At 54.5% G+C, this 102,392-nt stretch carries 99 protein-coding genes, 2 tRNA genes, 1 other RNA gene, 2 pseudogenes and 1 riboswitch; of the genes and pseudogenes, 31 read left to right on the forward strand and 73 right to left on the reverse strand.

The features are described 5' to 3' along the window. Nucleotides 1-170 precede the first annotated feature (170 nt). From B5F17_RS08955 to B5F17_RS15240, 8 genes are all read right to left on the reverse strand, one after another. On the reverse strand, nucleotides 171-1,331 hold the full coding sequence (locus tag B5F17_RS08955) for a UxaA family hydrolase (protein WP_016147054.1): 1,161 nt from the start codon (nucleotides 1,329-1,331) through the stop codon (nucleotides 171-173). 11 nt (nucleotides 1,332-1,342) lie between these two features. After that, nucleotides 1,343-1,633, reverse strand: a complete 291-nt coding sequence (locus B5F17_RS08960) for a UxaA family hydrolase (RefSeq protein WP_016147055.1) — start codon at nucleotides 1,631-1,633, stop codon at nucleotides 1,343-1,345. Nucleotides 1,634-1,670: 37 nt separating this feature from the next. Further along, complete coding sequence (locus B5F17_RS08965; RefSeq protein ID WP_087373174.1) at nucleotides 1,671-2,954, reverse strand: nickel pincer cofactor-dependent isomerase, group 22; 1,284 nt, start codon at nucleotides 2,952-2,954, stop codon at nucleotides 1,671-1,673. Nucleotides 2,955-3,415: 461 nt separating this feature from the next. Then, complete coding sequence (locus B5F17_RS08970) at nucleotides 3,416-3,925, reverse strand: TRAP transporter small permease (RefSeq protein ID WP_016147057.1); 510 nt, start codon at nucleotides 3,923-3,925, stop codon at nucleotides 3,416-3,418. Between the two features lie 12 nt (nucleotides 3,926-3,937). Then, the gene (locus B5F17_RS08975; RefSeq protein ID WP_016147058.1) at nucleotides 3,938-4,621 is read right to left on the reverse strand and encodes a cyclase family protein; all 684 of its coding nucleotides are present in this window, start codon (nucleotides 4,619-4,621) and stop codon (nucleotides 3,938-3,940) included. 33 nt (nucleotides 4,622-4,654) lie between these two features. Beyond that, nucleotides 4,655-5,719, reverse strand: a complete 1,065-nt coding sequence (locus tag B5F17_RS08980; protein WP_087373177.1) for a TRAP transporter substrate-binding protein — start codon at nucleotides 5,717-5,719, stop codon at nucleotides 4,655-4,657. Nucleotides 5,720-5,781: 62 nt separating this feature from the next. Further along, nucleotides 5,782-7,071, reverse strand: coding sequence for a TRAP transporter large permease (locus B5F17_RS08985; RefSeq protein WP_087373180.1), 1,290 nt, complete (start codon nucleotides 7,069-7,071; stop codon nucleotides 5,782-5,784). A gap of 95 nt (nucleotides 7,072-7,166) precedes the next feature. Further along, entirely contained in the window at nucleotides 7,167-7,289 is a 123-nt protein-coding gene (locus tag B5F17_RS15240; RefSeq protein WP_275532122.1) for a hypothetical protein, read from the reverse strand. Nucleotides 7,290-8,020: 731 nt separating this feature from the next. Between B5F17_RS15240 and B5F17_RS09000 the strand changes: the two genes are divergently transcribed. Both B5F17_RS09000 and B5F17_RS09005 read left to right on the forward strand, forming a co-directional pair. Beyond that, nucleotides 8,021-9,931 (forward strand): acyl-CoA dehydrogenase family protein, encoded by a 1,911-nt coding sequence (locus tag B5F17_RS09000; RefSeq protein ID WP_087373186.1) that lies wholly within the window; start codon nucleotides 8,021-8,023, stop codon nucleotides 9,929-9,931. Nucleotides 9,932-9,946: 15 nt separating this feature from the next. After that, complete coding sequence (locus B5F17_RS09005; protein WP_087373188.1) at nucleotides 9,947-11,161, forward strand: FprA family A-type flavoprotein; 1,215 nt, start codon at nucleotides 9,947-9,949, stop codon at nucleotides 11,159-11,161. 99 nt (nucleotides 11,162-11,260) lie between these two features. Here B5F17_RS09005 and B5F17_RS09010 read toward each other — a convergent pair whose 3' ends face one another. The 9 genes from B5F17_RS09010 to B5F17_RS09050 are packed head-to-tail and all read right to left on the reverse strand — an operon-like array spanning nucleotide 11,261 to nucleotide 18,030. Beyond that, entirely contained in the window at nucleotides 11,261-11,776 is a 516-nt protein-coding gene (locus B5F17_RS09010) for a YjbQ family protein (protein ID WP_087373189.1), read from the reverse strand. Between the two features lie 6 nt (nucleotides 11,777-11,782). Continuing rightward, nucleotides 11,783-12,478, reverse strand: a complete 696-nt coding sequence (locus B5F17_RS09015) for a triose-phosphate isomerase (protein ID WP_087373192.1) — start codon at nucleotides 12,476-12,478, stop codon at nucleotides 11,783-11,785. A gap of 6 nt (nucleotides 12,479-12,484) precedes the next feature. Continuing rightward, a complete protein-coding gene (locus B5F17_RS09020; RefSeq protein WP_087373195.1) occupies nucleotides 12,485-13,318 on the reverse strand; it encodes a class II fructose-bisphosphate aldolase in 834 nt (277 codons plus the stop codon). Between the two features lie 37 nt (nucleotides 13,319-13,355). After that, nucleotides 13,356-14,480, reverse strand: coding sequence for a cysteine desulfurase family protein (locus B5F17_RS09025; protein ID WP_087373198.1), 1,125 nt, complete (start codon nucleotides 14,478-14,480; stop codon nucleotides 13,356-13,358). Beyond that, nucleotides 14,477-14,767 (reverse strand): PTS sugar transporter subunit IIB, encoded by a 291-nt coding sequence (locus tag B5F17_RS09030; RefSeq protein WP_087373201.1) that lies wholly within the window; start codon nucleotides 14,765-14,767, stop codon nucleotides 14,477-14,479. The genes B5F17_RS09025 and B5F17_RS09030 overlap by 4 nt, the downstream gene beginning before the upstream one ends. A gap of 21 nt (nucleotides 14,768-14,788) precedes the next feature. After that, nucleotides 14,789-15,259, reverse strand: a complete 471-nt coding sequence (locus B5F17_RS09035) for a PTS sugar transporter subunit IIA (protein WP_162608136.1) — start codon at nucleotides 15,257-15,259, stop codon at nucleotides 14,789-14,791. Between the two features lie 17 nt (nucleotides 15,260-15,276). Continuing rightward, the gene (locus B5F17_RS09040; protein WP_087373208.1) at nucleotides 15,277-16,533 is read right to left on the reverse strand and encodes a PTS transporter subunit IIC; all 1,257 of its coding nucleotides are present in this window, start codon (nucleotides 16,531-16,533) and stop codon (nucleotides 15,277-15,279) included. 18 nt (nucleotides 16,534-16,551) lie between these two features. Then, nucleotides 16,552-16,863, reverse strand: a complete 312-nt coding sequence (locus tag B5F17_RS09045) for a PTS sugar transporter subunit IIB (protein WP_087373211.1) — start codon at nucleotides 16,861-16,863, stop codon at nucleotides 16,552-16,554. 33 nt (nucleotides 16,864-16,896) lie between these two features. Then, a complete protein-coding gene (locus tag B5F17_RS09050) occupies nucleotides 16,897-18,030 on the reverse strand; it encodes a uroporphyrinogen decarboxylase family protein (RefSeq protein WP_162608137.1) in 1,134 nt (377 codons plus the stop codon). 206 nt (nucleotides 18,031-18,236) lie between these two features. Between B5F17_RS09050 and B5F17_RS09055 the strand changes: the two genes are divergently transcribed. Next, complete coding sequence (locus B5F17_RS09055; RefSeq protein WP_162608138.1) at nucleotides 18,237-19,199, forward strand: sugar-binding transcriptional regulator; 963 nt, start codon at nucleotides 18,237-18,239, stop codon at nucleotides 19,197-19,199. 135 nt (nucleotides 19,200-19,334) lie between these two features. On the opposite strand, the gene B5F17_RS09060 is transcribed toward B5F17_RS09055, so the two are convergent. Next, entirely contained in the window at nucleotides 19,335-20,888 is a 1,554-nt protein-coding gene (locus B5F17_RS09060; RefSeq protein WP_087373220.1) for an FGGY-family carbohydrate kinase, read from the reverse strand. Nucleotides 20,889-21,387: 499 nt separating this feature from the next. Between B5F17_RS09060 and B5F17_RS09070 the strand changes: the two are divergent. From B5F17_RS09070 to B5F17_RS09080, 3 genes and pseudogenes are all read left to right on the forward strand, one after another. Beyond that, nucleotides 21,388-22,157: pseudogene (locus B5F17_RS09070) on the forward strand (SDR family NAD(P)-dependent oxidoreductase). Between the two features lie 283 nt (nucleotides 22,158-22,440). Then, a complete protein-coding gene (locus B5F17_RS09075) occupies nucleotides 22,441-22,926 on the forward strand; it encodes an RNA polymerase sigma factor (protein WP_275532123.1) in 486 nt (161 codons plus the stop codon). Between the two features lie 85 nt (nucleotides 22,927-23,011). Beyond that, on the forward strand, nucleotides 23,012-23,875 hold the full coding sequence (locus B5F17_RS09080) for a DUF4179 domain-containing protein (protein ID WP_087373227.1): 864 nt from the start codon (nucleotides 23,012-23,014) through the stop codon (nucleotides 23,873-23,875). 313 nt (nucleotides 23,876-24,188) lie between these two features. On the opposite strand, the gene B5F17_RS09085 is transcribed toward B5F17_RS09080, so the two are convergent. Both B5F17_RS09085 and B5F17_RS09090 read right to left on the reverse strand, forming a co-directional pair. Then, nucleotides 24,189-25,835, reverse strand: coding sequence for a SulP family inorganic anion transporter (locus B5F17_RS09085; protein ID WP_087373230.1), 1,647 nt, complete (start codon nucleotides 25,833-25,835; stop codon nucleotides 24,189-24,191). Nucleotides 25,836-26,046: 211 nt separating this feature from the next. Then, a complete protein-coding gene (locus tag B5F17_RS09090; protein WP_087373233.1) occupies nucleotides 26,047-26,838 on the reverse strand; it encodes an EcsC family protein in 792 nt (263 codons plus the stop codon). A gap of 179 nt (nucleotides 26,839-27,017) precedes the next feature. Next, nucleotides 27,018-27,123: riboswitch (TPP riboswitch) on the forward strand. 84 nt (nucleotides 27,124-27,207) lie between these two features. On the opposite strand from B5F17_RS09090, the gene B5F17_RS09095 reads away from it, so the two are divergent. The 5 genes from B5F17_RS09095 to B5F17_RS09115 all read left to right on the forward strand — a co-directional run bounded on the left by B5F17_RS09095 (nucleotide 27,208) and on the right by B5F17_RS09115 (nucleotide 32,029). Beyond that, the gene (locus tag B5F17_RS09095; RefSeq protein ID WP_087373236.1) at nucleotides 27,208-27,972 is read left to right on the forward strand and encodes an ABC transporter permease; all 765 of its coding nucleotides are present in this window, start codon (nucleotides 27,208-27,210) and stop codon (nucleotides 27,970-27,972) included. A 1-nt stretch (nucleotide 27,973) separates the two neighbouring features. Beyond that, nucleotides 27,974-28,966: an ABC transporter substrate-binding protein gene (locus tag B5F17_RS09100; protein WP_143287719.1), complete on the forward strand. Its 993-nt coding sequence runs from the start codon at nucleotides 27,974-27,976 to the stop codon at nucleotides 28,964-28,966. A 12-nt stretch (nucleotides 28,967-28,978) separates the two neighbouring features. After that, nucleotides 28,979-29,716 (forward strand): ABC transporter ATP-binding protein, encoded by a 738-nt coding sequence (locus tag B5F17_RS09105; protein ID WP_087373237.1) that lies wholly within the window; start codon nucleotides 28,979-28,981, stop codon nucleotides 29,714-29,716. Further along, a complete protein-coding gene (locus tag B5F17_RS09110; RefSeq protein WP_162608139.1) occupies nucleotides 29,700-30,410 on the forward strand; it encodes a TatD family hydrolase in 711 nt (236 codons plus the stop codon). The genes B5F17_RS09105 and B5F17_RS09110 overlap by 17 nt, the downstream gene beginning before the upstream one ends. 158 nt (nucleotides 30,411-30,568) lie before the next feature. Further along, nucleotides 30,569-32,029, forward strand: coding sequence for a D-alanyl-D-alanine carboxypeptidase family protein (locus tag B5F17_RS09115; RefSeq protein ID WP_087373241.1), 1,461 nt, complete (start codon nucleotides 30,569-30,571; stop codon nucleotides 32,027-32,029). Between the two features lie 52 nt (nucleotides 32,030-32,081). On the opposite strand, the gene B5F17_RS09120 is transcribed toward B5F17_RS09115, so the two are convergent. Continuing rightward, entirely contained in the window at nucleotides 32,082-33,707 is a 1,626-nt protein-coding gene (locus tag B5F17_RS09120; RefSeq protein ID WP_087373243.1) for an FAD-dependent oxidoreductase, read from the reverse strand. Nucleotides 33,708-33,719: 12 nt separating this feature from the next. Next, nucleotides 33,720-34,283 (reverse strand): alkyl hydroperoxide reductase subunit C, encoded by a 564-nt coding sequence (gene ahpC / locus B5F17_RS09125; RefSeq protein WP_087373246.1) that lies wholly within the window; start codon nucleotides 34,281-34,283, stop codon nucleotides 33,720-33,722. Between the two features lie 234 nt (nucleotides 34,284-34,517). Between ahpC and B5F17_RS09130 the strand changes: the two genes are divergently transcribed. The 3 genes from B5F17_RS09130 (at nucleotide 34,518) to B5F17_RS09140 (ending at nucleotide 38,043) form a co-directional block, all read left to right on the forward strand. Further along, the gene (locus B5F17_RS09130) at nucleotides 34,518-35,462 is read left to right on the forward strand and encodes a helix-turn-helix transcriptional regulator (RefSeq protein ID WP_087373249.1); all 945 of its coding nucleotides are present in this window, start codon (nucleotides 34,518-34,520) and stop codon (nucleotides 35,460-35,462) included. A 147-nt stretch (nucleotides 35,463-35,609) separates the two neighbouring features. Further along, the gene (locus tag B5F17_RS09135; protein WP_016147075.1) at nucleotides 35,610-35,882 is read left to right on the forward strand and encodes a DUF6110 family protein; all 273 of its coding nucleotides are present in this window, start codon (nucleotides 35,610-35,612) and stop codon (nucleotides 35,880-35,882) included. Between the two features lie 52 nt (nucleotides 35,883-35,934). Next, a complete protein-coding gene (locus B5F17_RS09140; RefSeq protein ID WP_087373252.1) occupies nucleotides 35,935-38,043 on the forward strand; it encodes a heavy metal translocating P-type ATPase in 2,109 nt (702 codons plus the stop codon). Nucleotides 38,044-38,102: 59 nt separating this feature from the next. Here the strand turns inward: B5F17_RS09140 and B5F17_RS09145 are convergent, their stop codons facing one another. The 5 genes from B5F17_RS09145 to B5F17_RS09165 form a co-directional block, all read right to left on the reverse strand. After that, nucleotides 38,103-38,753: an MgtC/SapB family protein gene (locus B5F17_RS09145; protein ID WP_087373254.1), complete on the reverse strand. Its 651-nt coding sequence runs from the start codon at nucleotides 38,751-38,753 to the stop codon at nucleotides 38,103-38,105. 24 nt (nucleotides 38,754-38,777) lie between these two features. Beyond that, entirely contained in the window at nucleotides 38,778-39,737 is a 960-nt protein-coding gene (locus tag B5F17_RS09150) for a CehA/McbA family metallohydrolase (protein ID WP_087373257.1), read from the reverse strand. Then, nucleotides 39,734-40,195 carry a hypothetical protein gene (locus tag B5F17_RS09155; RefSeq protein ID WP_016147079.1) on the reverse strand — a complete coding sequence of 154 codons (462 nt, stop codon included), beginning with the start codon at nucleotides 40,193-40,195 and terminating at the stop codon, nucleotides 39,734-39,736. The genes B5F17_RS09150 and B5F17_RS09155 overlap by 4 nt, the downstream gene beginning before the upstream one ends. Before the next feature lie 6 nt (nucleotides 40,196-40,201). Further along, nucleotides 40,202-41,197: a ComEC/Rec2 family competence protein gene (locus B5F17_RS09160; protein WP_087373261.1), complete on the reverse strand. Its 996-nt coding sequence runs from the start codon at nucleotides 41,195-41,197 to the stop codon at nucleotides 40,202-40,204. Between the two features lie 91 nt (nucleotides 41,198-41,288). Next, a complete protein-coding gene (locus tag B5F17_RS09165; protein WP_143287720.1) occupies nucleotides 41,289-42,806 on the reverse strand; it encodes a sodium:solute symporter family protein in 1,518 nt (505 codons plus the stop codon). A 283-nt stretch (nucleotides 42,807-43,089) separates the two neighbouring features. Here B5F17_RS09165 and B5F17_RS09170 point away from each other — a divergent pair, with 283 nt between their 5' ends. Continuing rightward, on the forward strand, nucleotides 43,090-43,809 hold the full coding sequence (locus tag B5F17_RS09170) for a GntR family transcriptional regulator (RefSeq protein ID WP_087373268.1): 720 nt from the start codon (nucleotides 43,090-43,092) through the stop codon (nucleotides 43,807-43,809). Between the two features lie 65 nt (nucleotides 43,810-43,874). On the opposite strand, the gene recQ is transcribed toward B5F17_RS09170, so the two are convergent. The 24 genes and pseudogenes from recQ to pyrH all read right to left on the reverse strand — a co-directional run bounded on the left by recQ (nucleotide 43,875) and on the right by pyrH (nucleotide 67,400). After that, nucleotides 43,875-45,719, reverse strand: a complete 1,845-nt coding sequence (gene recQ / locus B5F17_RS09175; RefSeq protein ID WP_087373271.1) for a DNA helicase RecQ — start codon at nucleotides 45,717-45,719, stop codon at nucleotides 43,875-43,877. Between the two features lie 72 nt (nucleotides 45,720-45,791). Continuing rightward, on the reverse strand, nucleotides 45,792-46,805 hold the full coding sequence (locus B5F17_RS09180; RefSeq protein WP_087373274.1) for a threonine aldolase family protein: 1,014 nt from the start codon (nucleotides 46,803-46,805) through the stop codon (nucleotides 45,792-45,794). Beyond that, nucleotides 46,792-47,163 (reverse strand): CPCC family cysteine-rich protein, encoded by a 372-nt coding sequence (locus tag B5F17_RS09185; RefSeq protein ID WP_087373277.1) that lies wholly within the window; start codon nucleotides 47,161-47,163, stop codon nucleotides 46,792-46,794. The genes B5F17_RS09180 and B5F17_RS09185 overlap by 14 nt, the downstream gene beginning before the upstream one ends. Then, nucleotides 47,156-47,905, reverse strand: coding sequence for an exodeoxyribonuclease III (locus B5F17_RS09190; protein ID WP_087373280.1), 750 nt, complete (start codon nucleotides 47,903-47,905; stop codon nucleotides 47,156-47,158). Before B5F17_RS09190 ends, B5F17_RS09185 begins: the two co-directional genes overlap by 8 nt. Before the next feature lie 10 nt (nucleotides 47,906-47,915). Then, a complete protein-coding gene (locus tag B5F17_RS09195; protein WP_087373284.1) occupies nucleotides 47,916-49,085 on the reverse strand; it encodes an aminotransferase class I/II-fold pyridoxal phosphate-dependent enzyme in 1,170 nt (389 codons plus the stop codon). A 161-nt stretch (nucleotides 49,086-49,246) separates the two neighbouring features. Then, on the reverse strand, nucleotides 49,247-49,720 hold the full coding sequence (locus B5F17_RS09200; RefSeq protein WP_162608140.1) for a pyridoxamine 5'-phosphate oxidase family protein: 474 nt from the start codon (nucleotides 49,718-49,720) through the stop codon (nucleotides 49,247-49,249). Between the two features lie 19 nt (nucleotides 49,721-49,739). After that, on the reverse strand, nucleotides 49,740-50,063 hold the full coding sequence (hisE, locus tag B5F17_RS09205; RefSeq protein ID WP_087373290.1) for a phosphoribosyl-ATP diphosphatase: 324 nt from the start codon (nucleotides 50,061-50,063) through the stop codon (nucleotides 49,740-49,742). Beyond that, on the reverse strand, nucleotides 50,060-50,404 hold the full coding sequence (gene hisI / locus B5F17_RS09210; protein WP_087373293.1) for a phosphoribosyl-AMP cyclohydrolase: 345 nt from the start codon (nucleotides 50,402-50,404) through the stop codon (nucleotides 50,060-50,062). Before hisI ends, hisE begins: the two co-directional genes overlap by 4 nt. 39 nt (nucleotides 50,405-50,443) lie before the next feature. Continuing rightward, nucleotides 50,444-51,211 (reverse strand): imidazole glycerol phosphate synthase subunit HisF, encoded by a 768-nt coding sequence (hisF, locus tag B5F17_RS09215; protein WP_087373294.1) that lies wholly within the window; start codon nucleotides 51,209-51,211, stop codon nucleotides 50,444-50,446. Between the two features lies 1 nt (nucleotide 51,212). Next, complete coding sequence (hisA, locus tag B5F17_RS09220) at nucleotides 51,213-51,926, reverse strand: 1-(5-phosphoribosyl)-5-[(5-phosphoribosylamino)methylideneamino]imidazole-4-carboxamide isomerase (RefSeq protein ID WP_087373297.1); 714 nt, start codon at nucleotides 51,924-51,926, stop codon at nucleotides 51,213-51,215. Continuing rightward, complete coding sequence (gene hisH, locus B5F17_RS09225) at nucleotides 51,923-52,540, reverse strand: imidazole glycerol phosphate synthase subunit HisH (protein ID WP_087373300.1); 618 nt, start codon at nucleotides 52,538-52,540, stop codon at nucleotides 51,923-51,925. Before hisH ends, hisA begins: the two co-directional genes overlap by 4 nt. A gap of 217 nt (nucleotides 52,541-52,757) precedes the next feature. Further along, a complete protein-coding gene (gene hisB / locus B5F17_RS09230) occupies nucleotides 52,758-53,351 on the reverse strand; it encodes an imidazoleglycerol-phosphate dehydratase HisB (RefSeq protein ID WP_087373302.1) in 594 nt (197 codons plus the stop codon). Between the two features lie 12 nt (nucleotides 53,352-53,363). After that, nucleotides 53,364-54,644 (reverse strand): histidinol dehydrogenase, encoded by a 1,281-nt coding sequence (gene hisD, locus B5F17_RS09235; protein ID WP_087373304.1) that lies wholly within the window; start codon nucleotides 54,642-54,644, stop codon nucleotides 53,364-53,366. Between the two features lie 4 nt (nucleotides 54,645-54,648). Next, complete coding sequence (hisG, locus tag B5F17_RS15080) at nucleotides 54,649-55,287, reverse strand: ATP phosphoribosyltransferase (RefSeq protein ID WP_275532124.1); 639 nt, start codon at nucleotides 55,285-55,287, stop codon at nucleotides 54,649-54,651. 36 nt (nucleotides 55,288-55,323) lie between these two features. Continuing rightward, nucleotides 55,324-56,277 (reverse strand): annotated as a pseudogene (gene hisZ, locus B5F17_RS15085) (ATP phosphoribosyltransferase regulatory subunit); the annotation flags it as partial. A 124-nt stretch (nucleotides 56,278-56,401) separates the two neighbouring features. Further along, on the reverse strand, nucleotides 56,402-56,668 hold the full coding sequence (locus B5F17_RS09245) for a hypothetical protein (RefSeq protein WP_087373309.1): 267 nt from the start codon (nucleotides 56,666-56,668) through the stop codon (nucleotides 56,402-56,404). A 63-nt stretch (nucleotides 56,669-56,731) separates the two neighbouring features. Next, nucleotides 56,732-61,093: a PolC-type DNA polymerase III gene (locus tag B5F17_RS09250; protein WP_087373311.1), complete on the reverse strand. Its 4,362-nt coding sequence runs from the start codon at nucleotides 61,091-61,093 to the stop codon at nucleotides 56,732-56,734. Between the two features lie 76 nt (nucleotides 61,094-61,169). Continuing rightward, nucleotides 61,170-62,225, reverse strand: a complete 1,056-nt coding sequence (ispG, locus tag B5F17_RS09255; RefSeq protein ID WP_016147099.1) for a flavodoxin-dependent (E)-4-hydroxy-3-methylbut-2-enyl-diphosphate synthase — start codon at nucleotides 62,223-62,225, stop codon at nucleotides 61,170-61,172. Between the two features lie 18 nt (nucleotides 62,226-62,243). Next, nucleotides 62,244-63,278 carry a M50 family metallopeptidase gene (locus B5F17_RS09260; RefSeq protein ID WP_087373313.1) on the reverse strand — a complete coding sequence of 345 codons (1,035 nt, stop codon included), beginning with the start codon at nucleotides 63,276-63,278 and terminating at the stop codon, nucleotides 62,244-62,246. An 18-nt stretch (nucleotides 63,279-63,296) separates the two neighbouring features. Further along, the gene (locus tag B5F17_RS09265) at nucleotides 63,297-64,448 is read right to left on the reverse strand and encodes a 1-deoxy-D-xylulose-5-phosphate reductoisomerase (RefSeq protein ID WP_087373315.1); all 1,152 of its coding nucleotides are present in this window, start codon (nucleotides 64,446-64,448) and stop codon (nucleotides 63,297-63,299) included. Between the two features lie 24 nt (nucleotides 64,449-64,472). After that, a complete protein-coding gene (locus tag B5F17_RS09270; RefSeq protein WP_087373316.1) occupies nucleotides 64,473-65,297 on the reverse strand; it encodes a phosphatidate cytidylyltransferase in 825 nt (274 codons plus the stop codon). Nucleotides 65,298-65,300: 3 nt separating this feature from the next. After that, entirely contained in the window at nucleotides 65,301-66,059 is a 759-nt protein-coding gene (locus B5F17_RS09275; protein WP_087373318.1) for an undecaprenyl pyrophosphate synthase, read from the reverse strand. Nucleotides 66,060-66,119: 60 nt separating this feature from the next. After that, nucleotides 66,120-66,677: a ribosome recycling factor gene (gene frr, locus B5F17_RS09280; protein WP_016147104.1), complete on the reverse strand. Its 558-nt coding sequence runs from the start codon at nucleotides 66,675-66,677 to the stop codon at nucleotides 66,120-66,122. Next, nucleotides 66,678-67,400, reverse strand: a complete 723-nt coding sequence (gene pyrH / locus B5F17_RS09285; RefSeq protein WP_016147105.1) for a UMP kinase — start codon at nucleotides 67,398-67,400, stop codon at nucleotides 66,678-66,680. Nucleotides 67,401-67,694: 294 nt separating this feature from the next. Here pyrH and thiS point away from each other — a divergent pair, with 294 nt between their 5' ends. The 6 genes from thiS to B5F17_RS09315 all read left to right on the forward strand — a co-directional run bounded on the left by thiS (nucleotide 67,695) and on the right by B5F17_RS09315 (nucleotide 71,910). Next, nucleotides 67,695-67,892 carry a sulfur carrier protein ThiS gene (gene thiS / locus B5F17_RS09290; RefSeq protein WP_087373320.1) on the forward strand — a complete coding sequence of 66 codons (198 nt, stop codon included), beginning with the start codon at nucleotides 67,695-67,697 and terminating at the stop codon, nucleotides 67,890-67,892. Next, on the forward strand, nucleotides 67,892-68,689 hold the full coding sequence (gene thiF, locus B5F17_RS09295) for a sulfur carrier protein ThiS adenylyltransferase ThiF (RefSeq protein ID WP_087373322.1): 798 nt from the start codon (nucleotides 67,892-67,894) through the stop codon (nucleotides 68,687-68,689). The genes thiS and thiF overlap by 1 nt, the downstream gene beginning before the upstream one ends. A 33-nt stretch (nucleotides 68,690-68,722) precedes the next feature. Continuing rightward, nucleotides 68,723-69,502 carry a thiazole synthase gene (locus B5F17_RS09300; protein WP_016147108.1) on the forward strand — a complete coding sequence of 260 codons (780 nt, stop codon included), beginning with the start codon at nucleotides 68,723-68,725 and terminating at the stop codon, nucleotides 69,500-69,502. 18 nt (nucleotides 69,503-69,520) lie between these two features. Then, nucleotides 69,521-70,672: a 2-iminoacetate synthase ThiH gene (gene thiH, locus B5F17_RS09305; protein WP_087373324.1), complete on the forward strand. Its 1,152-nt coding sequence runs from the start codon at nucleotides 69,521-69,523 to the stop codon at nucleotides 70,670-70,672. After that, nucleotides 70,659-71,240: a thiamine phosphate synthase gene (locus B5F17_RS09310; protein WP_087373326.1), complete on the forward strand. Its 582-nt coding sequence runs from the start codon at nucleotides 70,659-70,661 to the stop codon at nucleotides 71,238-71,240. Before thiH ends, B5F17_RS09310 begins: the two co-directional genes overlap by 14 nt. 79 nt (nucleotides 71,241-71,319) lie before the next feature. Next, the gene (locus B5F17_RS09315; RefSeq protein WP_016147111.1) at nucleotides 71,320-71,910 is read left to right on the forward strand and encodes a TetR/AcrR family transcriptional regulator C-terminal domain-containing protein; all 591 of its coding nucleotides are present in this window, start codon (nucleotides 71,320-71,322) and stop codon (nucleotides 71,908-71,910) included. Between the two features lie 50 nt (nucleotides 71,911-71,960). Here the strand turns inward: B5F17_RS09315 and B5F17_RS09320 are convergent, their stop codons facing one another. From B5F17_RS09320 to B5F17_RS09345, 6 genes are all read right to left on the reverse strand, one after another. Beyond that, complete coding sequence (locus tag B5F17_RS09320; protein ID WP_087373328.1) at nucleotides 71,961-72,824, reverse strand: hypothetical protein; 864 nt, start codon at nucleotides 72,822-72,824, stop codon at nucleotides 71,961-71,963. A gap of 95 nt (nucleotides 72,825-72,919) precedes the next feature. After that, the gene (locus B5F17_RS09325; protein WP_087373329.1) at nucleotides 72,920-74,065 is read right to left on the reverse strand and encodes a DUF2812 domain-containing protein; all 1,146 of its coding nucleotides are present in this window, start codon (nucleotides 74,063-74,065) and stop codon (nucleotides 72,920-72,922) included. A gap of 51 nt (nucleotides 74,066-74,116) precedes the next feature. Further along, complete coding sequence (locus B5F17_RS09330; RefSeq protein WP_087373331.1) at nucleotides 74,117-74,797, reverse strand: DUF2812 domain-containing protein; 681 nt, start codon at nucleotides 74,795-74,797, stop codon at nucleotides 74,117-74,119. Between the two features lie 19 nt (nucleotides 74,798-74,816). Further along, a complete protein-coding gene (locus tag B5F17_RS09335) occupies nucleotides 74,817-75,905 on the reverse strand; it encodes a DUF2812 domain-containing protein (RefSeq protein ID WP_087373333.1) in 1,089 nt (362 codons plus the stop codon). A gap of 20 nt (nucleotides 75,906-75,925) precedes the next feature. Then, entirely contained in the window at nucleotides 75,926-77,029 is a 1,104-nt protein-coding gene (locus B5F17_RS09340) for a DUF2812 domain-containing protein (RefSeq protein WP_162608141.1), read from the reverse strand. After that, the gene (locus B5F17_RS09345; protein WP_016147117.1) at nucleotides 77,026-77,343 is read right to left on the reverse strand and encodes a PadR family transcriptional regulator; all 318 of its coding nucleotides are present in this window, start codon (nucleotides 77,341-77,343) and stop codon (nucleotides 77,026-77,028) included. Before B5F17_RS09345 ends, B5F17_RS09340 begins: the two co-directional genes overlap by 4 nt. A gap of 170 nt (nucleotides 77,344-77,513) precedes the next feature. Here B5F17_RS09345 and B5F17_RS09350 point away from each other — a divergent pair, with 170 nt between their 5' ends. Next, nucleotides 77,514-78,611: a suppressor of fused domain protein gene (locus tag B5F17_RS09350; protein WP_162608142.1), complete on the forward strand. Its 1,098-nt coding sequence runs from the start codon at nucleotides 77,514-77,516 to the stop codon at nucleotides 78,609-78,611. A gap of 262 nt (nucleotides 78,612-78,873) precedes the next feature. Here B5F17_RS09350 and arcC read toward each other — a convergent pair whose 3' ends face one another. From arcC to dpaL, 4 genes are all read right to left on the reverse strand, one after another. Continuing rightward, a complete protein-coding gene (arcC, locus tag B5F17_RS09355; RefSeq protein WP_016147119.1) occupies nucleotides 78,874-79,818 on the reverse strand; it encodes a carbamate kinase in 945 nt (314 codons plus the stop codon). A gap of 139 nt (nucleotides 79,819-79,957) precedes the next feature. Then, the gene (gene ygeW, locus B5F17_RS09360; RefSeq protein ID WP_016147120.1) at nucleotides 79,958-81,163 is read right to left on the reverse strand and encodes a knotted carbamoyltransferase YgeW; all 1,206 of its coding nucleotides are present in this window, start codon (nucleotides 81,161-81,163) and stop codon (nucleotides 79,958-79,960) included. A gap of 41 nt (nucleotides 81,164-81,204) precedes the next feature. After that, entirely contained in the window at nucleotides 81,205-82,596 is a 1,392-nt protein-coding gene (locus B5F17_RS09365) for a YgeY family selenium metabolism-linked hydrolase (RefSeq protein WP_016147121.1), read from the reverse strand. A 66-nt stretch (nucleotides 82,597-82,662) separates the two neighbouring features. Further along, on the reverse strand, nucleotides 82,663-83,874 hold the full coding sequence (gene dpaL / locus B5F17_RS09370) for a diaminopropionate ammonia-lyase (RefSeq protein WP_087373340.1): 1,212 nt from the start codon (nucleotides 83,872-83,874) through the stop codon (nucleotides 82,663-82,665). Nucleotides 83,875-84,238: 364 nt separating this feature from the next. On the opposite strand from dpaL, the gene B5F17_RS09375 reads away from it, so the two are divergent. The 3 genes from B5F17_RS09375 to B5F17_RS09385 all read left to right on the forward strand — a co-directional run bounded on the left by B5F17_RS09375 (nucleotide 84,239) and on the right by B5F17_RS09385 (nucleotide 86,393). Next, complete coding sequence (locus B5F17_RS09375) at nucleotides 84,239-84,877, forward strand: helix-turn-helix transcriptional regulator (protein ID WP_016147123.1); 639 nt, start codon at nucleotides 84,239-84,241, stop codon at nucleotides 84,875-84,877. 157 nt (nucleotides 84,878-85,034) lie between these two features. Beyond that, nucleotides 85,035-85,961, forward strand: a complete 927-nt coding sequence (pyrB, locus tag B5F17_RS09380) for an aspartate carbamoyltransferase (RefSeq protein ID WP_087373342.1) — start codon at nucleotides 85,035-85,037, stop codon at nucleotides 85,959-85,961. Nucleotides 85,962-85,967: 6 nt separating this feature from the next. Next, the gene (locus B5F17_RS09385) at nucleotides 85,968-86,393 is read left to right on the forward strand and encodes an aspartate carbamoyltransferase regulatory subunit (RefSeq protein WP_087373344.1); all 426 of its coding nucleotides are present in this window, start codon (nucleotides 85,968-85,970) and stop codon (nucleotides 86,391-86,393) included. A 113-nt stretch (nucleotides 86,394-86,506) separates the two neighbouring features. Here the strand turns inward: B5F17_RS09385 and B5F17_RS09390 are convergent, their stop codons facing one another. Further along, nucleotides 86,507-86,920 (reverse strand): YjdF family protein, encoded by a 414-nt coding sequence (locus tag B5F17_RS09390; RefSeq protein WP_087373346.1) that lies wholly within the window; start codon nucleotides 86,918-86,920, stop codon nucleotides 86,507-86,509. Nucleotides 86,921-87,253: 333 nt separating this feature from the next. Between B5F17_RS09390 and B5F17_RS09395 the strand changes: the two genes are divergently transcribed. Then, a complete protein-coding gene (locus tag B5F17_RS09395; RefSeq protein WP_162608143.1) occupies nucleotides 87,254-89,704 on the forward strand; it encodes a heavy metal translocating P-type ATPase in 2,451 nt (816 codons plus the stop codon). 161 nt (nucleotides 89,705-89,865) lie between these two features. On the opposite strand, the gene B5F17_RS09400 is transcribed toward B5F17_RS09395, so the two are convergent. Beyond that, nucleotides 89,866-90,441, reverse strand: a complete 576-nt coding sequence (locus B5F17_RS09400) for a sugar O-acetyltransferase (RefSeq protein ID WP_087373350.1) — start codon at nucleotides 90,439-90,441, stop codon at nucleotides 89,866-89,868. Between the two features lie 741 nt (nucleotides 90,442-91,182). Between B5F17_RS09400 and B5F17_RS09405 the strand changes: the two genes are divergently transcribed. Next, on the forward strand, nucleotides 91,183-92,586 hold the full coding sequence (locus B5F17_RS09405; RefSeq protein WP_087373352.1) for a vWA domain-containing protein: 1,404 nt from the start codon (nucleotides 91,183-91,185) through the stop codon (nucleotides 92,584-92,586). Nucleotides 92,587-92,721: 135 nt separating this feature from the next. Here the strand turns inward: B5F17_RS09405 and B5F17_RS09410 are convergent, their stop codons facing one another. From B5F17_RS09410 to B5F17_RS09420, 3 genes are all read right to left on the reverse strand, one after another. Beyond that, nucleotides 92,722-93,948, reverse strand: coding sequence for an ETX/MTX2 family pore-forming toxin (locus B5F17_RS09410; RefSeq protein ID WP_087373354.1), 1,227 nt, complete (start codon nucleotides 93,946-93,948; stop codon nucleotides 92,722-92,724). Nucleotides 93,949-94,382: 434 nt separating this feature from the next. Further along, the gene (locus B5F17_RS09415; RefSeq protein WP_073993879.1) at nucleotides 94,383-94,925 is read right to left on the reverse strand and encodes an NADH peroxidase; all 543 of its coding nucleotides are present in this window, start codon (nucleotides 94,923-94,925) and stop codon (nucleotides 94,383-94,385) included. 19 nt (nucleotides 94,926-94,944) lie between these two features. Then, complete coding sequence (locus B5F17_RS09420; RefSeq protein WP_016147134.1) at nucleotides 94,945-95,346, reverse strand: RrF2 family transcriptional regulator; 402 nt, start codon at nucleotides 95,344-95,346, stop codon at nucleotides 94,945-94,947. Nucleotides 95,347-95,555: 209 nt separating this feature from the next. On the opposite strand from B5F17_RS09420, the gene B5F17_RS09425 reads away from it, so the two are divergent. Both B5F17_RS09425 and B5F17_RS09430 read left to right on the forward strand, forming a co-directional pair. Continuing rightward, a tRNA-Leu gene (locus B5F17_RS09425) sits at nucleotides 95,556-95,641 on the forward strand. A 23-nt stretch (nucleotides 95,642-95,664) separates the two neighbouring features. Then, nucleotides 95,665-95,750, forward strand: a tRNA-Leu gene (locus tag B5F17_RS09430). A gap of 214 nt (nucleotides 95,751-95,964) precedes the next feature. On the opposite strand, the gene B5F17_RS09435 is transcribed toward B5F17_RS09430, so the two are convergent. Continuing rightward, nucleotides 95,965-96,180, reverse strand: coding sequence for a PF20097 family protein (locus B5F17_RS09435; protein WP_016147135.1), 216 nt, complete (start codon nucleotides 96,178-96,180; stop codon nucleotides 95,965-95,967). Between the two features lie 128 nt (nucleotides 96,181-96,308). Here B5F17_RS09435 and B5F17_RS09440 point away from each other — a divergent pair, with 128 nt between their 5' ends. Beyond that, entirely contained in the window at nucleotides 96,309-96,764 is a 456-nt protein-coding gene (locus B5F17_RS09440; protein ID WP_087373356.1) for a low molecular weight protein-tyrosine-phosphatase, read from the forward strand. Nucleotides 96,765-96,800: 36 nt separating this feature from the next. On the opposite strand, the gene rnpB is transcribed toward B5F17_RS09440, so the two are convergent. After that, nucleotides 96,801-97,139: RNase P RNA component class A (gene rnpB, locus B5F17_RS09445), an RNA gene on the reverse strand. A 127-nt stretch (nucleotides 97,140-97,266) separates the two neighbouring features. Between rnpB and murD the strand changes: the two genes are divergently transcribed. Next, nucleotides 97,267-98,643 carry a UDP-N-acetylmuramoyl-L-alanine--D-glutamate ligase gene (murD, locus tag B5F17_RS09450; RefSeq protein WP_087373358.1) on the forward strand — a complete coding sequence of 459 codons (1,377 nt, stop codon included), beginning with the start codon at nucleotides 97,267-97,269 and terminating at the stop codon, nucleotides 98,641-98,643. A 53-nt stretch (nucleotides 98,644-98,696) separates the two neighbouring features. On the opposite strand, the gene B5F17_RS09455 is transcribed toward murD, so the two are convergent. From B5F17_RS09455 to B5F17_RS09475, 5 genes are all read right to left on the reverse strand, one after another. Beyond that, nucleotides 98,697-99,113: an arsenate reductase ArsC gene (locus B5F17_RS09455; RefSeq protein ID WP_087373360.1), complete on the reverse strand. Its 417-nt coding sequence runs from the start codon at nucleotides 99,111-99,113 to the stop codon at nucleotides 98,697-98,699. Further along, nucleotides 99,110-99,442 (reverse strand): thioredoxin family protein, encoded by a 333-nt coding sequence (locus tag B5F17_RS09460; RefSeq protein WP_087373362.1) that lies wholly within the window; start codon nucleotides 99,440-99,442, stop codon nucleotides 99,110-99,112. The genes B5F17_RS09455 and B5F17_RS09460 overlap by 4 nt, the downstream gene beginning before the upstream one ends. A gap of 15 nt (nucleotides 99,443-99,457) precedes the next feature. Beyond that, entirely contained in the window at nucleotides 99,458-100,459 is a 1,002-nt protein-coding gene (locus B5F17_RS09465) for a permease (protein ID WP_087373364.1), read from the reverse strand. A gap of 86 nt (nucleotides 100,460-100,545) precedes the next feature. After that, nucleotides 100,546-100,860, reverse strand: coding sequence for an ArsR/SmtB family transcription factor (locus B5F17_RS09470; RefSeq protein ID WP_087373366.1), 315 nt, complete (start codon nucleotides 100,858-100,860; stop codon nucleotides 100,546-100,548). 111 nt (nucleotides 100,861-100,971) lie between these two features. Continuing rightward, nucleotides 100,972-102,024, reverse strand: a complete 1,053-nt coding sequence (locus B5F17_RS09475; protein ID WP_087373368.1) for an S-layer homology domain-containing protein — start codon at nucleotides 102,022-102,024, stop codon at nucleotides 100,972-100,974. Nucleotides 102,025-102,392 lie beyond the last annotated feature (368 nt).

The following is a 102,392-nucleotide window of genomic DNA, read 5'->3' on the forward strand; positions in this document are numbered from 1 at the left end:
TTTCTGCCATCGGCGAGGACGGCGTGATCGGGTAAATCGCCGCGACCTCAGTGAAGGCATAGGCCACATGGGCGGCAGCCGTGTTACCGTCCATTACGGCATACTTTTTATTCATACGGATCTCATCTCCTAGTTTAAATCAATATCAAATCACACGGAATGATTGTCTATTATACGAAATTGCAGACACGAGCGATTGCCATTTCGGTAAAGCCCAGTGCCTCGGCCTTGGTCTGTCTGCCGCTTGCAACTTCGCTCACGAGCTTCATAAAGTCATCGCCCAGCTTCTTGAGGTCGCCGCCGTAAATGATCGGGGATGCGTCCACGTCGATGTTGTCTTCCATCTTTGCGAAGGTGATGCGGTTACCGGTGATCTTGATGACCGGTGCAAGCGGGTTACCGGTGGGTGTGCCGCGGCCAGACGAGAATACGATGACCTGTGCGCCGCCTGCGACCATTGCTGCAACCGAAGACGGGTCATTACCCGGGGTGTCCATGATGACCAGACCCTGATGCGCCTCGACCTGCTTTGCGTAGTCATATACTGCATTGACCGGGGTGTGACCGCCCTTATGGATGCAGCCGAGCGACTTCTCTTCCAGCGTGGTGATACCGCCAGCCTTATTGCCGGGAGACGGGTTGCCCTCGCGGACTTCCTCACCAACCAGCTGCAGTGCCTTCTCGTAACGGTGAACGATCTCGAAAATACGGTCATGTACCTCGGGGGTTGCTGCACGGCGTGCCAGAATGTGCTCTGCACCGATGAACTCAGTAGTCTCAGACAGAATGGAGGTACCGCCCTCAGCGACAATGCGGTCGCTCATCTCACCGATGAGCACATTTGCTGCCAGACCGCTCGTCGGGTCAGAGCCACCGCACTCGGTACCGATGATGAGCTCGGACATCGGGAACTCTTCCTTCTGCAGCAGAGATGCGTCAGCTACCATTGCCTTGGCATAGCGCACACCAATATCAACTGCCTTGAGGGTACCGCCAACTTCCTGGATGATAACCTGCTCGATGGGCTTGTTGGTGCGCTCCTGAATAGCCTTTACAACCAGATCCATCTGGCAGTTTTCGCAGCCCAGCGATACAACAACCGTACCGTATACGTTGGGGTTTGCAGCGTAGCCTGCCATAACGTCCATGGTGTACTGCTGGTCGGATGCAACCTGCGAGCAGCCCAGCTGGTTATTGAAGGTAACCGCACCCTCGACCTGCTGTGCGATGATGCGTGCGGTATCGGAAGCGCAGACACTGGCCGGCAGGATCAGCACTTTATTGCGGACGCCGACACGGCCGTCCGGACGCTTATATCCATAAAAAGTCATGTCCGTCCTCCTTATTCCTTCTCTTCCAGGTTCTCACGATGGCCTTCCACGTTGTGTACATGGACGTGGTCACCGACTTCAATGTCACACATGGCAACGCCGATGTGCTCGCCGTACTTGACAACCGGCTCGCCTGCCGCAATCTTGCGGACAGCCAGCTTGTGATAAATCGTAATATCTGCACGTGCGGTCAGCTGCTTCTCTTCGCCGTCGCACAGGTAGGTCACGGTCTCGCCCTTGGTGATCGGCTCGATGGCAACTGCTACGTTGTCCTTGCCGTCAATCATCATGGCATTCAGCATATTTTTTCGCTCCTTTATCTGGGCTAAATTTCAAAAATCAGAACAGGTTACCCTCTTCGTCAAAGGGCAGGTCATACGGCTCGGAAAGAATTTCGATGTTGGGATTCTCCTTTGCCAGCGGCAGCAAACCCTCGGAAATCTCGATGTACTCGATGTGCATGGTATCCGGAATGCGGATCATCTTCATGTTGTTCTGATCCTCTGCGTCCGGGCAGCAGCACAGTGCCAGCTGCAGGGCCTCGCGGTCGTTGTCCATGATCATCGGGATCTTCATCAGATGCAGGAAGGTATTGGTGACACCGGTCGGGTAGGTCATCTCCAGCTTCATCTTATTGAACAGTCTGCGGGTGGTAACCTCTGCAAGACCGATACCCTGTGCGTTGCCATGGGTCTCGTCGGTCAGGTCAAGAATAACAACCTTTTCTGCGTCAATACCGCCAGAGCAGTACTTGGGCTGTACGAAACGGCCGGAAATGTTGGGGTCCATGCCGTCGCCCGAGATGTTCTTGCCGATCTTATCGACAACCAGAACGTCACACTTGTCAAACAGCAGATGTGCGATGGTCTTGTAGGACAGATCGCGCAGCTTGGGCTCCTCGGTGATGATCTCATCGGTGGTCAGACCGCGGATCAAGTAGGTCTCGTCGTATGCGTTCTCGATGATGGCGATACCACCCAGAATCGGGCAATGCTCCATGATCGTGCGGCCATACTCCTCAACCAGCTCGTGCATGATTGCAGGGCTCTGGTGATGGATGCTCTCTGCACCGTGCTGCTTGCCCAGGCCAATGGCCATCATCTTCATCAGGCCGCTCTCGTAACGACCGCGGAAAGAGGTATGGGGCTTGATACGGTTAAACAGGATGATACCGTCAGCTTCCATGGCGTTCTTGTCCACGAAAACCGGCTGCTTGCGGATGCCGGACAGGCCGACCTGTACGGTCTCCATCGAGCTCTTAATCGGGCAGCCCATGTTTTCCTCGGTGATACCGTAATCCTTCAGAATCTGGGTCTGACCCTCTGCCGTTGCGCCGCCGTGGCTGCCCATAGCTGCAACGATGTACGGCTCTGCGCCCTTGGACTTGACAAAGTCTACGATTGCGCGTGCCATCATGGCGTAATGGTTGATACCGCGGCTGCCGCAGGTGATTGCAATGCGCATGCCCGGCTTAATCTGGCCGCCCAGCGCCTCGCGGGACAGTTCGTTCTGAACGGTCTCGACAATCTTATCCTCCGGGATGTGTGTGTCGTCAAACACCTCGCGAATCTTCACCATCTTCGGTACCGGTACGTCCTTAATCAGATCGGTAATGGTTTCCAATGAAAATTCCTCCTTTCAAATCCTCGTTTGACTCCTATCATCATTACTTTTTACAATCAAACCGACTCTTCCCTGTGCGGCGATTGTATTTTTCAAGGATTCTTACTTTTATGGTATCCATATCATTCGATTTTTCGATACATTGTTCTTATTTAAGAACAATGTTCTTTATTTCATCCTGATATATTATATCACGCAGTCAACAGGGTGTCAATTTGCAGCATGGTGCTTTTTCATCACTTTGCACAAATTTCCGTCCTTTTCCACAGTTTCACGACAAATCGGTATCTGTGCGCCGGATTCGCTTGTCTTTGCTCACAAATATGCCCTCAGAGAGGCGGTCAGATGGAGTCAAATTGCTGTTATTTTTTACCAGAAACATTTTTTACTCTGCGGCCGCAAAGCAAAAAATCCCATTGAACGTCCATATCCGAGCATTCAATGGGATTTTCTATGACAAATTAGTCTACCGTCTCTGCCTTATTCCCATTGGCCAGGAACTTAATGCATGCGACCAGCTTAACCACAGCCATAATTACGATCAGGACCATGCCTACCATGATACCGCTGTTGAGTACCCACAGCGGATACTTCATAACGGTACTTGCCTCACCGGTAGTCATCTGTGTGGTGATGATCGTATACATCTGTGTTACGATCAGTGCGGAAACACCCAGGGCGATTACGTACTGAAAGGTTTTGAGGATGGTGTACTTTACCATCTGCTTTTTCTCCTTGGCCTTGTCCTCAAACAGGGTCAGGGAAATCAGTTCATCATTTTGGAATGCCAGCGCAGAGCCAACAAATACGATCCAGACGAACAGCAGCTTGAGCAGCTCGTCTACCCACGGCGTAGAAACGATCAGGACGTTACGTGCCAATACAGCGTACGTCTCGACCAGGATCATAACTACACCGATAAAACCGAACAGTGTCTCTGCCGCCGATAAAAGCTTCTCAGATGTTTTCATAGCGACATCTCCTTATTCTTCTACAACAGCAATTACACGGATCTGGCTGCCGTCGGCCTGCTTGGTATTGAGCGGAAGCGCAATCAGCTGACAGGTCGGCGTGCCGATCTCCCACAGATTGGTCATATACTCAATCTGCAGAATCTCTCCCTGCTTGAGCACATGCTCATGCACCGGCTGCGGCGTATACGGGTCGCCCGGCTTCATAAAGCGATGCTCACGGATCGCGTAATCCTGCGGGAAGTCATAGCCGACAACCTTGGGCGCGTACTTCTGAATCCAGATGCCTGCGTCCTCGGTCAGATACGGTGCATTGTCCCAGAAATCGGTGGTCTTGAACGACACCTTCTTCGGACGGTCGGTACGAATGATCAGGCTGTCATAGTGCTTGTCCTTGAACGGCTCGTTTGCCTTCTCCAGCATTTCGCCGGTGATCGCCGTATTGTCTCCGCAATCGGAAAGATCGAGCACCAGGCAATCGGTGATCGCCCAATCCTGGATCGGATAATCATCCAGGTTCTTGCCGTTGGGATCAAAATGCAGCGGTGCATCAATGTGCGTATACCAGTGAGACTGCAAATTATAGGCCGTGCACTGCCAGGGGTCACCGTTTGCATGGGTACGGACCGGAGTGACCTTGAATCCGTAACGCCAATGCTCCACGATGGGCAGGGTCAAATCAACAATTCTTCTCATATAAATCTTCTCCTTTTTCAGAAAAGAGTCCGCTTACTGCGCATTCTGAATCATGTCGACCAGCTCGGTGCCATATACATCGGTAAAGATCGACCAGGAGGGCATTGCTCTCTCCTTGAATGCTGCCTTATCCGGATTTTCAACGATCTCGCAGCCATTGTCGACCAGCGTCTGCATTGCAGATGCCTGCGCTTCGTCGACCATCGCAAGCTGTGCGTCACGTGCAACGTCAGCTGCCTCACGGATCAGAGCCTTCTGAGAGTCGGACAGTCTGTCCCAAGTCATCTTGCTCATGCCCATGTACAGAGGCGTATAAACGGCATCGGTCAGGGTAACGTAGGGCTGTACCTCGTAGAACTTACGGGATACGATCTCATGGAGCGGGTTATCCTGTGCGTTTACCGTATTCTGCTGGAGTGCAGTGTACAGCTCGGAAGCGTCGATGCTGGTGGTCAGTGCGCCCATTGCTTCCCAAGTTGCAATCTGTACATCGGAAGCCAAGGTACGCATCTTAATACCTTCCATATCTTCGGGCTTGGTGATCGGACGCACGTTGTTGGTCAGCTCACGGAAGCCGTTCTCCCAGAAGGACAGGCCGATAATGCCGTTGTCCTCGAACATTGCATGGATGGCTTCTGCTGCAGGGCCTTCGGTTGCAGCACGCGCAGATTCCAGATCAGAGAACAGGAACGGCAGCTGAAATACGTCAATTTCGGGTACCAGGTTGGAGAAGTAAGAAGTACCGGCAATGCCGATATCGATCGTACCCTGCTGCAGACCCTGAACCATCGAGGTCGCATCACCGAGTGCGGTGTCGTAGAACGCCAGCGCTTCGATGGTGCCGTCAGAGTATTCGTTGAGGTAGTCTGCCATAACAGCCGTCGCGCCGCCTGCCGGCGTGTTTTCTGCCATCGAGCCGCAGAACAGGCTCATGGAGAAGTGGTCGCCGGTGATCTCACCCGAAGCAACCGGGCCGGGTTCGGGCACTTCACGCTCGGGCTCTGGGGTGATGTCAACAGGCGTACCAATACTGGTGCACGCGGTCATGGTCAGCGCCATGCTGAGCGCCAGACCAAACGCAATCACTTTCTTCTTCATAACAATATCTCCTTTTCACTACTTAATCATCTTGCGGATGCGGTTAATCAGGATTCCCCTGTTTAACCGGCAGCACCGTTCATCAGATTCGGCAGGAAGATAACGATGTCCGGAATCAGGAGGACGAGCATGGTGCCGATAAAGATGGCAAGCAGCGGAATGGGCAGATGCGGAATGATCTTATGTACCGGCTGGCCGCCGACGCTGGATGCGACGTACAGGTTGATACCAACCGGAGGCGTTGCCAGACCGATGCAGAGAACGATAACCATGACAACACCGAAGTATACCAGGTTAATGCCGTAAGCCTGCGCGGTCGGGCAGAAGATCGGAGCGAAAATCAGCAGAGCCGGAACGGCATCGATGAAGCAGCCTGCAACCAGCAGGATGACAACAACCGACAGCATGAACATGAGCGGGCTGCTGATGGAAGAAGTAAACATGGTTGCGATATTCTGCGGGATACCTGCACGGGTAATAACCCAACCGAATACCTGAGTTGCTGCTACGATGAGCATGATGCCAGCAGCGCTCTTAACGCCGCCGTAAACGATCTTGCATACATCCTTGAGCTTGATTTCACGGTAAACGAACAGGCCGATGACCAGGCAGTAGAAGCAGCAGATTGCAGATGCCTCGGTCGGAGTGGTCTTACCGGAGTAGATGCCGCCCAGAATGATAACCGGTGCGAGCAGTGCAAAGAACGCATGGCCGAAGGACTTAATTGCTGCGCCCAGCTCGAACTTGCCGGCACCGCGGTAGCCCTTCTTGATGCACTGTGCAACGACGACCAGAAGCAGGATCAGGCCGAGGAGCAGACCGGGAATCAGACCAGCCAACAGCATATCGCTGACCGACTCGTTGGATGCAACTGCATACAGAACCATCAGAATGCTGGGCGGGATGATCGGGCCGAATACGCCGCCGACGGTCTGAATTGCACTTGCAAAGCCGGGGTCATAGCCATCCTCTTCCATGTAAGGGATCATGATACCGCCAACTGCAGCCGTGGTTGCAGCGCCTGCACCGGTCATTGCTGCAAAAATCATACTTGCAACAATGTCAACGACTGCCATGCCGCCAGGAATCCAGCCGACCAGCTTTCTTGCGAAGTCGACGATACGGCGCGAAATACCGCCGCCCTGCATCAGGCAGCCTGCAATGACGAAGAACGGAATCGCAAGCAGTGTAAACGAGTCAACGCCCTTGAGCAGCTGCTGTGCCACGATGATCAGCGGGATGTTCGTGTACAGTACCAGATACAGGATCGAGGACAGACAGAGGGTAAATGCGATCGGAATTCCCAGGAAAAGCATCACAAAAAAGGAACCAATCAAAATAACTAGATCCATAGAATTCACCTTCTCAAAAAAAATATTATGTTTTGGTGTTAACAACAGATTTCACCCCAAATTGCAGGCGTGAAATCCGGTACAGATCAGTCACATCACCCCCATAAACCAAGATTTTTCTTATCCATATCACTGTCCCAGGTATTTGCACATGGGACAAGAATTTCGCTGCTCTCATCTGATATAAAACCGCCCAGATGATCGCCATATTCTTTCACAGGTCCCCCCTGTACGTTGAATGGATAAGTAACCGAAATTACAGCACTCATGTATGCGCGCTGTAATCTCAATCAACCCAGCGCATCAACAGCTGTCTTCTCAGACTGCAAGGTGTATTTTGTGAAACCATTTGCCGTCAAAAAGAAGAAATGATTCATCCGTCCATCATTCTATCTCACGGATAAATCAACTTTGTGCGCTGAAAGCTCCGCTCAGCAGAACATTATGTACTACCAAAAGGAGCTTTAGATTGCGTTAATTATATCACAAAGGTGTTCTGTTTTCAAATCATAATTTGATATTCCGAACCGTAGGCGACAAAGAAAAAAACGCTATAACCCTCTGCATATGTGCCTATTTTATCGCATATTGTCGTTTCCGCGCTCCTATATCTCTTGATATATGCAACCAAGTCAATCGAAAAAGATTGTATCAGAAAAAAATTTTGGGCAAATTTTCCTGAAGAATAACCCATCCAATTGTTGCCTAAGCAACCATAATCTCTGCTTTTTTGCTTTATGCGCATAAAATCTTACCTTTTTTGATCTTTAAGGGAAAAGTTAATATTTTTATTTGTGCACAATGCGCAGAGCTTGCATAAGTGCACAAAAAACGCTGTTTTATTCTATCTAAAAGTTCGATTGACGAAAGAATACCAAAATAGTATTCTTTAGGAAAGTGATCGATTCCAGACCGCATGACTTGATTCGAGATAAGGAGGTTTCCTTTTATGTTATTCCAAACCACCGAGGCGCACGAAGCGCTGCGTGCAAAAGTACGGGCATTTGCAGAAAAAGAAGTCAAGCCCCATGCATTCCGCATGGATCAGGCAAACGAATTCCCGACCGAAGCTGTAAAAAAGCTGGGTGAACTGGGTCTTATGGGTATTCCCTACCCCACCGAGTACGGCGGAGCCGGTCTGGATGTGTTAAGCTACGCCATTGCCGTGGAAGAACTCTCCCGCGTAGACGGCGGCACCGGCGTTATCCTGTCCGCGCATGTTTCGCTCGGCTCGTGGCCGATTTTTGCCTTCGGCACCGAAGAACAAAAGCAAAAATACCTGGTTCCGCTGGCAAAGGGCGAAAAAATCGGTGCGTTCGGTCTGACCGAACCCAACGCCGGTTCGGATGCAGGCGGTACCGAGACCACCGCGATCGACAAGGGCGACCATTACCTGCTCAACGGCGGCAAAATTTTCATCACCAATGCGCCCAAGGCTGACATCTATGTCGTCTTTGCCGTCACGACACCCGACATCGGTACCCGCGGCATCTCGGCGTTCATCGTCGAAAAGGGTTGGGAGGGTTTCACCTTCGGCGACCATTACGACAAAATGGGTATCCGCTCCTCCTCGACCGCTGAGCTGATCTTCAACGACGTGAAAGTACCCAAGGAAAACCTGCTGGGCAAAGAAGGACAGGGCTTCAAAATCGCAATGGCAACCCTGGACGGCGGTCGTATCGGTATTGCATCGCAGGCGTTAGGTATCGCGCAGGGTGCGTATGAATCGGCACTGGAATACGCCAAGGAGCGCGTACAGTTCGGCAAGCCTATCGGCTTCCAACAGGCGATCTCGTTCAAACTCGCAGACATGGCAACCAAACTGCGCTGTGCACGGATGCTGGTCTACTCGGCAGCCGAACTCAAGGAAGCACACGTGCCGTACAGCATGGAATCGGCAATGGCCAAGATGTACGCATCGGATATCGCGCTCGAAGTCACCAACGATGCGGTCCAGATCTTTGGTGGCACCGGCTTCCTCAAGGGTATGGATGTTGAGCGCATGTACCGTGATGCCAAGATCACGACCATTTACGAAGGCACCAACGAAATTCAGCGTGTTGTCATCGCCTCCCAGCTGCTGGGCAAGCCGCCCAAGTCCGAAGGCGGCAGCGGCAGCCGTGCAAAGAAGTCTGCACCGGTTACCGGCGTGCGCAAAAAGCTCATCTTCCGCGAAGGCTCAGGTGCCGAACGGGTTCAGGCACTCGTGCAAGCGCTCAAAAAGGATGGTTACGACTTCTCGGTCGGCATCCCGATGGACACGCCCATTGCACAAGCTGAGCGTGTAGTATCTGCCGGTCAGGGTATCGGTGACAAAAAGAATATGAAGCTCATCGAGCGCGTCGCCGCCGCTGCCGGTGCAGCAATCGGCTCCTCCCGTCCGGTCGCTGAAACCCTCCAGTATGTCCCGCTTGACCGCTATGTCGGCATGTCCGGACAGAAATTCAAGGGTAATCTGTATATCGCCTGCGGCATCTCGGGTGCCATCCAGCACCTGAAAGGCATTAAGGATGCCTCGACTATCGTTGCAATCAACAAGAACGCCGGTGCGCCCATCTTCAAAAACTGCGACTACGGCATCGTAGGCGATTTGAATGAAATCCTCCCGCTGCTGGCTGACGCGCTCGACTGCGGCGAAAAGCAGCCCGCTCCGCCCATGGTTAAGATGAAGCGTCCGAGTGTGCCCAAGCCCGAGCCGATTGGCAAGACCTATGTCTGCGGCGGCTGCGGCTATGAGTATGTCCCCGAGTCGGGTGATCCGGATGCCGAGATCGCACCGGGTACGCTGTTTGAAAAACTGCCCGAGGACTGGGTCTGCCCAGAATGCGGAGAAGGCAAAGAAATGTTCATCGAAGGATAAAGGAGGCGTTTCATTATGTATTGCGTACGCAATGTAACCGAAGATTTATACTGGGTCGGTGCCAACGACCACCGACTGACACTGTTTGAAAATATCCATCCTATTCCGCGCGGTGTGTCCTACAACGCCTACCTCCTGCTCGACGAGCACAGTGTTCTGTTCGACACCGTCGACTGGTCGGCCTGCCGTCAGCTGCTCGAAAACATGGACTATCTGCTTGCAGGCAAACCGCTCGACTATCTGGTCATCAACCACATGGAGCCCGATCACGGTGCATCCATTGAGGAAATCCTACTGCGTCATCCCAAGGTCAAGGTCATCTCGACCGAAAAGTCCTTCCTGCTCATGCGTCAGTTTGGCTTCCAGCTGGATGGTCACGAGCTGATTGAGGTCAAGGAGGGCGATACCTGGAGCTTTGGCCGGCATACCGTGACCTTTGTCGCCGCACCGATGGTACACTGGCCTGAAGCCATGGTCACCTTTGACACCACCGACGGCGTTCTGTTCTCCGCCGATGCATTTGGCTCGTTTGGTGCACTGGACGGCAAGCTGTTCGCCGACGAGGTCAATTTTGACCGCGATTGGATTGCCGATGCACGCAGATATTTCACCAACATCGTCGGAAAATACGGTCCGCATGTTCAGCTTCTGCTCAAAAAGGCCGCCGGTATTCTGGATCAGATTCGCTACATCTGTCCGCTGCACGGTCCGGTCTGGAGACAGGATCTCGGATACTTCATCGACAAGTACGATCACTGGAGCCGCTACGAACCGGAAGAAAAGGGTGTCATGATTGCATACGCTTCCATGTACGGCAACACTGAGGCGGCAGCTCAAGCGCTTGCAACCCAGCTGTGTGCGCAGGGCGTGACCAACGTCTGGATGTACGATGTATCCAACACCCATGTGTCCTACCTGATTTCCGAAGCATTCCGTCTCAGCCACATTGTTCTGGCATCGGTAACCTATAATCTGGGCATCTATCCGGTCATGCACAATTTCCTGATGGACATGAAGGCACTCAACCTGCAAAACCGCACGGTTGCGCTCATCGAAAACGGTTCTTGGGCGGTCAAGTCCGGCGATCTCATGCAGAAATTCCTCGAAGATGAGATGAAAAACATGACCGTCCTGAACGATCGCCTGTCCATGGCATCCGCTCTGCATCCCGACAAGGCAAGCGAGCTCCAGACTCTCGCCAGTGCGATTGTGGAATCTATGCAGAACTGACCCAACTTCTTCCTCCCGCTATATATAACATCTCCCGTAAAAACAGACAAAAAAGTAACGCCTCTGCTTAGGCGTTACTTTTTGCGTAAAACGTAATTTTTATTCTCCCATAACCATAACATGACATTTACGGTCACGCACGCGGTTTTGATCCCAGTCGATAAAGTAGATGTATCCTACTGAACCGGTCAGCAGCTTGCCATCACGCAGAATAAATGTCTCACTTGCGCCAAAGAAGGATGCTCGGATGTGAGCATCACCATTCAAAATGGTCGCCGGGTCGCACGGAAATTGCGGATCGTCCAAACTCATCAGAAAATCCACATGTTTAGGGCCGGGATAGCGATATTCCATATTCTCAGTCTTTTCCCGCGGAATGATACGATCCAAAATACGGTTGAGATCAACCTGCAAAAATTCATCTCCGTTAAAATCCGTATCGTGCACGTACTCCTCAAAAATAACCGAGCACGTCGTATGCGGTGACTGCACCACGCACATACCATTCTGAATTCCACTCTTGGCGATGATCTCTCGCACCTGTTCGGTCACATTATGATAAGACGGACGCGATCCATTGGATCGCACCACGATGGTATCCTGATAAATTGCCATGCTTTTTCACTTTCCTTCCTCTTTGATCTGATGCAGAGCGGTCAGCATTTCTTCCAGCGCCGCACAAGGATCGGGCTTCGCCACAATACCACTTGTACCTCCGGTACCGTCCGCACCCGAGCGAATGGCACGGATCACATCCTCACCCGTACTGATACCCGCTGCCTGCAAAACCAGGGTATGTGGAGATACCGATTTGACCGCTTCATTGGTCGCTGCCATGTAATCTCCTCCGCTGACCTTACCGGTTCCGATGAGCGACGTCGGCTCGCATACCATGATATCTGGATGCAGCATAGCCAGCGCACGCGCTTCCTCCACGGTATCGGCACACACAATCGTCAGAATTCCCAGTTCATCCGCGCGTGCCATTGCCTGCGCCAGCTTAGCAAAGGGCATTGCATGTTCTGCGTGGTTGAGGAAGGTTGCCTGCACACCGGCCTCCACGAGTGCCTCGGGCAGTACATGTCCCATACCTGCTCCCGGCCGCAGTCCATCCATGTGCTGCGCGGTGATGATAAGATGTTTAGTCTCTCGTTTCAGTGCTGGTAAGTCAACCAGCTGTCCGGTAAAAAATACATCCAAGTCATACTGTTCGGCCAGGCGATCGGCACAGCGTGCCAACTCCAATGCCTTTTCTCCGTACAGATACGCCTTCGGGTTGACAACAAAAAACGGGGTTCGAATCGCTCTCTTTTCCATTTCCAATCACTCCTTCGCGAAGACCGCATAATAGTGCCGGAGCACCTCAGCCATGCCCTGATTGGCCGAACGCTTAACGGCCAGATAATCTTTGGCGGCATCTTTCTGAATCTGCTCCATAGCACCGGTCAGGAAGTCAGTAAAAATGTTGATCTTGCTGATACCTTCGGTTGCACAGCGGTGTAAATTATCATCGCCTGTCCCCGAACCACCATGCAAAACAAGCGGAACCGGTATCTGCTGCGCCAATTCATGCAGACGATCAAAATTCAGGCAGGGTGTTTGCAGATTCTTATAAATACCATGGATTGTACCAATGGATACTGCGAGCGAGTCTACACCGGTCTGCTCCACAAACGCAGCCGCTTCCTCGGTGGTCGTATAAATGGTCTCCGAACTTTCCAGCGACGCGAAATTCTCACCCTGACCCACATGTCCAATCTCCGCCTCGACTGTCACGTCCTTGGCATGCGCCATCTGCACGATCTCGCGTGTACGGCGCACGTTCTCATCGAACGACTCACCCGATGCATCAATCATTACCGATGTAAAGCCCAGATCAATCGCCCGCCCGATAAAATCAGGATCCAGACCATGGTCAAGATGCAAAGCGACCGACACCGAAGATGCTTCGCCCAGCAATCTACCGATTGCTGCCGCTTCGTTCAGCGGCAGAACATTCTCTAAGACCTGTGCATAGGACAAAATCAGCGGTCGTTTGACTGCTTCGGCAACCTGCACGAACACTCGCGCAGAGTCCAGATCCACAAAGTCCGGTGCCGGCAGGGCGTATCCCTGCATCTTGGCCTGCTGTAACATTTCTTTTGAGTTGACTAACATATCCGCCTTCCTTTCACAAGCACCTGTGTGCTATACCTCATCGTCTCATGCGTGTCACCGCCGTCTGAATGCGTTCGGCCAGTGCATCCACCAGAGAATCATCCAGGCCACGTCCGAATGATAACCGCAGACAGCCACGTGCGTAAGATGCGGGCAATCCAATCGCATGCACCACATGCGACGGTTCTACATGCTCGGTGTCACAAGCAGAACCCATAGATGCTGCCACACCTGCTTTGGCCAGCCAAAACAGCAAACCTTCTGCCTCGATATCCTCAAACGCCAAATGCAGCACCGAATCCGCAGAAATTCCGCTCGGACTGTTAACGATCATGCCGTCCATCCCGGACAGTCTGTCAATCAGACGCGTTTTCCATCTCGCCAGATCTTCTCTCAGCGCTGCGCGTTCTGCTTGCAGCAGCTGCGCTGCCTTACCCATGCCCACAATGGACGGGACATTTTCCGTACCGCCACGCAGATGACCTTCTTGTTGTCCGCCGTGCAAAATGGGTGCAATCGGTACACCATCGCGCACATACAGCGCTCCCGCACCCTTCGGTCCATAAATCTTATGAGACGACAAGGTGAGTAAATCTACATATTCTGTGGTGACATTCTGTGTGGTCATTGCCTGTACCGCATCGGTATGGAACCACACGCCGGCCTCATGTGCGATACCAGCCAGAGTTTCAATGTCCTCAACCGCACCAACCTCATTATTCACCCACATGACCGATACCAGAAAGGTGTCTGCATCAATTGCATGCCGCAAGTCATCCGGATCGACCCGACCATAGCGATCAACCGGAAGGTAGGTCACACGAAACCCCATCCGTTCCAGCCACGCGCAGCTTTCAAGCACCGCGTGATGTTCAACCGCACTGGTAATCAAATGTCGTTTATGATTGTCCGGGTGCAATGCCGTTCCGATCAATGCCAGATTGTCGCTCTCGGTACCGCCCGATGTGAAAATGACACGTCCGTCAGTCGCGCCGATGAGATCAGCGACCTGTTCACGCGCCTGCTCCACTGCCTGACGCACCTGACGTGCAGCAGGATAGAGCGAGGAGGGATTATAAAAACTCATCTCCAGATAAGGCTGCATACTGGCTGCAACGCGCCGGTCTATCGGTGTTGTCGCAGCATAATCGGCATAAATCATGTTTTTCCCTCCTCACAAAGCAAGCTTGCGATCTCATCGAGTACCACATCTTCGCCCCGATGGTTAATAAACGGTTTTCCGCTGACCACAGGACATTTTTCATTCTCAAAACAGGGAAACATCTCAACAATCAGGCTGTATCCCGGGCAGACATACGAAGTCTCCCACAGATTCTGTATGGTAGTCTGTACGGTCACGCCGCACGCCGCGCAGCGTGCACGAATCTTATCTGCCACAATTAACATGGTCGTCCCACACAGTCCACCCGCGATCAACACCTTTTTCATCCGATCTCTCCCCCGTCCTGTTTATGCCTCCGGATACTGTTCCCTAGCTGCAAAAACCTCCTGAAACGCTGCAACACTCTGTGCACGTTTGAGATCAGCCAGCAGTCCAACGCGGGTGAAGCAGTCCATGAGCTCCTGTAAATCTTCCAGGTGCGCATCCGGCCCCGAAGCATTAGCCAGTACAAACGCCATTTCCACCGGCAGGGTTTCCTCCGGGTCTCCCATATTGCGGAAATCCACCGGATGTGCCAGCCGTACCGCACAGACGCCGGTCTTATACACCGCGCCGCTGTTGGCATGCGGCAGCGCGGTGATGACATCATCGGTCGGCAGCCCGGTCGGATACTCCTTTTCCCGCTCGATAATGGCCTCAATATAAGCATCATCAATGTATCCGTTTTCCCGCAGGCGTGCTCCGGCAATCCGAATCACCTGTTCCCAGTTCTGCGCGTCACAGTCCAGAATAATATTTTTTTCATCTAATACGATCATAGCAAATTCCTTTTCGGTTAAGCGAACAGGCCGAACAGCCATACCAGCAGACCGCCGAGCGGGTCACCGCCCATATCCAAGCTGGAATTGAGGCTTGCCGGGTCGGCCAGACCAAGCATACCCATGGTTTCGGTATGGATCGGAGCCATTGCCGAAGCAATATAGAAAACCGGAATCGACCAGAGCAGAATAAATAATACAATACGGAATACATTGCCCTTGAGCTGTGCCGCACACGCACCACACCAGTAAGGAATCAGTGCAAGAGATGCGATCGGAAGCAGTGCATTGCCCGGCAGAATGATCGCCAGCAGGATAACCAGCGGATACAGCACAACCGCTGCCGCCATAACCGACGGATGACCAAGCAGAGCTGCACAGTCTACGCCGACATACAGCTCACGGCCTTCAAAGTGATCCTGAATAAACTCAGTAATCGCATTGGCAACCGGAATAACACCTTCACAAATGACCGAAACCGTCTTGGGCAGGAATACCATCATGACGCCAACCTGGAAGCCCAGATTGAGTACTGCACCGTACTCATAACCTGCCAGTACGCCGATGATGCAGCCGACAACAACGCCCATAACACCCAGCTCGCCAAAAATACCGATCTTCTTTCGGGTATTTTCCGGAGACATATCGATGTCACGCACACCAGGGATGCAATCGATCACCTTATTAAAGCCCTTGGCAACCAGACCCAACAGGTTAACCGTACACGGCACCGAGATACCGGGCAGACCGTTAAACTCTTGGTAGTCTTTCGCCGTCCAGTCGGCGATAAACGAACCAATGGCCAGGAACAGCACACCTGCAACAACACCCAGCGTGACATTACCACCGGTTGCCGCCCAGACGAAACCACCGACAACATTACCGTGCCAAATGCTCCAGATGTCCGTCCACATGGTCTTGGTCAGTTTGAGCACAACCATGATTGCATTGACTGCCAAGATACCGATGATGACAAATGCCAAGCCCGGCCAGGCAAACGCAATACCCGAGCTGCCCCAGCCGACGTCAGCTACATTCAAATTGCTGTCAAAGCGTTCCGAAAATGCCTGAATGGCCGGAGTCAGCTGCGCAACCGCCTGATTTACAATGACATTTAGGCCAGCAAGACCAATACCAGCATAGATGCCGCCGCGCAGGCTTTTGGAGAATCCTGCCCGGAATACCAGACCCAGAATAAACATGACAACCATGACCAGTACCGAACTACCCAAATTCGACAGTACGGTCGATACCTGCGTTACAAATCCTTCCATTTTTTACATCCTTTCTCTCTAGCCCCCGCAAACCTCATTCAGCTTTTGCACAATCTGCTCGCAAAGCTGTGCTTTCGCTTTCTTGGAACCAATGACAAAACTCATGCCCTGTACACCCGGTGCATCGAATGTAGGATCAATCTGTGTCATCCAGACGACTACCATATTCGGTCGTCCACGATAAGGGTTGATGTCGCCGATCATCGCATGGATGACTTCCACATCATGAATGCCCTGTTCACTCAGATACTCATTGATCTTGTTCTTCGCATTGAGCGATGTGTTGATTCCACCGCCGCATACACATAAAATCAACTTGCCCTCTGCCATAAATATTCTCCTTTCCTGGTTTTGGATCTCTGTTTATTCGCCGATCGGATATACACCATAGGCTCTTCCCACTTCATACATGTGGAAGAAGTTCTCGATTGGAACATCAATCTGGAAATGATTGGACGGCGACAGGATATATCCGCCATCCTTGGCAAATTCGTCGATACGTTTTTTGACCTCGGCTTCGGTATCCTCCAGCGTTCCGGTCAGTGCCTGCTGAATATCAACACCGCCGTGGAAAATCAACTGGTCACCGAAAGCTTTCTTGAGTCCTGCCGAATCCATATCAGCCGCCAACGGCTGCAGCGCACTCTGAATGTCAACGCCCATTTCGATAAACTGCGGCATGAGCAGTTTCACACTGCCGCAACTGTGCAGGAAGATCTTCACATTCGGAGCCGCCTTCTTGCAGGCTGTAAAGAGTCGCTTATGCGGCTCAAGGAAGAATTCCTCAAACAATTTAGGCGACAGGAACGGACCGTTCTGTGTGCCAAAGTCGGAAGAAAATTCCAACCACTCGATATACGGACCAACTGCACTGAGATAAAGTACATTCAGTTCAATGAGCAAATCGGTCACATGTTCAATCAATGCGTGCGCAAAGTCCGGATCTTCGTACAGGTCAATGAAAAATTGTTCAATACCACGCAGGTACTGACACATCTCAAAGATTGTACCCGAAGTAGCCGAAGTTGCGGTAATCGCAAAGTCGGTATTCTCATACCAGTCTTTCGCACGCTCCGCCAAGCCACGAATACGTCCCGGATCGTTCATCACCGGCCAGTGATAAGTCTCCAGATCTTCGATCGTTGCCTCAGCGAGCGGATGATAGGTCAGCGATGGATGAATGCCAATCACCTTGCGTCCTACGCCCCATTCATCGATAATGTTGCCCTGTTCATCGGTATAACTCTTGAAATTATCCGGTTTTCCGATGTTAATGTGACGAAAATCCGAGCCGATCATATCACTGATCCGATAATCCTCATACTCAGAAGTCGAGCCCGGCCGAATCCGTTCACCCAGCTGCTCAAAGCCCAGATACTCGGCAACCTTTTTGTAATACGCCGTGCTCATCCGGCTGTCCGTACCCCACAAATCAATCGGCACACGATCGGGAATTTCCCGCCGCAGCACTGCCTGTACACGCTCTCTGCTGGTCATAAGTCCAAGACTCCTTTCCGTAATCCTTGTGCTCACCTTTGTTGTTTTTATGATAACTTGCATCTGAACAAATATCAATAATATTTTCTTTATCTCTTGCACATCTGTTCACAATTGTGTATAGTATATACAGGAGAGGAATTTAAATTTGAGTTTCCATGGTTGCTATTCATAAAAGCCACAAAAACAAAACAAGAGGTGATCTTATGGAGCAGAGTCAAAAGCGCAAGGACATGATCAAGGTATCCAAGCTCTACTATTTCGGCAATATGTCACAGGATGAAATTGCCCGACTCATGGGGATCTCACGCCCCAAAGTATCTCGCCTACTCTCCGAAGCGCGTCAGCTGAACATCGTACAAATCACAGTCAACGATTCCCACGTCTCAAACGATGAGAATGCACAGCTCTTACAGCGGCATTTTGGTCTGCAGTATGTACGCATTGTACCGAGCGGCAACTGTGATGACGCTGCAAAGACAAATGTCGGTCTGGCAGCTTCCCAGCTGCTCAATGCCCGAATCCAAGAAAACAGCATCATCGGTATTGCCTGGGGCACAACACTGGCTGCATTCGCACGCGTGTTCCAATCCGACCGTCCAGTTCCCGGTGCCAAAGTTGTACAGCTGGTTGGCGGCACATACAGTCAGAGTTTAAACATTGACGGCCGCGAACTTGTCAAATCGATTTCCAAAAAATTGCAGTGCGAGCACCGCCTGCTGCAAGCTCCCTTTATTGTCCACAACCCGGCCCTGCGTGATCTGCTCATGCAAGAGCCGGCAGTCAAAGATCACTTCCGTTTAGTTCACAATCTGGATATGGCCTTTGTCGGCATCGGTACTTCGTATTACAAGGACTCGATTGCCTTTCGCGGTCATTATCTCGAAGAGAACGAAGCCCGCGAGCTCAGCGATCTGGGTGTTGTATGCGATATTTGCGGTCACCAACTTCTGCCAGACGGCAGTGAGCCAGACACATTCCTGACCAGCCGCATTGTCGGTGTGACGCTGGAAGACCTCGACAGAGTCCCCTTCGTTGTCGGTCTGTGTGCCGGACACAAAAAGGTGACACCTCTGCTTGCTGCCTTGCACGGTCGACATCTGGATGCCATGATCATCGACGAAGTCGCAGCGATTTCACTTCTGGCCAAGCTCCCCGATCTCAACTAACAGCCGAAAATTCAGTCTTAATCCAGTCCGTATATCCTGTGCGGACTGGATTTTTTAATAACAAAAAAACGACCAACCACAAGGTCAGTCGCTTTTCTGCTGAAAAATTTAATTTTCAAGTATATGATTTAGCACTTATTGTTCTTCTCCCTGCGTTGGCAAGGAGAATTCTGCCATTTTTTGATATACCGTCGTCTTCGCCAGTGCTTCATACAGTTCGCAATAGATGTCATACAGTTTTTCGTACTTCTGTGTGTTCTCCGAGTTTGGCTCATAGCGCTTTTTCACCTGAACCATACGCTCTGCACCTTCTTTGAGCGAAGCAAACACACCAACACCATAGCCCGCGCTGATCGCTGCACCCAGCGCCGCCGCATCACTGACCGCCAGCGTTTCACAGGGCAAGCCGTACACATCAGCCTGAATCTGATTCCACACCTCAGATTTGGTCGCACCACCCACGATGCGCACATAAGAGAACGTTTTTCCAGCATTCTTCATGCTTTGCAGAATGTCTTTTTGTTCCAGCGTAATGCCTTCCACGCAAGCGCGCGCCATATCACTGCGTGTATGCGCCAGTGTTAGGCCAACAAAACCGCCACGCGCCAGTGCATTCCATCGCGGTGCTGCACTGCCTGCAAAATACGGCATCATAATCAGGCCATGCGCACCGACGGGTGTCTGTTCAATCATGTGATTGAGCATCTCATACGCCGCCCCCGGATTTTCCGCTTGCGTTTTCTCCAATGCAGCGATCTCGTCTCGGAACCATCGGTACGCACCAGCAGCTGCATTTTGCAGTCCTTCAAACGTCCATAATCCATGAATTGCATGACTTGTCACCATACTCTGGCACATGGGATCTCGATAACAGCCATCCAGCACAATCGTTGCCAATCCGCCAGTGCCCAGAGAAATAGACACCGCACCCGGCTCCACAACACCCGCCCCCAGTGCTGCGCTATTCTGATCGCCTACACCAATACACAATGGTGTTCCGAGCGGAAAACCGGTTTTTTCACTCACATCAGTGCTGATCGTACCGACCTGTTCACCGGTACGACGTATTTCAGGCAGCATCGTGCGATCAATCGAAAAAGCACGCAGTAAATCGTCACTATAGCACAGATTCTGATTGTCCCAAAGTCCCCAGAACCCTGCTTCTGCCTCATTTCCATAAAAATCATCGGCTCCCAGCGCATGCAGAACGAAATCATGCAACTGGCAAACGCGTCGTGTCCGTCGCCAAAGTTCCGAGGCATTTTTTCGTGTATGCAGCAATTTGGGCAAAATCCAGGTTGCACAAAGCGGCAGTCCCGTAATTTGATAAAAGCGCTCGGCACCGAACCGGGCCGCAATCTCATCCGACTGTTCAACCGCACGATTATCCAGCCAGGAAATCATTTTGAGTGCATGTCCGCTGTCATCCAGCAGAATTGCACTGCTGCGCTGTGCGGAAACACTGATACCCGCTACCTGTGCCCCCTCCACCGCAGACATTGCTTGTCGGCAAGTCGCATAAATCGCATCCAGCAACATCTCAGGATCTTGCTCGACCCATCCCGGCTGCGGATAAATGCATCCATACTCCTGATATGCACTTGCGAACACAGTGCCGTCCGCTTCAAATAAAATCGTCTTGACGCCCGTGGTACCTACATCAATACCCGCCAGTAATTGTTTGCTCATATGCTCTGCTCCTCATAAAACCCGTAAATGTTGTGATTTCCTTCCCTCAGGCTTGATCGCAAGCACTTACACAACCTAACTCTGTTACACTATGACGGTTTCTAAAATTGCGATGATATTCCCAAACTATCAGATCGTTGCAGAATTTAAACACTGTCAGCAACCATCTTTATAACATAAATATAGCATTCGTATGCACGTTTTTCAATTAGTTGAACTCTTTTCTTGCACGTTCGTTCAATCTTTTCCCACTCTTTACATACCTCTTACAACGAAACCAGAACACGTCTTTGCGCACAAACAATTATAAAACCATCTAAAAAACACAGTTATGTCCTCGCATGTTCGTGAACATCCGTGCATCTGTTTTCAATTTATTGATTGAAAAACGTTCCAATTGATATTAGGATGAAAGCAATAAGCATCGGATTTCCTTTTTCAGGACGTATCCGATCTCAACCATCATGCAAAATGGATTGCAGTAAAGGAGGATACATTTATGGGCTACCTCGACAAGTTTAAGTTAGACGGAAAGATCGCTGTTGTGACCGGTTCTTCCCGCGGAATTGGAAATGCCACTGCTCAGGGCCTATGCGAAGCCGGGGCAACCGTCGTGTACACGGCAACCACATTGGAAAGTGCGCAAAAAGCCGCTGCACAGGCTGCTGAGAAAACCGGAGCACGTACTTTAGGCCTCAAATGCTGTGTGGAAGACCCGGATGACGTCAAAAACTGTTTGCCGACGTTGTCGATCACTTCGGCACGGTAGATATCCTATTTAACAATGCAGGCATTGCAAATGTTGCCGACGCACTGGTCAATCTTTCCCCTGAAGATATCCGCCATCACGTCGATGTAAACCTACACGGCGTGATTTACTGCTGCCAGGAAGCAGCCCGCATCATGCTGCCAAAAAAGAGCGGTTCGATCATCAATATGTGCTCGATGTCTGCACATATTTACAACGTCCCGCAAAAAGCAACCTACTATGCAGCGACTAAGGGCGGTGTGCTGTCGCTCACCCGCACGCTGGCCTGTGAGCTTGCTCCGGACGGCATCCGTGCCAATTGCATCAGTCCCGGATACCACATGACCGAAATGGCCAAGCAATGGACTGACTGTCACCCCATCTGGCTTGATCGTATCCCCATGGGACGTTTTGCCGATCCCTACGAACTTTCCGGCACGGTCATCTATCTGGCCAGTGACGCTTCTTCCTATGTGACCGGTGCAGAGATCGTTGTAGACGGCGGATATACGCTTTATTGATCTTCCTCCATTGTACATCAAGTCTCCCAATATAAAAATCGCCCCCGACTGTGCAAATCTCGCGTAGTCGGGGGCTTTCTTGTTTGCGCTGCAAATCTTTACAACGCACAGCCCTTCCTTTATTGTATAGGTATGCGACTTTCGGACGGATTGCTGAGACGTCTCACCTACTGTCACAAAAAATATTTTTTCTAAATGAACGAAAACTCACAGCAGCATCCGTCTAATCAAGTGAAAGGAGGGACGACCTATCGAACAAGATCAAACGATCGCGTTAGAGCGGCTGATCAACACCTATGGCGACCAACTGTATCGCCTGTGCGTATTAATTCTCGGCGATGCGCATCTCGCCGAAGATGCAGTACAGGACACCTTATTAAAAGCATGGAAAGGTCTGAATGGATACCAAGGGCAGGCCAGTGAAAAAACCTGGCTGACAACCATTGCCGTCAATGTCTGTCGGGACTACCGACGGCTGAACTGGTTCCGCCGTCGTGCGGATGAGGAAACCCTGTTGGAGCAAATCCCAGCCCCACCCACCTCAGAACCCCAGGACGATCTGATTCTGCGTGCCGTTCTGCACTTGCAGCCCCGCTACCGCGAACCGATTCTGCTGTACTACTGGCAGGAATACACCATACGCGAAATCGCCCAAATCACCGGAGAAAAAGAAAACACCATTTCTACCCGTCTGCGTCGGGCAAGAAAGCAACTCGAAGAGGAACTGAAAGGAGTGTTCGATGGAACCGCGTTGGAAAGAATCCCTTGACCGGCGAATGGAACCGGTCACTCTGACAGAAGAAGCACGGGAACGAATCCTGCTGCAAGCCAATCAAACGAAAGGAGCGTCAAAAATGAAATCTCGTCGTCGTGTTATTTTGGTCGCAGCCGTACTGGCTGCCCTATGCGCCGGAGCGGCAACCGCTGCCGGCATTATGGATATGATCCGACAGAGCATCACAAGTGCCGAGCAGGAAGTCGGCACAACAACACTCGCACTGAGTCAATCGGATGCCGGATATACAATCAAACTAAATTCCTTAATGGGAGATGAACAAAACGTCTATCTGCTCGGTGAGATGGTACGCGAAGACGGTCAGCCACTCAAAACCGATTCCCTTTCGGCACCTGAATACCCCGCTTTCCGCGGTGTCGCTGCCGATCTCAATCTGGAAACCTGTGAGTTCCCCGGACAGGATACGGCTGAGAGCTGGGGATGGTCGACCATGGCTCTGAGCGATGACCAGCCTGAGGACAACCGCGTCGAGTTTGTCATCCAGCTGCAATCGGACACGATGCCGATGGATGGCGAAGCCAATCTGGTCATTGACGAGCTGATGTTTGCCGCGGACGGTACCGAGCAGCGTGTTCCGGGTCACTGGGCATTTACTGTGCCGCTGAAACGCGAAGCATTTGGCGAAACGTTACAGGTCGATTTGCAAATTCCGCTGCCTGATGGCACTGTAACACTCAAATCCATCTATTGCGGCGCGATGGACATGCGCACAACTTGGGATGACCCGAATGACCTAATCAGCGACTATCTGGACAGCATCAAACTAGTAACGGTAAACGGCGATCGCATTCCTTGCCGTTCCTGGTATGACAGCACGGTCGAATTTGCTCCGTTTAATCTGGGTCTTGGTCATCTGGCACCTACCGATTTAGCTGCCATTGAAGTCAACGGTCAGTCCTACCCGCTCGCGACCGGCAAATAATTCAAATTTCCGACAACTGTTCACCCATTCGCTTTTTCCAAACAAAAACAGTCCCCATATTGGGGACTGTTTTTTCATCTTCCAAAAAATCGGCGTATTGGATTGCAAATTTGCGTAAAACAAAGAGGCCAACCGTAGCCGGTCAGTCTCTCTTTCATTCCTTATTATATATGTATACGATCTCCCATCGAGCCATCTTCTTGCCATACGTGACTGTTTGATTCTTTCATGCTCGACCCATCACACGATCATTCCATATATCAAAATCCCCTATGAATCATCCTGACAGACATGCTGTCCTCTCTCATCAAGCTTACTTGGTCAATGCCGGATACGGACGATGATCCAGCAGCGCACGTTCTACGCTCCAGTAGAACGCCTCTTCGCCCAGCAGTTCAATCACACCTGCACGCTCAAACATATTGCGCGATGCCGCAGGCAAACCACAGATTGTAATGTCCATACCCTTTTCCTTCAGTTCGGTCAGGATACTCAGCAGCGTCTGTACCGCAGAGACGTCTACCGACGAAACACCGCGCATGGAGAACATGACCGTGTCACAGCCTTCTACCTTACCGGGCAGTTCCTCCAGCACACTGATATTAGCAAACAGCAGCGGACCGGTGATGTACGCAACCATCGCATTTTTGTATCGCTCCTTGAGCGTTTCATCCTCGCAGCCCAAACGATTCATGTCGACGCGCTCATAATTGATTTCCAGCTTGCTCAGACGAACGAGCATCAGAATGAGCGACAGGCCGACACCGACAATGATTGCAACCGTCAGGTCAAACAGGATGGTAAAGATCATGGTGACGACAAACTTGGCAATCGCACCCTTGAACTTATGTCCAAAGAAGTACTTGATTGCATGCCATTCATTCATGCGCCATGCAGTTACCATCAACACACCGGCAAGACCAGACAGCGGTACATATTTGATAATGGGTGCCAATACCAGCATCATGACCAGCAGGCCCAGCGCATGGAATACACCGGTCAGACGGGTTACCGCACCCGACTTGACCGCAACCGAGGTACGTGCCAGTGCAGCCGTTGCCGGAATACCGCCAAAGAACGGCAAAACAATGTTGCCGACGCCCTGCGCGAACAATTCCTGGTCATTGTTGAGCTTCACACCTGTCGCACGTCCGGCAGATGCGCCGCACAGCAGGCTCTCCAGCATGTTCAGAATGGCAATGGAGAATGCGGGCGCGATCAGCGCGGGCATGGATGCCAGATCGATCTTGGAAAAGCTCAGACGATCTTCCAGAAGCAGGCTCTGCGGAATCTCACCTACGGTTGCAACGTCCAGCTTAAATACCAGTGTCGCCGCTGTAGTGATGATAATACCGATCAGCGATGCCGGAACCACTGCATTCCACTTCTTGGGGAAGAATACCATCAAAAGTACCACAAAAAGTGCAACCAGTACGGTGGTCAAGTCCGGATGAAAGCCCAAATCCTTGTAGCTGAGCAGCTTGGCAATCGCGGTCGCACCTTCCGAGTGCGTACCGAAGAAGTTGTCAATCTGCCCGAGCGCAATGACAACCGCAATACCCGAGGTAAAACCGGTAATAACCGGCGACGGCACAAACGACGTCAGTTCACCCAAATGCAGGATGCCCGCGATGACCAGAATGATGCCGCTCATCAGTCCGGCAACGAACACTCCCTGCATGCCATGCGTCGCAATCAGCGAACCCAGAATGGCCGCCATCGCACCCGTCGGACCCGAGATCTGATAGTAACCGCCGGTCAGCAGCGACATGACGATACCTGCAATGATCGCGGTTACAAGACCAGCCGCCGCCGTTGCACCTGCCGACACACCAAACGCAAGCGCAAGCGGCAGCGCAACCGCCGCAACGGTCACACCAGCCATCAGGTCTTTGGTGAGCTTTTGGGCATTATATCCCCGAAACTCCACTGCGAGACTGCTTATAAAGTTTTTTCCCATGTTTATCCCCTTTTTAAATTTTGTCACGTGGTAAATAAAATTATATCAGGTTCTGAGGGTTAATCAAGGGCTTTTGTCGTATATCCGACTCGGATTCGTAATTTTCTTCGGAGTGCACAAATTCATGCCGTCTGTCCCGTAAAAAATAACACGCGATTCCGGGTCAGCGACCTCAGAAACGCGTGCTGATATGATTTTCTTTTGTGATTTGCTATCTGCCCTGACTGCTCTCATACAGCCTGAGCAGACAGCGCTTTCGGTACTTAAGCTCGGCATATTTCATAACCTTGCGGCAGCAAACCGGATTGAACAGTCCGCCAAGTACGCCCACAAGCGGCAATCCCTGCACGGCTTTCGCCAGCACCAGGTCGTCGGCAAAGGCCTGTGCAGTACGGGTCAGCTGGTCGGTCACATCTACCATTTGTCCGGCAATGAACGCTTCCACCGCACGATTGCATGCTTCCCACGCCTCACCTTTCTGTACGGAAGCTTCCATCAACAGCAAAATAAAATACCGCTCACTTGTCGTCCGATAATCAAACCCATAATGCAGTGCAATTTTGTACACGCCTTGCAGCAGCACGCCGACAAACAGCACAATGTCCGGCAATCCGATGCCCAGAACACCCAGTCCAATCCCTTCTGCGCTCGTCGTCAGCATCCCCTGCATTTGCGTGCGCGATGCCTGTCTGCGCAGTTCTTTCAAAACCTTACGGTCTGCCTGCATTTGAAATGCAAAGTCATGCACCTCATAACCATTTCGGATAGATTGCGCGTCATACGTTTTTTCAATCCAGTCGGTGCCCTTGTCAAAAATCACCTGGAACGCCTTGCAAAACGCCTTTTCTAAATTCAAATAGACCTTTTCCGGTACCTTGTCTTGCAAATTCGTCTTCCACTGCGGCGTTTTTTGCCGCATCGCAGCCTTGTGCAGCGCCTGTTCCTGCCGTGCCACGAGATTCAGTTCCTTCTGAATCGAAGCTTGATACTTTGGAGTTCCCATTTCTGCTTCACCTCAGTTCTGTAATGGCATCCTGTTTTTCTCAGTATAACACGCCCCAAATCAAATGAAAATATCACCCCTTTTGAATTTTTCTCCACACTCTCCCCTGCTCTTCGCGTATAACCGTCTTTTTCGGTCACGGACTTTACATTTGTATCCCAACGTGCTAAAATAAAATGTACATCAGACAGGGGTGCCTTGATCGGCTGAGATCTGCGCTGGGCGCAGGGTCCCTTATTACCTGATCCGGATCATACCGGCGTAGGGAGTCGAAGTTTTCGTGTTTTTCACCTGAACAAGCTTGCAAAGCGACTGATCCTGCAACGGATGAGTCGCTTTTTTATTTTTATTTCATTGGAGCGCTGTGTCATGAAACGATATCAACAATACATCATGCCTGTGCTTTGTCTGATCGTCGTGCTGGCCGTCTGGGAGTTCAGTGTGCAGTTTTTCGGCATTGATCTCTATGTTCTGCCCGCACCAAGCGATATTGTCAAAGCCATCGGTTCGGATTTTAGCACGCTGTGGATGCATTCCATGGTGACCTTGCAGGAGGCCGTCATCGGTCTGCTGATCGCCACCGTGCTCGCCGTCCTCATCGCCATCCTCATGGACCTAAACCGAACCTTCCGGCACAGTGTCTTTCCCTACCTCGTGGTTTCTCAGACCGTCCCGGTCATGGTTCTGGGACCGCTCTTTACCATGTGGCTGGGCTTTGGACTGGCGCCCAAAATTTTAATAGTCGTCTTTATGTGTTTTTTCCCCATCGCAATCGCCTTTTCCGATGCACTTCAGCACGTCAACCGCAACCAAATCAATCTGCTGCGCAGTTTTGGCGCGAACCTGCTGCAGCAATATCTGTACGTAAAAATCCCCACCGCGGCACCCGCGCTGTTTTCCGGACTCAAAGTCTCGGCAACCTACTGCATCGGCGGTGCTATCGTCGGTGAATGGCTCAGCGCATCCGCCGGTCTGGGCTATTACATGATTCGCGTCAAAAACGGCTTTTTGATGGATAAAGTATTCGCTTGTGTCATCATGATCATCATTTGGAGCTTACTGCTCAATTTTGCGGTCACGCTGCTCGAGCGCATACTCTTTCCCTATACAAGAAAACGCAAAGGAGTCTCGTAAGATGAAAAAAGGATTGGCAATGTTCCTCGCGCTGGGTCTGTGTCTCGGCATGACCGCATGCGGCGGACAGACCGAACAGACCACCGAGGGGGATGGTCTCAAGGAAGTAACGCTGGTACTCGACTATGTACCCAACACCAACCACACCGGCATTTATGTTGCCCAGAAGTCGGGCTATTTTGAGCAGCACGGCCTCAAGGTCAACATCATCGAGCCAGGTGACAACGACGCAACCACGCTGTGTGCGGTCGGCAAGGCTGAATTTGCTGTGACCTATCAGGAGAACGTGACCTATGCCCGCACGGCATCCGAGCCGCTCCCCATCCGCGCCATCGCTGCCATCATTCAGCACAACACCTCGGGCTTTATCTCCCGCGCAGAGGACAACATTCAGTCCCCCAAGGACTTTGAGGGCAAGGTCTACGCCGGCTGGCAGGCTCCCAGCGAGGAAGCCGTGCTCAAGGCTGTTATGGCTGGCGCCGGCGCTGACTTCTCCAAGCTGACCATGGTCGGTGCCACCGGCAGCGGTCTGGAATCGATGGGCGACGACATCGACATCCAGTGGGAGTTCGAAGGCTGGGCAGTCATCAACGACCGCATGCAGGGCTATGACATCAACTACATGCCGGTCAAGGATCTGGACTCCCGTCTGGACTACTACACCCCGGTCATCATCACCAACGAAGACATGATCGAAAACGATCCCGAGACCGTTCAGGCCTTCATGGATGCTGTCAAGCAGGGCTATGAATACGCCATCGAATCGCCTGATGCTGCCGCAAACATCCTGCACGAGGTCATCCCGGATACCGACATGGACTTCCTGCTCGAGTCCCAGAAGTTCCTCAGCGGTCAGTACAGCCTGGACAGCGACACTTGGGGCCTGATGAAGGACGAAGTTTGGGACGGCTACACCGAGTTTATGTATGAGTACGGTCTGATCGACCATACCATCCCGGCCAGCGAGCAGTACACCAACCAGTTTATCAAGTAAGGAACGATCACCATGAAATTGCAGATCAAAAACATCTGCGTCACGTTCGAACAAAAGCGGATTCTGGAAAACCTGTGCATGGATGTACAGGACGGGGAATTCGTCGCGCTGATCGGCCCGTCCGGCTGCGGCAAGAGCACCCTGCTCAACATTCTCGCAGGCGTGCTCACGCCTGAATCGGGCGAAGTGTTCGTGGACGGCACACCGGTGCACGGTGTGTCCTCCCGCTTCGCCTACATGCCGCAAAATGATCTGCTTCTGCCCTGGAAGACCATTCTGGACAACGTGACCCTGTACGGCAGGCTGCACGGACAGAAAAAGCAGGCGCAAGAGGCCGCGCTCAAGGAGTTTCCAGTATTCGGTTTGCAGGGCTATGAGCATGCTTACCCGGATGAGCTGTCCGGTGGTATGCGTCAGCGCGCAGCATTCCTGCGCACCGCACTGTGCAGCGCAGATATCATGCTGCTCGACGAGCCGTTCGGTGCACTCGATGTCATCACTCGAAACGAGATGCAGGACTGGCTGCTGCGGCTACGTGCCGAACTTGGACGCACCACCCTGCTGGTCACCCACGACATTGACGAGGCACTGTATCTGGCCGACCGCATTGTCGTTCTGGGCGGCAAGCCGGCTTCGGTCACCCGCGAGATCGATCTGACCGGCGTACAAAAGAGCCGCGACTGGCTGTATGAACAGAGTGATCTGCGCAAGGAGATTCACAGGATTTTACGAAATGAAATCGATCATTGACGGTCACATCCATGTGACACCCGCGCTTGTGCCCTATCTGCGCGATGTGCGATGCATCGCCAATGCGGACAGCCCGGAAGAATACGATTTTTTGACCCATACCCAACTGCCCGACATGGTCATTTCCGCCGGTATTCACCCTTGGAAAGCTGACTGCACATCTTGGGACGCGATGGAACCCATTCTGCGGCAGGTATCTGTGATCGGAGAAATCGGTCTGGATAACGTCTGGTGCACCGTCAATCTTGACGTACAGCGCACCGTTTTCGAGCGTCAGCTGGCGTTCGCGCAGCAGCTGGGCAAGCCGGTCATCCTGCACACCAAGGGCATGGAACGCGAAATTCTGGACACCATCCGCCGCTATCCAAACCGCTATCTCGTGCACTGGTACGCCTGCCCGTATGGACTGCAAGACTATATCGATCTGGGCTGCTGGTTCACAGTCGGACCGGACGCTGCGCTCGACCGGGATGTCACCCATCTGGCACAAACCGTCCCGCTTGATCGTCTGCTCATTGAGTCCGACGGTCTGGACGGCATTGCATGGGGTCAACACGTAACCCTCACCCCGGCAGACTATCCGGCCGCGATGGAACGCCATCTGCACACGGTTGCCACGCTGCGTCGGCTGTCCGCTGACGCGCTCCGGTCTGCCCTTATGCACAATCTGGACACCTTCCTATTGGGCATCTAGCCTTCTCACATACGAAAAGCACCGATTCACACGGAGTCGGTGCTTTTTATTTGTCACCTTTTACTGCATTTTTCATAATTTTTATTGATTTTATCTCAATATTTTGTATAATAAATATATATTCTGCTTTAGCAGAGCAAAGAAAGTAGGGATAAGAGATGAAACAAAAATGCAATCGACTGCGGGGATGGCTGGCATGCATGCTGGCCAGTCTGATGCTGGTTCTCGGTCTCACCCCAACCGCGTACGCGCTGGACATTGAGGCCGCTTCGGCCTTCGTCATGGATGCACAGACCGGGGAATGTCTATACGAATACAAGGGTGATGTTGCCCACGTACCCGCCAGCATGACCAAGGTACTGGCCGCCTACATTGTCTATCAGGAGTTGGAAAAAGGCACGCTGACCTGGGATACCCCGGTCAAAATCAGCCACAATGTCGCGGTCAAGTCCCGTGACAGCAGCTATCCCATGGCTGTTCCGCTGACCGAAGGCCAGACTTACTCAGTCGACACGCTCATGCACCTGATTATGATTCCCTCGGCCAGCGCTTCCTGCATCGCGATGGCCGAGCACATCAGCGGCAGCGAAACGGCATTTGTGGAACGCATGAATCAGACCGCTGACGCGCTCGGATTGAATGCAACCTATTACAACTGCCACGGTGCGCGCGTCAACTACATCACTGCTCGCTCTCAGGCTATGCTCACCCGCCGTTTCATTCAGGACTACCCGGACATCCTGCGCATCACCTCCAAGAGCGGCGTTTCCTTTAACGGTCGCTGGTACAACAACACCAACCACATGCTCAACACCATGGCGCCTTACGAGGGTCTGGACGGATTTAAGACTGGTACGATCTCGGAAGCTGGTTACTGTGTTACCACGACTGCCGAGCGCAACGGCCGCCGCGTGATTTCGGTTGTCATGAAGTCCACCAGCGATGCGCAGCGCTTTGCGGATTCCCGCCAGCTGCTTGACCTCGGTTTCTCGGAAATCGCCAAGCGCGATGCGTCCCGTCAGACCACCACACTGCAAATCGTTCAGCAACCGAACGTCGTCAATCCCTTCCAGAAATTCCAGGTCAGCGCACAGATCGGCGGTGTCTCGGCAAACTACGTTGCCGGTGCACAGTGGTATGTCAACGGTGAGGCGGTCGCGGACTACGGAAACAGCTACTTCCAGGTCACGAACGGCAAGACCAGTGTGCTGGACTACACGCTTGACCGGCTGGACACGCAGTCGCTCAACGTGCAGTTCTGTCTGACCATGGCCGACGGCACTGTGCGCACGGCGCAGACTACACTGCCGGTTGCATCGGTCGATCTCGCGCTCGACGCTTCGCTTAATCTGGAACGCGCAGACGTCTATCCGGGTAAAACGGTCACCATCACGGCAGATGTGACCAGCCCGGCAGCGCTGCCCAAGGTCACCGTACCGGTACAGTGGGAACTCGACGGTAATGTCATCCCCAACGCACCCCAGACGGTCACGCTGGAAAACGGTCACGGACAGGTCTCTCTGGATTGGACCGCGCCCGACGACGGCAAGTACGATCTGACCGTCTCCATCGGCAATGCGGACGAAGTTGAACTCGAATGCGAGCTGCGTGCCGCTTAAACTGAACTCGATACGCACAAAAAGGGACAGCTTTTGGGCTGTCCCTTTGCTTTTACAGGTTCTGTTCCATCCAGTCCAGAATCTGTTCGATATTCTTTTTGCCAAATGTGATTTGGCTGTCATTGAGCACCATACACGGCACGCTCATGACCTGATACTGCTTTTGCAGATCGGGGAAATGATTGAGGTCATACACCTCGGCGGTGACCTGTGCGTTCTCTGCCGCAATCCGCTGTGCCGCCGTGACCAGTTCCGGGCACTTGGTGCACGAGAGCGAGACCAGCACCTTGAGCAAGATCGGCTGATGCAGACTCTGAATGCGTGCGGCAACCGACGGCTCGATGCTCTGTCCCGGTCCTGCCGCATTGTACAGTCCGAGCACGAACGAAGTAAATTCATGTCCGCCCGGAATGCCATGGAAGGCCAATCCGGTATAGCTTCCATCCGCACGGCAGACACGGACACACGGACGGTCAGCAACTTCCGCACCCGCGTAAGTCACGGTCAGTTTATCGGTCAGACGACTCAGCTCGGTCATGTAGGCTTCCAGCTCCCGACCGGCTGCGTTATCATCGATTGCAAGCTGCAAGCACAGAGAGCTCTGCATGCGGTCGAACACCGGCTGCAACTGTGCCAGCAGATCGGGTGTGAACAGTTCGCTCTGCGTATCGACGTGCTGTGCCTGCGGTTCGGGCTGCTGGACAGCCGCCTGCGGTGGTTCAGGACGCAGACCGGTCTCGACCTGCATCTGTGCGGCATAGCGCTCCAGCTCGGTTGCCGCCAGTGCGCCATCACCTACCGCGGTCACAACCTGACGCAGCGACTTGACGCACACGTCACCGGCAGCATATACGCCGGGAACGCTGGTCTGCTGGCTGCGGTCGGTCACCACATAGCCCTGCTCATTCAGCTCGGCAATGCCGCGCAGCAGGTCGGTCTCAGGCTCATATCCGGCAAAGACAAACACGCCGAACGTATCGCCATCGGCTGCCCGATACTCTCCAACCTCACCGGTCTGCGCGTTGCGATACCGCAGGTAACGCAGTGCCGTATCGCCTTCCACCTTCTCAACCTGGGTATGGGTCAAGACGGTGATTTTCTCGTGTTCACGCGCGGCGTTGGCCGCTGCCGGTGCGCAGGAAAAGTCCGCGCCGCGCATCATAATCGTGACATGACGCGCATATTTGGTGAGAAATACGCTCTCCTCGGCTGCTGCGAAACCGCCGCCCACGACGAACACATCCTTGCCGGCGAAAAACTCACCGTCACAGGTCGCGCAGTATGCCACGCCGTGACCTCGAAACTCTTCTTCGCCTTCAAAGCCGATCATGCGGGGATGGGCGCCGGTGGCAAGCAGGATGCCAAAGCATCGCAGCTCGCCCCGATTGGTATAAACGGTCTTGATTTGCCCCTGTACATCCAGACGCTCGGCCTCGGCCAGCAGAAACTCTGCGCCGAACTGCTCGGCCTGACGCTGCATGGCAGCCGTCAGCGCCGCACCGCTGGTGCGCTCGATGCCCGGGTAGTTAACCACCTCTGCCGTAATGGTAATCTGTCCGCCAAAGTGCTCCTTTTCCAGCACCAGTACACGATACCGTGCCCGCGCCAGATAAATGGCTGCGGTCAGACCGGCAGGCCCGCCTCCGATGACGACAACATCATAGAGATTATCGCTCATCTGGCTCATCCCTTACAGCTGGCCGACCAGATCCAGGCTGGGCTTGAGGGTCTCTGCGCCCGGCTTCCACTTTGCAGGGCATACCTCGTCGCCATGCTCGGCAACGAACTGGCTCGCCTGTACGCGGCGCAGCAGCTCGTCTGCGTTGCGGCCAACATTGCCCGCGATGACCTCGTAAGCTACGATGCGGCCTTCCGGGTTTACGATAAAGGTGCCGCGCTCAGCGACGCCGCTCTCTTCGATGTAAACCTCGAAATCCTTAGCCAGTGCGTGGGTCGGGTCTGCCAGCATGGGGAACTGAATCTTCTTGATGCGGTCGGATGCGTCATGCCATGCCTTATGTACAAAGTGCGTATCGCACGAAACGGCGTATACTTCACAGTTAATCTTCTGGAACTCGGCATACAGATTTGCCAGATCCTCCAGCTCGGTCGGGCAGACAAAGGTGAAATCAGCCGGGTAGAAGAAGAATACACTCCACTTTCCTACCACATCTGCCTTGGAAACGGTCTGAAAGGCTCCATTCTGGTAAGCCTGTACCTGAAAATCGCGAACTTCTTTCTGAATCATAGACATAATTGTCATGCCTCCTTATATTTTGAATTTGATTTGGTTAGTTCTGACTAACTTCGAGAATAGTATACGATATCAATTATCATTTGTCAAGCACTGTTTCCATTTATTTTTTCAAAAATTTCCAATGCCATTTGGCTTGCAATCTTCCCCCTGCAAAACAGCTTGCATTTTTCTCCCAAATATAGTAAGATATGGTTAGTTAGAGCTAACTAACCATCAGAAAGGAGGAGCGATATGCTAACAGAATATCTTGCGCAGCACCCGGCGCAGGCCGATGCCGTATGGCATGCCGTTATGCCCGGCGTCTGTGTATACCGCTTCTCCATCCGCGAACCGCTCATCCTATCTTCACCGCATTTGGATGCGCTGCATTTTGAAACGCTCTACTGTGATCAGGGTACTCTGACCCTGGAGCAGATAGGAAATCAGACACGCACAGTCGGTGCGCACGATGTTTTGCTGGTCTCGAACACGGACAACCTATGTCGTCTGTGCATTCCCGCCTCTTTGAGCGGGATTTTGGTATCTGTCGATGCCGTTCAGGCGCGCAATAGTCTGCGCACGCTCTGTCATCTGATGGGTGATCTCACGCTCGATCTGCACACCGTTCGGCACCGTATGGCGCAGCAAAATGGCTGTGCCCTGCTGCGGCAATCGTCCTGGACGCATGCCATGTTCGCCACCCTGCTGCAGCTGCCCCAGGCCGAACACGCACGATACTGCGTCTGGAAATCGACCGAACTCTTATACCTGTTATGCACGCACAGCAACCTGCTCGAATCCGATTGCAGTCCGGTCATCCCCGACAGTCGGCTGGCGTACACCGTGCGCGATATCCGCGATTATATGGCGTGTCATCTGGACGAAAAATTGACCATCGCCAGCCTGTGCCGCCGCTTCGGCCTGTCCCCGACCGCCTTCAAAACCTGCTTCCGCCGCATGTATGGCCAGCCCATTCACAACTGGCTGCAGCAAAAGCGCATGGAACATGCCGGAACTCTTTTGCGTGCACAATCCATGACCGTTCTGCAAGTTGCGCAGTCGGTCGGATATGACGGGGTCAGTCAATTTAACGCCGCATTCAAGCGTCGCTACGGTCTTACGCCCACCCAATACAGAAAAATGTCCGATCCCGTCGATCGCTGCCCGATTCCGCAAGACGATCCTGCTGCAATCTGATATAATCTAAAGTCACAGAAGCCATCTGCCTAAAGGAGGGAATTCCTTTGAAACAGCATCGTTTTTGGGCTTGGGGTGCTGTGATCTGCATGATCATGGTCATGCTGACCGGCTACCACCGTAAATAACAGAAAGGAAGTACACCTGATGAATCTTTACACCAAACTCGCCTGCTTCGCCGGCGGCGCACTGTTCGGCTCGTTCGGCGTCAAGCTGCTGTCCAGCCAGGACGCAAAGAAGGCTTACATCCATGCAACCGCTGCCGGTCTGCGCATGAAAGACTGCGTAATGAAGACGGTCACCAATGCACAGGAGAATGCCGCAGACATTCTGGCCTCGGCCAAGGATATGAATGAAGCGCGTTCGGCTGCACAGTGCGAAGCCGCTGCCGCTGCCGAGATCAACGACAGCGAAATTTGATGCAAAACAGGGAGCCGTGCACGCGGCTCCTTTTTGCGCGAAGGAGTCACACATGAACGCAACAATTTTACACGAAAGCCGCGGACGCATCCGCCTGCGGCTCAAACAGAAGCAGATGAGTCTGCGTCAGGCCGATCTGCTGCAGGAATGGCTGGACCGCCAAAGCTGGGTACAGCAGGCGACCGTGCACGAACGCACCTGCTGTGTCATCGTGCGCTATCGCGGCACACGCGAGCAGGTCTTAGATGCCATCCGCCAATTCTCCTGGCAGCAAGCAGACCGCTCCATCACGCTCCCTGCACACAGCAGCCGACAGCTCAATCGCGATTTCGAGGAAAAACTGGTCGGCAAGGTGCTCTGCAAGGCAGCCTGTACGCTCTTCCTGCCCTCTCCCCTGCGTATCGCCCGCATCGTCTGGCAAATGATCCCCTTCCTGCGGCGCGGAATCGGCTGCATGCTGCGCAGACAGCTCAAAGTCGAGGTGCTGGACGCGCTCTCGATCGGTATTTCCGCTTTCCGCCGTGACTTCGGTACGGCTGGTGCTGTCATGTTCCTGCTTGAAGTCGGAGAACTGCTCGAAGAATGGACGCGCAAGAAGTCGGTGGAGGATCTCGCACGCTGCATGGCACTGGGCACCGACCGTGTCTGGCTGCACACACCGAACGGCGATATCCTGACCCCGATCACACAGATCGTGCCCGGCGACCAGGTCGTTATCCGTGCCGGCGGCGTGATCCCGGTCGACGGTCTGGTGCTTGAGGGCGAGGCAACCGTCAACCAGGCCTCGCTGACCGGTGAATCGATCCCGGTCGCCAAGCATGCCGGCAGTCTGGTCTATGCCGGTACGGCAGTCGAAGAAGGCGAATGTCTGGTAGAAGTCCGGCAGGCTTCCGGACAGAGCCGCTACGATCAGATCGTATCCATGATCGAGCGCTCGGAACAGATGAAGTCAGCTGCCGAAAACAAGGCCGTCCATCTCTCCGACCGTCTGGTACCCTATACCTTCGCGGGCAGCCTGCTCAGTCTGGCGCTGACCCGCAATCCCGCTCGCGCACTGTCGGTATTGATGGTCGACTTTTCCTGTGCCCTCAAGCTGGCTATGCCGCTGGCCGTCCTGTCTGCCATGCGTGAGGCTGGCAGCGAACACATCACGGTCAAGGGCGGTAAGTTTCTGGAAGCCGTCGCACAGGCTGACACCATCGTCTTTGACAAGACCGGCACCCTCACCCACGCCTGTCCGCAGGTCGCACAGGTCATCCCCTTCGGCGGTACCGACGAGCAGGAAATGCTGCGTTTGGCTGCCTGTCTGGAGGAGCACTTTCCGCACTCCATGGCGAACGCCGTGGTCGAGGAGGCCAAGCGCCGTGGCCTGACCCACGAGGAGTTCCACTCCAAGGTCGAGTATCTGGTCGCACACGGCATTGTCAGCACGGTCAACGGCGAGCGTGTCCGCATCGGCAGCGCACACTTCATCTTTGAAGATGAGGGTTGTGTCATCCCGAAGGGCGAACAGGAACGCTTCGATGCCCTGCCTGCCGCCTACTCGCATCTATATCTGGCGGTCGGTCAGCAGCTCGCCGCTGTGATCTGTATCTCCGATCCGCTGCGTGCCGAGGCACGGGATGTTCTGTCCGCGCTGCGTGCGCTGGGCATCTCTCAAACGGTCATGTTGACCGGCGACAGCCGCCGCACAGCAGCTGCCATCGCAAGCGAAGTCGGTGTGGACACCTTCCGCGCCGAGGTGCTCCCGGCAGATAAAGCACAGTTTATCGCTGAACTGCGTGCCGCCGGTCACACCGTACTCATGGTCGGTGACGGCATCAACGACTCGCCGGCACTGTCCGAGGCCGATGCCGGTATCGCCATCCGCGACGGTGCGGCCATCGCCCGCGAGATCGCAGACATCACGCTGTCCGCAGAAAGTCTGTGGGAACTGGTCAAACTCCGCCAGATCGCGGTCGGCCTGATGGCGCGCATTCGCTCCAACTATCGCTTTGTCATCGGATTCAACGGTACTCTGATCGCGCTTGGCGTTGCCGGTATCCTGTCCCCGGCTGCCTCGGCTGCGCTGCACAATCTATCGACGCTTGGCGTCAGCCTGCGCAGCATGCAGTCGCTGCCCAAGCCACAAATCGCTCTGCCCGGTACGGAAAATACCTGATTTTCACACAGCAAAAAAGCCCTGAAGCATTTCGCCTCAGGGCTTTGGCCTATTTCAAATTAAATCGCATCAATTTCAATCTGAGAGACACTCTCAATACTGGAAATCTGACGCATCAGCTCGGATGTGCTCACGTCACGCTGTTTCCATCCCAGATACAGTTCAAATCGCACCTTCATCCGCTGTGCATCATACGAACGGCAGGAAAAATTGCTGATGTTGGCTTCTTCGAGCTCCAACATGTTGCAGATTTCCTCCAGACTGCATGCCTGTTCGCTGCACAGGAGAGAAATTTCGTAGCGCGGCATTTTGAACATGCGCAGTGAGATCATAGAAACCAGAAATCCGCCAATCGCGATGGCATACTGTCCGGCACCCATGGCCAGCCCCAAGCAGGCAACCACCCACAGGGTTGCCGCCGTGGTCAGTCCACGCACCGAGCGGCCTTCCTTCATGATCGTACCGGCTCCCAGAAAGCCGATACCCGAGATGACCTGTGCGCCCAAGCGTGCCGGGTCGGAATTTGCCGTGCCGACAAACACGCCTGCGGTCTGTCCGCCGAGCAGCATGACAACCGCCGCGCCGATCGCAACCAGCATGTGGGTGCGGATGCCCGCGGGATGGTGTCTGCGTGCGCGCTCCCAGCCGATTCCACCGCCAATGCACATCGCAAGGATCAAACGCAGCGCAATTTCCAGATAGATCAACATGGCAAGCCCTCCTTTATTGACTCGTTATGCCGTCCAGATTGGATTGGTGAGCGCAATGCGCTGCTCCTCCCGTCCAAAATAACGGCCGATCAGGTCGGCGCGCAGCCAACCCTTTTGTGTCTGTACCGTGACTGTCTGTTCTGCGCATACCGGCAGCGTCTCGATGACCTCACCATTCTGTACCAGCACGATTTTCTCCGGAATGATGGCAGAGCAGTCCCAGTCATGCGGCATGGTCTGATCGTCCATGCACAGTTTGAGCGTCACATTTCCCGCCTCGGTCTGCTGTCCCGGATAGACCGGTCCCTGTGCGGTCTCCGCCTGCATGGTCAGGAGCGGTCCGGCCGCCAAACAGATGCGGCTATCCCGGATTGCCTGCAAGACGTTCTGTTCACTGAACTCATTTTCAATGCCTACATAGGTATGCGCATACGAGCGGGTATCCTCTCGGTGCCAGTCGCGTCCGCTCGTCGCGGTGATGTGGCACCCACGGTTTAACAGCTGTTCCCACAGCTCGATTGCGCGCAGGCTCTGCACCTTGCAGGGCGCGTTATCTCGCGACCATACTTCCAAAAAGTCAACCGCCTGCCAGTCGGCAATCTGGAACTCCCAATGGTAACCGGTATTGACCGGGTTGGACAGTGCAAAGGGATGGGCAATGCCCACCAAACCGCAATGGTCGTGGATGCGCTTGATGGCCTCATCGATCATGTCCGGCGTAACGCCGCGCCAGTCGGTATATGTATATTCTCCCAGCACCAGCATATGTCCCCAGTAGGTCGTCCACTCGATGCCATGTACACCGGTCAGTCCACTTTTTGCGATCACTGCATTGAATTCAGTCGTGCCTGACTTGGTATTATGGTCGGTCAGCGCAACACCGGCAAAGCCGCGCGCCTTGGCAGCTTGTACCAGCTGTGTCGGGGTAAAATCACCGTCGCTGTGCTCGGTATGGGTATGCAGTTCAACAGGATACCATTTCACGCGTCCTCACTCCCTTCTACACGCAGATAGCCCTCGCACACCTGAGACAGAATCTCATGGATGTGCAGCATGCCCGCCCAGGTGCCTTCCATCGCGCACGGCGGCTCAAACCCGCGCGAAGCGTGTTTGGTGGTCAGAATATGCACCTGCTCGGTCTGCCACCGATGTGCATTGCCCAGATATACGCCGTCCCGTTCGAGCGACAGCGTGATCAGGTTCTTGATCGGAAAAAACTGCTCGGACTGCATGGGCTGAATGTCCCGCGGGTAACGGTCGTAGTAGCGCGTGAGTGCGCGCTCGACTGCCATCTCGCACCGCTCGGGCTGCTGTTCCGCACCCGGCGAAAAGGTAAAGGTAATCAGCAGTCGTTTGATGTTTGATGGGCAGCAAAATGCAAACGGGATGTCCCGTCTGGTATCCTCCGGTGTCCAATTATAATGCCGTTCGTATAAAATCATCGGCGATCATAAACTCCCTTCTGAAAAATAAGCATCCGCAGCGGCTCCCGGACAGCAGCGCAGTGCGCACGGCATCCGGTCATCCTGCGTCCCAAACGCATTTTCCAGCAGACCGGTTGTGTAAATCTGTGCCGGTCGGTTGCGTGCGTTCAGGTATTCCCGCGCACGCAGGCACACTGCGTCACAGGCACTGTTGAAGGTTCGGGCGGCATCGGCGCACATGACAAAGATCTCCGGGTCGCATGCATCGACCAGGCTTTGCGGCAGACCGTCCTTTTGTCCATGGTGGGTCAATTTGAGCACTTGGGCACGCGGGAAATCGGTCTTTGCGCAGCGTTCATCCCAACCGCTGCACAGGTCTCCGGTCAAAAAGGCTTTCCAGCCGTCCGCAGTCTGCAGACAGCATGCCAGACTGCACTGGTTTTCCGTACTGTCAAACGCCCGCATCTGCGTGAGCTGGCGTTCCGGGTCGGTCTCGGCACAAAATTCCGCAAACTGGCGGCGGCGTTCCTCCATACGGGTTTTGTCCATGCCGAACAGGCGAATGGAAAGTCCGTCCCATAATGGTTCAAAGCTGTCAGTCGCTGTGCGCTCGATCATGGTCGTTCTCTGTGCGTGCAGGCAGGCGACAAGTGCCTCCCAGTGGCGCAGACCTTCGGCAAACAGCCGCATGCTCAGGTCGTGATCGCAGACCGGTTCGGCTGTCCGTACTGCCGCTGCCGGACTGTCTGCGTGCAGGCAGTTACACCAGAATGTATCCACCGGAAACTGCCGCGCAACCTCCAGCAGACCGCTGACATGGTCGTTATGAACGTGTGTGCAGATCATGCAGTCGATGCGCTCGACCTGCTTTTCCTTTAAAAAGGTAACAGCCGGAATGGTGCCGGGCTGTGTGTAAGCCACATCGTCCACGCCCGGGCCGCCATCAATCAGCAAGCAATGCGCTCCATCCAGTACCACCATTGCCTCGCCGTAGCCAACGCTCAAAAAATAAAGCTCCATGTTTTACCTCCCTGTCTATTGTTGCCAAAAACGGGCAGTTTGTCAACTGCCCGTTTTTGTTTATGTCTGCTTTTTTGTAACTTTGAATCGCTTATCGAATGGATGCGGTCTTTTCCTGGTTGCGCTCTGCGATAACCAGTGCAACACGCTCTTCCTCGGTGTGTACCGGAGGCGGCGTCATCAGGCTGACAATCACGCCAACGATCAGGGTAACGATGGTAACCGGCAGTGCGGGACCTGCGAAGATACCGACCAGCCAGCTCTGGAACGGTGCAATGGTCAGATAGCACACGCCGAACAGAATGCCGCTTGCCATGGTAGCGACGCCGCCCTGCCAGGTTGCACGCTTCCAGAAGCGGCCAACCAGCAGTGCAACTGCCATACCGGGCGTAAACGAACCGATTACGTTATTGATGTAACCCATGATATCGCTTGCGAAGATGGTCATGCAGAATGCACCGACCAGCATGATAACCAGAATGATACGCGAATACTTCGGAATCTCTTCATCCTCGACCGGCTTCTTGAAGATCAGTGCGTAAACATCGGTCAGGAAGGTGGTGACACCGGCGATGGCGTCGGAGTCTGCCGAAGACATGATTGCGGACAGGCCGGCAATCAGGCAAATCAGACCGATTGCGGGCGGGAATACCGTGGTTGCCATGTACGCAAAGGTGAAATCAGGATTGTTCAGAACCGCTTCTGCACCGTTCTGGGTTGCGATGGTGAAACCGGACATACCAACGATTGCGGGCAGAATGGAGAAACAGCCAACGACTGCTGCCGCGATCAGGATTGCCTTACGTGCGGTTGCCGGAGACTTCGCAGTGTAGACGCGCATGTGTGCGGTCGGGCCTGCCATTGCGCCGTAGTAGGAAGCCAGTGCAACAGCCAGTACACCGAATACACCCTTAGAGCCCAGGCCGAATGCCGTCATCGCACCCGGATTGCCAGCTGCTTCATAGGTTGCACGGATGGTCTCATAGCCGCCTGCGGCCGGGATTGCCAGAATGGCAATCAGAACGAAACCGCCGAACAGCAGGATTGCTTGAATGGCGTCCGTCCATACAACTGCCATATAACCGCCAACGAAGACATATACGCCAAATGCCAAAACCGTAATGATCTTCGCCGGGATCATATCCATACCGATGAGGTATGCCAGATAGTTTGCACCGCCGTTGATGGCGCTGCCGACCCAGACAATGGAGACGATGAAAATAACAACCGACATGAACTTTCTCATGTACGGGCTGCCGTCATAGTAGAACTGAAGTTCCTCACACAGGGTACGGAACTTAAACTTACGCACATGCGAAAAACAGAATGCAACCGTGATCAGACCGATTGCGTTTGCCAGCGGGTAAACCGCGCCCAGCCAGCCATCGCGGAAACCGTTTGCGGTCGCACCAACCGAGGTACCGGTGCCAACTGCTGTTGCTGCCGCCGTGCAGATCAGCAGAAGCAGGCCGACGTTTCGTCCGCCCATAAGGTAATCCTCACCCTTTGTGCTGCCCTTGCGGCTGGTCAGGTAAGCAATGAGTATCATCAAAGCGATGTACACAAAGAATCCCACCACAAACAGCGCGACATACTTGTTTGAGATCATGCTTTTTTCCTCACTTTCTTCCAAAAGTTTCTCTCTGCTCCTAATAGTCGTATAGACCTCTTAATCATTTTATACCACTTCGCAGATAAGTTGTAAAGACCTCTTTCGCATTTTCATTGTTTATTCCAGATACACACCGTAATTTTTGTATAATATGACAATATATGACTATATTTTTACACCTTACCCCCTTGAAAATTTACTTTAACCGACATATAATGAACTAAGTTTTATTCCCTTTTGCATCCTCATATCGCGATCCATCTCAAGGAGGGCCACATTCATGAAACCCAAATCTTCTGCTTTATGTGCAAAAGAGGCATTTTTGGCGCTCTATCATGCAGGAGAATTTTTACCCGGGCACAAGCTGCCCTCGGAACTGCAAATGGCACAGCGTCTTGGGGTCAGCCGCGAAACCTGGCGCAAGGCACTCGGTCTGCTGCGCAGCGACGGCCTGATCGTCTCCCGCCACGGTTCGGGCACCTACCTGCTCGATCGTCCCCGCCGCATTTCTAACGATCTGTCCCAGCTGCAAAGTATGGGTGCTATGATCGAAAATGCCGGTATTGTGGAAGAAAAATCCGATATTACCTGCTCGATTGCACCGGCTCCGGCCGATGTGTCCGAGTTTTTCAACACGCCCGCGGATGAACCCTTCTTCATCCTGCAGCGCGTGCGTCACGCCGAAGTCGGCATTATCTCGGCCAGCTTGGGTTATCTGCCCTGCCAATACACCGATCAGATTGACCCCGCGCATCCGCCGCACTCGCTGTTCTCCTATCTCGAGGACACCGGCGGCGTGTCGATCAGCCGCGCGTTCACCGAGCTCTTTATCCCGCCTGAGGACGATCCGCTGCGTGCCCTGCTCCATCTGCCCGCGCACTATGATGCCTTTGGATTCCGTCAGTTTCATTACGATTCGCGCGGCAATCCCCTGCTCTACTCGCTCGACTACTTACGCGCTGACTTGTTCCACTTCACAATCATGCGCACCCGTCCATAACAACAAAAAGGTAGACAATCTGGACCTGTTCCAGCCGTCTACCTTTTTTCTTTTGCAATTTTATATTACGGTCTATCGCCCTGCTGCCTGCGCCGGTAAGCCGAGATACTGTCCACAAAGGCTTGACCGTATCGCTTGGCCTTGTGCGCCGCAACACCCGGAATGTCCCCCAGTTCGTCCACCGTGCGCGGCATGCGCTTGCACATCTCACGCAGTACCGTTATGGGAAAAATCGAGAAGGACGGCACACCCGCACGCTTGGCCAATCGGTCACAGGTTTGCTCAAGCACCTTGAGCAAGCTCTCGTCGACCGGTCCCATGGCATCCCCCAGATGTACCGGCACTGCGCGCACGCCCTTGGGTGATTTGACCGAAAATGGCAAGCGTTTTTTGATGATATCTCCAGATTTTGCACTCAGCTGTACAATCGGACGTTCCTCCGCACGGCAGGTCAGATAGCCCTGTGCGATGAGGCAGTCCAGAATGTAGCGGATATGGTACACCGACTCACCGCGCATAATGCCGAAGGTCGACAGGTTTTCCAGCCCGCTCTGCTGCACCCGCTCGGTCGTCTGACCCTGCAAAATCTCAATCAAAAACCGCTTTCCGACCGTCCGGCCACGCTGATTGAGTCGAAAAACGCACGAGACAATCTTCTGTGCGTCCACAGTCGCGTCCTTCCACGCCCAGTGCGTGCCGCAGTTGCCGCAGCCGCCACAGTAGGACGGAGAAGACTCGCCGAAATAGTGCAGCATAGTCTGCCGCAGGCAGTCGGTGGTCTGGCAGTACCAGCGCATTTTGCGCAATCGATCAAGATCACGCTGCAAGGCAGTCTGGCGCGCCTCCTCGTCCAGATCATCGGACAAATCCCGGCTGTTTTCGATCAGAAACCGGCACAGACGCACGTCCGACTCGCTCGCATACAGAATACAGTCGGCCATCTCCCCATCACGTCCCGCGCGTCCGGCCTCCTGATAGTAGCTTTCCAAGTCCTGCGGCATGTTGTAATGGATGACATAGGACACGTTGGGCTTGTCGATGCCCATGCCAAAAGCGTTGGTCGCCACCATGATGCGCTTGCGGTCATAGAGAAAATCTTCCTGCGCAGTTTGACGGGTCTCGGCATCCAGTCCGGCGTGATAGCGTGCCGCAGCAAAGCCCCGGCTGTGCAGAATGCCGTACACGTCATCAACCAGCTTGCGGGTCAGACAATAGACGATGCCGCTCTGCTCTCTTCTTCCGGCCAGTTCCGCAATCAATGCCGACTTTTTATCGGCTGGATGGTGGACAAAAAAGCGCAGATTGGGACGGTCAAAGCCGGATACCAATAGAAACGGGTCTTGCAGACCGAGCAGCCGGATGATATCCCCACGCACCCGCTCGGTGGCCGTCGCCGTGAACGCACAGACCGGCGGTCGTTCGGGCAAAATCTGCAAAAATTCCGTGATGCGCAGATAACTTGGGCGAAAATCCTGTCCCCACTGGGACACGCAATGCGCCTCGTCCACCGCAATCAGCGACAGTCGCACCCGCTGGCACAGGGCTTGCAAACTAGGTGTTTGCAGGCGTTCGGGCGCGACATAGAGCAGCTTGTACTTGCCCTGCGCGGTCTCTCGCAGAATGCGTGTGCGCTCTTCGACCGGCTGGGCACTGGTCAGACAGGCCGCTGGAATGCCTGCCTGACACAGGGTGCGCACTTGGTCACGCATGAGCGAAATCAAAGGCGAGATGACCAATGCAAGCCCGGGACGCATGAGTGCCGGTATCTGATAACACACCGATTTACCCGCACCGGTTGGCATAACGCCCAGAACATCCTGTCCGGCCAGAATGCGCATAACCAAGGGTTTTTGATTGTCTCGAAATGTATCGTATCCAAAAAATTGTTTGAGCACAGCTTCCGGCTGCATTGGTCTTCCCTCCTTTCGTTGGTCAAAAAAATCAGCCGTCCGATCTCCGAACGGCTGGTTTTCATGCTTCTATTACAGCAGCGCGAGCATCGCATCGACATCCTCTGCCTTGGTCGCCCACGAGGTGACAAAGCGTACGACGTCATGGGTTGCGTCCCAGTTCTTGGTGAACTCAAATGCGGCTTCGGTGGTCAGCTCAAAGATCTGATCCTTGTCCAGCACGGCAAACACCTGGTTGGTCGTGGACGGATAGGCCAGCTCGTAGCCCTTTGCGATCAGTCCGTCGCGCAGGCGTGCAGCCATGGCATTGGCGTGACGGCCAAGGGTGAAGTACAGGTCACCGGTGAACAGGCCCTCGAACTGCATGCCCAGCAGCCAGCCCTTGGCCAGCATTGCACCGCGGTTCTTAATCATGTAGCGGAAATCGGGCTTGAGTGCGTCGTTGACCAGCACCAGCGCCTCGCCAAACAGTGCACCATTCTTGGTGCCGCCGATGTAGAATGCATCGCACAGGCGGTGCAGGTCGGCAGGGATAAGGTCGCAGTCCTCCGCGGTCATACCGCTGGCCAGACGCGCGCCGTCGAGATACAAGAGCAGGTTCTGACGGTCGCAGACTGCGCGCAGTGCTTCCAGCTCGTGACGGGTGTAAACCGTACCGACTTCGGTAGACTGCGAAATGTAAACCATGCGCGGTTTGACCATGTGCTCGTCCGGGTGGCTGCGTACCACCGACAGCACGTCTGCCGGGGTCAGCTTGCCGTCCTCCTTGGGCACGGTCAGCACCTTGTGACCGGTGCTCTCGATCGCCCCGGTCTCGTGCACGTTGATATGTCCGGTGTCTGCACAGATCACTGCCTCGTAGGGACGCAGCGTGGACGCAATCATGGTCAGATTGGTCTGGGTGCCGCCTACCAGAAAATGTACATCGGCCGACGGGCAGCCAAAACGCTCACGAATCATAGCTGCTGCGTGTGCGCAGTACTCGTCCATTCCGTATCCGATGACCGGCGTGAGGTTATTCTGCCGCATAGCCTCCAAAATCGTCGGATGTGCACCCTCACTGTAATCATTTCTAAAATTCAGCATCGTTCGTTTCTTCTCCTTCTATCAGCATCGCCGGATCACTCCAGCCAAATGTCCGAAAGTTCAGCTGTGCTTCCAGCAGGCTCAGGCCGTGATTGCAAGCGCTCGGCTCCCATTCATCCTGCAACATTGCATCGACCTGCCAGCCGCAAATCGGACACACAAAGCCCATTCCGCCCTCGGGTACCGTGTCCATACCGCACACCGCGCACGGTGTCAGCGGCAGTCCAGTGATCGGATCGCAGGCAGGTTCGTCCTCATCGTGCTCCTCCGGCCACCGGGCTGCAAAATCCGGTCGGTCATAGGGATCGGGGGTCTCTATCTGTTCCCCGTACCAATACCATTCTGTCTCGTCATGCAAGTTCAATCACCACCGGGCAGTGATCGCTGCCGAACACATCGGTCAAAATGCGTGCGTCCTTGACGCGGTCGATGAACCGCTCGGACACCAAAAAGTAGTCAATACGCCAACCTGCGTTTTTCTCTCTCGCCTTGAACCGATAGCTCCACCACGAGTACACGCCCTCTACCTCGGGATAGAAATGGCGGAAGGTATCGACAAAGCCAGCGTCCAGCAGTTCGGTCATTTTTGCGCGTTCTTCATCGGTAAAACCAGCGTTTTTACGGTTGGTCTTGGGATTTTTGAGGTCGATTTCCTTGTGCGCGACATTCATATCGCCGCAGACAATGACCGGCTTTTTCTGGTCCAGTGCCTGCAAATATGCGCGGAAGTCGTCCTCCCAGGTCATGCGATAATCCAGACGTTTCAGGCCATCCTGCGAGTTCGGAACATAGACGGTCACGAGGTAAAATTCCGGATACTCAGCCGTGATGACGCGGCCTTCGTGGTCGTGCACATCGATGCCGATATCATAGGTGACCGTAATCGGCTCGGTCTTGGAAAAAATCGCAGTACCCGAGTAACCCTTCTTATCTGCCGAGTTCCAATAATCATAATAGCCCTCAACTTCGGGTGCCTGCTCGGGCTGGAGCTTGGTCTCCTGCAAGCACATCATGTCGGGCTGCTCACGTTCGAGAAATTCAAAAAAGCCCTTGCCTACGCATGCGCGCAGGCCGTTGACGTTCCAGGAAATCAGTTTCATTTTATTCTCCTTATGCGCGGTTCAAAATACCGCTATCCTTAATACGGCGGACAGCTTCCTCCATGCGTGCGGGCGGTACGACGAGTGCAAAGCGCACATAGCCCTCGCCTTGCTCGCCAAAACTCAGACCGGGTACGCAGATGACACCGGTCTTGTCCATCAGGTCGAGTACAAACTCTGCCGAAGTCGCGTAGCCCTCCGGAATCTTGGCCCAGACGAACATGCTGCCCTTGGAATCGGGTACGTCCCAACCGATGCTGCGCAGACCACCGCACAGCGCATCACGGCGTGCCTGATAGCCCGAGCGGTTGCGCTCGACGATATCCTGCGGGCCGTTCAGCGCGGCCACCGCACCAGCCTGTGCCGGGTAGAACATACCATAGTCAATCTGCGAGCGGAAGTCGTGGAAACGACGGATGACATCGCGATTGCCAACGGCAAACGAGACGCGCATGCCGGTCAGGTTGTAGGTCTTGGACAGCGAGTTGAACTCGATGCCGACATCCATCGCGCCCGGAATGGACAGGAAGGACAGTCCCTGACCGCCATCCATGACCAGATCGGAATATGCATTATCGTGCAGCACAATCAGGTCGTGCTTCTTGGCGTATTCGACCAGCTTGACATAGAAGTCACGGTCAGCCACGGCGGTGGTGGGGTTGTTCGGATAGGATACGACGATCATCTTGGCACGGTCAGCTACATCGTCCGGAATATCGGCAAAGTCCAGAATCCAGCCCTTCTCTGCGTAGAGCGGATACAGACCCAGCTCAGCACCGGTCATCATGGGGCCAAAGGTAAAGATCGGGTAACCCGGATCGGGTGCGAGCACCAGATCGCCCGGGCCGGCAAACGGGAACGCAACATGCGCGATGCCCTCCTGCGATCCCGAAACCGACATAATCTGGTCGGCATCCAGCTTGACATCGTAGCGGCGTGCGTACCAATCCTGTACGGCCTGGATGAGCTCCGGAGTGTCGTTCATGGAGTACTTATAGTTCTCCGGATCGGTTGCCGCCTGTGCGACCGCCTGCATGACATGTGCATCCGGCTGAAAATCGGGTGTACCGATGGACAGATTGATGACATCCACACCGCGCGCGGCAAGCTCGCGCTTTTTGTCGTCGAGCTGGTTAAAAATATTCGATTCGGTATCTTGTCCGAATTTGATGTATCTCATGTATCAAACACTTCGCTTTCTAATGCAGTCATAGAAATTATAATACAGAATGCTGCTTGATGCAAACCGTATTCGCATTTTTTGCCGAAAAATCGCACGCAAAAAGAGCAGCCGGTCGAGCTGCTCTGTCTGTAACCGCGACATAAGCGGTCACGCAATATTTAATGCCGTTTTGCGGTCAGCTGTTCGGTGCGCACACGTAGCACAGCGGTCTTTCCCATCCATCGAGGATCGAATTTCCAGTCCTGATCGCCTGCGACGTGCTGCATCAGGCAGCGCAAACCGGCTTCCTTTTCCTCGTCCGAGGCGATCAGCTCACACCGTCCTGTTCCGATGACCGAGGCGTACCGGTTGGTGTAGGTGCAGGCGTCGTCCGCCTTCCCTTCCAGCACATAATCGCAGTCCATTTCGAAACAGACACGCGCGTCTTTGGCCAGAAGATCGAGTTTGCGTCCAGACTGCGCGCTGTGCAGGTAGAATACCGGCTGTTCTCCGCTCCAAGTGTAGCCAAAGTTCAGCGGTACGACATAGGGCACGCCGTCCTCGCCATTCATAGCCAGACGGCACACCTTGCAGGCGCGCAAAATCTCCTCGATGGCCTCGCGCTCTTTGACCTCTCGTTCCTTGCGTCTCATAAAGTCCTCTTTCGGGTGATCAGGTGTTGTGGTCGGAGACGTGGAACTGCTTGAGGTTGCCGATCTTAGCTGCACGGACGTCCATTTCCTTGCAGACATCCTCGAGCGTCACGCCGCACTCGTTCATCATCACCATCATGTGATAGAATACGTCGTTGATCTCACCAATCAGCTCGGTCTTATCGCCATTTTTGGCCGCGATAATGGTCTCGGCGCACTCCTCGCCCACCTTCTTGAGGATTTTGTCCAGTCCCTTGTCAAACAGGTAGCAGGTATAGGAGCCTTCCATCGGCTGCGCACGGCGCTGCGCAATGACCGCTTCCATCTGTTCAAATGCGTTCATTGATTCTCGTCCTTTCGCTCATCTTTTTCCCAAAGGGTCGTAAAGAAGCAGGTGCGGTTGCCGGTATGGCACACCGGACCGCACGGTCTGCCCAGATAAATCAGGGTATCGTCGTCGCAGTCGGATAAAATGCGCTCGACGTAAATAAAATTGCCCGAGGTTTCGCCCTTGTTCCACAGTTTCTGGCGGGAACGGGAGAAAAACCAAGCCGTTCCGGTCTGCATGGTGCGCGCGAGTGCTTCTTCATTGGCATAGCCCAGCATGAGCACCTCACCGTTTGCGCTGTCCTGACAGATCACCGGAATCAGCGGTGCTTTGACAAAAAATTTGCTTAAATCCATGATTGTTCCCTTCTTTGAATGCCGGAATCGGCACTGATCTTACACCCGGCGTACCGGAACGCCCCGGCCTGCCAGATGGTCTTTGACCTCAGAAATAGTCAGCTCGCCATAGTGGAACAGCGAAGCCGCCAGCGCCGCGTCTGCACCCGTCTGCTCGAATACGTCGCTGAAGTGGTCAAGCGTACCGCAGCCGCCCGATGCGATGACCGGGATGGGTGCAATTTTACATACCAGATCGGTCAGCGCCAGATCAAAACCCGACTTGGTGCCGTCTCGATCCATTGAGGTCAGCAGAATTTCACCTGCGCCGCGCTCGTAAACCTCGCGCGCCCAAGCGACCGCGTCAATGCCGGTGGGATTGCGTCCGCCTGCCGTGTAGACCTCGAAGCCGCTCTCGGTCTGCCCCGAATGACGTGCGTCGATGGCTACGACCACGCACTGACTGCCGTATTTCTCGGCTGCACCGTTGATAAGGTCGGGATTTTTAACTGCCGCCGAGTTGACCGAGATCTTATCCGCGCCCGCGCGCAAAATCTCCTTAAAGTCCTCGACCGTACGGATACCGCCGCCGACCGTGACCGGAACAAAGACCTCCCGGCAGGTGCGGCGCACCACGTCTGCGATGGTATCGCGGTTTTCATGCGTCGCGGTGATATCTAAAAATACAATTTCGTCCGCGCTTGCCTTGGAATAGGCCTTGGCAAGTTCGACCGGGTCACCCGCATCACGCAGACCGACAAAATTCACACCCTTGACCACGCGGCCGTCCTTGACGTCCAAGCAGGGAATAATACGTTTTGCCAGCATGTTATTCCGCCTCCTTGATGGCCGCAGCGAGGTCAAGTGCACCGGTATAGACCGCCTTGCCCGCAACGGCCGCGTCAATGCCTGCTTCACGCAGGCGGCGGATATCCTCAAGCGTCGTCACGCCGCCCGAGGCGACGATCGCGCACGAAACGGCCTGCCGCAGCGCACCCAGCTGGTCAAAGTTCGGGCCTTCCAGCATGCCGTCCTTGTCGATGTCGGTGAAAATAATGGTCTGTACGCCAAAATCGGCCATCTTCTTGGCAAAAGAAATGTAATCCTCGCCCGAGTCACTCAGCCAACCGTCGGTACGCACAGTGCCGGAACGTGCATCAATGCCGACCGCGATTTTTTCGCCGTACTTCTGGACTGCCTCGCGCACAAATTCCGGGTTGCGCACAGCCGCCGAGCCAATGATCACACGCGAAACGCCCAGCGCAAGCACTGCGTCTACGTCGGCCATCGTGCGGATGCCTCCGCCCAGCTCAACCGCCGCGCCGGTCTGCTCGATGACGCGCTTGACCACGTCGTAATTTGCATGGCTGCCGTCCTTGGCACCGTCCAGATCGACCATGTGGATGAGGTCGGCACCGGCAGCCAAAAAGCCGCGGGCGGTCTGTACTGCGTCCTCGGCAACCTTATGTGCCGTGCCGTAGTCACCCTTTTGCAGGCGCACGCACTGGCCATCTTTCAAATCGATTGCAGGTAAAATCTTCATGCGCGTTCCTCCGTCAGTGCCGCAAAGTTTTTCAGGATTTTCAGACCGACTTCCCCGCTCTTTTCCGGGTGGAACTGGCAGCCGAACACGTTGCCGCGTGCGACCATGGCTGGGACTTCCACGCCGTAGTCAGTCACACAGGCGAGATCGGCAGGGTCGGTCGGGCAGGCGGCGAAGGAATGGACAAAGTACACCGCATCGCCCTCGTTTAAGCCCTGTGTCAGGGCATTTGGATGCACGATGTGCAGGCCATTCCAGCCGATCTGCGGCAATTTATAGTCGGTCTGGATGCGTTTGATGCTGCCCGGCAGCAGGCCGAGTCCCTGGCAGGGGCGTACCTCTTCCGACTGTTCAAACAGCATCTGCATACCCAGACAAATGCCGAGAAAGGGTTTATTCTGTGCTACGTCCAGCACAGCTTCCAGCAGGCCGGAGTCCTTCAGCGCCTGCATCGCGTCCGGGAATGCGCCCACGCCGGGCAGGATAACACCGGATGCGTCTGCGAGGTCGTCCGGTGTGCTGGCGATTTTATTGTCATAGCCCAGAAAATCGAGTGAATTATGCACGCTCATGAGATTTCCCGCGCCGTAATCTACGATTGCAATATAGCTCATGTTTCCTCCTTGTGGTGAGGATGGTATAAAATCTGCGCGTCCTGCGGGACGCGTTTATTTTTTTGTTTTGGTGGATTCCCGGGTCGGCCACCGGGAATCCAGAGGGGATTTCGCCATCTGCGGATGGCGACTCAGGGCGCTGCCCTGAGAACCTGCAAGCCTTTCGAGAAAGGCTTGAGCGAAAGCTTTATTTCGCCTGCGGGCGGGTTTTCCGCTCTTACAGAACGCCTTTTGCACTCAGCACTTCCCCACCGGTTTCGGTGACCGCCTGACGCAATGCGCGAGCGAGTGCTTTATATAGTGCCTCGGTGATATGATGAGCATTATCACCATACATGCTCTTGAGGTGCAGGGTAATGCCGGCATGGGTGGCGAATGCACGCATGAATTCCACGGTCAGGCAGGTGTCATACTGTCCGCACATGGGCTGCGGCATGAGTGCATCGTAAACCAGATACGGCCTGCCTGAGATATCCAATGCACAGAAGCCCAGCGCCTCGTCCATAGGAACATACGACGAGCCAAAGCGTGCAATGCCTGCGCGGTCGCCCAGAATACGGGCAAGAGCCTGACCCAGAGCGATACCGACATCCTCAACCGTATGATGTCCGTCTACTTCCAGATCGCCCGTGCACTTCAAAATCAGTCCAAAACCGCCGTGTACTGCAAAGCTACCCAGCATGTGATCGAAAAATCCGATACCGGTCTCAATCTTACGCTCGCCTCCCTCGAGATTCAGGTACAGGGCAATCTGGGTTTCCTTGGTTTCCCGGCAGATGGTCGCCTGCCGGATGGTGGTCTCTCCTCTCATGGGTACCTCCTGTTATTTTCCAAAGCGCACGGCGACACTGTTCGCATGCGCATCCAATTTTTCACATTTTGCTAGTGCGATGATATCATCAGCCAGATTTTCCAGCGCACCGCGCGAATATTCGATGACCGAGGTTTTCTTCAGGAACGTATCGGTAGACAGCGGCGAGAAAAAGCGCGCTGTACCCGAAGTCGGCAGTACGTGGCAGGGGCCTGCCATATAATCGCCCAGCGGTTCGGGTGCATATTGTCCGAGGAAGATCGCGCCGGCATTTTTGAGATAGGGTAACCACTGACGCGGATTGTCAGTCACGACTTCCAGATGCTCGGGTGCGACGACATTCGCCATTGCACAGGCGTCTTCCAGTTCCTCAAACACGACTGCGCAGCCGTAGCCTTCCACAGACTCGCGGATGATCTCCCATCTAGGCAGTTCCTTGGCCTGACGCTCCATCTCAGCCGAAATAGCCTGTGCCTGTGCCATGGAATCGGTCAGCAAGACAGCAGACGCCAGCTTGTCATGCTCGGCCTGCGACAGCAGATCGGCTGCAACCCAAGTCGGGTTTGCAGTGTAGTCAGCGATAACCAGCACCTCGGATGGTCCTGCGATCATGTCGATATCGACCGTGCCGTAGGCCATCTTTTTTGCCGCTGCGACGTAAGCATTGCCCGGGCCGACGATCTTGTCAACCTGCGGAATCCAGTCTGCGCCATAGGTCAGCGCCGCGATGGCCTGTGTACCGCCGATGGCGATGACCTTGTCGACGCCCGCAATCTTAGCCGCGGTCAACACAGCGTCCGACATGTTTTCGGTCGGCGGTGTGACCATGATCAGTTCCTCAACGCCTGCAACCTTGGCCGGGACGGCGTTCATCAGCACCGACGACGGATAGGCCGCCGTGCCGCCCGGCACGTACAGACCCACGCGCGTCAGGCCGCGCACGGTCTGACCCAGCTTTTCGCCCGGTGCACGCTCGTATTCCCAAGTGCGTGCGAGCATCTGCTCGTGATAATCCCGGATGTTCTTAGCTGCCCGCTCGAGTGCGGTACGGACGGTCGGGTCGCAGCGCTCATACGCTGCGTCGATGGTCTCCTGCGATACGATGTACGGTGCCTTGCCGTCAAACTTCTCAGCATATTCCCGGACGGCTTCCATACCGCGTGCCTGCACATCGGCCATAACCGCCGCAACCGTCTTTTCAATATCGCTGCGCGCCGCTGCGGCACGTTGTTTCATCTCGCGGATGACCTGCTGCTCAGCCTTGCCGTCCGCCAGAACTGTCTTCAGAAACATGGTTTTACTGCTCCTCTCCGCCGCGTTCCAGGTCGCTGATGATGCGCTGGATGGCGGTCTTATTCATCTTGGCCGAGGCCAGATTGACGATGACGCGTGCCGAAATGGGCGCAACGTCCTCAATGACCTCCAGACCGTTTTCCTTGAGCGTCGAACCGGTCTCGACGATATCCACAATGGCGTCTGCCAGCTCCAGAAGCGGTGCCAGCTCGACCGAACCTTCGATCTTGATGGTCTCGACGTCCATATTCTTGCGGCTGAAAAATGCACGGGTGACTTCGGGGTACTTGGTGGCGATGACCGGCGTGCGGTAATTGCCGTAAATGGTCTTTCCCTTCTTGGTTGCCAGTGCAAAACGGCACTTGCCGAAGCCCAGATCGACCATCTCGTAGAACGAACCGCCCTTTTCCATGATGGTGTCCTTACCGACGACGCCCAGATCACATACACCGTGTTCGACGTAGGTAATAACATCGGCAGCCTTGGCCAGCACGACCTCGATATTGGTATTCGGCAGACGGAAAATCAGCTTGCGCGACGGACTTTCCAGCTCACTGATATCATACCCCGCAGCTTTCATACGGGCAAGGGTCTTTTTCTCCAGTCGTCCCTTGGTCAGTGCAATGCGGATGGTGTCGCGCACCTGACGGTTATCAGCCTCGCTGCCGGTCTCGGCAATACGCTCGACATCAATGCCAAAGCCTGCGGCGGGTAAATCACGGCCGAACTTGGCGCACAGTGCGTTGTATCGTCCGCCTGCAAGAATGGCGGCACCCGCGCCGCCCAGATAACCGCGGAACATGATGCCGGTGTAGTAATCCATCTCGTGTACCAGACCCAGATCGATAATCACCGACTCACCAAATCCAGCCTGCTCGAGTGCGGTATAGACCCGTCTGAGGTAAGCCACCGCGGCCAGCACGCGCATGTTGCCAGTCATGTGCTCAACCTGATCGAGCACTTCTACACCACCGAACAGCTGCGGCATTGCGCAAAGTGCCTGATAGGCTGCGCTGCCCTGATAAGGTGCCAGTGCGTCGCCCAGCGCAGCAAAGGACTTGTTCTCAATCAGGCGGCGAATGTCCTCAGCCGTCTGCTCGTCTACGCCCAGCGCCTCAATGAGCGCCTTGTAGATCTCGGCGTGACCAAGCTCGATGCGGAAGCTGCCCGCCTCGGCCTGTTCGAGTGCGGAAAAGGCCGCTGTCAGAATGTCCAGATCGGCTTCCAGTCCGTCCGAACCAATCAGCTCGGCACCCACCTGCAAAAACTCGCTCTTGTGTCCGTGTCCCTCGGCAATCGAGCGAAACACCTTCTGGCTGTAATACAGTCGTACCGGCAGCTCAGCACCCTCCAGACGGGTGGCTGCGATGCGCGCAATGGGCGTGGTATTGTCTGGACGTGCCACGCAGATGCGTCCGGCACGATCCACGATCTTGAGCATGTTTTCCTGTCCGACCGCCGGGTTTGCCTGTGCAAATACGTCGTAATACTCGATGGCAGGTGTGATGACCTCACTGTATCCCCGATCTTCCAGCGACTGCCGTACGCGCTGCTCGACAGCACGCAGGCGGCGTGCCGGTGCAAACAGCAAATCGCGGGTTCCCTCCGGGGTCGAAATCTGATAGCGGTTCATGATTCTCGCTTCTCCCTTTTGTAATTTATCATGCTAAAATCTTAGCACGCATTCCGCCCAATGTCAAGCCAAATTCTGTTTTTATACGGCTGTTTTCCTAATCCCGAATGCGCACCCGCTGCTGTCAGCCAAACAACCAGCCATACAGCATGTACGCCAGCCGAAGCAGGAAGATGGCCGAGCAGGCCAGCGCAAACAGACGTAATTTTGCATAGGGTTTGCGGTGATAGGTATGACGGTTGCGTTTTCGGAGCGGTTCCCCGGTGTCCTTGACCGGCTGACTGCGGTTCGTGACAGACGGTACAGTGCGTTTTTCTGTGAACGTTTGATTTGCGGTCTTGGGATACTGCGCCGGATTGCGGCGTGCCCGCTCGCGAGATTCAAAGAACATCTTCCACCTCCTCATAAAAAGAAAGGGTTCCGGGAACCCTGAAAGATTCCCGGAACATTATTTTTATCCAAACAGGCTGATCTGGGTACTGCGCGGCATGGAGCCGAGCGCACCGATCTCGCCCAAAAGTTCGATGACCGACTTGGACACCTTGGGACAGCGCACCGACAGTTCCTCTGCCGACAGGAAGCGTCCCTTTTTGCGCTCCTCGACGATGTTGAGCGCTGCCTGTTCACCGATACCCGGCATGGAGGTGAACGGCGGGATGAGTCCCTTTTCGGTCACGATGAACTTGGTCGCGTCCGACTTGTAAACATCCATCGGCTCGAAGATGAAACCGCGCTTATAGAACTCGTGGCACACCTCGAGCGTGGTCTGGGTATCCTTTTCGGCTGCCGAGATGGTCTTGTCCACGTCCTTGCGGTGCAGTTCGCGGATTTTATCCAGACAGACCGCGTCGCCCTTGATCATGCAAGAAGCGTCAAAGCCCTTGGCGCGCACTGAGAAGTACGCCGAATAGAATGCAAGCGGTTTATGCACCTTGAACCACGCGATGCGGAACGCCATCATAACGTAAGCCACTGCGTGCGCCTTGGGGAACATATACTTGATCTTTTTGCACGAATCAATGTACCAATCGGGCACATTGTTCGCCTTCATGGCCTCTTCCATCTCGGGTTTGAGTCCCTTACCCTTACGCACCGATTCCATGGTCTGGAACGCCAGCTTAGGTTCTACGCCCTTACCAATCAAATAGTTCATGATATCGTCACGGCAGCAGATGCATTCATTCAGCGGAATGCCCGACGCGACCAGATCGGCCGCGTTGCCCAGCCATACGTCGGTACCATGTGACAGACCGGAGATACACAGCAGGTCGTCAAAGGTGGTCGGTTTGGTATCTTTGACCATGCCGCGAACGAACTTGGTACCGAACTCGGGCACAGCCAGACAGCCCAGGTCGCCCAGAATGGGGTCGGGGGCATCGTCAACATAGTGCAGCGCTCGATTGGACGTAAACAAGCTCATAACGTCGGGGTCATCGAGTGGAATCTCCTGCGCGTTGACATCGGTCAGGTCTTCCAGATGCTTGATGATGGTCGGATCATCATGGCCGAGCTCATCGAGCTTTAACAGGTTTGCGTCGATGGAGTGGTACTCGAAATGGGTGGTGATGATATCCGAGGTCGGGTCATCCGCCGGGTGCTGTACCGGGCAGAAGTCGTAAATCTCGACTTCCTTGGGCACAACGACGATACCGCCCGGATGCTGGCCGGTTGTACGTCGAATGCCCGTGCAGCCTGCGGCCAGTCGGTTTTCCTCGGCACGCGAGCACTCAATGCCGCGCTCTTCCATGTACTTTTTGACATAACCGTAAGCGGTCTTTTCCGCGACCGTCGCAATCGTTCCCGCACGGAACACGTGGTCGTGACCGAACAGTTCACCGGTATATTTATGGATGCGCGGCTGATACTCACCCGAAAAATTCAGGTCGATATCGGGCACCTTATCGCCGTTAAAACCAAGGAAGGTTTCGAACGGTACGGAAAATCCTTCTTTTTTGAGCGGTGTGCCGCAGCGCGGGCAAACCTTATCGGGCAGGCACACGCCGCAGCCCACGCCCTCGTTCTCGTGCAGCTCGAAATACTTGCACTCCGGGCACAGATAGTGCGGTGCGAGCGAGTTTACCTCGGTGATATCGGACATAAAAGCCACGAGCGACGAGCCGACCGAGCCACGCGAGCCGACCAGATAGCCGTCCTGAAGCGACTTACTGACCAGCTTCTGCGCGATCATGTACATCACGTCGTAGCCGTTGCCGATGATGGACTTGAGCTCACGGTCCAGTCTTGCCTGCACGATCTCAGGCAGCGGATCGCCGTACATGCGCTTTGCCTTCTCGCGGCACATGGTTTCCAGCTCCTCGGCTGAACCCTCGATCTTCGGTGGGTAGTTCTCGCGCGGAATGGGACGGATGGGGTCGAGCATGTCCGCAATTTTGTTGGGATTGGTAATTACAACCTCATAGGCACGGTCTTCGCCCAGATACGCGAACTCTCCCAGCATTTCCTCGGTGGTTTTGAGGTACAGCGGCGCCTGATTGTCGGCATCCGGGAAGCCCTGTCCTGCCATCAGAATGCGGCGGTAGGCCTCGTCCTCGGGGTCGAGGAAGTGAACGTCACCGGTCGCACAGCACGGTTTACCCAGTGCATCGGCCAGCTTCAAAATCGTGCGGTTATAGTCGCGCAGCGTCTCTTCGTCCTCCGCGATGCCCTTGGCAATCATAAACCGGTTGTTGTCGATGGGCTGGATTTCCAGATAGTCGTAGAAATCCGCGATGCGTTTGAGTTCCTCAAACGGTTTGCCCTCGACCACCGCGTGAAACAGCTCACCCGCCTCGCAGGCCGAACCGAAAATCAGTCCCTCGCGGTGCTTGATGAGCTCGGAACGCGGCATCAGCGGACGACGGTAAAAATGATCGAGAAAACTGTACGAAATGAGCTTGTACAGGTTTTTCAGACCGACCTGATTTTGCACCAGAATAATGAAATGATGGCGGGGCAAATTTTTGAGACCGCCCTCCTTGGCACGCAGTCCGGCAAGCAGCGGGTTGATATCGGAAATCTTGCTCGCGTGCTGCTCGTGTTTGAGTTTGTCAAGCAGTTTGACCCAGATGCGTCCGAGCACAGCGGCATCCTCGCTCGCGCGGTGATGCTCGAACGGACCGACCTGCAACTCCTTGGCCAGAATGTTGAGCTTAAACCGGCTCAGATGCGGCAGCATGATGCGCGACATTTCCAGCGTGTCGATGTAAGTAAACTCGCGCTCAATGTCCAGTTTTTTGCACGCCGCCTTGAGGAAAGACAGGTCAAACCCTGCGTTGTGTGCGACCAGCACGCGGTCACCCATAAACGCAAAGAACTTGTCCAGCGCTTCGGGCAGGTCGGGTGCATCGGCAACCGTCTCGTCCGAAATGCCGGTCAGCTCGGTGATCTCGGGCGGAATGGGTTTGTGCGGGTTGACGTAAGTCTGGAACGAGTCCTTGATCTCGCCCTCTCGCACCAGTACCGCTGCAATCTCGGTGATCTCCTCGGTTGTGGGCTTTAATCCAGTGGTCTCGAGGTCAAAGACGATAAAATCACCATCCAGGCTGCCGTCCAGATCACCGCGCACAACCGAAACTGCCGCTGCGTCGTTCACGTAATAAGCCTCGACACCATACAGAATCTTGGGATAGTCCGCTTCCTTACCGTCCACGACGTGCAGCGCCAGCGGGAACGCCTGCGCACAGCCGTGGTCGGTAATCGCCATCGCCGGCCAGCCCCATGCCTTACAGCGATTGATGAGATCTTTGGTGTCGGATACGCCGTCCATCGCACTCATATTGGTATGCAGATGCAGCTCGACACGCTTTTCCGGCGCATTATCCATACGAATCTTCTTCTTAGACTTGACGATCGCGGTCGGCTCCAGAATGCTCTCCTTCTCGTAGCTGTCAAAGCTGATCTTGCCCTGCACGATCAGGTGCATGCCGGTCTTGATGGCCGACACGATATCACCCGCCTGATCTTTGGCCATGAACTTGGAGACGCGGATGGAGTTGGTGTTGTCGGTGATATCGAACGCAATCTTGACCCACTCCTTGCCGGTCTTTTTGCTGGTAATCTCGCGGTGATCAACAAAGAACACGTCGCCCTTGATGGTCACGCGGTCGAACTCACCCAGCGCGTCGCGGATCGGGATGGGTTCCTCGGTGTACAGCTTGCCCAAGATGAGGTTTTCGTCCGCGACCTTCTCCACCTTGGGACGCTGATATCCGCCGCTCTCCCCTGCCGGACGCACCTTGAGGTTTTTACGCGGCTTCTCGGGCATGGGTTCGGCTACCGGCATGGCATCCATCGCGGCTTTGAGTGCGGCATTGCGTGCCGCATGCTGGCTCTCGATGATCTTCTCGACCTGCTCCTCGGCAAATGGCACGGCCTCGACGACAACGCGCTGTCCAGTCTCGGTCTCAATGCGCTCCTGCATCTGGCGCAGCGCAACCGAGAAATAGCCGCGTGCGGTGTCGCCCATCGAGATGCGCAGATGACCGTCGGCAAAATCCCAGCGGCTGGCTGCCAACAGACCGGTTGCCGACGGCATGCGATGGCACAAGTCCTGCCGAAGCAGGTCGATGTACTCCGGGGTCAGCGCGTCCATCTGGTAGCGCGGTGCGATGGAAAAGCGTGTCAGCCCATACGCCTGCGCAATTTCCTTGCCCAGTCCGTCCAGATGCTCGAGCGAGATGGGTTTCTGGTAGGCCACATGACAGATCATCTGCTGATGATCGTGACTGACCGCCAGCGAGCGCACTTCTCCGCCCATGCAGTCCTGATATGTTTCACTTTTACAGCGATCAAAAAGCTCAGAAAGCGTTTTTGCCATAAAAATTTGATACTCCTAATCTAAGTTCCAAAATGCCGGATGGGGCCGCTGTCAGCCGCCCCACCGTCGTGATTTCTTATGCTTCGTACTTTGCGATTTCGTCCATGAGTGCGTCCACAAGCTCTTCCTGCGGAACACGGCGCAAAATCTCGCCCTTGCGGAAGATCAGTCCCACGCCGTCACCGCCTGCGATGCCGAGATCGGCCTCTCGCGCCTCGCCCGGTCCGTTGACCGCGCAGCCCATGACTGCAACCTTGAGCTTCTTGCCGTGGATGCCCGCGACGCGCTGCTCGACCTCCTTGGCAATGCCGATGAGGTCAATTCTCGTGCGGCCGCAAGTCGGACACGAGACTACGTTCACGCCGTCATCGTTCAAACCAACCGCCTTCAAAATGGCCTGTGCGGCGTAAATTTCCTTGACCGGGTCATCGGTCAGTGACACGCGGATGGTATCACCGATGCCCAGTGCCAGCAGGCCGCCGATGCCAGCCGCCGACTTGATCGTACCCATGTACTCCGTGCCTGCCTCGGTCACGCCCAGATGGAGCGGATAGTCGGTCTGCTCGTGGGCGAGCTGATAAGCACGCATGGTATACGGCACAGACGACGACTTCATGGACAGGCAGATGTCGTAAAAGTCGAACTTTTCCAGCAGAGAGGCATGATAAAGTGCGCTCTCGACCAGTGCCTCAGGTGTCGGGGCACCGTACTTTGCCAGAATACTCTTCTCCACCGAACCAGAGTTGACGCCGATGCGGATGGGAATATTCCGCGCACGGGCGGCCTGCACGACCGCCTTGACGCGATCATCCGAGCCGATATTGCCCGGGTTTAAGCGAATTTTATGCACGCCTGCCGCGATGGACTCGATGGCAAGGCGATAGTCAAAATGAATGTCCGCGACGACCGGGATAGGAGAGCCTTCACAGATGTCCGCGAGTGCGCGCGCTGCGTCCATGTCGGGCACGGCGCATCGAACGATCTCGCATCCGGCATCGGCCAGCGCACGAATCTGCGCAAGCGTCGCCGCTGCGTCCCGCGTGTCGGTATTGGTCATGGACTGCACCGCAATCTTGGCTCCGCCGCCGACCGCGACCGGACCGACGTGAATCTGTCTTGTCTTTTGTGCCATTTTTCTGTATTCCTCCCGTTAGAGCAGGCGCATGATGTCCTGTCCGGTGACGTACAAAATGAGCGCGAACAGGGCGCACAGGCCCGCAAGGTTGACATATCCCTCGAGCTTTCGGTCGAGCGGCTTGCGTCTGACACCCTCCACAAGAAGGAACAGAATGCGTCCGCCATCCAGTCCGGGGATGGGTAAGAGGTTCATGACGCCAAGGTTAATGGAGATAAAGGCCAGAAGTGACCAGAACGGCAGTGCACCGGCCTGCGCGGTCTGTGCAGTGACCGCAACTACGCCCACCGGGCCGGAAAGCTGGTCGACACCGACAGCGCCCGTGATGAGGTCGCCCAGGCTATGCCAAACCATGCGGGTGTCATTGACTGCCAGCACCAGTGCATAGCGCAGATGACCCGTCAGCGTCAAATCCTCGACCTCAAAGTACAGGCCGTAGCCCTTTCGTCCGTCGCCCAAATCCAAGTCATTGGCCAGTTCTACACCGTTTACCTGAATTTTCTGTCCGTCACGTTCCAGTACAAAGTCGAATTTTCCGTCGGACGCGCCGCGGCGCAAGCCCTCGGACACGTCACTGCCGGTAAAAATGCGGTATCCGTCAATTTTCAGGATGCGGTCGCCTTCCATCAGTCCTTGCTCGCCCTGTGACGAAAAGCCCTCGGCGAACTGCGCAATAACCGGCACGGCCTCCTGCTGGATGTTCCACGACAGACACAGCAGGATGACAAAGCCCAGAATGAAATTCATCACCACGCCTGCAACCAGAATGATAAAGCGGGTCAGCCACTTAGCATTGCCGAATGCACGCGGGTTGTCGGACTCCTGATCCTCGCCGCTCATCACGCACGCGCCGCCAATCGGCAGCAGGCACAGGCAATAGGTCGTCTCTCCGACCTGCTTTTGCAGCAGTTTGGGACCCATACCAATCCAAAACTCGTCGACCTGTACACCGCCGCGCTTGGCCGCGATGCAGTGGCCGAACTCATGCGCCATGATGAGCAGGCCAAAGCCCAGCAGGGCAATCACGATCCAAAAAATGTTTGCCAGCATAGAAATTTTTCTTTCACCTCATTCGGCTCCGACAAGCGACAGCACGGCTTCCCGCGCCTCGCGGTCGCTCGTCAGGATATCGTCCAGGGTGGGGTCGTTTACAAAGGGAATGCGCTCCATGGTCTGTGCAACCAGCTCCGGAATGCGCCAGAACGGCAGTTTATCGCTCAAAAACAGGCCGACTGCCGCCTCGTTGGCTCCGTTCAAAACCGCACCCGCGTTGCCCTTGCGCGATGCCGCCTGACGCGCCAGATTCATGGCCGGGAAGGCCTTGTCATCGGGCAGATAGAAGGTCATCTTGCCCACTTCGGCGAGCGACAGGCGCGGCACCTTACAGGGCACACGTGCCGGATAGGTCAGCGCGTACTGAATAGGCAGACGCATATCGGGTACGCCGAGCTGTGCGAGCACCGCACCGTCGGCAAACTCGATGAGCGAGTGAATGATGGACTCGCGATGCACGACGATCTCGATCTTCTCCTGCGGCAGATCATACAGCCACATGGCCTCGATCAATTCCAGTCCCTTGTTCATCATGGTCGCCGAGTCGGTCGTGATCTTGGCACCCATCGACCAGTTTGGGTGCTTGAGCGCCTGTTCCCGGGTGACCGTGCGCAGCTCTTCCGCAGTCTTGCCGAAGAACGGGCCGCCCGAAGCGGTCAGGATGATCTTATCGAGCGGATTGCCCTGGCACGCCTGCACGCACTGGAAGATAGCCGAGTGCTCGGAGTCTACCGGCAGGATGTGCACACCCTTTTTGCGTGCCGCCTCCATGACCAGTCCGCCTGCGCAGACCAGCGTCTCCTTGTTGGCAAGCGCGATGTCCTTGCCGGCGTCAATAGCGGCCAGTGTGGGCAGCAGTCCAACCATGCCGACCACCGCGGTCACAACCGTATCGCAGTCCGGATGGGTCGCCGCTGCGACCAGACCGTCCATGCCGCTCATGACCGTAATATCGGTGTCGGCAAGGGCGATTTTGAGATCGCGTGCGGCGGTCTCGTCAAACGCAACGCACAGCTTGGGATGCAGTGCGCGCGCCTGCTGTTCGAGCAGCTTGATATTCCGATTGGTGGTCAGTGCGACCACCTCGGCATCGATCGAGGACAAAATATCAATGGTCTGTGTGCCGATCGAGCCGGTCGCACCCAAAATAGATAGATGCTTTTTCATTGTATCACAATTTCCTCCGCAATATTACACGGTCGGGCCAAGAACACGCAGGACGAGCTCGACGACCGGCGCGACAAAAATCACGCTGTCAAAGCGGTCGAGCACGCCGCCATGACCCGGAAAAATATGTCCATAGTCCTTGATACCGGTCTGGCGCTTGATGATCGAGAACGACAGGTCACCGATCTGTCCGATGACCGCGCCCGCAGCTCCCATAACAGCCGCACCGGCATAATGAATGTCCAAACTGGTATAGCGGTTCATGAGGAAAACGACCAGCATCATCAGTGCAGTCGCGCCAACGACACCGCCAATCGCACCCTCAACAGTCTTTTTGGGGCTGACCACCGGCGCAAGCTTGTGCTTGCCGAAGGCCATACCTGCAAACAGTGCACAGGTATCCGATCCCCAAGCCGCAACGAGCGGCAGCAATACCAGAAACTGACCGCCCTCCATGGCGAAGATGCGCCACAGCGAGAGCAGGAAGTACGGCAGAATCAAACCGCCGAAAAATCCGGCCATGACCTCGTTTGCATGCACCGAATCATGCCGTCTGAGCAGGCAGGCAAAGAGCGCAACCAGCAAAAACAGCGCGACAACATGCAAAAGCAATCCGCTGGGTACGGCAAAAAGCGGCACACAGGTGCCCAGCGCGTAGATCGCCGCTGCCAGCATGCTCGCCCGCAGCATCCAGCGGTCTTTTACCAGTCCGGTCGGGTGCATGACCTCATACGCGGCCAGCACGCACAGTGCGGTAATCGCCAGTCCCAACACGATGGGCGGCAGAACATAGAGCGCCAACAGGACGAAAATAAAACCGATGACGCCAAACAAAACTCTTGCTTTCATGAGTCAAACACCTCCAAATCTGCGCGAACGGCGGTTAAAGTCCGCGATCGCGGCATCCATATCCTGGGTCGAGAAGTCCGGCCACAGCACGTCGGTAAAGTAATACTCGCTGTAAGCCGACTGCCACAGCAGGAAGTTGGAGGTGCGAATTTCGCCCGACGGACGAATAATCAAATCGGGGTCGGGCATGTGTGCGGTATACAGGTTCTGAGAAATGCTGTCCTCGGTGATGTCCTCGGGTTTGAGCGTTCCATCCTGCACCTGTTTTGCCAGTGCACGCACGGCGTTCTTGATCTCATCACGTCCGCCGTAGTTGATGCACAGCGATGCAGTCGATGCATTTTCGCCCAGCGTATCGGCCAGCGCATGCACTTCGTCGATCTGTCTGCGAATGTCCTCGGGCAGCACCGACAGGTCACCGAGCACACGCACAGCGACGCCGCGTGCGACCATAGTCTCAGCCGCCTCGCGCAGGTAGGTGCGGAACAGGTTCATGAGCGCATCTACCTCGTCCTGCGGACGCTTCCAGTTCTCGGTCGAAAAGGCATAGACGGTAAAATACTGTACGCCGATGTCCTTGCAATAGGTCGCAATCGTGCGGAAGGTCTCCGCGCCAACCTTGTGGCCTGCCTTTCGAGGCAGTCCGCGTTTTTTCGCCCACCGGCCGTTTCCGTCCATAATTACCGCAATATGCCGCGGTACTGGCATGTTTTCCCCCGTCGCCTGCGGTTTTTTGCCCTTCAGGCGGTCAAAAATCCCCATAGTCACACCTCAGTGAAAAGGGCGGCATTCCCCTGCCGCCCCCTAATCTTTGTCTTTGCATTAGACCTCGGCAAGCTCCTTGCCCTTCTTTGCAACAATGCCGTCGATCTCCTTGACATACTTGTCGGTGATCTTCTGCATCTGCTGCTCTGCGTCCTTGACCTCGTCCTCGGTCATTTCGCTCTTCTTCTTGAGATCCTTGAACTTGTCCATCGCATCGCGGCGGATGTTACGGATTGCTACCTTGGAGTCCTCACCGATCTTGGAACACTGCTTGATGAGCTCCTTACGACGCTCCTCGGTCAGCGGCGGGAAGGACAGACGGATGCACTTGCCGTCGTTCTGCGGGTTGAGACCCAGGTCAGAAGTCTGGATTGCCTTCTCAATCTGGCGCAGGATGGATGCATCCCAAGGCTGGATCTGCAGGGTACGCGGATCGGGAGAAGAAACTGCTGCAACCTGCGGCAGCGGAGTGGGTGCGCCGTAATACTCAACGGTCAGCTTGTTGAGTACGCCCGGGTTTGCACGGCCTGCGCGGATAGCTGCCAGTTCCTTGACCAGAACGTCGATGGTCTTGCCCATCTTCTCTTCGTGCTGCTTGATAATTTCCTTCATCATTTACAGTTCCTCCTTGACAAGCGTGCCGATCTGTTCACCGGTCACGGCGCGGTAAATATTCTCAGGGTCGGACAGAGCAAAGACCAGAATCGGGATATGGTTATCCATGGACAGCGAGGTCGCGGTGGTATCCATAACGCCGAGGCCCTGATTGAGTACATCCATGTAGGTCAAACGGTCGTATTTCTTCGCATCCGGGTTCTTTGCCGGGTCGGAATCGTATACGCCGTCAATGTTCTTAGCCAAAAGAATGACTTCTGCACCGATTTCTGCCGCACGCAGCGCTGCTGCAGTATCGGTCGAGAAGTAGGGGTTGCCCGTGCCGCAGCCGAAGATGACAACACGACCCTTGGACAGGTGGCGGGTTGCCTTGTTGCGGATGTAGGGCTCGGCAATCTGATCCATCGCGATTGCAGTCTGTACGCGCACCTCGCAGCCGCGCTGCTCGAGTGCGTCCGACAGCGCCAGTGCATTGATGGTGGTTGCCAGCATACCCATATGGTCGGCGCGGGTACGCTCCATGCGTCCGCCGCCATCCTTAACACCACGCCAGAAATTGCCGCCGCCGACAACGATGCCGACCTCGCAGCCAATGTCTGCGCAGCGCTTAATTACGTCACAAACCGGGCCGATCACGTCAAAATTCAGGCCGAAGTGCTTGTCACCGGCAAGCGCTTCCCCGCTAATCTTGACGAGGACGCGTTTATACTTGGGAGTATCCATGTTCTTTCCTCCTGTTGAGATACAAACGATTGTGAGTTTATTTTACATGATTATGTCCGCTTTTGCAACATGCCGCACGATAGTTTTCACACTTTTGAAACAGTTGCACGTGCCGTACCCGGCGCAAAGCGCAAGAAAATTTTTCTTGACACTTTCGTGCTTTAGCGTTATACTGCATTTGTCGTTCGGACATAACAAGGCCGTACGAAGGGGCACACCACCTCGGGTGTGAACTTTCGTGCGGCCTTTTTTGTGTTTTCCATGCATTTTTGAGCTTCAAAGGAGGACGTTTCTATGGTGCAAATCAACGGAAAGCCGACCCCGGATGCAGCTGGACTGACAGTCGCAGCCTATCTGGCACAGGCCGGTTACCAGCCTGCCTTTCTTGCGGTCGAGAAAGACGGTGTGATCGTGCCGCGCGCGCAGTACGACATCACAGTCTTGCAGGACGGTGATGTGGTCGAAATTGTACAGTTTGTCGGTGGCGGCTGATGACCATTACGGTAAACGGCAAGACCGTACAGACGAGTGCCCGCTCGCTGCACGCACTCATTCCCGACCATACAGGCCGTGTGGTCATCCTCAACGGCTTTCAGACCGGTGACGATCTGCCCTTAGCCGACGGTGACTGTGTGACCGTGATCGAAAAAGGTGTTTTTCCGCCGCAAGATGTGCTGGAAGCCATGATGGCTGCCCGGCACAGTCCGGGTGTGTTCCAAAAAGTCAAGCAGGCTCGTGTTGCAATCGCCGGTCTGGGCGGTCTGGGATCACATATCGCCTTCGCGCTGGCGCGTACCGGTGTTGGACACCTGCACCTAGTCGATTTTGACACGGTCGAACCCAGCAACTTAAACCGTCAGTGCTACCGCATTCGCGATCTGGGCAAATCCAAAACCCAAGCACTTGCCGAGCAGCTGGCTGATGTGAACCCTTATCTGACCATTACGACCGACTGCGTGCGTGTGACAGCCGACAATGCCGCCGCACTTTTTGCGGATGATCCTTTGGTCTGCGAGGCCTTCGACGCACCCGATGCCAAGTCTACGCTGATCGACGCCGTTCTATCCCACTGTCCAAACAGCGTTATCGTCGCGGCCAGCGGCATGGCGGGTTATGACTCGTGCAACGACATTCGCACCCGCCGCATCACCGACCGGCTCTATCTGTGCGGAGACGGTCAGACTGCTGCCCGTCCCGGCTACGGACTCATGGCACCGCGTGTCTCGGTCTGTGCCGGTCACCAGGCAAACATGATTTTACGTCTGATTCTGGGGCTTGACATGCCCTGATCTTCCATTTTTCATCAAAAGGAGTCTTTTACCATGTATAATGCAAGCAATGATCCCTTCACCCTGGGTGGTCACACCTTTACCTCCCGCTTTATCATCGGCTCGGGCAAGATCTCTATGGACTTCACCCCTGTCGTCGTGGAAAACAGCGGTGCGCAGATCGTCACGCTGGCACTGCGCCGTGCCAATCAGGCAGGCGGTGAGAACATCCTCGAGTACATCCCCAAGGGTGTGACCCTGCTGCCCAACACCTCGGGCGCACGCAACGCCGACGAGGCCGTCCGCATCGCCCGTCTGGCACGTGAGATCGGCTGCGGCGACTTCATCAAGATCGAGGTCATCCGCGACTCCAAGTATCTGCTGCCCGACAACACCGAGACCATCCGCGCCACCGAGCAGCTGGCCAAGGAAGGGTTTATCGTAATGCCCTACATGTATCCCGACCTGAACGTCGCCCGTGATCTGCAAAACGCTGGTGCGGCAGCCATCATGCCGCTCGCTGCCCCCATCGGCTCCAACAAGGGTCTGTGCACCAAGGAGTTTATCCAGATTTTAGTCGACGAGATCGACCTGCCCATCATCGTGGACGCTGGCATCGGCAAGCCCAGTCAGGCATGCGAGGCCATGGAAATGGGCTGTGCCGCAGTCATGGCCAACACTGCGATTGCCACCGCGGGTGATGTTGCCGGTATGGCACGCGCGTTCGGTCAGGCCATTGAGGCTGGCCGTGCGGCTTATCTGTCCGGTCTGGGTCGTGTGCTCGAGCGCGGCGGCTCGGCTTCCAGTCCGCTCACCGGCTTCCTGCGAGACTAAAGGCGGAGGGGATCGACGATGAGAAAAGTTTTTGACCACATGTCCTATCTGCCCGATATGGAGCAGATCGACTCTCCGGTGATGGACGAGGTGCTGTCCGCCGTCCGCACCTACGACTACAACCAATACACGGCACAGGACGTGCGCGCAGCACTCAGCCAGCGCGTCATCGATCCGGCAGCTTTCGCCGTCCTGCTCTCCCCTGCCGCGCAGCCCTTCCTCGAGGAAATGGCTGCACGTGCGACACAGGAGACTCGCGCCCGCTTCGGCAATACCATCTGCATGTTCACCCCGCTCTACATTGCAAATTACTGTGAAAATGAGTGTGTGTACTGCGGATTCAACTGCAAAAACCGCATTCACCGCGGCAAACTGACCCTAGAAGAGATCGAACGCGAAATGCAGGCCATCGCAAACACCGGTTTAAAAGAGATTTTGCTGCTGACCGGTGAATCACGCGGCATGTCGCCGGTCGACTACATTGGCGAGGCGGTCAAGATCGCCCGCCGCTACTTCTCCACCATCGGCATCGAGATTTATCCGCTCAACTCGGACGAGTACCGCTATTTGCAGCAGTGCGGCGCAGACTTTGTATCGGTCTATCAGGAGACCTACAACCCGGACAAGTACGAGACACAGCACCTGTCCGGTCCCAAGCGCTCTTTCCCCTACCGCTTCAACGCACAGGAACGCGCTCTCATGGGCGGTATGCGCGGCGTTGGCTTTGGTGCACTGCTCGGTCTGGATGACTTCCGAAAAGACGCACTCGCCACCGGTCTGCACGCCTACTACATCCAGCGCCGGTATCCGCACGCGGAAATCTCCTTCTCCTGCCCGCGTCTGCGTCCGATCATCAACGACGCCACCGTCAACCCGCACGATGTACACGAGACCCAGCTCTTACAGGTACTGCTCGCCTACCGTCTGTTCATGCCCTGCGCTGGTATCACCATCTCCACCCGCGAGCGTGCCGGATTCCGCGATCACATCATCGGCATGGCGGCAACCAAGATTTCTGCCGGTGTCAAGGTTGGCGTCGGCGGTCACGAGGAGGAAGCCAAGGGCGACGAGCAGTTCGAGATTTCCGACCCGCGCTCGGTCGACGAGGTGCGCAACATGATTCGCGGTCGCGGCTTGCAGCCGGTCTTTACCGATTATGTCTATGTTTGATCGTGTGCTCGCGGTCACGAGCCGCAAACTATGTCAGGGTGATTTCCTGACCCAGATCGAGCGCATTGCCGCTGCGCATCCGGCAGGTCTTGTCCTGCGCGAAAAGGATTTGGACGAAAGTGCCTATCGTGTATTGGCAGGTGATGTGCTGCGCATCTGCGACGCGCACGGTGTCCCGTGCATGCTGCACCGCTTTGACGCGGTCGCTCGTGCGTTGGGCTGTCCACGCATTCATCTGCCCCTGCCCTATCTGCGCGAACACCCACAGGCGGCACAGGGATTCGAGACGGTCGGGGTATCGGTGCACAGCACAGACGAGGCAAAAGAGGCGGTTCAGCTGGGTGCAACCTATCTGACCGCCGGTCATGTCTTTCTGACCGACTGCAAAAAAGGTGTCCCGGCACGCGGTCTGGATTTTCTGCGTGCAGTCTGCGATGCAGTGTCCGTCCCGGTCTATGCCATCGGCGGTATCACCCCGCAGAACGCGCCCGACTGCCTGGCCGCCGGTGCGTCAGGCGTTGCCGTCATGTCGGGCGTTATGAATCGACTGTCTGACTGGAACATTTGATTGCAAAAGTGCCCTTCCTTATCGTATAATAGTCCTGACCGGAATTTACCCACGCAGGACAGCGAAAGGAGGCCGACCCTTGCCCGATTCCAACATCACCAAGCGTGCGCTGGCGCAGGCGCTCAAGACACTGATGTCCCGCACGCCGTTTGCCAAGATCAGCGTCGGCGATATCTGCACGGCCTGCGGCATGAGCCGCAAGAGCTTCTATTATCATTTTAAAGACAAGTACGATCTGGTAAACTGGATTTTTTACTCAGAATTCATCAATGAAGTCCAAACCGACGATTATCAGAACGCATGGGAGTTTCTCGAGGATATCTGTGCGTATTTTTACCGGGAACGGGTCTTTTACCGCAATGCCATGAACATTTACGGTCAAAATTCCTTTCGCGAGTACTTTTCTGAGGTCATGGAGCCGTTTATCCAGAGTTTTCTGACCATGGTACTGCACAACGAAAATGATTCCGAGTTTTCCCAGATTTTCCTGACCGATGCCTTTCTGGCTTCGCTCGTGCGCTGGCTCAGTCACTCGGACACCATGCCGCCCGAGCAGTATCTGTCCAACTTAAAGCAGCTTTTGATCGATCTGTCCCGCCGGATTCTGCTCGATTTCGATGCAGCCGCGCCCGATACAGGCAATCTGTCTGCACCAACCGAAAATCACTGATTTGGGCAAAAAAATCAGGCCACTCCAACCAGAGTGGCCTTTTTGTATGCTCAGAAAAAAATCTTTTGCTGAATCATCTGGAAATCAGCCTGCGCCGCAATCGGAATCAATCGGAATTGCTGATCCATACGCATGTGACCGATCATCTCTGCAATTTCCTCTGCCTGCGAACAGTGCTCTTCCCGTAAGATGGCAAAATAGCCGTGTGCGTCGGTCAGTCCATCCAGCCACGCACGCGCATGGCTCACCGTTTCATCCAACGGACAGCGACGGTACACACCGTACAGGCACTTATGCTGCCGCAGCAAGTCCAGCGCGGTCTGTGTTTTGGGCATTCCGTCCTCGACCGCGATGGCAAGCGTATTGCAGTCGGCCAGTGCCGGGACGACCGCGGGTGTGAGCAATCCGGGCGGCACATAAAACAGGAACGCACCGTCGCTGACCCCAATCGTCAGCACCAGCGCCTGCTGGAATCCAGCCAGGTTCTTGACGTCTCCAATCAGCATGCGCACACCCTTGCGCCGCATGGCTTTCCATTGTTCCCGCAGGGCCCGCAGATCGTCCGAGCCGTCCAGCGTCAAGCGCATGGCCCACAGAAGGGGTTCTTCATTTGCGCGCAGCGTCTGCACGCCCGCCGTCCAGCAATCCCAACCCAGTGCAACGCTGAACTTCTGCAAAGTCTGGCGGTCGATTTCACGCACCGCACGGGACAGCAGATCATAACAGGGACTGTCCGGCTTTTTGAGCATATCCTGTACCAGAGAAAAAATCATCTGACGGGTGTCGCTGTGTGACATATCACGTCCCAGATCGATCATCCGGCGCAAGCCGCGCTTGGGATCGGTTTCGATTTCCCGGATGGCACGTCCGACAACCGACAGCGCCAGCATGCGTTTGACCGACAGATTCTGCATCTCGCCCGCTCCTCTCTGTTTGTAGTCTTTTCCTTATTGTACCGCGAAACGAGGCGCGTGCAAAGGGACAAAAACCGCCTTATGTCCAGAAATTTTCACTCCTTGTTCAGGCGCACCGTGACCAGATCAATGGCACGCTCACGGTCGCCGCCGATACATAGCAGGCTCATCACCCGATTGCCCCGGCGCGCGGTCAGCGCGACATAGTCGCTCTCTCCCATCCGGTCACAATAGAACTGGTCGAACTGCGGATTTTCCTGCGCATCCTCATCGGCTTTCAGACCGATGGTCTGATCTGCAATCGCTTCGGTGACCGCTTCGGCGGGCATCCAGTCATACAGTTCGTAGTATTCCACCGCCAGCAGGATATCCAACTCATCTTCTCCCCGTACGATGGTCTCACGCTGATTATAATACCGACGGGTAAAGCCAATCGGAAAGTATACCCATTCGGATGTATCTTCCTCCTGCCCTTCAATTTCAGCCAGGTACACAATGGGAAGACCAGACTCTCGCACAAGGCGTTCGGAATTTTCATCCATCCACCAGATGCCGCCAAACAGCAAAATCACGCACAGCCACCACGCTGTCACGCCAGCAATCCGGCGCCGGCGCGGCGCACGCCATCCCGCTCGCTCCTGTTCCAGCCGGCCGTCCGCAATCAGACGACTCAGGCGTGCAATTCGCCTGCCGCGCAGAATGAGTTGAATCAGGCAGATTGCAAAGGTCAAGATCCATAATGTCGCACTCACGCGTCCCTGTGCCAGTCGAATCCAACTGCCCCAAAAGCCATAGCGATTGCATTCATAGCCCATAATGGCTAGAATCATCGCTAGCCACGCAACCATAATCACCGTATTGATGCGTAGCCAGCGTTTTTCCCGCCGCAGCAGCTCCCGATAGGTGTCGGCCTCAATCTCGTGATCGGTATGAAATTCGGGTACGTCCGGGTCGTCCGCACGAAACAGGTACTGCCCTGCTCCCATGCAGTGCAAGTACTCCCAGCCGCATTCCTGATAGAAGTCTTTCTGCATATAAGTCAGGTCGTCAATCTCTTCCTGCTCACTCTGCACGTTCTCCACCCGGTAACGGGTATTTTGCGGCGCTGCCGCGTCAAACAGTCCAAAGCCGCAGCAGATTTTGCGCAGCCGCCAGCCGCGCTGGGCCATGTACTCCAGATACCCTTCCAGTGCACCGGGTCGAATGCTGTCAAAATACAGCGGCCGTATGGTTCGTTTCATCTGTCATCCCCTCTTTTTCAAGGTGTCAAAGCCCGCTCGGCAGCAGGTATCTTATAAATAGGACGCGAGGTCTATAAACGACTGCACCAGCGGCTGCAATACAAGAATGCAGTACAAAATAAAACTGGCAAAGACAAGATACTGTGCGCGGATGCCCAGTCGATACCGGCGGCTGCTGGCCGGGGCTTTCTCTCCGCGCCCCAGCATGCGCAGATACCGGCAGGTCGACTCATAGCGCACGACTGCACCGCAAACGACAAGCACGGTCAGCACGGTGAAACCCACCACGCGCCACGCGAGATCGGGCATAGACATGGCCTCCAGGCCGAACCAGTCCAGCATCCATCCCAAAAATATGGACAATAGCGCCGCCATCAAAAAGGAGTTCCGCGCCGCTTGCTTCACATGCCGGTACATATTGGCCTCGCTCTCGGCATCGGTATGAATTTCCGGGATATCCGTATCCTCGGGTGCACGGAAAATCTGCACTTCTCGGTTGGTCTCGGTCACATACTCCCAACCACAATCGTCGTACAGTGCCAGCAGTTCCTCGTCCGGATGCCGGATGTACTCCACGCGATAGCGCATGCGCCGCGGCTCTGCTTGCTCAAAATACAGAAACCAACCAGTCGCCTTGGTAAGACGCAAGCCGTCGGCTTCCATCTCTGTCAGATAGGTTTCCAGACCACGTGGTTCCCATATTTCGGTTGAAATCAGTTTTCGAATCAACATGTTCGCTCTCCCCTCTCGGTCAGCGTCCAAAGGTCTCGTAAAATAAAGCTTCGGCCTTATCCGGGCGCTCTCCCCAGTATGTCATATCCACAACCACCCGTCCCTGACGTGCAGTCAGAAAGAGTGTCTCGGTTCTCTGGTAACGATACAGGGCATCAAACGCGTCGGTCTGGACGGGCTTGGACTCGTCCACACGAATTGATTTTGCCAGTGCCGGTGCCGTGACCGGAATCCGAGCGTCATAGTAAGATAACTCCAGTCGTGCGCCGTCCGGTGCATCACTCTCCCAGAGATACAGCACGCGACTGAGCGGTTCATGCGTATAAATATCGCCCGTGCTCTGCCCATCGGCTGCACAGTCCGGCTCGATATCCTGCAAGGTAAAATAAGGCAGGTCGTATGCATCCACCTGTGCGGCCATTTGTGTGGTTGGTACCCACACCTGATTTTCCGGTTTGTAGCGTACAATTCCCGCCAGATTGATGACCTGTGCACCAATGACAATCAGCCAAGCCGCACATTCCATCCAGCTGCCTACGCGGTACGTGGTGCTGCTGCGTCGTTTGGTTCTGCCCCGGCGCAGATTTTTCCAATACTGCCACGCACGGAACAACTGAAATACGCTGTACCCGGTCAGCAGTACCAGCATCATCATTTCTACCAACATCCACCGGTATCGGGGCATAAACAGGATGCCAATCATTCGCCATAGTGCTCCGAATGCGAATGCCAGCAGCAAAATATTCATCAGTGCAGTGCCAATCATGGTGCGGCGAATGCACCGATAGTGTTGGGCTTCGATCTCGCCGTCGGTATGCAGTTCGGGTATGTCGGTGCTGGCCGGTGCGCGGAAGACATGGGCGCTGCATTTGACCATCGTGACGTACTCCCAGCCGCAGTCCGCATACAGCGTAACCAAATCTTCGGGCAGCTCGTCTTTCCAATACGCAATGCGATAACGCATCTCGCGCGGCTCGCCCTTCTCAAACGTGAGCAGCCGCCAGCCTGCGTATTTTAGGCGCAAGCCCTTGCGCTCCATCTCCTCAAAGTAGGTTTCCGCGCCGCACGGATCGTAAATCTCATTGGAAATGATTCGTTTGGTCAACATGATCTTCGCCCCCTTATCGGTCAGCGTCCAAAGGTCTCGTAAAACAGTGCTTCCGCCTTATCCGGGTTGTTTCCGGTATAACTCATGTCAACAACTTTCCGTCCCAGTCGTGCCGTCATACGCAGATAGTTTTCTTCCGCATCGCGGTACAGGGTATCAAAACGGTCGGTCTCGGTCCGTTCCATATAATCCGACCGGATGGATGCCAGCAGCGCACGGTCGAGCAGCGGCAACGATACCTCATAATAGTCCAGCCTGAGCCGCTGTTCCTTATCGGCATAGGGCGTCATGGTATACCAGCTATATTGCGTACGGGTAAGCGGCTGGTGTGGGTACACACCGCTCATCTGCTCCCAGGTCTCCCCATCCGGTCTGCCGAGGTCTTCCAGTGTAAAGTAGGGCAAATCTTTTGCGTCCAGCTGTTCACTCATCTGTGTGAGTGGGACAAAATTTGCCGGGTCATGAACCGATTGCCGGAACAAATTTGCAAACTGTGCGCCCAGTGCGCCCAAATACACCACGACACCCAAAACCGCAAGCCAACATCCCACGCGGTACAAGCGGCGACTTCTGGTATGCTCGGCTTTTCCCATGCTTTTCCAGTACCGTCTTGCGTGAACGACCTGAAAAACAGTGTAGACGCATGCAAGAATCAGAGCGGCCGTGGTAATGGTCAGCCACCAGCTGCCTTTCGGGTCAAAATAAGCCTCTACGCCAGCCCATATACATAGTCCGATGATAACGGCAAGCACAATGACGGCCAGTATCACATTGAGCCATACTGCCGTGCGCATATACCGGCGATACTGGTCACGGCGCTGCTCCCAGTCGTATGGTTCGGGCAGCGGTGTGCCAGACGGTGCGCGGAAAATATAGACGTGGCGCTGAGTCTCTGCGACGTACTCCCAACCGCAGTCCTTATACTGCGCGATCAGCTCATCCGGCAGCTCATCCTGCCAGTACTCCACACGATAACGCATATCCTGTGGTTCAGTGCGCTTGAAGTAAAACAGGAGCTTACCGGCTGCGTCCAGATGGTATCCCTTGCGCCCCATCTCTTCCAAGTACGCTTCGGTCCCGCGCGGCTCATAAATTTCAGTGGAAATCATACGGATGGCTCTCATAACAGCTTGCCTCCTTCCCCTAAGAACGGCTGGATATCCTGTGTCATGCGGCATAGCCGCTCATACTCTTCCTGTAATGCCTGTTTTCCCTGTTCGGTAATGGCGTACACCTTTCGCGTGCCCACCTGCTCGCGCACGACGATGAGTCCATCATCCGACATACGGCCAAGCAGTCCGTACAGCGTTCCCGGTCCCATCTGCACCCGTCCGCCCGAAACTTCGCGGATCTCCTGCATGAGTCGATATCCGTGACCGGGATGCAGCAGGGCCAGCAGCAGATAGTACATGGACTCGGTCATAGGGATCTGTGCCACATCGGCCACCTCCTAACTCTATCGAGTCTCGTTATATCGAGTCTCGATATATTTGGTATCTTCATCATACCATTTTTTTCTAACTTGTCAATCACAAATCGGTGACAACTTCTTGTAAGCGTGATAAAATGAGTGCAAAGCTTTTGACCGTCGAAAAGGGAGGCTTTGACATGAAGCGTACATCAATGGAGCAATTAGAGCAATGGCATGTGCAAGGCCAATATCAGAAGATTGTAGAGGCCATTGAAGCGATCGACCCGACCGAGCGCGGCTACGAGCTGACCGGACAGCTTGCGCGGGCATACAACAACCTCGGGCAGTACGAGCGTGCGCTCACGCTGCTGCTTGCCACCAAAAACGAAGGCCAAGCCGACCCGAACTGGCATTTTCGGGTGGGATATGCGTATTATTACAGCAACCAACGCGCCAAAGCGGCGGCATACTTCGCACATGTGCTGGATTTGCGGCCAGATGACGCGGATGCACGGGAATATCTGGTGCTGTGTCAGCTGGACACCAACCAAAAGCCGATACAGACCATGGCCAACAAGACAATCGGCAAGCACAGCTTCGATCAGCACGCCAACCGCCGCCACCGGCTGCCGCCCATCCGCTACCCTGCCCCCGATCTTGCCGCGGTACGCACGCACATCGAGCAATACTTCGGGCCAATCACCAAGGTCATTCCCAGTCCGTCCGCGCGTGACCTGCATGTTGATTTATGTCTGTGTGCACCGACCCCCGAGCGGGATTACTGGCAAATCACGACACTGGGCATGGGTGCCTGTCCGATGAATCTGCCGCCCGAGCAGCTTCACCGTTCGCCTGAGCGGTTAGAGCTGACCATTACGCTGCCGAGGGACTGGAATGTGGACAGCATGGATGAAATTTGGTTTTGGCCGCAGCGCTGGCTCTGGATTCTATCCCGTCTGCCGTTTCAGGATAACGGATGGTTGGGGTTTGGGCACTCTCTCGCGACCGACGGCTACGAGCCGTTTGCAGCCAACACCCAGCAGTCCGGTCTGTTACTGCTCGGCCCGCAGGATGCGCCCACCGGTGCGACGGTATGCACGTTAGCCGACGGGCAGAAGGTTGGATTTTTGCAGCTCATCCCGCTGTATCGGGAGGAAATGGAGTTCAAGCTCGCGCACGGTGTACACGCGCTGGTCGAGCGCATGGCTGATGTCGATCATGTATTTTGTCCCTATCGGCTCAACACCTGTGCGCCCGACATTGAGCGGCCGAGAAATCCGTATTTGTTAAGTTAATTCCAATAATAAAAAAGAAGGTCATGTCCGATCGGACATGACCTTTTGTGTTGATGTTTTGGTGGATTCCCGGAGCGGATGCCGGGAATTCAGGAGAGTTGCGCGTCTGCGGACGCGCTTGAAACGCGAGTTTCGTTGATTCCGGTCTTTGACCGGAATCAAAAGGGGATTTCGCCATCTCCGGATGGCGACTCAGGGCGCTGCCCTGAGAACCCGCAGCCTTTGAAAAGGCTGGCGAAACTTTCTGTGTTTCCCTTTTCTCTTAGTGGCCGACGGTGATGACCGTACCGGTCTTACCGTCGATGCCATCACGTGCCTTCTCGAGCAGCGTGATCAGTGCCTTACGGCCAGGAGCGGACTCTGCGAACTTGATCGCAGCCTCAACCTTAGGCAGCATGGAACCCGGTGCAAACTGGCCTTCCTTGCAGTACTGTCTTGCCTCGTCGGTAGTGATGTTATCCAGCCACTTCTGATCGGGCTTACCGAAGTTGATTGCGCACTTCTCGACTGCGGTCAGGATGATGAGCACATCGGCGTCAACCTGCTGTGCAATCAGGCAGCTTGCGAAGTCCTTATCGATAACTGCGCTTGCACCCTTAAGGTGATTGCCCTGACGTACAACCGGGATACCGCCGCCGCCGCCAGCGATGACGACCTGACCTGCGTTGAACAGCGCGCGGACGGTATCGATCTCGACGATGTCACGCGGCTTGGGGCTTGCAACGACGCGGCGCCAGCCACGGCCTGCATCTTCCATGATCTCGTAGCCCTTCTCATCGCGCAGCGCCTCAGCCTCTTCCTTAGACATAAAGCGTCCGATCGGCTTGCTGGGATTCTGGAATGCCGGGTCTTCCGGATCGACAACGACCTGGGTGATAACGGTTGCGCACGGCTTGGGGATACCGCGGTCGAGCAGTTCCTCGCGCAGTGCGTTCTGAAGGTCATAACCGATGTAGCTCTGGCTCATCGCAACGCAGACCGACAGCGGAATGATCGGGAAATCCTGCTCAACTGCGCGGGTCAGCTCGTTGACCGCGTGGTGGATCATGCCGACCTGCGGGCCGTTGCCGTGCGAAATGATGACTTCGTGACCCTCTGCAATCAGGTCAACGATCGCTTTTGCAGTGTGCTTAACAGCTGCCATCTGCTCGGTCAGCGTGTTGCCGAGCGCATTGCCGCCAAGCGCAATGACGATTCTCTTTCCCATATAAGGCGTCTCCTTTTATGCTGCTTTCTCTTTTTTCTCTTTTTCTCAGTTTTTTTCGGCGTTTTCCAGACCGAAATGGGGAACGGCGGGGTTTTCGGCCCCGCCGTCCGTGTGATTCACATGGATTCCGAATGTGAAATTAGTCCTCAGTCTTCAGCTGACGAGCCTCGCTGCGCTCATACAGCTTCTTGAGCATTGCCTGCGGATCCTTGCACTTGGACAGGAAGATCATAGCTGCAATGATGTACGGCTTGAAGGAAGCTTCCTTGTACAGCGGTACACGGTAGCGATCGAATACAGAAGCCTCTACCTCACCATGCTCGCAGGATACATCGTTGATGTCTGCCGGCAGGCAGTGCAGGTACAGAGCCTTGCCGTCCTTGGTGGTCTTCATCAGCTCTTCCGTGCAGCACCAGTCCATATGCTCTGCGTTCTGAGCCAGCAGCTCCTTCTCGAGTGCCTTGATGCCCTCGGAGTCGCCCTCTGCGTACAGGTTGGTGCGCTTCTCCATTGCAGCAAACGGAGCCCAGGACTTCGGATATACGATATCAGCGTCCTTGAATGCCTCTGCCATGGAGTTGGTCTTGGTGAAGGTGCCGCCGGTTGCCTCAGCGTTCTTCTTTGCAACTTCCTCAACCTCAGGCATAACTTCGTAGCCTTCCGGATGAGCCAGAACAACGTCCATGCCGAAACGGGTCATCAGGCCGATAACGCCCTGCGGAACGGACAGCGGCTTGCCGTAAGAGGGAGAGTAAGCCCAGGTCATTGCAACCTTCTTGCCCTTCAGGTTCTCTACACCGCCGAAGTGGTGGATGATGTGCAGCATGTCAGCCATGCACTGGGTCGGGTGGTCGATATCGCACTGGAGGTTAACCAGGGTCGGGATCTGCTCCAGAACGCCGTCCTTATGGCCCTCGCGAACAGCCTCGGATACCTCGTGCATGTAAGCGTTGCCCTTGCCGATGTACATATCGTCGCGGATACCGATAACGTCTGCCATGAAGGAGATCATGTTTGCGGTCTCACGAACGGTCTCGCCGTGTGCGATCTGGCTCTTGCCCTCGTCCAGATCCTGTACTTCCAGACCCAGCAGGTTGCAGGCAGAAGCGAAGGAGAAACGGGTACGGGTGGAGTTGTCGCGGAACAGGCTGATGCCCAGGCCGGACTCAAAAATCTTGGTGGAGATGTTGTTCTCACGCATGTAACGCAGAGCGTCAGCGATGGTGAAGACTGCCTCGATCTCGTCGTCGGTCTTCTCCCAGGTCAGGAAGAAGTCGTTCTCGTACATTTCCTTGAAGTTGAGCGCGTTGAGCTTGTCAATATAAGCCTGCAGTTTTGCGTCCATAGTTATATTCTCCTTTTTATCTTATGTATTATAGATTTCTCTTACTTGATGTCGTTATCGGTCAGGGTTGCGCGGAACTGTGCAACTTCGCCGGTCTTGTTCTCTTCCTTGTAGAAGGACGGAACAGCAGCGTACAGAGCAGCACAGGTGACCAGATCCTGCTTCCAGGTGATCTCGTTCGGAGCATGTGCCTGGCTCTCAGCGCCCGGGCCGAAGCCTACACACGGAATGCCATAGCGGCCCTGAATTGCTACGCCGTTGGTGGAGAAGGTCCACTTGTCGGTCAGCGGGCGATGACGCAGATGCATTGCGCCCTCGGGACCGATGCGGTCTGCACCGTACAGTGCGTTGTGTGCGTCGATCAGAGCCTGTACGTGAGCAGCGCTCTCCTTGTTGATCCAAGTCGGGAAGTATGCCTCGGTCTCGTAAACCTCGCCGGTCCAAGACGGACGATCGTACATGTACATGGAAACAGTAACGTCGTCGCCGTACTGCTTTACGTGCGGCAGGTCACGGATTTCCTGCAGGCAGGAGTCCCAAGTCTCGCCAGCGGTCATACGGCGGTCGATGGAGATCGAGCAGGAGTCTGCAACTGCGCAGCGGCTCGGGGAGGTGTAGAAGATCTGAGAAGTGGTGCAGGTACCACGGCCCAGGAAACGAGCGTCTTCGTAGTGCTCGGGGTTGTACTTGGGATCGAGCATCTTAACCAGACCCTTGATCTCAACAGAGTCGTCAGCCGGGTTCTCGTTCAGTGCACGAACGTCCTGCAGAATGTCAGCCATCTTGTAGATTGCGTTGTCGCCGCGCTCCGGAGCCGAACCATGGCAGGATACGCCCTTAACGTCTACGCGGATCTCCATACGGCCGCGGTGACCACGGTAGATACCGCCGTCGGTGGGCTCGGTGGAGATAACGAACTCGATCTGCTCCTTCTTCAGGCCCTTTGCAGGCAGGAACTTGTTGACGATGTACTGCCAGCACATACCGTCGCAGTCCTCTTCCTGTACCGAACCAACGACCATGATCTTGTAGCCGTCCGGAATCAGACCCATGTCCTTCATGATCTTAACGCCGTAGGTAGCGGAAGCCATGCCGCCCTCCTGGTCGGAACCGCCGCGGCCATAGATGACTTCGTCGTCCTCGTAGCCCTTGTACGGGTCAGCCGTCCAGTTGTCGATGTTGCCGATACCAACGGTATCAATATGGGAGTCAATGGCGATGATCTTGTCGCCCTTGCCCATCCAGCCGATGACGTTGCCCAGGCCGTCGATCTCTACTTCGTCGTAGCCCAGCTTCTCCATCTCAGCCTTGATGCACATAACGACTTCCTTCTCCTCGCAGCTCTCGCTCGGATGGGAGATCATTGCGCGCAGGAATGCCGTCATATCGGCCTTATATCCTTCCGCTGCCTGCTTGATTGCCTGTAAATCCATGTTCATAAACCTCCTAAAAAATCCAATCGGTGTATCTTTTAAAACGTTTCTGTTATGACCTCTTGTTTACTTGGTTGCGTGTGCGCCGCCCCAGACGATTGCCTGGTAGTTTTCCGGATCGGTGTCGCCCTCGGTGGAGAACATCAGCACAACGCTGTTCTCGTCCAGACCGATGGCCTCACGCAGCTCCTTGTACTCGTCCGACTCCATGAGCGTTGCCAAGAGACCCATGCCGACCGCACCGGACTCGCCGGAAACGACCTGCGGATCGCCCTTGACCGGAGCGCCCAGCATACGCATGCCCTTTGCAGATACCCAGTCGGGGCAGGATACAAAGAACGAAGAGTGGTTCTTGAGGATGTCCCAGGAAATGGTATTGGGCTCGCCGCAAGCCAGACCAGCCATGATGGTCTGCAGATCGCCGTCTGCAAAACGGATCTTGCCATCAGCGGCCTTTGCACCCTGATACAGGCAATCAGCAGCCTGTGCTTCCATGATAACGGTGGTCGGGGTGTTGTCCGGGAACAGGTTTGCGAAGTAACCCTGTACCGCACCAGCCAGAGAACCTACACCAGCCTGTACGAAGATGTGGGTCGGACGGTCAACGCCAGCCTTCTTGAGCTGCTCTGCCGCCTCGCTTGCCATGGTGCCGTAGCCTTCCATGATCCATGCCGGGATCTTCTCGTAGCCGTCCCAAGCGGTATCCTGTACCATAACGCCGTGCTCGGTCTTCTCAGCCATCGCATTTGCGCGGCGAACGCACTCGTCATAGTTGACTTCCTCGATGGTAACCTTCGCGCCTTCCTTTGCGATGTTGTCAAAGCGCGACTTAACGCTGCCCTTGGGCATCAGGACAACTGCCTTCTGTCCGAGCTTGTTGGCAGCCCATGCAACGCCGCGGCCGTGGTTGCCGTCGGTTGCGGTAAAGAAAGTAGCCTGACCGAACTCATCCTTGAGCTTCTGGCTGGTCAGATAATCGTAAGTCATCTCGGAAACATCACGTCCGAGCTCCTCTGCGATGTAGTTTGCCATTGCGAACGAACCGCCAAGCACCTTAAATGCGTTCAGGCCGAAGCGGTAGCTTTCGTCCTTGACATATACACCGGAAATACCCAGATGCTTTGCCATACCCGACAGACCAGCCAGCGGCGTGACTGCGTACTGCGGGAAGCTTTCGTGGAACGCACGCGCCTTTGCAACGTTCTCCAGACTCATGACCGCGAGCTGCTTGTCGTCGGTCTTCGGCATCTCATTACGAACCCATTTGATCTGATCCATGTCTATCCAACCTTCCATAAAATCAGGCATATTGTTGTCGAATTTCCATTGCCTATCATGCTTCCATCTTATCATCTTCCGAGCAAAAGTCAATGCACTTTCCTAAAAAATTTTTTGGTTTTATAAAAAATATTTAGCTCCTTTTTTGTGCAGTTTGGCCATTTAATCAAGATGCCGAACTTTTGGTGGATTTTCCTACATTTTTACAGCCCAAATCCCCCTCTTTTTTACCATTTCACCGATTTGCAAAAAAATATTTTTGCGCATAAAACTTTTTATGGTATTTCCCGCCCGCTTATGCTATAATTTTTTTAATATAGACGGAACCCGAAAATCCCAACAAACGAAAGGCAGCGACATACCCATGATGCAAGAACTTTCTCTGGACGCCCTGCGCCAGATCGCGCACGGGCTTGCACTGCAGTTCGGTACAAACTGCGAGGTTGTGGTGCACTCGCTGGCCGACTGTGACATCGAGCACTCCATCGTCGCCATCGAAAACGGCCATGTCACCGGCCGTAAGCTCGGCGATGGCCCGTCCCATGTCGTACTCGACGCCCTGCAGCACGGGGATACAGTAGAAGACCATCTGGGATACCTCACCCGCACCAAGGACGGCAAGATCCTCAAAAGCTCTACCATGTACCTGCGGGACGAGGCCGGTCATCTGCGCTACATCCTGGCCATCAACCTCGACATCACCGGTCTTCTCATGTTCGAAAGCAGCTTAAAGCCGCTGCTCTCGACCGCCGAAGCCGCTGAGGAAAAGGAACCCGAACGCATCGTGCAGAGTGTCGGTGAACTGCTCGACGAACTGATCGAACAGTCCACACGCCTGGTCGGTAAACCGGTCGCTCTGATGACCAAGGAGGACAAGATCCGCGCCATTCAGTTCCTTAACAAAAATGGCGCCTTCCTCATCACAAAATCGGGCGACAAGATCTCCAAATACTACGGCATCTCCAAATATACCCTTTACAGCTATATTGATGCCGAATCTTAACCGGTACCCGACACATTCCTGGAAGGGATGGGGCCTGCCCCCTTCCCTTCCTGCCCGCGCTGCTCTGTCAGATGCTTCCGAATATCATATTATTAAGAATCAAACCGCTTGTTTTTATGCTTTATTTGCCTAAAATTATATTCTTAAGGAGGATATTATGCGTCATTTGATTGACCCGCTTGACTTTACCGTAGAGGAGACGCAAGACCTGCTCTCGCTCGCAAACCGCATCGTCGCTGACCCGTCCAAGTATCAGGAGGTCTGCGCACACAAGAAGCTGGCTACCCTGTTCTATGAGCCTTCTACCCGTACCCGCCTGTCCTTCGAGGCTGCTATGCTCAACCTCGGCGGTTCGGTACTCGGTTTCTCGAGCGCGGATTCGTCCTCTGCTTCCAAGGGTGAATCGGTTGCCGACACCATTCGCGTTATTTCGAGCTATGCAGACATCGCCGCAATGCGTCATCCCAAGGAAGGCGCTCCCAGACGTGCCGCGCATTACTCCTCCATCCCGGTCATCAACGCCGGTGACGGCGGTCATCAGCACCCCACCCAGACCCTGACCGACCTGCTCACCATCTACCGCCGCAAGGGTCGTCTGTCCGACATGACCATCGGTCTGTGCGGTGACCTCAAGTTCGGCCGTACCGTTCACTCGCTCATCAAGTCCCTCTCCCGCTACCCGGGCATCCGCTTCGTCCTCATCTCCCCCGAGGAGCTGCGCGTTCCCGATTACGTCATCACCGAGGCACTCAAGCCCAACAACATCGAATATGTTGAGATGACCAGCCTGGAAGAGGCTATGCCCCAGCTTGATATCCTCTATATGACCCGCGTACAGCGTGAGCGCTTCTTCAACGAAGAGGATTACATCCGCTTGAAGGATACCTACATCCTGACCGCTGACAAGATGAAGCTGGCAAAGCCCGACATGGCTGTCCTGCATCCGCTGCCGCGCGTCAACGAGATCGCTCTGCCGGTCGACGACGACCCGCGCGCTGCTTACTTCGAGCAGGCTGCAAACGGTGTCTATGTCCGCATGGCGCTCATCATGACCCTGCTGGGTCTGGCTGACAAGGAGGTCTAACATCTTATGCTGAATATTGATTCCATCCAGAACGGTATCGTTATCGACCATATCAAGGCAGGCACCGGCATGCAGATCTATCATCTGGCCGGCCTCGACCAGCTCGACTGCTGCGTCGCACTCATCCGCAACGCCCGCTCGGGCAAGCACGGCCACAAGGACATCATCAAGATCGAGTCCATGATCGACCTCGACCTGGATGTTCTGGGCTACCTCGATCCCGATATCACCATCGACATCATCCGCGACGGCAAGATCGTCGAGAAGAAGAAGCTGGTTAAGCCCAAGACGCTCAAGAACGTCATCCGCTGCCGCAACCCGCGCTGCATCACCACCATCGAGGAAGAGATCGATCACATCTTCGTACTCGGTGAAAATGGCAAGTATCGCTGCCTCTACTGCGAGCAGGAACCCAACAAGCAGAATCCGTAAATAAGGAAAAAGTACGAGTGAAGAAGGAATAAGTGTCGTCTTTCGTTACTTCTTACCTATTCACTATTCTCTCTTCACTAAAAAACCGCTCCCGAGGGAGCGGTTTTTTTGCTTCAGTGGCCTTTGTGCTTTTCCCGGCGTTTTTGCTGCTTGAGCGCAAATCGCCGTTCGGCCTCGGCCTCTTTTTGCTGCCGCGAGCGTTCCAGACGTTCCCGCTTGTTCTGCTCACGCTGCAGTTGAAGCGCCTGCTGCGCCTTGGTGCCGATTCCCTGGGCAACCTCTCGCCCAGCCTGACGCTGCATCCGCTTTGGATTGCGTACATACCGGACGGTTTGCCCATCGATCGGCGGACTGAAACGCAAGGTGCGCCAATTTCTCAGGAAATAGGCATAAACCTCTCCGTCACTTGGGCTGGCGCCGAACGTCACCTTGCAGGCAGTTAGCTTTCCTGCTGTCTGACGCTCAAACACACCCACCCAAAAGGGTTCCTCAAAAAATACCGTGAGCCTTGCTGTGATGCAGTCCATTGTGTTTTCCTCCTTTAATCTGCGCATCACGAAGCACGGACAACCAAAGGAGGCAGGTTACTGACAGCGGAGGTTCCGCTGTGCCCGGACTACCAACCGGACTGTGTTTTCTGCTCCGCTCCTTCAGTATATCACCCTCTCTCTTTCTTGTCTCCCCTCTTTGAGCAATCTCTGCGTTTTTGTACCAAACTCTGCTTCTTTGTGCCATTTTCCTCGTTTTCCAGCCCAGAACATTGACATCGCCTATCATTTGCGCTATCATATAGATTGTATATGTGTCCGCATATACAAAAGCATTTTTTACCTGCGCATTCCCACAAAGGAGTTGATCGTATGAGCTTGGAGCCCACGCGCAAAAGCCCGTCCTCTGACGAGGATGATTCGCTGCTTGACGCAGATCTCTTAGCAATTTTTGGAGATACACCCGACGAAGACCAAGATGTATCACAGCCCGCACCTGCGGACGAGCCTGCGGAAGATACAGAAGCGCTTCCGTCGTTTGATGAAGATACCGACGAGGGCGTGCAGCCTGAGTCGCTTGACGAATCCGACCCGCTCGATGAATTCGAGCCGTTTTCCGATCTGCCCGACGAGGACACCGACGAGACACCTCCGGCAGAGCCGCTGCAAGTTCCCGAACAGCCCGAGGCCATCCCGGTGGGCGACAGTCCCAAGGTGGAACCGCCCCGCAAGCGTACAGACGAGGACAATTACCGCGTCTATCTGCTCAAAAATCTGAGCAGCGCGCACACTGCCGCATGCATCGAGGAAAAGCTGCGCAAGCTGACCGGTATTTCCGACGCTGTTGTCGTTTATGCTACCCAGCAGCTGCGCTTCCTCGCCGATGACCCGGACGCACGTCTCGATCAGATTCGACGCATCTGCATGTCGATCGATCCCAGCGTCGAGCTGGTACCGCTGTCGCACGCGCCGCGCAACCGCCAGGAATTCCACAAACCCGGCCAGATGCGCGGTCTGATTGCCGGTGTCGCCTTTCTGATTCTGGGTGCACTCGCGCAGTTCTTCCTGCCGCAGATTCCGCTGATTCCCATGTTTATTCTCTGCCTGTCCTATGTCATTCTGGGCGGAGATATCCTGTTGTCCGCGCTGGGCACAATCAAAAATGGCCGTGTGTTTGACGCCAACGTACTGCTGTCGCTCGCGACGCTGGGCGTCATCGCCATGGGCGCTTATGTCGAAGCCGCTCTGGTCATGCTGATCTACCGTCTGGGTATGTGGTTCGAGCAGCGCACGGTCGCAAAGCATCGCCGCCACATCCTGTCTGCCGTTGATATGCGCCCGGAAGTCGTTCACCGCATCGACAATCAGGGTGTCGTTCACACCATTCCGGCTGCTGAAGCGCAGGTCGGCGATCTGCTGCTCATTCGTCCGGGCGACCGCATCCCGCTGGACGGCATCGTCCGCGCCGGTCAGAGCCGTCTGGACACCTCCCCCATCACGGGCAACGCTGCCCCGATGGCAGTCGCACCCAACACCGCGATCGTATCCGGCTGCATCAACGGCACGGGCGCACTCCAGCTCGAAGTCACGCACGCCCTGCCTGACGCACTGGTCACCCGCATTCTGGAAGCTGTGGAAACCGCTGCTGCCGACTCGTCCCAGATGGAACGCCGTTTCCTGCGCTTCTCCCGCATCTACACCCCAATCATTGTTCTGCTCGCCGTCCTGACCGCCCTCATTCCCTCGTTTATCACCGGCGAATGGGCGCGCTGGGTACATACCGGCCTGACCTTCCTGGTCGTTTCCTATCCGGGTGCACTCATCCTCAGCGTTCCGCTCGCCCTGTTCTCGGGCATTGGCGCTGGCGCTGAGCACGGCATTCTGTTCCGCGGCGGTTCGGTACTCGAGTCCCTCAAGGACATCCGCACCATCGTACTCGAACAGTACAGCACCCTCAGCCGTGGCAAGCTGGAAGTACAGGCCGTCGTTCCTGCTCCGGGCATGAACGAATCGGCGCTGCTGTCTATGGCGGCAAGCTGTGAGCTGAACGCCGACCATGCATTCGCGCGCTGCATCCGCATGGCAGCACAGGAACGCAATATGCAGGTCGTTCCGCCCAGCCGCGTACAGGAAATCCCCGGTCAGGGCATCGTCGCCATGATCTCTGGCGTGACCGTTCTGTGCGGTCATCGTTCGCTGCTTGAGACTGCACACGTCGATCTGTCTGGCTACACCCCCGCTGAGTCGGGCACCGATGTGCTGGTCGCCGCAGGCGGTCGCTTTGCCGGTGTCCTGCACATCACCGAAGCTGTAAAGCCCGGCATCAAGACGACTATGAAGCGTCTGCGCGCACTCGGTTTGACGACCGTGCTGATGACTGCCTCCTCTTCCGAACAGGCAGAAGCGCTCGCCGCACAGCTCGACATTCAGGAAGTACAGGCAGGCATCTCTCCCGACCAGCGCGACACCGTTCTCGAAGAGACCGAACGCGCACACGGTGCAGCACTGTACGTCAGCGACAGCGCTTCGTCTGCCGCAGCGGTCACGGCTGTCATGGGTCCGAGCGCTCCCTCTGCCCTGCAGGCAGCTGATCTGGTCTTCCTGACCTCTGATCCGCAGGCCATCTGCCACGCATTCGACCTGTCTTACCTGTCCCTGCGTGCCGCACGTCAGAATATCATTCTGGCACTGGTGGTCAAGCTCATCATTCTGCTGCTTGGCTTTGCCGGTGTGGCTTGGCTGTGGCTGGCCGTTCTGCTGGACACTCTGGCAACCGTCCTGTGCCTGCAAAACGCACTGCGCGTTCTGCGTCCTAAAAACTAAATTAAAAAACCGCCTTCACAGGCGGTTTTTTTCGTTTAAGGAAGAAGTAAGAGTGAATAAGGAATAGGTGTTGTCGTTTTTCACTTCTTACCTATTCACTATTCACTCTTCACTATTCACTCTTCACTATTCACTATTCACTATTCACTCTTCACTATTCACTATTCACTCATTTCCTCTTCAGTCAGTTCGCGAATCACCCGCGCCGGATTGCCGCCGACGACAACGCCCGCGGGCACGTCCTTGACCACGACGCTGCCGCCTGCGATCACCGAACAATCGCCAATCGTCACGCCAGGCATGACCTGCACGCCGCCGCCAATCCAGACATTGTTCCCGATCGTGATGGGCTTTGCATACTCTAAATAGCGGTTGCGCTGCCTGACATCGAGCGGATGACCGGCCGTGTATAGGCCGACATTGGGTGCAATGAACACGTTATCTCCAATGGTTACCGGTGCACCGTCCAGCACGACCAGACCATGATTGGCAAAAAAGTTTTTGCCGATATGAATATTACTGCCGTAATCACACCAGAAATCGGGCAGAATGGTAAATGCACCATCGGTGCTGCCCAGCAGCTGAACAAGCAGCTGGTTGCGCTGCGCTTCCTCGGAAATTGGCAGGTGATTGATCTGCCAGCAAATTTCCTTGGCTCTTACGCGCTCCTGTGCCAATGCAGGATCTTCTGCGTTGTACAATTCCCCGCGCAGCATACGTTCCTTTTCGGTTTCCATATCTCGTCTTCCTCCCTCCAGATTCTGCGGCCATTATAGCACGCAGGTCTGTCCGGTGCAAGTTCACAGATGCAGCCGTTTTCACATCTTTCCTTTCTCTGCGCAATTTGCATAATATTTGTTTCTATTTTTCTCTCAGACACCTGCTATTTTTTCATCGGTTATGAGGCATAAAACGCGCATCTTGGTGATATGTTGGAACTTTTTGATTTTGTATTGTAAGTTCTGCACAAATAATACTACATTCTATTGGATAAAATCAACAAGTATAATGGTGGACTTCTGAGCAATTCCTTTGTATAATGGGATCATCAAAGAACAAGGAGGCGCAAAGACAATGCGTATCAAAGAGTTTTTCCAAGGTCTGACCGCGTCCAACGAGCTGTATCTGAGCAGCTTGACCATCGGACATCAGTCCCCCATGTCCCGCCGCACGGCAGGCAAGTCCCACAAGTAATCACCCTCTTCTATTGTAAAAAGGAGCTTTATTATAATGAAATTTCGTGAATTTTTTGACGGTTTAGTTGATTTACAGATGCAGCAGTATGGTCACAGCGTTCTGCGCGGCGGCCAGCAGCGAGACAATCGCAAGCATCGCTAATTACGCTATCTTCTCTTTCTACCTTTTTCCTATCATGTTTCTTGAGAGACGACCTTTTACAGGTCGTCTCTCACTTTTTTGTGACCTTGCTGTCTCTTCTCACATAAGATGACTATATCGAACACAAGGAGGAGACACGCATGGGCGTTACATTCGCAAATAAAACCATCAACACCGACCAGATCGACTGCACCGGCACGCTGCTGGTCACACTGGCGCTGACCGCGGAACCCAATATTCTGACCAGCCCCACCGATATCGTGCTGGTACTCGATCGCTCGGGCAGCATGACCGGACAGCCCCTGCAAAGCATGAAATCCGGTGCAAAAAAGTTCATCGAAGTTATCTCGCAATCAACTGGCGGCGCGAATGACGGTACAATTGGTTCGGGCAGCCGCATCGGTATTGTCAGCTTCGCCGCATCTGCGACGGCAAACACGCAGCTGATTACCTCGGTTGCTGCACTGGACGCAGCCGTGAACAGTCTGAGCGCTGGCGGCTCCACCAATCACGCGGATGCATTTACCAAAGCCGTCCAGCTCTTTGATGCAGCTTCGCCCAATCGCAAAGTGATTGTCCTATTCACCGACGGCAACACCACAGCCGGCCCCAACCCGACGCCCATCGCGATGGCCGCAAAAGATGATGGCATCACCATTTATTGCATCGGTCTGGACGGTTCGGGCGGTCTGGACGTCACCGCACTGGAAACCTGGGCCAGCACACCGCCTGCATCCTATGTTCTGATCACGCCGGACGACAGTGAGCTGGAACAGTTCTTTGCCGACCTCGCCGCCGACATCAGCAAACCCGGTGCAACCGATATCGTAATCGATGAGGTCATTCACCCCGATTTCACCATCTCCAGCCTGCTCCCCCCCGATCAGGGCAGCGCGCACATGATCGATGCACACACCATCCAGTGGACCATCCCCGAACTGGGTGTGCGTGCATCTGAAGATGCCGTTTTGCAGTTTTTCATCCAGCATACCGCTGGGACTTCGGGCACCAAGGCGGTCAATCAGTCCATTCACTATCAGGACGCGCAGCAAAACGTCGTACAGTTCCCCGACCCGGTCGTGACCGTCACCTGCGACACCACATTCGCTCCCGAGCCCTGCCCTACGCCCATTGACTTCACGATTTCCAGCTGTTCGGACGCTGTTGTAATTGACGCCGGTGCACTTTCCCTGTCCTCACAGGGCTCGATCGTTCAGCTGAGCGTGACCCTGCGCGATGTCTGCCCCGGCAAACGGGTTGCACTGGCTGTTGCGCTCTCCGAAACCGTCTGCGGCAAGCAGGAACCGCGCGGACTCAAGACCTTTGTTGTCCCTGCCCATCAAAACCCGGCCTGTCAGGATATCACGGTACAGTGCATCAAATTCATCCTGCCCGATGCCTTGAACGATCACACTTGTGGTCTGTGCTGTCCGCGCAATATTCAAGTACAATGCTTCGCACACTACATTGACACCGATTTTGTGTGCTGTGACAGCACTTTACCCCGCATTGCCTGTCCTTGCAGCAAAGAAAATACGCTCTGAACGCGCAGAAAGGCCGCTGCTGTGTCTCTCGACACTACAGCGGCCATTTTTTCGTATCCGACCGAATATACAGTCTTAAATTTACGGAATTTCCATTTGCCAAGCGGCACACTGTATCGGTACGATCACAGGTGATTACTTGGTCATGTCGAAAGTGCCTGCGTTTGCAGTCAGTTCAACAGCATCCTTGCTGCTGCCGTTTGCGGAGCGGTCACCCTGCATCTCGGTTGCGTTTGCCTGAACGGTCTGAACCTTGTTGGTGCTTACATCCACAACATCGATGTACAGGTTGGAACCGTACTCTGCCTGATACGTACCCTCACCTTCAACGTGCTGGTTGCTGAAAGACAACTCATACGGCTTCTTCTCAAAGCTCTTCCACTTGTAAACCAAGCCGTTGGTCAGCTTGTGATCGGGCGTCGGAACCAGTCCAATATCGCCTACAAGCTTCTGCAGATTTACATAGCCGCTTTCCGTGCCGTTGATGTCACCGATCAGTCGAACCTTACCTGCGGTCTTTACCTTCTCCAGACGTGCACGCACTTCAACGGTCTGACCGGGCTCAAGCGTAATGGACTGAGACGGAATCTTGTACGTCACGGTCTTGCTCTCACTCTTTGTATCTGCCTTGGAGAAATTATACTGGGTGGAAATGGTCGTATTCAGGCTGCCGACAATCGGGATGTTGAAGGTTGCAGAAGCCGAAACCGAAGTGCCGATCGAGTTGGTGGTGGTCGCCGAAATCGTGTTGCTCTCGGCAAAGTCAAATGCCTGGCTGGTCAGCGTCTGCTTCTGGCCTGTTGTGTTGGTCAGACGGGTGTTGCCAGTGAAAATCAGCTCGGTTTTCTCCTCGTGATTGCCATCGACCGGCTCGACACGCAGATTGTCCACGCCAACGTCGGTCTTCTGCGCAATCGCATCACCGCGCAGCGCTGTGTTCAGCTCCTTTTCTCGCGCAGAGACGACTTCCTTGACCTTCTGAACACGTGCGGCCTGCAGCTCGTATTCCAGTGCCGAATAATGCTTCACCTCAGCCGTTGCTGCGTAATTGTCCCAGCCAAACTTGCCAAGATCATTGTAATTACCTTCGGACAGCAGAATGGACTCATGTCCGCTCTTCTCGGTCAGCTTTACGATATAGCCATAAGGAACCTTGATCGAAGACAGGCCATCTGCACTTACCTTGGACTTGGTCAGGTCAATGGTCGTGTCGTCCTTCGCGCTCTCGCTTGCGCCGGCAAACTCCTTGCCTTCAAAGAATTCGACTTTCTTCTGCTCATCAACGGCAAACGCAGTTGATTGCGCAGCCAACAATCCCAGAACACTCAGGCTTGCGATCAGTCTTCTTGCTGTAAATCTCATTTGTTTCTCACCCTTTCAATCGGGTGAAATTTTGACTGAACGGCTTCAGTCTGTTTGGGTTGTTGGTATATTACCCGCTTTCTCAAATTTTGTTAATCGTTTTGCACAAAATTTATAAAATATTTTTCTTCCGTTTGTTGCTAAGTTACAAATTCTACTAAAGTGGTATCCAAAATCATGTGTTTATTGTGCGCAGTATTTCTCTCTCATTTTCTGTAATTTATTAGACTAATTTAGTGCACTTTTGGCAATGTATATGGTTCCCGACTTCATGACATCGTTCAAAAATCTTGCTATATCGCCTTATTTCCTGACTTGATATCACAAAAAAAATACTATATTTACTTATTCTGTTCCCTTGCCGCTCTGTTGCTTTCAAACGACAAAAAAAGAGGGAATCACTTTCGTGATTCCCTCTCGGAAATTCGGATAAATTAGCCGAAGTAACGCTCCAGCAGGCCCTTGAATGCCTTGCCGTGACGAGCCTCGTCGCGAGCCATCTCATGAACGGTGTCATGGATTGCATCCAGGTTCAGAGCCTTTGCACGCTTTGCCAGATCGGTCTTACCCATGGTAGCACCGTTCTCAGCCTCTACGCGCATCTCCAGGTTCTTCTTGGTGGAAGCGGTAACAACCTCGCCCAGCAGCTCTGCAAACTTTGCAGCGTGCTCAGCCTCTTCGAATGCAGCCTTCTCCCAGTACAGGCCGATCTCCGGGTAACCCTCGCGATGTGCTACGCGAGCCATTGCCAGGTACATACCAACCTCAGTGCACTCGCCCTCGAAGTTAGCACGCAGGTCCTTCTTGATGTCTTCCGGAACGTCTGCTGCAACGCCTACAACGTGCTCAGCAGCCCAGGTCATCTCGCCGGTCTGAGCAACAAACTTGTCAGCCGGAGCATGGCAGATCGGGCACTCAGCCGGTGCTGCGTCGCCTTCGTGAACATAACCGCATACGGAACATACGAACTTCATAATAATTTCCTCCTAAATGTTTTTAATGTAAAAATTGGTCTAATGTAACACGGTAAAGCTCGTCTCGGATCATGGTATTGACCGATCCAAAGACCTTACGGAAATTGCAGATACTCTTGGACTGCACTCTGGTACACTCAAACTCATTGCACAAGCAATGATTGATCGTGATCGGGCCATCAATACATTCTATGATTGCACCCATGCTGATTTCAGCAGGTTCCTTTGCCAGCTCATAGCCGCCATTGGCACCTTTATAAGATCGAACCATCTCAGCTTGGATCAGCTTTCGCAGAATCTTGAGTGCAAACCGAAGGGTAACGCCGGTCCGTTCAGAGATCTCCTTTGCGCCGAGCTTACCGCCGCATTCTGCCAGACAAAAAGCAACACGGATTGCATAGTCTGCCTCGTGCGTGATACGCATCCTCAAGCACCTCTTTCTTTTGTTTACAATGTTAGTATACATTCTTTTAGAATAAAAGTCAACTGCATTCTTCCGTCTTTTTATACAATAAACTATTATTTTATCTCGTTTGTTTTATCTATTTTTTATTTTTCCTTTTTATTGACATCACCTTCCAAGTATACTATAATATAATAGCTGCTGATGAGCAGAACAAAATGTGAAGAAATGCGAGTGTGCTGGAACTGGTAGACAGGCACGTTTGAGGGGCGTGTGCTCATAAGGCGTACGGGTTCAAGTCCCGTCACTCGCACCACATTTCTTTCCAAGTTTAGATTCGCAGATGTGGCGGAATGGCAGACGCGCTAGCTTCAGGTGCTAGTGCTCGCAAGGGCGTGTGGGTTCAAGTCCCACCATCTGCACCAAAAATCCCGAATGCAACCGCGTTCGGGATTTTTACTTCTTCCTTATTCACTCTTTACTTTTCACTCATCTCTTCTGCTCTCCCGGGATTTTTGGATGGAATAGGTAATAGCGAAGAGTGAAGCAGTATCATATGCTGCTCGCGCGGCGCTGCAAGATCAAAGATTGTTATGAGAAGGACACTCAGCGGTGTCTTTTTGTTTTGCCCCGATTTATTCACTCAGAATCGATCACAATGGCGTGACAATTCGGACATCGATGCCCGCGAATGAACGGAAAATCCCGCGCAGTCTCCATAGTAAACACCGACTGCGCTTCCTTCTTGCTTGACGGCTTTATCGGAAAACGCACCGGTTCTTTCAGCCAATACATGCCGTGCGTGCTCTGAAGAACACCGTCCTCCATCTCCTGCAGACAAAACGGACAGTTCATCGTCTCACCTCCTTTATATATATGATATGCTTTTTCACATGCACGTCAAGCAGGTTTGCGTCCAAGGCATAAACTATGCTATACTGACAGCAAACACAGCGTTGCGTCCAAAACAGGAGGATAAAGAAATGAAGATACTTTTTGTGTGCCACGGCAATATCTGCCGCAGTCCGATGGCCGAGTTTGTCATGCGTGATCTGGTGAAAAAGGCCGGTCTGGGCGATCAAATTCAGGTTGCATCCGCTGCGACCAGCACTGAAGAGATCGGCAATCCGGTCTATCCCCCTGCGCGCCGCAAGCTGGCTGAACACAACATCGGCAGTGCTGGTCACGCCGCCAGACAGATGAACCGTCAGGACTATAATCGATTCGATCTTTTGATCGGCATGGACTCTGCCAACATCCGTAACATGCGCCGCATCTGCGGCGGTGATCCCGACGATAAAATCCGCATGCTGATGGATTACACCGGTGTGTCTCGCGAGGTCGCCGATCCGTGGTACACAGGCAACTTTGACCAGACCTTCACCGATGTTCTGTCCGGCTGCAAGGCACTGCTGGGTCAGCTCATGCAGGAAATGTAAAAGAAAAGAGACACCAAGCGGTGTCTCTTTTTTCATGGTACGAGCAATCCGTAAGCCGGGTTCTGTCGTGGACGATCATCTATCTGGGACGCACGTCGCCGCACGCCTCAAGCCATCAGTCGGAGCGACCGGGTCAGTCATAGCTCCTGTCGATGTTGCTGCGGATAGAGTTTACAGACCCCCCATGTTACCATGGGGCGTGGTGAGCTCTTACCTCGCCTTTCCACCCTTACCAAAGCACAAGCTCTGGCGGTATATCTCTGTTGCACTATTCCTGAAGTTGCCTTCGGCAGACGTTATCTGCTATCCTTACCCTATGCAGCCCGGACTTTCCTCATACCAGTCGAGCCGGTACGCGACCGTCAGGATTACTCGCGATTTTTATTATACGCTAAAAGTGCCTCATTCGTCAATTATAAATGTTGAAATCCTGCCCAAAAACTTGAAATATCCAGCTGGAGGGAGTAAAATAAACGAAGACCAAAGGGAGAGGTATTGGATCATGACACTGGATCAATATTTAGAAAGCATTCGAGACAAGCAAGTCGCGGTCATCGGCGCAGGTGTGAGCAATATGCCGCTCGTATCGCTGCTGCGCGAAGCAGGCATCACGGTGACCGTACACGATAAAAAGACCGCTGAGGCGCTGGGTGAGCAGTATGACAAGCTGACCGCGCTGGGTGCACAGACCATTTTGGGCGAGCACTATCTGGACGAACTGACCGAAGACATTGTCTTCCGTACCCCCGGTTTACATCCGGGTCATCCGTCGCTCGAGGCTGTCCGCGCACGCGGTGGCATCATAACGAGCGAGATGGAGCTGTTTTTCCAGGTCTGCCCGTGCAAGATCATCGGCATCACCGGTTCGGACGGCAAGACCACTACGACCACTTTGACTTACGAATTTCTGAAGCACGCCGGTCGCACCTGCCATCTGGGCGGCAACATCGGCAAGCCTCTACTGCCCGAGGTGCGCACTATGCAGCCAGACGATCTGGCTATCGTCGAGTTGTCCTCCTTCCAGCTGATGGGCATGCAGTTTAGTCCGTCTATCGCGGCCATCACCAACTTGACCCCCAATCATCTGGATTATCACAAGGATTTTGACGAGTACGTGGATGCCAAGACCAGCATTTTCACCCACCAGAAGCCGGGTGATCGTCTGGTACTCAACAGCGATGATCGCGTGACGCGCGTACTGGACATCGGCACCGGTCACAATGTTATGACGTGCAGCAAGATTGTAAAGCCGGAAAACGGCGTTTACCTGCGCGACGGCGTGATCTACATTGCCGAGAACGGTCAGGATCGCATGCTGATGGAGGCGGCTGATATCCGCATTCCGGGTGCGCATAATGTTTCCAACGTGATGATGGCGGCTGCTATTGTGCAGGGTCTGTGCAAGGACAGTGACATTGTCGATGTTGCCAAGACCTTCGGCGGCGTTGAGCACCGCATTGAGTTTGTACGCGAGTTCGAAGGCGTCAAATATTATAACGATTCTATCGCGTCCAGCCCCACCCGCACCATTGCAGGCCTCAATTCCTTCGACCAGAAGCTGATCCTGATCGCAGGCGGTTACGACAAGCACATTCCGTACGATGTGCTGGGTAAGCCCATCTGTGAGCACGTCAAGACCTTGCTGCTCACTGGTGCAACTGCACCCAAGATTCGCGCCTGCGTTGAGCAAGCCGACTGCGCACAAAAGCCCGAAATCATCGATGTTCCCGATCTGGCCGCTGCGGTACGCACTGCAAACGCAGTTGCACAGCCGGGTGATGTAGTCATCATGAGTCCGGCAAGCGCATCGTTTGACTGCTTCAAGAACTTCATGGAGCGCGGTGACCGATTCAAGGAACTGGTCAACAAGCTGGTATAATCCCCCAAAAATGCAAACGGCTCGATCCAAACGATCGAGCCGTCTTTTTATGCTCACAGCACACCGTCAGGCTGCGCCAAACGATCTCTGAGCATGCTCACTTTTTCATGAATACGTTCCATGACATTCAAAAATACTTCGTCCGGCTGTCCGGTCGGGTCATCCAGTCCCCAGTCCTCCCGATGTTTGCAGGGCAGATTCGGGCACTGTACGTTGCATCCCATCGTGATGACCACATCGACCGGCGGAATGTCGGACAGCAGCTTGCTGTACTGGGTCTGCTCCATGTCCACGCCGTACCGCTCTTTCATCAACCGCACCGCATCTTGGTTGATCTGTGGTTTGGTCTCGGTGCCGGCAGAAAAACTGTCAAACACATCACTTGCGAGCAACTTTCCAAGTGCTTCCGCCATCTGGCTGCGGCAGGAATTATGGACACAAACGAATGCTACCTTGGGCTTTTGATTCATTTTGCACCTCTCGCCTGCTCAATGAGCGCCTTGACCTGATCCTTACTGAGCACCTTACCGTGCGACACCACCTTGCCGTCCACCACCAGTGCCGGCGTGGTCATCACGCCGTATGCCGCGATCTGTGCAAAGTCGGTGACGTGCGCAATCGTCGTGTCCATGCCCAGCTCGGCAAGCGCCTCACGCGTCGCCTGCTCCAACTCGTTGCACTTGGCGCAGCCCGATCCCAGCACCTTGACCGCTGCGTCTGCATTTTCAGCGTTCAAAGCCGTGCAAGCTCCACCACAGCTGCAAGTCTGCTCTTTTTTCTTCTTTCCAAACAGTCCCATCGTCAATACCTCCATTTATACCAAAAAGATTTGTAATCCGTTGAACAGATATCCAACCAAAACAATTCCGACCACACAAATACCGATAAACAAGCCGAGCAGCTTGGGTTTGACTGCCTTGCGCAGCAAAATGAGCGAGGGCAGAGACAGGGTCGTGACTGCCATCATAAACGACAACACCGTACCCAACTGTGCCCCCTTGGTCAGAAGTGCCTCAGCAACCGGAATGGTTCCAAAAATATCCGCGTACATAGGCACACCGACCAGCGTTGCCAGCACAACACCCAGCGGATTGCCGCTGCCCAGAACGGTCTCAATCCAGCTTTCCGGAATCCAGTTGTGAATCACCGCACCGATGCCTACGCCAATCAGAATGTACGGAAATACCTTGCGGAAGGTGCCCTGCATCTGCTCTTTCGCGTAAATCACACGCTCACGACGGGTCAAATCGGGTGATTCCAAGTCCACGCTGCTTGCGGAAAGAATGAATTGCTCAACATATCGCTCCATGCGCAGCCGCTCAATGATTGCACCGCCTATTACCGCAATCACCAGTCCTACAATCACATACAGGACGGCAACTTTCACGCCGAAAATGCTCATCAGCAGTACCAGACTACCCAAATCGACCATCGGTGACGAAATCAGAAAGGAAAACGTGACACCAACCGGCAGACCAGCACTCGTAAAACCGATGAACAATGGAATGGATGAACACGAACAGAACGGCGTGACTGTGCCGAGCAGCGCGGACACGACATTTGCACCCAATCCATGAAACCGTCCCAAAATGCGTTTGCTGCGCTCGGGCGGGAAGTAACTCTGGATATACGAGATGACGAAAATCAACACACAGAGTAAAACAGTGATCTTAATGACGTCATATAGGAAAAATTGTATACTGCCGCCCACACGACCAGTGATATCCAGCCCGACAGCAGATACTCCCTTGCCGATCAGTGCATTCAGCCACTTCATTCCTAAAATCTGGTCTTGAATGAATTGCCATACGACCATAGAAAAACCTCACTTTCCGGTATCTATCTCATATCAAAAATTTTTGATGTTTTGTGCCGTAAGAAACGCCATCCTGTCGATGGCGTTTACTTGCCGCATGCCGAACAGCTCGGTGCACTGTCCGCATTCGGTGTCGTGAGTGCGAGCAGCAGCTGTACTGCACGTTCCTGCCCCTGTGCACTCAGTCGATAATGCGTCCACTTCCCTTCCTGTCGGCTGTCCACCAGCCCGGAATCACACAAAATCTTCATGTGATAGGATAAACCCGACTGCGTCAGCGCGAGCGGCTCTTGTAACACACAAGCGCACTTTTCTCCGCTGCGCAGCTGTTCGAGAATGGAAAGGCGCTTGGGATCGCACAAAGCTTTAAACACTTTGGCCTGCTCCTGATATGCTTCCACACAATCACCTCACATCAAAAAGTTTTGATGTATTTAGTATATGCGTGCTCGGGCCATTTGTCAACCCTATCCTATAAAAAGAAGGGAGCGTTTGACCGCTCCCCTCTCACTTTATGGCCAGTTTTCATCCAGCCAGGCTTGAATCGCACGCATCGATTGCTCTTTTTTCCAAGTTACGCCCGGCAAATCAACCAGCGTTGCACGTTCTGGTGTCGCCTCAATCTGTAAGACATAGTTCATGTATTTTGTGCTGCCAGGGTCTGCCAACACCGTGAACGTCAGGCTTGTGCCATCAAAAGCAAGGACATCTCCGATCCGCACAGGTGTATTATCCGGTAATTGGAAAATACGCGTCCAAAGTGCGCCGTCTGTGCTGCGATACACGGTACGTCCGCCGTGAAACGTCCAGTCCGGTACATCGGCCACCGGCGCAGGCGAAATCACCGCGCCGTCCGGCGCGCAGGCAATCGCATATCGCACACCGTCCACTGTCTGGAACTGACAGGGCGGCAACGCCGATGTGCTCACCGCGCCCGGTGTCTGAACGATCCCCTTCGCGTGTTCAAAGTCCGCTTTCACCCGATTCCAGTCCGCTTGTGTGAATACTTCTTGCGCGATCAGATGGTCAGCCAATGTTTTGGTATCACCATTCATCTGTGCGTATAGCGTGTCCATGGATAACGCGACTGCCTGCCCACGTGTGATATCGTTGCCATACTCACGCCGGTACACCTCAGCGGATAAGGGCGTTTTGCCCGCTGCGACATCATTGTCGGTAAAGCCCGCAGCGCGTCCGGTAAACCATGCGTATTGCTCAAAGCACATGGGCTCGTTGGGGCTATATGTAGTTTTAGATGTTCCGTTCGTCAGCTTGTTTTCGTACAGCCAGCCGACGTAGGGCTGCGCCCAATCTGGAACATCAGCAAACGGTGTCTGATACGTGCTTACCTTGGCTTCTGCCTCGCCGCCGAGCAGACGGACGAGCATGACTGCACCTTCAGTACGGGTCATCGTGCGGTCGAGTTCGTAACCCTGCTCGGTACCTTGAAACAGTCCAAGCTCGTTCAGAAATACCGCGTCTTGCTGCTGAATTTCAGTTGCTGCTGTTGCTGTTCCAGCGAGAATCAGTGCACTCAGAATCGCAATACCAAGCGTTCGTTTCATGTTAACGCCTCCTATCCTACCCAAATCACAAAAGCATGAACGATGTATTTACTTTTATCGTATACCCTCTGATTCAAAAGTCAAGAAAGGCTTAAGGCTATAATAAAAAGACACCATTTGGTGTCCCTTTATAACAGTCTTTGATCTTGAAGCACCGCACAATCGGTATACTATACTTCTTCCATCTTCACTATTACCTATTCCCTCCAAAAATCCCGTGAAGACAGAAGAGATAATGAAGAGTGAAAAACGAATAAGGAATAAGTAAAAATCCCGAACGCTGTCGCATTCGGGATTTTTGGTGCAGATGGTGGGACTTGAACCCACACGCCCTTGCGAGCACTAGCACCTGAAGCTAGCGCGTCTGC

It is taken from the genome of Butyricicoccus pullicaecorum (assembly GCF_002160355.1).
GTDB classification, from domain to species: Bacteria; Bacillota; Clostridia; order Oscillospirales; family Butyricicoccaceae; genus Butyricicoccus; species Butyricicoccus pullicaecorum.

Coding starts and splice junctions, on each gene's coding strand:
- B5F17_RS08955 (WP_016147054.1), bottom strand. CDS start 1,331: ATGACTTTTTATGGATATAAGCGTCCGGACGGCCGTGTCGGCGTCCGC.
- B5F17_RS08960 (WP_016147055.1), bottom strand. CDS start 1,633: ATGCTGAATGCCATGATGATTGACGGCAAGGACAACGTAGCAGTTGCC.
- B5F17_RS08970 (WP_016147057.1), bottom strand. CDS start 3,925: ATGAAAACATCTGAGAAGCTTTTATCGGCGGCAGAGACACTGTTCGGT.
- B5F17_RS08975 (WP_016147058.1), bottom strand. CDS start 4,621: ATGAGAAGAATTGTTGATTTGACCCTGCCCATCGTGGAGCATTGGCGT.
- B5F17_RS08980 (WP_087373177.1), bottom strand. CDS start 5,719: ATGAAGAAGAAAGTGATTGCGTTTGGTCTGGCGCTCAGCATGGCGCTG.
- B5F17_RS08985 (WP_087373180.1), bottom strand. CDS start 7,071: ATGGATCTAGTTATTTTGATTGGTTCCTTTTTTGTGATGCTTTTCCTG.
- B5F17_RS09000 (WP_087373186.1), top strand. CDS start 8,021: ATGTTATTCCAAACCACCGAGGCGCACGAAGCGCTGCGTGCAAAAGTA.
- B5F17_RS09005 (WP_087373188.1), top strand. CDS start 9,947: ATGTATTGCGTACGCAATGTAACCGAAGATTTATACTGGGTCGGTGCC.
- B5F17_RS09010 (WP_087373189.1), bottom strand. CDS start 11,776: ATGGCAATTTATCAGGATACCATCGTGGTGCGATCCAATGGATCGCGT.
- B5F17_RS09015 (WP_087373192.1), bottom strand. CDS start 12,478: ATGGAAAAGAGAGCGATTCGAACCCCGTTTTTTGTTGTCAACCCGAAG.
- B5F17_RS09020 (WP_087373195.1), bottom strand. CDS start 13,318: ATGTTAGTCAACTCAAAAGAAATGTTACAGCAGGCCAAGATGCAGGGA.
- B5F17_RS09025 (WP_087373198.1), bottom strand. CDS start 14,480: ATGATTTATGCCGATTATGCTGCGACAACACCGATAGACCGGCGCGTT.
- B5F17_RS09030 (WP_087373201.1), bottom strand. CDS start 14,767: ATGAAAAAGGTGTTGATCGCGGGTGGACTGTGTGGGACGACCATGTTA.
- B5F17_RS09035 (WP_162608136.1), bottom strand. CDS start 15,259: ATGATCGTATTAGATGAAAAAAATATTATTCTGGACTGTGACGCGCAG.
- B5F17_RS09040 (WP_087373208.1), bottom strand. CDS start 16,533: ATGGAAGGATTTGTAACGCAGGTATCGACCGTACTGTCGAATTTGGGT.
- B5F17_RS09045 (WP_087373211.1), bottom strand. CDS start 16,863: ATGGCAGAGGGCAAGTTGATTTTATGTGTATGCGGCGGTGGAATCAAC.
- B5F17_RS09050 (WP_162608137.1), bottom strand. CDS start 18,030: ATGACCAGCAGAGAGCGTGTACAGGCAGTGCTGCGGCGGGAAATTCCC.
- B5F17_RS09055 (WP_162608138.1), top strand. CDS start 18,237: ATGGAGCAGAGTCAAAAGCGCAAGGACATGATCAAGGTATCCAAGCTC.
- B5F17_RS09060 (WP_087373220.1), bottom strand. CDS start 20,888: ATGAGCAAACAATTACTGGCGGGTATTGATGTAGGTACCACGGGCGTC.
- B5F17_RS09080 (WP_087373227.1), top strand. CDS start 23,012: ATGAAATCTCGTCGTCGTGTTATTTTGGTCGCAGCCGTACTGGCTGCC.
- B5F17_RS09085 (WP_087373230.1), bottom strand. CDS start 25,835: ATGGGAAAAAACTTTATAAGCAGTCTCGCAGTGGAGTTTCGGGGATAT.
- B5F17_RS09090 (WP_087373233.1), bottom strand. CDS start 26,838: ATGGGAACTCCAAAGTATCAAGCTTCGATTCAGAAGGAACTGAATCTC.
- B5F17_RS09095 (WP_087373236.1), top strand. CDS start 27,208: ATGAAACGATATCAACAATACATCATGCCTGTGCTTTGTCTGATCGTC.
- B5F17_RS09100 (WP_143287719.1), top strand. CDS start 27,974: ATGAAAAAAGGATTGGCAATGTTCCTCGCGCTGGGTCTGTGTCTCGGC.
- B5F17_RS09105 (WP_087373237.1), top strand. CDS start 28,979: ATGAAATTGCAGATCAAAAACATCTGCGTCACGTTCGAACAAAAGCGG.
- B5F17_RS09110 (WP_162608139.1), top strand. CDS start 29,700: ATGAAATCGATCATTGACGGTCACATCCATGTGACACCCGCGCTTGTG.
- B5F17_RS09115 (WP_087373241.1), top strand. CDS start 30,569: ATGAAACAAAAATGCAATCGACTGCGGGGATGGCTGGCATGCATGCTG.
- B5F17_RS09120 (WP_087373243.1), bottom strand. CDS start 33,707: ATGAGCGATAATCTCTATGATGTTGTCGTCATCGGAGGCGGGCCTGCC.
- ahpC (WP_087373246.1), bottom strand. CDS start 34,283: ATGTCTATGATTCAGAAAGAAGTTCGCGATTTTCAGGTACAGGCTTAC.
- B5F17_RS09130 (WP_087373249.1), top strand. CDS start 34,518: ATGCTAACAGAATATCTTGCGCAGCACCCGGCGCAGGCCGATGCCGTA.
- B5F17_RS09135 (WP_016147075.1), top strand. CDS start 35,610: ATGAATCTTTACACCAAACTCGCCTGCTTCGCCGGCGGCGCACTGTTC.
- B5F17_RS09140 (WP_087373252.1), top strand. CDS start 35,935: ATGAACGCAACAATTTTACACGAAAGCCGCGGACGCATCCGCCTGCGG.
- B5F17_RS09145 (WP_087373254.1), bottom strand. CDS start 38,753: ATGTTGATCTATCTGGAAATTGCGCTGCGTTTGATCCTTGCGATGTGC.
- B5F17_RS09155 (WP_016147079.1), bottom strand. CDS start 40,195: ATGATTTTATACGAACGGCATTATAATTGGACACCGGAGGATACCAGA.
- B5F17_RS09160 (WP_087373261.1), bottom strand. CDS start 41,197: ATGGAGCTTTATTTTTTGAGCGTTGGCTACGGCGAGGCAATGGTGGTA.
- B5F17_RS09165 (WP_143287720.1), bottom strand. CDS start 42,806: ATGATCTCAAACAAGTATGTCGCGCTGTTTGTGGTGGGATTCTTTGTG.
- B5F17_RS09170 (WP_087373268.1), top strand. CDS start 43,090: ATGAAACCCAAATCTTCTGCTTTATGTGCAAAAGAGGCATTTTTGGCG.
- recQ (WP_087373271.1), bottom strand. CDS start 45,719: ATGCAGCCGGAAGCTGTGCTCAAACAATTTTTTGGATACGATACATTT.
- B5F17_RS09180 (WP_087373274.1), bottom strand. CDS start 46,805: ATGCTGAATTTTAGAAATGATTACAGTGAGGGTGCACATCCGACGATT.
- B5F17_RS09190 (WP_087373280.1), bottom strand. CDS start 47,905: ATGAAACTGATTTCCTGGAACGTCAACGGCCTGCGCGCATGCGTAGGC.
- B5F17_RS09195 (WP_087373284.1), bottom strand. CDS start 49,085: ATGAGATACATCAAATTCGGACAAGATACCGAATCGAATATTTTTAAC.
- B5F17_RS09200 (WP_162608140.1), bottom strand. CDS start 49,720: ATGAGACGCAAGGAACGAGAGGTCAAAGAGCGCGAGGCCATCGAGGAG.
- hisE (WP_087373290.1), bottom strand. CDS start 50,063: ATGAACGCATTTGAACAGATGGAAGCGGTCATTGCGCAGCGCCGTGCG.
- hisI (WP_087373293.1), bottom strand. CDS start 50,404: ATGGATTTAAGCAAATTTTTTGTCAAAGCACCGCTGATTCCGGTGATC.
- hisF (WP_087373294.1), bottom strand. CDS start 51,211: ATGCTGGCAAAACGTATTATTCCCTGCTTGGACGTCAAGGACGGCCGC.
- hisA (WP_087373297.1), bottom strand. CDS start 51,926: ATGAAGATTTTACCTGCAATCGATTTGAAAGATGGCCAGTGCGTGCGC.
- hisH (WP_087373300.1), bottom strand. CDS start 52,540: ATGAGCTATATTGCAATCGTAGATTACGGCGCGGGAAATCTCATGAGC.
- hisB (WP_087373302.1), bottom strand. CDS start 53,351: ATGAGAGGAGAGACCACCATCCGGCAGGCGACCATCTGCCGGGAAACC.
- hisD (WP_087373304.1), bottom strand. CDS start 54,644: ATGTTTCTGAAGACAGTTCTGGCGGACGGCAAGGCTGAGCAGCAGGTC.
- B5F17_RS09245 (WP_087373309.1), bottom strand. CDS start 56,668: ATGTTCTTTGAATCTCGCGAGCGGGCACGCCGCAATCCGGCGCAGTAT.
- B5F17_RS09250 (WP_087373311.1), bottom strand. CDS start 61,093: ATGGCAAAAACGCTTTCTGAGCTTTTTGATCGCTGTAAAAGTGAAACA.
- ispG (WP_016147099.1), bottom strand. CDS start 62,225: ATGGCACAAAAGACAAGACAGATTCACGTCGGTCCGGTCGCGGTCGGC.
- B5F17_RS09260 (WP_087373313.1), bottom strand. CDS start 63,278: ATGCTGGCAAACATTTTTTGGATCGTGATTGCCCTGCTGGGCTTTGGC.
- B5F17_RS09265 (WP_087373315.1), bottom strand. CDS start 64,448: ATGAAAAAGCATCTATCTATTTTGGGTGCGACCGGCTCGATCGGCACA.
- B5F17_RS09270 (WP_087373316.1), bottom strand. CDS start 65,297: ATGAAAGCAAGAGTTTTGTTTGGCGTCATCGGTTTTATTTTCGTCCTG.
- B5F17_RS09275 (WP_087373318.1), bottom strand. CDS start 66,059: ATGGGGATTTTTGACCGCCTGAAGGGCAAAAAACCGCAGGCGACGGGG.
- frr (WP_016147104.1), bottom strand. CDS start 66,677: ATGATGAAGGAAATTATCAAGCAGCACGAAGAGAAGATGGGCAAGACC.
- pyrH (WP_016147105.1), bottom strand. CDS start 67,400: ATGGATACTCCCAAGTATAAACGCGTCCTCGTCAAGATTAGCGGGGAA.
- thiS (WP_087373320.1), top strand. CDS start 67,695: ATGGTGCAAATCAACGGAAAGCCGACCCCGGATGCAGCTGGACTGACA.
- thiF (WP_087373322.1), top strand. CDS start 67,892: ATGACCATTACGGTAAACGGCAAGACCGTACAGACGAGTGCCCGCTCG.
- B5F17_RS09300 (WP_016147108.1), top strand. CDS start 68,723: ATGTATAATGCAAGCAATGATCCCTTCACCCTGGGTGGTCACACCTTT.
- thiH (WP_087373324.1), top strand. CDS start 69,521: ATGAGAAAAGTTTTTGACCACATGTCCTATCTGCCCGATATGGAGCAG.
- B5F17_RS09310 (WP_087373326.1), top strand. CDS start 70,659: ATGTCTATGTTTGATCGTGTGCTCGCGGTCACGAGCCGCAAACTATGT.
- B5F17_RS09320 (WP_087373328.1), bottom strand. CDS start 72,824: ATGCAGAATCTGTCGGTCAAACGCATGCTGGCGCTGTCGGTTGTCGGA.
- B5F17_RS09325 (WP_087373329.1), bottom strand. CDS start 74,065: ATGAAACGAACCATACGGCCGCTGTATTTTGACAGCATTCGACCCGGT.
- B5F17_RS09330 (WP_087373331.1), bottom strand. CDS start 74,797: ATGTTGATTCGAAAACTGATTTCAACCGAAATATGGGAACCACGTGGT.
- B5F17_RS09335 (WP_087373333.1), bottom strand. CDS start 75,905: ATGTTGACCAAACGAATCATTTCCAATGAGATTTACGATCCGTGCGGC.
- B5F17_RS09340 (WP_162608141.1), bottom strand. CDS start 77,029: ATGAGAGCCATCCGTATGATTTCCACTGAAATTTATGAGCCGCGCGGG.
- B5F17_RS09350 (WP_162608142.1), top strand. CDS start 77,514: ATGAAGCGTACATCAATGGAGCAATTAGAGCAATGGCATGTGCAAGGC.
- arcC (WP_016147119.1), bottom strand. CDS start 79,818: ATGGGAAAGAGAATCGTCATTGCGCTTGGCGGCAATGCGCTCGGCAAC.
- ygeW (WP_016147120.1), bottom strand. CDS start 81,163: ATGGACGCAAAACTGCAGGCTTATATTGACAAGCTCAACGCGCTCAAC.
- B5F17_RS09365 (WP_016147121.1), bottom strand. CDS start 82,596: ATGGATTTACAGGCAATCAAGCAGGCAGCGGAAGGATATAAGGCCGAT.
- dpaL (WP_087373340.1), bottom strand. CDS start 83,874: ATGGATCAGATCAAATGGGTTCGTAATGAGATGCCGAAGACCGACGAC.
- B5F17_RS09375 (WP_016147123.1), top strand. CDS start 84,239: ATGATGCAAGAACTTTCTCTGGACGCCCTGCGCCAGATCGCGCACGGG.
- pyrB (WP_087373342.1), top strand. CDS start 85,035: ATGCGTCATTTGATTGACCCGCTTGACTTTACCGTAGAGGAGACGCAA.
- B5F17_RS09385 (WP_087373344.1), top strand. CDS start 85,968: ATGCTGAATATTGATTCCATCCAGAACGGTATCGTTATCGACCATATC.
- B5F17_RS09390 (WP_087373346.1), bottom strand. CDS start 86,920: ATGGACTGCATCACAGCAAGGCTCACGGTATTTTTTGAGGAACCCTTT.
- B5F17_RS09395 (WP_162608143.1), top strand. CDS start 87,254: ATGAGCTTGGAGCCCACGCGCAAAAGCCCGTCCTCTGACGAGGATGAT.
- B5F17_RS09400 (WP_087373350.1), bottom strand. CDS start 90,441: ATGGAAACCGAAAAGGAACGTATGCTGCGCGGGGAATTGTACAACGCA.
- B5F17_RS09405 (WP_087373352.1), top strand. CDS start 91,183: ATGGGCGTTACATTCGCAAATAAAACCATCAACACCGACCAGATCGAC.
- B5F17_RS09410 (WP_087373354.1), bottom strand. CDS start 93,948: ATGAGATTTACAGCAAGAAGACTGATCGCAAGCCTGAGTGTTCTGGGA.
- B5F17_RS09420 (WP_016147134.1), bottom strand. CDS start 95,346: ATGCGTATCACGCACGAGGCAGACTATGCAATCCGTGTTGCTTTTTGT.
- B5F17_RS09435 (WP_016147135.1), bottom strand. CDS start 96,180: ATGAACTGTCCGTTTTGTCTGCAGGAGATGGAGGACGGTGTTCTTCAG.
- B5F17_RS09440 (WP_087373356.1), top strand. CDS start 96,309: ATGAAGATACTTTTTGTGTGCCACGGCAATATCTGCCGCAGTCCGATG.
- murD (WP_087373358.1), top strand. CDS start 97,267: ATGACACTGGATCAATATTTAGAAAGCATTCGAGACAAGCAAGTCGCG.
- B5F17_RS09455 (WP_087373360.1), bottom strand. CDS start 99,113: ATGAATCAAAAGCCCAAGGTAGCATTCGTTTGTGTCCATAATTCCTGC.
- B5F17_RS09460 (WP_087373362.1), bottom strand. CDS start 99,442: ATGGGACTGTTTGGAAAGAAGAAAAAAGAGCAGACTTGCAGCTGTGGT.
- B5F17_RS09465 (WP_087373364.1), bottom strand. CDS start 100,459: ATGGTCGTATGGCAATTCATTCAAGACCAGATTTTAGGAATGAAGTGG.
- B5F17_RS09475 (WP_087373368.1), bottom strand. CDS start 102,024: ATGAAACGAACGCTTGGTATTGCGATTCTGAGTGCACTGATTCTCGCT.